This window comes from Sphingobium sp. SA916 (assembly GCF_002894065.1).
Taxonomy (GTDB): Bacteria; Pseudomonadota; Alphaproteobacteria; order Sphingomonadales; family Sphingomonadaceae; genus Sphingobium; species Sphingobium fuliginis.
This window is the reverse complement of the sequence record NZ_LXYF01000034.1, coordinates 1-83120: the sequence shown is the minus strand read 5'-3', so window position 1 is coordinate 83120 and position 83120 is coordinate 1. Positions and strand designations below refer to the sequence as shown.

At 65.8% G+C, this 83120-nt stretch carries 82 protein-coding genes, 1 tRNA gene and 1 pseudogene; 30 read left to right on the top strand and 54 right to left on the bottom strand.

Going from position 1 to position 83120, the window contains the following annotated elements; translation table 11 throughout:
* Positions 1 to 567 (bottom strand): phage integrase N-terminal SAM-like domain-containing protein (locus A8G00_RS10400; protein WP_103000601.1); only part of this gene is annotated, 567 nt, incomplete at its 3' end.
* A 778-nt stretch (positions 568 to 1345) separates the two neighbouring features.
* On the opposite strand from A8G00_RS10400, the gene A8G00_RS10395 reads away from it, so the two are divergent.
* On the top strand, positions 1346 to 1957 hold the full coding sequence (locus tag A8G00_RS10395) for a DUF1993 family protein (RefSeq protein WP_229742491.1): 612 nt from the start codon (positions 1346 to 1348) through the stop codon (positions 1955 to 1957).
* Between the two features lie 60 nt (positions 1958 to 2017).
* Here A8G00_RS10395 and A8G00_RS10390 read toward each other — a convergent pair whose 3' ends face one another.
* From A8G00_RS10390 to A8G00_RS10355, 8 genes are all read right to left on the bottom strand, one after another.
* Positions 2018 to 4408 (bottom strand): membrane-bound PQQ-dependent dehydrogenase, glucose/quinate/shikimate family, encoded by a 2391-nt coding sequence (locus A8G00_RS10390; protein ID WP_103000592.1) that lies wholly within the window; start codon positions 4406 to 4408, stop codon positions 2018 to 2020.
* Positions 4409 to 4564: 156 nt separating this feature from the next.
* The gene (locus A8G00_RS10385) at positions 4565 to 6511 is read right to left on the bottom strand and encodes a glycosyltransferase (protein ID WP_044661489.1); all 1947 of its coding nucleotides are present in this window, start codon (positions 6509 to 6511) and stop codon (positions 4565 to 4567) included.
* Between the two features lie 7 nt (positions 6512 to 6518).
* Positions 6519 to 7742, bottom strand: a complete 1224-nt coding sequence (locus A8G00_RS10380; protein WP_238320054.1) for an HlyD family secretion protein — start codon at positions 7740 to 7742, stop codon at positions 6519 to 6521.
* A gap of 40 nt (positions 7743 to 7782) precedes the next feature.
* Positions 7783 to 8811, bottom strand: a complete 1029-nt coding sequence (locus A8G00_RS10375; RefSeq protein ID WP_044661491.1) for a LacI family DNA-binding transcriptional regulator — start codon at positions 8809 to 8811, stop codon at positions 7783 to 7785.
* 308 nt (positions 8812 to 9119) lie between these two features.
* The gene (locus tag A8G00_RS10370; protein WP_103000600.1) at positions 9120 to 10412 is read right to left on the bottom strand and encodes a HAMP domain-containing sensor histidine kinase; all 1293 of its coding nucleotides are present in this window, start codon (positions 10410 to 10412) and stop codon (positions 9120 to 9122) included.
* 271 nt (positions 10413 to 10683) lie between these two features.
* Positions 10684 to 11370: a response regulator transcription factor gene (locus A8G00_RS10365; RefSeq protein WP_025549336.1), complete on the bottom strand. Its 687-nt coding sequence runs from the start codon at positions 11368 to 11370 to the stop codon at positions 10684 to 10686.
* Entirely contained in the window at positions 11367 to 11810 is a 444-nt protein-coding gene (locus A8G00_RS10360) for a PDZ domain-containing protein (protein WP_103000599.1), read from the bottom strand. Before A8G00_RS10360 ends, A8G00_RS10365 begins: the two co-directional genes overlap by 4 nt.
* Before the next feature lie 29 nt (positions 11811 to 11839).
* Positions 11840 to 15157: a glycosyltransferase gene (locus tag A8G00_RS10355; RefSeq protein ID WP_044661492.1), complete on the bottom strand. Its 3318-nt coding sequence runs from the start codon at positions 15155 to 15157 to the stop codon at positions 11840 to 11842.
* A gap of 308 nt (positions 15158 to 15465) precedes the next feature.
* Here A8G00_RS10355 and A8G00_RS25125 point away from each other — a divergent pair, with 308 nt between their 5' ends.
* Together A8G00_RS25125 and A8G00_RS10350 are read left to right on the top strand one after the other, a co-directional pair.
* Positions 15466 to 15633 carry a hypothetical protein gene (locus tag A8G00_RS25125; RefSeq protein ID WP_165363332.1) on the top strand — a complete coding sequence of 56 codons (168 nt, stop codon included), beginning with the start codon at positions 15466 to 15468 and terminating at the stop codon, positions 15631 to 15633.
* A gap of 72 nt (positions 15634 to 15705) precedes the next feature.
* Entirely contained in the window at positions 15706 to 16299 is a 594-nt protein-coding gene (locus A8G00_RS10350; protein WP_025549334.1) for a nitroreductase family protein, read from the top strand.
* A gap of 92 nt (positions 16300 to 16391) precedes the next feature.
* On the opposite strand, the gene A8G00_RS10345 is transcribed toward A8G00_RS10350, so the two are convergent.
* Genes A8G00_RS10345 through A8G00_RS10335 form a run of 3 tightly spaced genes read right to left on the bottom strand, consistent with a single transcriptional unit; the run spans position 16392 to position 18892 of the window.
* Positions 16392 to 17126 (bottom strand): anti-sigma factor, encoded by a 735-nt coding sequence (locus A8G00_RS10345; RefSeq protein WP_025549333.1) that lies wholly within the window; start codon positions 17124 to 17126, stop codon positions 16392 to 16394.
* Positions 17119 to 17649, bottom strand: coding sequence for a sigma-70 family RNA polymerase sigma factor (locus A8G00_RS10340; protein ID WP_084694371.1), 531 nt, complete (start codon positions 17647 to 17649; stop codon positions 17119 to 17121). The genes A8G00_RS10345 and A8G00_RS10340 overlap by 8 nt, the downstream gene beginning before the upstream one ends.
* Before the next feature lies 1 nt (position 17650).
* Entirely contained in the window at positions 17651 to 18892 is a 1242-nt protein-coding gene (locus tag A8G00_RS10335) for a glycosyltransferase family 1 protein (RefSeq protein WP_103000591.1), read from the bottom strand.
* 161 nt (positions 18893 to 19053) lie between these two features.
* Here A8G00_RS10335 and A8G00_RS10330 point away from each other — a divergent pair, with 161 nt between their 5' ends.
* The 5 genes from A8G00_RS10330 to A8G00_RS10310 all read left to right on the top strand — a co-directional run bounded on the left by A8G00_RS10330 (position 19054) and on the right by A8G00_RS10310 (position 24962).
* Positions 19054 to 19848: an AcvB/VirJ family lysyl-phosphatidylglycerol hydrolase gene (locus tag A8G00_RS10330; RefSeq protein ID WP_044661494.1), complete on the top strand. Its 795-nt coding sequence runs from the start codon at positions 19054 to 19056 to the stop codon at positions 19846 to 19848.
* 43 nt (positions 19849 to 19891) lie between these two features.
* Positions 19892 to 20323, top strand: coding sequence for a DUF2147 domain-containing protein (locus A8G00_RS10325; RefSeq protein WP_044661495.1), 432 nt, complete (start codon positions 19892 to 19894; stop codon positions 20321 to 20323).
* Complete coding sequence (locus A8G00_RS10320) at positions 20320 to 21735, top strand: virulence factor family protein (protein WP_052628197.1); 1416 nt, start codon at positions 20320 to 20322, stop codon at positions 21733 to 21735. The genes A8G00_RS10325 and A8G00_RS10320 overlap by 4 nt, the downstream gene beginning before the upstream one ends.
* Entirely contained in the window at positions 21732 to 24392 is a 2661-nt protein-coding gene (gene mprF / locus A8G00_RS10315; RefSeq protein WP_238320056.1) for a bifunctional lysylphosphatidylglycerol flippase/synthetase MprF, read from the top strand. The genes A8G00_RS10320 and mprF overlap by 4 nt, the downstream gene beginning before the upstream one ends.
* A gap of 192 nt (positions 24393 to 24584) precedes the next feature.
* Complete coding sequence (locus A8G00_RS10310) at positions 24585 to 24962, top strand: MerC domain-containing protein (protein ID WP_025549324.1); 378 nt, start codon at positions 24585 to 24587, stop codon at positions 24960 to 24962.
* A gap of 72 nt (positions 24963 to 25034) precedes the next feature.
* Here A8G00_RS10310 and glpX read toward each other — a convergent pair whose 3' ends face one another.
* Positions 25035 to 26018: a class II fructose-bisphosphatase gene (glpX, locus tag A8G00_RS10305; RefSeq protein WP_025549323.1), complete on the bottom strand. Its 984-nt coding sequence runs from the start codon at positions 26016 to 26018 to the stop codon at positions 25035 to 25037.
* A 141-nt stretch (positions 26019 to 26159) separates the two neighbouring features.
* Between glpX and A8G00_RS10300 the strand changes: the two genes are divergently transcribed.
* Complete coding sequence (locus A8G00_RS10300; RefSeq protein WP_103000590.1) at positions 26160 to 26471, top strand: hypothetical protein; 312 nt, start codon at positions 26160 to 26162, stop codon at positions 26469 to 26471.
* A gap of 181 nt (positions 26472 to 26652) precedes the next feature.
* Here A8G00_RS10300 and A8G00_RS10295 read toward each other — a convergent pair whose 3' ends face one another.
* Together A8G00_RS10295 and A8G00_RS10290 are read right to left on the bottom strand one after the other, a co-directional pair.
* Positions 26653 to 27957: a homoserine dehydrogenase gene (locus A8G00_RS10295; protein ID WP_044661497.1), complete on the bottom strand. Its 1305-nt coding sequence runs from the start codon at positions 27955 to 27957 to the stop codon at positions 26653 to 26655.
* 113 nt (positions 27958 to 28070) lie between these two features.
* Positions 28071 to 28931 (bottom strand): hypothetical protein, encoded by an 861-nt coding sequence (locus tag A8G00_RS10290; RefSeq protein ID WP_084694372.1) that lies wholly within the window; start codon positions 28929 to 28931, stop codon positions 28071 to 28073.
* A 267-nt stretch (positions 28932 to 29198) separates the two neighbouring features.
* On the opposite strand from A8G00_RS10290, the gene A8G00_RS10285 reads away from it, so the two are divergent.
* The 5 genes from A8G00_RS10285 to A8G00_RS10265 all read left to right on the top strand — a co-directional run bounded on the left by A8G00_RS10285 (position 29199) and on the right by A8G00_RS10265 (position 32444).
* A complete protein-coding gene (locus A8G00_RS10285; protein ID WP_025549319.1) occupies positions 29199 to 29858 on the top strand; it encodes an energy transducer TonB in 660 nt (219 codons plus the stop codon).
* An 85-nt stretch (positions 29859 to 29943) separates the two neighbouring features.
* A complete protein-coding gene (locus A8G00_RS10280; RefSeq protein WP_025549317.1) occupies positions 29944 to 30702 on the top strand; it encodes a MotA/TolQ/ExbB proton channel family protein in 759 nt (252 codons plus the stop codon).
* Positions 30703 to 30816: 114 nt separating this feature from the next.
* Complete coding sequence (locus A8G00_RS10275) at positions 30817 to 31305, top strand: biopolymer transporter ExbD (RefSeq protein WP_025549316.1); 489 nt, start codon at positions 30817 to 30819, stop codon at positions 31303 to 31305.
* A gap of 79 nt (positions 31306 to 31384) precedes the next feature.
* Entirely contained in the window at positions 31385 to 31807 is a 423-nt protein-coding gene (locus A8G00_RS10270; RefSeq protein ID WP_025549315.1) for a biopolymer transporter ExbD, read from the top strand.
* Between the two features lie 319 nt (positions 31808 to 32126).
* Positions 32127 to 32444, top strand: coding sequence for a PilZ domain-containing protein (locus A8G00_RS10265; RefSeq protein ID WP_025549314.1), 318 nt, complete (start codon positions 32127 to 32129; stop codon positions 32442 to 32444).
* Between the two features lie 476 nt (positions 32445 to 32920).
* Here A8G00_RS10265 and A8G00_RS25120 read toward each other — a convergent pair whose 3' ends face one another.
* Positions 32921 to 35608: a TonB-dependent receptor gene (locus tag A8G00_RS25120; RefSeq protein ID WP_103000589.1), complete on the bottom strand. Its 2688-nt coding sequence runs from the start codon at positions 35606 to 35608 to the stop codon at positions 32921 to 32923.
* Between the two features lie 226 nt (positions 35609 to 35834).
* Between A8G00_RS25120 and pip the strand changes: the two genes are divergently transcribed.
* The gene (pip, locus tag A8G00_RS10255) at positions 35835 to 36788 is read left to right on the top strand and encodes a prolyl aminopeptidase (protein WP_103000588.1); all 954 of its coding nucleotides are present in this window, start codon (positions 35835 to 35837) and stop codon (positions 36786 to 36788) included.
* A gap of 2 nt (positions 36789 to 36790) precedes the next feature.
* Positions 36791 to 37117, top strand: coding sequence for a hypothetical protein (locus A8G00_RS10250; protein WP_037482609.1), 327 nt, complete (start codon positions 36791 to 36793; stop codon positions 37115 to 37117).
* 48 nt (positions 37118 to 37165) lie between these two features.
* Here the strand turns inward: A8G00_RS10250 and A8G00_RS10245 are convergent, their stop codons facing one another.
* Together A8G00_RS10245 and A8G00_RS10240 are read right to left on the bottom strand one after the other, a co-directional pair.
* Complete coding sequence (locus tag A8G00_RS10245) at positions 37166 to 38953, bottom strand: ABC transporter transmembrane domain-containing protein (protein WP_103000587.1); 1788 nt, start codon at positions 38951 to 38953, stop codon at positions 37166 to 37168.
* A 67-nt stretch (positions 38954 to 39020) separates the two neighbouring features.
* Complete coding sequence (locus A8G00_RS10240) at positions 39021 to 40307, bottom strand: class I SAM-dependent methyltransferase (RefSeq protein WP_103000586.1); 1287 nt, start codon at positions 40305 to 40307, stop codon at positions 39021 to 39023.
* 95 nt (positions 40308 to 40402) lie between these two features.
* On the opposite strand from A8G00_RS10240, the gene dgcA reads away from it, so the two are divergent.
* Positions 40403 to 41377: an N-acetyl-D-Glu racemase DgcA gene (gene dgcA, locus A8G00_RS10235; RefSeq protein WP_103000585.1), complete on the top strand. Its 975-nt coding sequence runs from the start codon at positions 40403 to 40405 to the stop codon at positions 41375 to 41377.
* 40 nt (positions 41378 to 41417) lie between these two features.
* Here the strand turns inward: dgcA and A8G00_RS10230 are convergent, their stop codons facing one another.
* The 6 genes from A8G00_RS10230 to A8G00_RS25780 all read right to left on the bottom strand — a co-directional run bounded on the left by A8G00_RS10230 (position 41418) and on the right by A8G00_RS25780 (position 46386).
* Positions 41418 to 41804 carry a hypothetical protein gene (locus A8G00_RS10230; protein WP_025549305.1) on the bottom strand — a complete coding sequence of 129 codons (387 nt, stop codon included), beginning with the start codon at positions 41802 to 41804 and terminating at the stop codon, positions 41418 to 41420.
* 103 nt (positions 41805 to 41907) lie between these two features.
* Complete coding sequence (locus A8G00_RS10225; RefSeq protein WP_044661506.1) at positions 41908 to 43086, bottom strand: mechanosensitive ion channel family protein; 1179 nt, start codon at positions 43084 to 43086, stop codon at positions 41908 to 41910.
* 27 nt (positions 43087 to 43113) lie between these two features.
* The gene (locus A8G00_RS10220; RefSeq protein WP_103000584.1) at positions 43114 to 44121 is read right to left on the bottom strand and encodes a DNA topoisomerase IB; all 1008 of its coding nucleotides are present in this window, start codon (positions 44119 to 44121) and stop codon (positions 43114 to 43116) included.
* Between the two features lie 90 nt (positions 44122 to 44211).
* A complete protein-coding gene (locus tag A8G00_RS10215; protein WP_103000583.1) occupies positions 44212 to 44907 on the bottom strand; it encodes a hypothetical protein in 696 nt (231 codons plus the stop codon).
* Positions 44904 to 46265, bottom strand: coding sequence for a putative O-glycosylation ligase, exosortase A system-associated (locus tag A8G00_RS10210; RefSeq protein ID WP_103000582.1), 1362 nt, complete (start codon positions 46263 to 46265; stop codon positions 44904 to 44906). Before A8G00_RS10210 ends, A8G00_RS10215 begins: the two co-directional genes overlap by 4 nt.
* The gene (locus A8G00_RS25780; RefSeq protein ID WP_255308758.1) at positions 46258 to 46386 is read right to left on the bottom strand and encodes a hypothetical protein; all 129 of its coding nucleotides are present in this window, start codon (positions 46384 to 46386) and stop codon (positions 46258 to 46260) included. Before A8G00_RS25780 ends, A8G00_RS10210 begins: the two co-directional genes overlap by 8 nt.
* 179 nt (positions 46387 to 46565) lie before the next feature.
* Between A8G00_RS25780 and A8G00_RS10205 the strand changes: the two genes are divergently transcribed.
* The gene (locus A8G00_RS10205; protein WP_103000581.1) at positions 46566 to 47792 is read left to right on the top strand and encodes a TIGR04063 family PEP-CTERM/XrtA system glycosyltransferase; all 1227 of its coding nucleotides are present in this window, start codon (positions 46566 to 46568) and stop codon (positions 47790 to 47792) included.
* A 5-nt stretch (positions 47793 to 47797) separates the two neighbouring features.
* Positions 47798 to 48655: a hypothetical protein gene (locus tag A8G00_RS10200; protein ID WP_103000580.1), complete on the top strand. Its 858-nt coding sequence runs from the start codon at positions 47798 to 47800 to the stop codon at positions 48653 to 48655.
* Between the two features lie 46 nt (positions 48656 to 48701).
* Here the strand turns inward: A8G00_RS10200 and A8G00_RS10195 are convergent, their stop codons facing one another.
* Both A8G00_RS10195 and A8G00_RS10190 read right to left on the bottom strand, forming a co-directional pair.
* Positions 48702 to 49070: a hypothetical protein gene (locus A8G00_RS10195; RefSeq protein ID WP_103000579.1), complete on the bottom strand. Its 369-nt coding sequence runs from the start codon at positions 49068 to 49070 to the stop codon at positions 48702 to 48704.
* A complete protein-coding gene (locus tag A8G00_RS10190; protein WP_025549299.1) occupies positions 49067 to 49252 on the bottom strand; it encodes a hypothetical protein in 186 nt (61 codons plus the stop codon). Before A8G00_RS10190 ends, A8G00_RS10195 begins: the two co-directional genes overlap by 4 nt.
* Before the next feature lie 113 nt (positions 49253 to 49365).
* On the opposite strand from A8G00_RS10190, the gene A8G00_RS10185 reads away from it, so the two are divergent.
* Positions 49366 to 50037 carry a S24 family peptidase gene (locus A8G00_RS10185; protein WP_044661513.1) on the top strand — a complete coding sequence of 224 codons (672 nt, stop codon included), beginning with the start codon at positions 49366 to 49368 and terminating at the stop codon, positions 50035 to 50037.
* Positions 50038 to 50148: 111 nt separating this feature from the next.
* A complete protein-coding gene (locus tag A8G00_RS10180) occupies positions 50149 to 51066 on the top strand; it encodes an XdhC family protein (protein ID WP_103000578.1) in 918 nt (305 codons plus the stop codon).
* 203 nt (positions 51067 to 51269) lie between these two features.
* On the opposite strand, the gene A8G00_RS10175 is transcribed toward A8G00_RS10180, so the two are convergent.
* From A8G00_RS10175 to A8G00_RS10160, 4 genes are read right to left on the bottom strand one after another with little or no spacing between them, the layout of a single operon-like run.
* Positions 51270 to 51455, bottom strand: coding sequence for a YbdD/YjiX family protein (locus tag A8G00_RS10175; protein ID WP_048577049.1), 186 nt, complete (start codon positions 51453 to 51455; stop codon positions 51270 to 51272).
* A complete protein-coding gene (locus A8G00_RS10170) occupies positions 51452 to 53500 on the bottom strand; it encodes a carbon starvation CstA family protein (RefSeq protein WP_025551814.1) in 2049 nt (682 codons plus the stop codon). The genes A8G00_RS10175 and A8G00_RS10170 overlap by 4 nt, the downstream gene beginning before the upstream one ends.
* A gap of 52 nt (positions 53501 to 53552) precedes the next feature.
* The gene (locus tag A8G00_RS10165; RefSeq protein ID WP_103000577.1) at positions 53553 to 53960 is read right to left on the bottom strand and encodes a DoxX family protein; all 408 of its coding nucleotides are present in this window, start codon (positions 53958 to 53960) and stop codon (positions 53553 to 53555) included.
* A gap of 47 nt (positions 53961 to 54007) precedes the next feature.
* On the bottom strand, positions 54008 to 54445 hold the full coding sequence (locus A8G00_RS10160) for a pyridoxamine 5'-phosphate oxidase family protein (protein ID WP_025551810.1): 438 nt from the start codon (positions 54443 to 54445) through the stop codon (positions 54008 to 54010).
* 125 nt (positions 54446 to 54570) lie between these two features.
* Here A8G00_RS10160 and A8G00_RS10155 point away from each other — a divergent pair, with 125 nt between their 5' ends.
* Positions 54571 to 55125 carry a 2'-5' RNA ligase family protein gene (locus tag A8G00_RS10155; protein WP_103000597.1) on the top strand — a complete coding sequence of 185 codons (555 nt, stop codon included), beginning with the start codon at positions 54571 to 54573 and terminating at the stop codon, positions 55123 to 55125.
* Between the two features lie 35 nt (positions 55126 to 55160).
* On the opposite strand, the gene A8G00_RS10150 is transcribed toward A8G00_RS10155, so the two are convergent.
* From A8G00_RS10150 to A8G00_RS10110, 9 genes and pseudogenes are all read right to left on the bottom strand, one after another.
* Entirely contained in the window at positions 55161 to 55583 is a 423-nt protein-coding gene (locus tag A8G00_RS10150; protein ID WP_103000576.1) for a GFA family protein, read from the bottom strand.
* 10 nt (positions 55584 to 55593) lie between these two features.
* Positions 55594 to 56241: a ribosome biogenesis GTP-binding protein YihA/YsxC gene (gene yihA, locus A8G00_RS10145; RefSeq protein WP_025551804.1), complete on the bottom strand. Its 648-nt coding sequence runs from the start codon at positions 56239 to 56241 to the stop codon at positions 55594 to 55596.
* A gap of 10 nt (positions 56242 to 56251) precedes the next feature.
* Positions 56252 to 57955, bottom strand: coding sequence for a membrane protein insertase YidC (yidC, locus tag A8G00_RS10140; RefSeq protein WP_103000575.1), 1704 nt, complete (start codon positions 57953 to 57955; stop codon positions 56252 to 56254).
* 33 nt (positions 57956 to 57988) lie between these two features.
* A complete protein-coding gene (gene yidD, locus A8G00_RS10135; protein WP_025551802.1) occupies positions 57989 to 58201 on the bottom strand; it encodes a membrane protein insertion efficiency factor YidD in 213 nt (70 codons plus the stop codon).
* Between the two features lie 155 nt (positions 58202 to 58356).
* Positions 58357 to 58701: pseudogene (rnpA, locus tag A8G00_RS10130) on the bottom strand (ribonuclease P protein component); the annotation flags it as partial.
* Positions 58702 to 58733: 32 nt separating this feature from the next.
* Positions 58734 to 58868: a 50S ribosomal protein L34 gene (rpmH, locus tag A8G00_RS10125; protein ID WP_007683189.1), complete on the bottom strand. Its 135-nt coding sequence runs from the start codon at positions 58866 to 58868 to the stop codon at positions 58734 to 58736.
* 334 nt (positions 58869 to 59202) lie between these two features.
* A complete protein-coding gene (locus tag A8G00_RS10120) occupies positions 59203 to 59973 on the bottom strand; it encodes a DsbA family protein (protein ID WP_025551798.1) in 771 nt (256 codons plus the stop codon).
* Positions 59970 to 61322 carry a M48 family metalloprotease gene (locus A8G00_RS10115; protein WP_172451823.1) on the bottom strand — a complete coding sequence of 451 codons (1353 nt, stop codon included), beginning with the start codon at positions 61320 to 61322 and terminating at the stop codon, positions 59970 to 59972. The genes A8G00_RS10120 and A8G00_RS10115 overlap by 4 nt, the downstream gene beginning before the upstream one ends.
* Before the next feature lie 456 nt (positions 61323 to 61778).
* Positions 61779 to 64484: a ribonuclease E/G gene (locus A8G00_RS10110; RefSeq protein WP_216365608.1), complete on the bottom strand. Its 2706-nt coding sequence runs from the start codon at positions 64482 to 64484 to the stop codon at positions 61779 to 61781.
* 491 nt (positions 64485 to 64975) lie between these two features.
* Between A8G00_RS10110 and A8G00_RS10105 the strand changes: the two genes are divergently transcribed.
* Both A8G00_RS10105 and A8G00_RS10100 read left to right on the top strand, forming a co-directional pair.
* The gene (locus tag A8G00_RS10105) at positions 64976 to 65935 is read left to right on the top strand and encodes an N-acetylmuramoyl-L-alanine amidase (RefSeq protein WP_103000572.1); all 960 of its coding nucleotides are present in this window, start codon (positions 64976 to 64978) and stop codon (positions 65933 to 65935) included.
* Between the two features lie 146 nt (positions 65936 to 66081).
* A complete protein-coding gene (locus A8G00_RS10100) occupies positions 66082 to 68619 on the top strand; it encodes a penicillin-binding protein 1A (RefSeq protein WP_103000596.1) in 2538 nt (845 codons plus the stop codon).
* A 183-nt stretch (positions 68620 to 68802) separates the two neighbouring features.
* Here the strand turns inward: A8G00_RS10100 and ald are convergent, their stop codons facing one another.
* The gene (gene ald / locus A8G00_RS10095; RefSeq protein WP_025551745.1) at positions 68803 to 69918 is read right to left on the bottom strand and encodes an alanine dehydrogenase; all 1116 of its coding nucleotides are present in this window, start codon (positions 69916 to 69918) and stop codon (positions 68803 to 68805) included.
* Positions 69919 to 70009: 91 nt separating this feature from the next.
* Positions 70010 to 70939 carry a peptidylprolyl isomerase gene (locus tag A8G00_RS10090; protein ID WP_103000571.1) on the bottom strand — a complete coding sequence of 310 codons (930 nt, stop codon included), beginning with the start codon at positions 70937 to 70939 and terminating at the stop codon, positions 70010 to 70012.
* 52 nt (positions 70940 to 70991) lie between these two features.
* On the opposite strand from A8G00_RS10090, the gene A8G00_RS10085 reads away from it, so the two are divergent.
* The 4 genes from A8G00_RS10085 (at position 70992) to A8G00_RS25610 (ending at position 72950) form a co-directional block, all read left to right on the top strand.
* A tRNA-Ser gene (locus tag A8G00_RS10085) sits at positions 70992 to 71082 on the top strand.
* Positions 71083 to 71292: 210 nt separating this feature from the next.
* Positions 71293 to 72513: a tyrosine-type recombinase/integrase gene (locus A8G00_RS10080; RefSeq protein WP_367379446.1), complete on the top strand. Its 1221-nt coding sequence runs from the start codon at positions 71293 to 71295 to the stop codon at positions 72511 to 72513.
* 20 nt (positions 72514 to 72533) lie between these two features.
* A complete protein-coding gene (locus tag A8G00_RS10075) occupies positions 72534 to 72740 on the top strand; it encodes a hypothetical protein (protein WP_103000570.1) in 207 nt (68 codons plus the stop codon).
* Between the two features lie 3 nt (positions 72741 to 72743).
* Positions 72744 to 72950 carry a hypothetical protein gene (locus A8G00_RS25610; protein ID WP_103000569.1) on the top strand — a complete coding sequence of 69 codons (207 nt, stop codon included), beginning with the start codon at positions 72744 to 72746 and terminating at the stop codon, positions 72948 to 72950.
* A 127-nt stretch (positions 72951 to 73077) separates the two neighbouring features.
* On the opposite strand, the gene A8G00_RS10065 is transcribed toward A8G00_RS25610, so the two are convergent.
* On the bottom strand, positions 73078 to 73809 hold the full coding sequence (locus tag A8G00_RS10065; protein ID WP_103000568.1) for a Crp/Fnr family transcriptional regulator: 732 nt from the start codon (positions 73807 to 73809) through the stop codon (positions 73078 to 73080).
* An 11-nt stretch (positions 73810 to 73820) separates the two neighbouring features.
* The gene (locus A8G00_RS10060) at positions 73821 to 74240 is read right to left on the bottom strand and encodes an HIRAN domain-containing protein (protein WP_253257959.1); all 420 of its coding nucleotides are present in this window, start codon (positions 74238 to 74240) and stop codon (positions 73821 to 73823) included.
* 93 nt (positions 74241 to 74333) lie between these two features.
* Between A8G00_RS10060 and A8G00_RS10055 the strand changes: the two genes are divergently transcribed.
* Both A8G00_RS10055 and A8G00_RS10050 read left to right on the top strand, forming a co-directional pair.
* Complete coding sequence (locus A8G00_RS10055) at positions 74334 to 74534, top strand: type II toxin-antitoxin system HicA family toxin (protein WP_253257958.1); 201 nt, start codon at positions 74334 to 74336, stop codon at positions 74532 to 74534.
* 22 nt (positions 74535 to 74556) lie between these two features.
* Positions 74557 to 74949 carry a type II toxin-antitoxin system HicB family antitoxin gene (locus A8G00_RS10050; RefSeq protein ID WP_025547157.1) on the top strand — a complete coding sequence of 131 codons (393 nt, stop codon included), beginning with the start codon at positions 74557 to 74559 and terminating at the stop codon, positions 74947 to 74949.
* A gap of 46 nt (positions 74950 to 74995) precedes the next feature.
* Here the strand turns inward: A8G00_RS10050 and A8G00_RS10045 are convergent, their stop codons facing one another.
* The 11 genes from A8G00_RS10045 to A8G00_RS25115 form a co-directional block, all read right to left on the bottom strand.
* Positions 74996 to 75250 carry a hypothetical protein gene (locus A8G00_RS10045; protein WP_025547155.1) on the bottom strand — a complete coding sequence of 85 codons (255 nt, stop codon included), beginning with the start codon at positions 75248 to 75250 and terminating at the stop codon, positions 74996 to 74998.
* A 440-nt stretch (positions 75251 to 75690) separates the two neighbouring features.
* The gene (locus A8G00_RS10040) at positions 75691 to 76257 is read right to left on the bottom strand and encodes a hypothetical protein (protein ID WP_103000565.1); all 567 of its coding nucleotides are present in this window, start codon (positions 76255 to 76257) and stop codon (positions 75691 to 75693) included.
* Positions 76254 to 76940 carry an N-acetylmuramidase family protein gene (locus A8G00_RS10035; RefSeq protein WP_103000593.1) on the bottom strand — a complete coding sequence of 229 codons (687 nt, stop codon included), beginning with the start codon at positions 76938 to 76940 and terminating at the stop codon, positions 76254 to 76256. The genes A8G00_RS10040 and A8G00_RS10035 overlap by 4 nt, the downstream gene beginning before the upstream one ends.
* A gap of 151 nt (positions 76941 to 77091) precedes the next feature.
* Positions 77092 to 77490 carry a hypothetical protein gene (locus tag A8G00_RS10030; RefSeq protein ID WP_103000564.1) on the bottom strand — a complete coding sequence of 133 codons (399 nt, stop codon included), beginning with the start codon at positions 77488 to 77490 and terminating at the stop codon, positions 77092 to 77094.
* Positions 77478 to 78032, bottom strand: a complete 555-nt coding sequence (locus A8G00_RS10025; protein WP_103000563.1) for a hypothetical protein — start codon at positions 78030 to 78032, stop codon at positions 77478 to 77480. Before A8G00_RS10025 ends, A8G00_RS10030 begins: the two co-directional genes overlap by 13 nt.
* Positions 78033 to 78069: 37 nt before the next feature.
* Entirely contained in the window at positions 78070 to 78357 is a 288-nt protein-coding gene (locus A8G00_RS10020; RefSeq protein ID WP_103000562.1) for a hypothetical protein, read from the bottom strand.
* Positions 78358 to 78359: 2 nt separating this feature from the next.
* A complete protein-coding gene (locus A8G00_RS10015; protein ID WP_103000561.1) occupies positions 78360 to 78863 on the bottom strand; it encodes a hypothetical protein in 504 nt (167 codons plus the stop codon).
* Between the two features lie 25 nt (positions 78864 to 78888).
* On the bottom strand, positions 78889 to 79212 hold the full coding sequence (locus A8G00_RS10010; protein WP_103000560.1) for a hypothetical protein: 324 nt from the start codon (positions 79210 to 79212) through the stop codon (positions 78889 to 78891).
* 53 nt (positions 79213 to 79265) lie between these two features.
* Positions 79266 to 80009: a hypothetical protein gene (locus A8G00_RS10005; RefSeq protein ID WP_172451822.1), complete on the bottom strand. Its 744-nt coding sequence runs from the start codon at positions 80007 to 80009 to the stop codon at positions 79266 to 79268.
* Entirely contained in the window at positions 79958 to 80248 is a 291-nt protein-coding gene (locus tag A8G00_RS10000; RefSeq protein ID WP_103000558.1) for a hypothetical protein, read from the bottom strand. The genes A8G00_RS10005 and A8G00_RS10000 overlap by 52 nt, the downstream gene beginning before the upstream one ends.
* Positions 80248 to 82923 carry a hypothetical protein gene (locus A8G00_RS25115; protein ID WP_172451821.1) on the bottom strand — a complete coding sequence of 892 codons (2676 nt, stop codon included), beginning with the start codon at positions 82921 to 82923 and terminating at the stop codon, positions 80248 to 80250. The genes A8G00_RS10000 and A8G00_RS25115 overlap by 1 nt, the downstream gene beginning before the upstream one ends.
* Positions 82924 to 83120: the final 197 nt, after the last annotated feature.

Here is an 83120-nt window from a genome sequence, read left to right as displayed (position 1 = left end):
GTGGGCGAGCCGCCAATAGGTCCGCAGGATCCCGAGCAACTGCGTCGAGAGCATGACCGTACGATCCTTGGCGCCCTTGCCATGGTGGACCTGGATCACCATCCGGTCGCTGTCGATGTCCGCGACCTTCAGGCTTGCTGCTTCGGAAGCGCGCAATCCCGCGGCATAGGCGGTCGTCAGTGCGGCGCGCGCCTTCAGCGATGGCACCGCCTCCAGGAATCGCACGACCTCGTCGGCGCTCAGGATCGTCGGCAGCTTGCGCGGCATGCGCGCATAGACGATCCGCTCCGGGATCTCCGCCCGGTCCAGCGTGACGCCGTAGAAGAAACGCAAGGCGCATACGATCTGGTTCAAAGAACCCCAGGAAATGCCCTGCGATACCAGATAGACCTGAAAGGCTCGGACATCTTCCAGCCCGAGCCGGTCCGGGGATCGCCCGAAATAGCGACTGAACTTCGTCACCGCGTGCAGATAGGAACGTTGCGTGGCGGGGGATAGGTTGCGCAAGCTCATGTCGTCGATCATACGACGGCGCAGCGGGCTGACCGTTACTGTGACGTCTGTCATGGGATGAACTCCTGGTGAGGGGTTGGTCTTCAGCAACCAAATCCTCCCACCAGGGGGTCATTCCCGCCAGCCCCAAGGCACCAGTCGAGCGTCAGCGAGTTCGTTCAATCCACTTTGTCAACGCGACCTAGCACTCCCATCGGCAGCGCGTATTTCGGAAATCGACGAGGCACGTGCACTGCGACTGCGCGGGAAGAGCCCTCGCTTTTTCGCCTCAGGCCCAGAGCTTGCAAAATGGATGAAGGACCGAGAGTAATTTTCCGCACGCAGCTCGTTCGGGGGCAAATCAGTGTAGCACATTAGTGAGACAGTCCTGACCACTAAAAGACGTCTATCTGCTAAGTAGCCCCGAGATCTTTAGATATCTTGTTCCCTCAGTTTCAGGACAAAGGTGACGATGACAGCGGAACGGCAGCTGTTCCCGGAACGATATAAAACCCCTTTCCTTAGCGTCCGAAGCCATTCACCGTGAAAGTGGGGGCACTCAAGGGGGCATACTGGATAATGATAGATAAAATAATTCAACAAAATGAAAGACTTGAAGAGAATGTTTGGTTCCCTCCCTCTCCGCCATATTATCCCTCAAGTCGCTGAATTCCGGCAAATCGTTCCGCCTGCTCCCTGTGGGCTAGCTGTGCCCGATAAGGGTTGCTTTCATCGGTTGATACACGCCCGGCGATGGCGGGTGCCTCTTCCAGAGATTCAACCCCGGGCTCCCCATCCGGTGCGATCGATCGTCCACGGGCGCTCCAGTCCTTGTGGGACGCTGCCGGGAAGGATGCGGTTGCCGATCCTGGCCAGATCGGCCATTGCCGGTCCATTCGGTGGCCAGTCAAAAGGTTCAGGATCCATGATGACGCTTTACGACGCCTTCGTACCGGGGTGCCTTCAGATTTTGGAGTCTGTCTCGAGACTGGTTGTGAAAGCGAAGTCCTATTGCGATGCGCAGTCTCTCCCCCCGGAACGGCTGCTTCATGCCAGACTCGCTCCCGACATGTTGGACTTCGCCTATCAGGTGAAAAGCTGTGCAATCCATTCCATCGGCGCGATCCATGGCGTTCAGCGCGGGAATTTCTCGCCTGACATCGCGGCGCCACCGGCCAGTTTCGAGGAATTGAACGCCAGGGTGATGGAAGCGGCCGACGCCCTTGGCGCACTTCAAGTTGCCGATGTGGAAAGCTTGAGCGACAGGCCGATGACATTTACCATCGGTGACAAGCTGCGCTGGGATTTCCTGGGCAAGGATTTCCTGCTCAGCTTCTCCCAGCCCAACTTTTATTTCCATGCCTCCACGGCCTACGACATTCTCCGGACGAACGGCGTTCCCCTGGGGAAGCGGGACTATCTGGGCGCCGTTCGGAAGCTGCCGTCGCCGCCAGCGCCGATCTGATCCGCTGGCGGCATGGCGGGCGGGGCCCCGCCGTGCCCGCGGACGTAGCGAGCCGGGGAACTAAGGCTGTCTGGGCAGAGCATAGGCGATGACATGATCGCCCAGCTTCGTGCCGAGGGAGCCATGCCCGCCTGCAACGACGATCACGAACTGCCGTCCGCTCGCCCTCGACCGATAGGACATCGGCGTCGCCTGTCCCCCGGCCGGAAGACGGGCACGCCACAGCACCTTGCCGGTGCGCGTGTCATAGGCGCGCAGATAATTGTCGATCGCCGCCGCCATGAAGGTGAGCCCCCCTGCCGTCGACATCGGACCGCCCAGCGATGGAACGCCCAGCTTGAACGGGATAGGCAGGAAGGTTTCGTCGCGGATCGTGCCGTTCTTATGTTCCCAGACCTTCCTGCCGGACCGCAGGTCGATGCCCGCGACATAGCCCCATGGCGGCGACTGGCAGGGCAGGCCTGCGAAGGACAGGAAGGGGTTCATGTCGACCGCGAAGGGCGCGCCCGTATTGGGATTGTACCCCTGCTCGTCCGATCCGCGCCGGTCGGAGCCGCCCGCCGGTCCCCGTACGCCATGGTCCTCCATTTCCGCGCGGGGGATGAGCCTGTCCACGAAAGCGATATGGTTGGGATGGGCGAATGCGGCCTGGCGGATCGGGTCTATCGAAATGCCGCCCCAGTCCATCACGCCGAAATTTCCCGGGAACACCAGCGTCCCCCGCAATGAGGGCGGCGTGAAGGGCCCCTTATAGTCGAGCGACTTGAACCGGATGCGGCAATAAAGCTGGTCGAGCATGGTTGCGCCCCACATGTCCCTTTCCCGCGCCGGGGCGGACATCAGGGATATGGCGGAAAAGGGCTGGGTGGGCGACAGGCGGTCGCCCGGCGCTGCGCCGCCCGGGACGGGGCGCTCCTCCACCGGGAACAGGGGCTTGCCGTTCCGGCGGTCGAGGACGAAGAGATTGCCGGTCTTGGTCGACTGCACCAGCGCCGGCACCCGGCCGCGGCCGGGCAGGTCCAGATCGACCAGCGCCGGCTGGGCCGGGACGTCCATGTCCCACAGGTCGTGATGGACCGTCTGGAACACCCAGCGCGGCCTTCCGGTCGCGATGTCCAGCGCCAGGACCGAAGTGGCGAACCGTTCGGTCGTCGCGGGCCGCCTGCCGCCCCATTGGTCGACAGCGCCCATCCCCATCGGCAGGTAGATCAGGCCCAGCGCCTCGTCAGCGGCCGGCGTGCTCCAGCTGTTGGGGGAAGAGGGCGTGTAGTGCCGGCCCGCGCCCAGCGGGGCGGTGCTGTCCGGATTGCCCGGATCGAAATTCCAGACCAGTCGGCCCGTGAGCGCGTCATAGGCACGGATGACGCCCGAGGGCACGTCGGTGGAGATATTGTCGTAAACCGCGCCGCCGGTCACGACCAGGCCATGCGCGACAAGGGGCGCGGACGTCACCTGATACCAGCCGCCATTATAATGAGGTTGCCCCGGGAGCAGGCTGACGGTCCCGGCGCGTCCGAAGCTGCGGCACGGCGCGCCCGTGCGCGGGTCCAGCGCAATCAGGCGGCTGTCGTTCGTGGCGAGGAATATGCGCCGGGGACAGTCGGCGGCGCTCGCACCCGCGCGGGATGAATCCCAATAGGAAAGGCCGCGGCAGGTGAGATGCTGCATGTTCCTTGCCGAAGTCCTGATCAGCGGATCGAACCTCCAGCGCTCCCTGCCCGTCTCCGCGTCGACAGCGATCACCCGATTATGCGGCGTGCAGAGATAGACGGTGTCGTCGACCTTGATCGGGGTCATTTCATAGGTCGTCTCGCCCGGATCGCCCGAGCGCTTGAGATCGCCCGTCCGCAACTGCCACGCCACCTCCAGCTTGCCGACATTGGCGGGCGTGAGCTGAGTCAGGGGCGAGAATTTGTCGCCACGCCAGCTTCGGGCATAGGCTTGCCAGTCATCATCGGGCATTGCGTTCGGCTCCGCCGCGATCGCGCTGCGCGGGCCAGGAAGCGTGCCGTCGAGATTGTGGACGTCGCGCATCAGCGCGGCCAGGCCGAAGATTCCGGCGATCGCCAGCGCCACCGCCAGGGGGCCGGCGTTTCGCACCCATCCCCCAGCCGGCGCAAGGCGCCGCACGGTCCATGGCAGGATCAGCAGCAGGCCGAAGAGGAAGATCAGGTCGCCGCGCGGAACGAGCGGCCACCAGTCCACGCCGATTTCCGCCCAGGCCCAGACCATCGTGGCGAGGACGAGCGCCGCGAACAGATGCAGGGCGGCCGCGCGCCGCTTCCAGAGCAGAAAGGCGCTGGCCAGCATCGTCAATCCCGCGGCCGCATAGAAGGGGCTGCCGCCCAATGAGGCGAGCCAGATGCCGCCGATCAGGTTGGCCGTGCCGACAACGCCTATCAGGACCGCGATGACCTTCAGCAATTTTGCAGTCTGGCGGCCGGACTTCATCGATTTGCCTCCGATGATCTCGCAAGCAAACCGTCGCGCAGCAGCGATGTTCCGTTTCGGGAAGTGAGGAGAGACGCAAAGGAGGACGGGCCTTGCCGGAGGTTCCACCCTTGCTGCCCGCGGGTTCGAATGGCTTTGCCGGAAGCGGTCCTCCGCTCAGTTCAGCGCAAGACCTCTGATCAGGGCCAGGACGCTGCCGAGCGTGGACACGTCCGGCGTGCGCATGCGGTCGCCGGCGAACTGGAAATGCGTGAGCGCCACCTGCTGCTGGGGCGAAAGGAGGATCTTGGCCCCCACGACGCGATCCGTGATGCGCGCGACGATCGCCGGAACCTCGCCAAGCTCCCTGATGGAAATCGTGCCCCTGTCGCCTATGCGCCAGCCGCCTTCATTGGCGAAGGCCACGCCGCTCGACGAAATGTCGAGCAGCCGCACCGGGGTGGCGCTGTCCCCTGTACTGAAAAGCGCCGTTCCGCTGATGGGCGCCCGCTCTTCCGCCCTTCGCGGCGTTTCGACGCAGACGATGATGGCGATGATGCAGACGAGGACGTTGTACATGCTCCAGAACGCCACGATGCCCTTCTGGTCCGAGAAGAAGGTCGGCGCCAGTGGCGAGCCATAGCCGAACAGCATCCCGCCCACGGTCAGCAGAAGCACGACCGCAAAGCGCGACAGCAATTTCCAGTGGATCACCGTCCGGGAACGGTCGCCGCCCTTGTTGGTCACCTTGAACGGCCGTTCCCCGGGGAACAGCAGGGTGTGGCAGGATGCGGCCACGATCTCCGGCGCGACCAGCAACTGGGACGTGTCGGTCAGAAGCGGGAGTATCCGGCCGTTGGAATACCAGCTGATGGCGAAGGCTTCCACCAGGATGCGGGGCAGCAGGAATGTCGCAAGCTCGCCGATCGGCGCATCCATGATGGTGAGGCCCGTCATCCAGTAGAGGATCGGCACCAGCAGGCAGGCGAGGCGGAAGGGAAAGCTGCCCATCCAGTAGAGCAGGGTTTCCAGCAGGCTCATCCTGTCGATCCAGCCCAGGCCCTTGCGCGAGAACAGGCCGTCGGCGCTGCGCATGATCTGCATCGCGCCGATGCACCAGCGGATGCGCTGGGTGCAATATTCGCCGATCCCTTCCGGCGCGAGGCCAAGGCTGAGCTTTTCGTTCAGATAGGCGGTGACGAAGCCATGCTCTTTCATGCGGATCGACAGCAGCATGTCTTCGGTAATGCTGTCGGTCGGGAATCCGCCGATCTTGGCAAGCGCGGCGGTGCGGACGACGGACGACGTCCCGCAGGAAAAGGCGGTGCCCCATCCGTCCTTGGCCGGCAGCAAGGTGTCGAAGAAGAAGCGCTGTTCGTCGGGCAGGTCCAGATGCCCCTTGATCCTGTGTTGCAGCGGATCGGGGTTGAAGAAATGCTGCGGCGTCTGGACCACCCCCACGGTCGGGTCCTGGAACAGGGCCACGCAATGGGACATGAAATTGGGCAGGGCGACGAAATCCGCGTCCAATATGGCGATGAAATCCGGCATCTCGCCACGCGCGGCCAGTGTCGCCAGGCCTGCGTTCATATTGCCGGCCTTGGCATGAGCATTATCCGGCCGCGTCAGCCATTCCACGTCGCGACGGCGGCACAGCGCCTCCACCTCCGGCCGCCGGCCGTCATCCAGCAGGAAGACCTTCGCCGGATAATTCTGGTTGAGGGCGCCGGTAATCGTGCGGTCGAGAATCCCGACATCTTCATTATAGGTGCAGATGAAGATCGCGGCGCTGGGCCTGTTGACATGCAGCCAGCGTATGTTGCCGCTGACGTCCTTCAGTCGGTCGCGCCGCCGCGTCAGCACGACCAGCACCAGCACCCCGCCTAGGGTGGAACAGACCTCCAGCATGAAGAAGCCCACCGAAAGCAGGGCGGAACCGGGCGTGTCCAGGTCGAGCGTGGCGACCATGCGCCATGTCATGTAGATCAGGATCGATCCGATCGCGGCGCCGCTGACGATCAGCCGATGCAGCGGGTTGGCCGGCCTGAGTTTGGGAAAGATCAGCAGGCAGAGGCCAAGGGTGGCGAGGCCCCAGAAATAGGACGGGATCTCGGCGGGGTTCATGGCCGCGTTACAGCACCACCCGGCCCGCCGTGCCGACCGGGCACTGCTTCTTGCCCTTCGCGTCCAGCATGATCCGCGCGCCGATCAGATATTCGCCTGCGGCGGGATTGGGGACATGGCTGGTGACGCGGAGCTGGGACGGATCGCTGACCCCCATGTTGACGACGGTTCCCGGCCAGCGATCGCCGTTCGAAAAGGCGATGAACGTCACGGGCGAACCGATGGTGAGCCTGCTATAGGCGCTGCGGCCCACGGTGAAATAGGCGAAGAAGGACGAACAGTCGGCCAGCATGTAGATCGGATCGCCTTCACGCAGCGACTCCCCGGGGGCGGCGACCTTCGCCCAGACCCGGCCGTCGATGCTCGCCTGCAACGGAAGCTGCAGCCGCCGCATGGCGCCGGCCTTGCCATCGCCGCTCAGCTTTTGCGCCTTGGCCAGCGCTGCGGTCAAGTTCTCCCTCTCGCCCCGCAATTCGCTCAACGCCAGATTGAGATCGCTCAGCCGCTGGGTCGAATATTGGACATTGCTGTAGCCGTTGTTGAGGAACAGCCCTTGGCCCGCGGCATGCGCCTCGATCAGGTTCGTGCGTCGGCGTGCCATCGCCGCATTCCTGTCCGCCAGGGCGGCGCGCTGATCCTGTTCCGCCTTCTCAAGTCCGGCTGCGCTGATGAAGCCGCGGCCGGCGAGGGCGCGGGTGCGGTCCAACTGTTTCTGCGCAAAGGCCAACCGAGCCTGCGCGGCCGACAGTTGGGCGGAGCTTTCGTCCGCGACGGCATCCATCTGCACCAGCTTTTCAGATCGGTAGACGCCCGATTCGCGGCGGATATGGTCGGCGTCAGCCCTGAGGGCTGCCATCCGGCCGTCGATACTGGCCAGTTTCGCCTTGAGCTGGTCCACATCTTCCGATCCGGCACGGACGGCCGCCGACAGGCCCACCGGCGCGGCGAAGCTCCCCAGCAATTGGTTCCGCGTCACGCGGTCGCCGACGTTCGCGCCCAGCCGGTCGACTTCGCCGGAGATCGGCGCCCTGACCAGGCCCATGTCCGCCACCAAAGTGGTATTGTAACCCGCCGTGAAGATAAAGCTGCGCACCAGCACTGCGACGGCCATGACCAGCAGAAGGCCGCCGACCAGCATTCGCCGCGGTAGGTGGAACCATTGCCGCCCGTCGCCCTCGGCCAGCCGCAATTCCTTTGCACCATCGGATGGAAATTTGGCTTCTACGCTCATTTCGTCCCCAATCTGATGGACGAATCATACATGGACATGGTTAAGAAAGGTTGGAGGCGCCGCCTGCCGGCTTCATGCCCCGGCCCGGCGCCGGGCCGGAACTATCGCGCTGCACCAGCCTGAAGGTGAAGTGCGGCGCGTCGGCGGAGCCGCCCGCGAGCGCGTCGATCACGGCGCTGCCCATCGCCTCCAGCGGCTGGCTGACGGTGGTGAGGGGCGGCCAGGCCGTGAGGCCGGCGGGCGTGTCGTCGAAACCGACAACAGACAGGTCCTCCGGCACGCGCAGCTTCAGCCGGTGCGCGACGGTCAGCGTGCCCAGCGCCATGTCGTCATTGGTCGCGAAGATCGCGGTGGGGCGCTCGCCTCGGGACAGCAGATGCTCGCCAGCCTTTATGCCTGATTCGAAATCGAAGGCGCCTTCGACGAACAGGGACTCCTCCAGCGGCAGGTTCGCCGCGGCCATGCCGTCGCGAAAGCCCTCGACGCGCTGCATCGCCGCCTTGTGGCTGGCGGGTGGGGTGATCACGCCGATGCGGCGATGGCCGAGGCCGATCAGATGATCCGCGATCATCCGGCCGGCCGCACGCTCCGGCGTGGGGATGTTGAAGCTTTCCGCCATCACCGATCCGGCGATGCGGGCGCAGGGCAGCTTCAGTTCGGACAGCCGCTGGAGCAATTGCGCGTCGTCCGACAGGGGCGGTACCAGGAAGACGCCATCGGGCCGCAATGCCGCGACCAGGCGGTCGAGAATGGCGAACCGTTCTTCCCCTGTCAGCGGCATCGGCTCCACCACCAGATGATAGCCCAGGTCCCGGCACCGGTTCGCCGCACCCGACTGGATGCCGCCATTATAGGAGGGCGCGGGATTGTTGTAGAGGAAGGCGATCATGAAGGATCGCCCGCCCGCCAGCCGCCGCGCGGACTGGTTGGGCCGGTATCCAAGCTGGCGGATCGCCGCCGTCACCCTTTCGCGCAGCTCCTCGCTGACATTGGGCGCCTGGTTGACCACCCGGGAGACGGTCTTGATCGATACGCGGGCCAGTGCCGCAACGTCGTGGATGCTGGGCATCAGCGGGGCTGAGCGAAAGAAAGGACGGTCATGCACCGGTCTTGCCATGGAAGGCCGATGGAGGAAACAACGTTTACCCGGATAACGGCACCGCCAGACGCCGATATTCATGCCGGAATCGTAAATATGGTACGTAAATCAGGGAAAATGGTCGCGGGGAGCCGTGAAAATTGTCCTTGATCCGGCATCGGTAACGGTCTAGAGCGGAAAGACAACGTTGTCATACTCTCCAAGCAAGGCAACGGCTGTCATCCCGGGCGGCGGTCGGATGAACTGCACGCTTCAGGCCGTTGCCCGGGATGCGCTTTTCACGGTCGGCGCAGGGTCAGCAGGACTTTCAGGCCGGGACCGTTATCCGCCAGCGTCACCATGCCATGATGCAGCCGCGCCACCGCTTCCACCAGGGACAGGCCCAGCCCCGATCCCGGCTTGCCGCGCGCCGGGTCGAGCCGGCCGAAGCGCTTCAAGGCTGCGGGACGGCTCTCCGCCGGGATGCCCGGGCCATTGTCCGCCACGGCGATGAGAAGGTCGCCACCCTCGAGCGCCGCACTCAGTTCGATGCGGTCGCCGCTTTCCGCATAATAGAGCGCGTTTTCGATGAGATTGGCGAGCGACTGGCTCACCAGTTCGCGATGGAGCGGAAAGGTCAGCGCGTCAGGCGCGGAAATGGCCAGCGCAAAGCCGCTATCCTCCACCAGCGGGCCGTAGATTTCGCCCACGTCGCGCAGCAATTCCGCAACATGGGTGTCGCGCCGCTGGTCGCCCCCGAAGCCCGCCTCGGTCCGGCTGATGAGCAGCGCCGTGGTCAACATGGAACGCAGCGTCTGCGCTTCATGATGCACCTTTTCCAAGGCATCGAGCGCGGTGTCGTCCCGCGTCTGGGCGCTGGCCTGCTCGACCACGGAGATCAGCCGCGTCACCGGGGATTTAAGGTCGTGGGCAAGGCCGTCTGTCATCATGCGAAGCTGCGTCACCAGCGCGTCGATCCGTTCCAGCATGGCGTTGATCGACTGGCCGAGCCGGTCGAAGGCGTCGCCGCTGCCATCGGTCGGCACCCGCCGGTCCAGCGCGCCCACGGCGACGTCGTTGGCGGTTTCCGCTATGTCGGAAACCTGCCGCGCCAATATGCGGCCCAGCATGATCGCGATGCCCAGCGCCAGCACCAGGCTCATGACGAAGGCGACGGTCAGCGCCTCCTCATAGATGCGGGTAAGTTGCAGGCTGTTGGAAACGACCATGCCGGTCAGCAATTGCCCGCCGCCGCGCAGCTTCACGGGAATGACGCCCATCGGTTCCGGCGCGTCGCGGCCGATGCGGTAGAGCGACATGATCTGCCAGCGCCCGTCTGCCGCCAGCCCGGCGGGCCACGCGCCCAGATTGCCGCTGACGGGCCGTCCCGCCCTGTCGGTCAGCAGCAGCACGGCGCGCTCCCCCTCTATGGCGCGGAAACGCCGGGCGATCTCTGACCGCAGGGCCGCCGTCCCGCCGCTGCGATGGAGCGCGAGCAGGTCGTCGCGGGCATCCTCCACCGCCTGCCGGTCGGCGGCCACGACGGTGCGCTGGCTCGCCTGCTGCACGAACAGCAGCACGCCGCCGGTCACCAGGAACTGGCAGAGGAAGGCCAGCCCGACGAAGCGCCCGATGGTCGAACGGGCAAAGCCGAACCAGCGGCGGGAGGGGAGGGTCTTAGGATGGCCGGAAGCGGTCATGGACGCCGTCCCGCACGCCCTGGAGCCAATCGGCATTCAGCCCTGACGGCCTGCAAATGACGCTTTTCCGTGCTTCCGGTGCTCACATACCATGAGTAGGCTGCGCTCCGGGCCACGGAAAACCACCATTTACGGCTCGTCATCATCTGAATGTCGATCGGCTCTAACTCTCCGGTCCCAGCCGATAGCCCATGCCGCGCACCGTATGCAGCAAGGGCTTGTCCCCGCCTTCGTCCAGCTTGCGGCGCAGGCGGCTGACATGCACGTCGATGACGTTGGTGCCCGGATCGAAATGATAGTCCCAGACGCCCTCCAGCAGCATGGTCCGCGTCACCACCTGATCGGGATGGCGCAGGAAATATTCCAGCAGGCGGAACTCGCGCGGTTGCAGGTCGATGGTGCGCGATCCGCGCTTCACCCGGCGGGAAAGCAGGTCCATCTCCAGGTCCCCGTGCCGCAAATGGGTGACGACCGCGCTGCCGCCGCCGCCCCGGCGCAGCAGCAACTGGACGCGGGCCATCAGCTCGGCAAAGGCGAAGGGCTTCACCAGATAATCGTCCGCCCCGCTGGTCAGTCCTTCCACCCGGTCCTCCGGCGTGCCGAGGGCGGAAAGGATGATGACCGGCGTCTCGATCGCCGCCGCGCGCAGGGCCTTCAGCATCGCCATGCCGTCCATCGCCGGCATCATCCGGTCGAGGATGATCGCGCCATAGCTGCCGTCGCTCGCCAGGAACAGGCCGTCGCGGCCATTGTCCGCCCGGTCGACGGTGAAGCCCGCCTCGCCCATGCCCTTGGCCACATAGGCGGCGGTCGCCGCGTCGTCCTCCACCACCAATATCTTGTGGCTCATCTTTCCCCTTCCGGCCGGTCCAGCATCACCACGCGCATATGGTCCGCATGTTTCAGCCCCAGCATGATCCTCGGCTGGGGATGGTGTAGCAGATAGGCGCCGGCCTGATCCAGCGAGCGGATCGGCATGCCGTCCAGGCTGACGACGCCGTCCCCGACGCGGATGCCCAGGCGCGCCGCCTGGCCGTCGGTTTCCATGCTGGTGACGACCACGCCCGATCCCGCCGGCATGCCGTTGCTGAGGGTGATGCCGGGCAGGGCCCGGGCCTGCGCGGCCGCCACCTCCATCCGGTCGTCGCCGGCATGGCGCACGTGCAGGAAAAAGGCGCCGCTCATGACCAGCGCGCAAAGCGCCAGCGCCGCCAGAAGGACGCCCGATGCCGCGTGGCTCAGCCTCTGCCTGTCCATGCACCCGCTTTCATGGGCGGAAGGATGATCCATGGGCGCCGCCATGTCATGTTAAGCTTTGTTCATGCCGGGGCCGCGCCTTCGTGGACGGCGACGCGTCCCGTCCGCTCCAGCTTGCCCCAGCCGACGACCCAGCCGCCAATGGCCGATGCGATGGCGCGCACCACGACCCAATACATGATCTGGCGATAGACGAAGCGCTGCGCCACCAGCAGATGCGGCGGATAGCGCATGTCCCGGTTGTCGAGCGCATAGGCGGCCCAGCCGCAGAGGATGTCGACGCCGGTGAAGGCCAGCCAGTATAGCGCCATGGTCCACACATCGTTGCTGGTCTGCGCCCAGCCATGCTGGTTCACCCGGACGATGGTGCCCAGGATCGAGGTGACGAGCGCCAGGTCGATCAGCGGGGAGATGGCGGCGAACAGGATCTGGAACAGCCAGGCCTGCGGCAACCCGACCAATGCCAGCCCCGTCGGCCGCCGTTCGCGCAGGATGCGGCCATGTTTCCACAGGCATTGCAGCGTGCCGAAGGCCCAGCGGTAGCGCTGCCGGGCGAGCGCCCGGAAGCTTTCGGGCGCTTCGGTCCAGGCGACGGCTTCGGGATCGTAGGTGACGCGCCAGCCTGCCCGCTGGATCGCGATGGTGAGGTCCTGATCCTCCGCCAGCGTATCTTCGGGATAGCCGCCCACCGCGTCCAGCGCGGCGCGGCGCCACGCGCCGACCGCGCCGGGCACCACGGTCATGGCATCGAAGCCGGCGAGCGCCCGCCGCTCCAGATTCTGCGCGGTGATATATTCGACTGCCTGCCAGCGAGTGACGAGGTTCACGCGATTGCCTACCCGCGCATCCCCCGCCACCGCGCCGAGCGCGGGATCGGCGAACCAGCGGGCGAGGCGGCGGATCGTCTGCGGCTCGAACTGGGTGTCGGCGTCGAGCGCGATGACGACTTCCCCCGTCGCATCGCGCAGCGCCCGGTTCAGCGCCGCCGCCTTGCCGCCATTCCGAAGCGTCAGCAGCGTCACGCGCGGATCGTCGGCAAAGGCCCGCGCCACGATGGCGCTGGTCGCGTCCTTAGACCCATCATCCGCGACGATCAGTTGCAGGCCCGGATAGTCGCTGGCCAGCACGCGGCGCACCGAAGCCTCGATCACGCGGGCTTCGTTATAGGCGGGGATGATGACCGACACGCTGGGCCGATAGTCCGGCGGTGTAGGGCGTCCCCGCCGCGCCTGGAACCAGGCGAGCAGCGTCATCAGCACCGCCCGCGCCAGCCCCAGCGCAATCGCGACATAGAATATCCAGCCGAGCAGCGCCGAAAGCGTCGCCAGCGCCACGAAGGCGGCGACGTCGACGCGCACCGCCAGCAGGTCGCCGGCCTTGACCGGCGGCATGGCGGCCTGCTGCGGCAGCCCGGCAAGCTGCGACACCGGCACGAAGCGATAGCCCTCCGCCCTCAGTCCAGCGATGATGCGGGGCAGCGCCGCCACGGTCTGCGACCGGTCGCCCCCGCCATCGTGCAGCAGGATGATGTTGCCGGAGCGCTCGGTGCTGGCCGCATGCACCTGATCGATCACCTGCCGCACTATGGCGTCGGTGCCCGGCTGCTGCCAGTCATTGGGATCGACGTGCAGGCCGACCACCGTATAGCCCAGCTTCTGCGCCGCCAGCGCGGGGCCCAGCTCGTCCGCCGTGGTCGGCTCCGCATCCCCGAAATAGGGCGCGCGGAACAGCCGCATGCTGCGCCCGGTATAGGCCTGCACCAGCCGCTGCGTGGCGTTGAGCTGCAACCGCGTCGGCTCCTCCGACCAGGTGGCGAGGTTGGGATGGTCGTAGGTGTGATTGCCGATCTCGTCCCCGTCAGCGACGATTCGTTGCAGCAGCCCCGGATGCTCCAGCGCATTTTCCCCGATCACGAAGAAGGTCGCCGGCGTTCGGGTCCGTTCCAGCACCTTCAATATCTTCGGCGTCCATTCCGCATCCGGCCCATCGTCGAAGGTCAGGGCCAGCATCTTGCGGTTCTGCCCGCCGGTGCGCTCCACCTGATAGGGGGTGGGCAGCGCGCCATAGCTTTCCTGTTCAATCGTTCCCAGCGGCCCGAAGGCGACGGCGCGATGGCCCTGCGTCGGCGTGGCGGTGATGCGCAGGATCTCGCCCGACCCCTCGACATCGGTGTTGAGCGTGCTCGCCACGGTGCCGAGCCTGGGCCGGCCGCCGGTGCGCCAGGCGGTCAGATCCGCCCAGATGCCCGGGTCCTCGCTGCCCAGCCGCCACAGCGCGACGCTCTGGACGCCCAGGCGCTTCAGCACCAGCAGCTCGTTCCAGCTCGCGGCGGCATCCAGCATCCAGACCTGATGCCGCTGCCCCGCCTCGTCATAGGCGAAGCCCGCATTGCCGCTCGCCGCGTCGTAGAGCGGGCGCGCGGCGCTGTCATGCGCGGCGAGCCAGGCTTCATCGAGCGACAGCGCGTCGGCGGTCCCGCCATGCCAGTCATAGGCATAGCTGCCGAGCGCGACGATGATATGGTCCGCGCCGATGGCGCGCAGCGCGACCTCCGCCTGCCGCGCGAACCAGTCCTGGGCGGCGATGGGACCGGGCTGGCCGCCCTGCCAATGCTGGTCGTAATCCATCAGGATCACCCGGTCCGCCACGGCGGCGAAGCGGGCCAGCGGCCAGCCCTGTTCCCCGGCGGGAACGGTGAGCGCGATCTTCGCGCCGTGCGGCAGGGTGGCGCGCAATATGCGGAGGAAGCGAAGATAGCCGGGCATGGCGCTGTCCGGCAGGGATTCCAGGTCCATGACCAGCCCCGCCTCATGGCGGCGGGCGACATAGCCGCTCAGCTGCCGGGCAAGCGCCAGCGCCGCTGCGGGATCGCGCAACAGCCGCGCCGCGCCCGCGCCGTCCCAGCTTTCGCTGCCGATATTCTGCACCATGGGCAGCACCCTGGGTGGACGGGGCATGGCGGCGATCATGCGGTCGAACGCCGCGTCCGTCGCGACATGGATCGGCTTGCCGGGACCGGGCGCGGTGATCAAGGCCGGCACCACCCAGTCGAGCTGTCCGACATGGCGGCGCAGGGAGGCGATGCTGCTTTCATCGCCCGGCATATAGAAACCGACGTTCAGCGGACGGGCCTGCACGCGATGCTTGCCCCAATGCGGCAGCCATTTGGCGATGTCGCGCCGCAGCGAGGAGATGCCCGACAGGCGGGCCGCATGCGGCTGGGGCAGGGGCAGGGCGAGGTCGCCTTCCGACGGCACGGCGACCAATGTGGTGGCGAAGGCGATGGCGGCGAGCAGGATCAACAGCAGCGCGCCCGCCAGCAGGCGCCGCGCCCAAAGTCCCCTGCGGCCGGTGGGATCGAAGAATATGGGTCTGGTCATCGTTCGCGCTGTCGCCCTGTTTCGGGCCAGCCTTTACGCGCCCGGCCTTGCCGGGCCGATGGGCCATGCATGAACTATTGGTCATGATTGAACGGGCTGAACGAGGTCGCCCCGTCGCGCTGCCTATCGCGCTGCCTTCCACGCTGCTCCTGCCAGGTCCGTCATCCCGCCTTCCCGGGAAGCAGGGCGGCAAACAGGCTTCCCCCTCGGTCAAGCTTTTCTACCCCGCCGATCAGCAAAGCTTGAAAGACAAATCTCTACCGGCAAACTAGATAACGGCCCGTCTCGATTCGGCAGGGAGAGGACATATGGAGTGGCGATCGGCGATCGGCCGGCACTGGGGTCGCTGGAGCGACGCCGTGAAACGCGAATTGCTGCGGGAGCCGGATCGTATCCTCATCGACCGTGGGCCTGAAGCGGTCGCGCCGCCCGCGGAACAGGCCGAACGGCTGGAACGCTCGCTCGAACTGCGGTGAACATGCCGGGCGGGGCTTGCCCTTTCCGTCCCTGCCTCCAATATTCCGGCCGCTTCTTGTTCTGGAGATCATATGTCAGCCACCGCCCGCGTCGCCACCCGTGCCGTCGAACCGCTTTTCCTCGACCGCTGGTCACCGCGCGCCTTCGATTCCTCCCTCATCCCGCAGGAGGATCTGGACACGATCTTCGAAGGCGCGCGCTGGGCGCCCTCCGCCTTCAACTATCAGCCCTGGCGCCTGCTGTACGCCACGCGGGACAGCGCCAATTGGAGCCGCTTCCTGGGCGTGCTGCTGCCCTTCAACCAGAGCTGGGTGCAAAATGCATCGGTGCTGCTCTACATCCTGTCGGACACGCTGATCGCCGCGCCCGGATCGGAAGATTTCAAGCCGTCGCACAGCCACAGCTTCGATGCCGGCGCGGCCTGGGCGCTGCTGGCGTTGCAGGCGACGCGGCTGGGCTATCATGCCCATGCGATGTCGGGCGTGGATTTCGACAAGGCGCGCGTGGAACTGGGCGTGCCCGACCGTTTCCGCATCGAGGCCGCCGTCGCCATCGGCCGCATCGCGGACAAGTCCATCCTGTCCGAATCGCTCCAGGCGCGCGAGGTGCCGAGCGGCCGCAAGGATATTTCGGAATTCGTCACGGCTGGCAATTTCCCGGCTTGAGGCGGGAAGGGAACGGCCTTCGCCTGTTCCGTCATGCTGAAACAGCTTGGGCATGACGGTTCCCGAATGACGCCCGCCGGTCCGCCCCGAATTCAGGTCCGCGCCAGCGCCTCCGCCGTGGCGTCCATCGTTCCCGGCTCCTGGTCGCCGGTCAGGGCATAGGACATGTCGCCGCGCCGCCAATAGGCCACGGATTGTTCCCCTTCGCGCACCGCGTCGGGATGTTCGGGCGCGGCGGTCTTCTCATGCACGGCGAAGATCGTCATCCGGTGACCCGTATCGGTGCGCACCGCCATCAGCAGCGCGGGGGCCTTGTCGGTCGGGAAGAGCTGGACGTCGGTCACATGCCAGTCGTCGGGCAGTTGCGGCATGGCGATGCGGGTGTTGAGCGCGACTTCCCGCGCATCGAAGCGGGGCGCCTCGATCTGCGAATTCATGTCGGCGCGCAGCATCGCGATCCGGTGCGAGGCGACCGCGTAGCTGACATAGGCGGGCGGCCGCTCGAACCCCACCATCCAGACCGCCAGCGCCGCCGCCAGTCCCGATGTCGCCAACCCCGCCGGCATCAACCGGCGCCAGCGGCTTTTCTGCGGTTGCGCCAATCGTTCGGCCCTGTCGGCCAGCCCGGCGGGCACTGGCCGCCGGTCCTGCGTCAGCATGCGGAGCGCGCTGCGGACGCTGAGGTCGCCCATGACGCGGGCGGCCAGCTCGGGCTGGCGCGAAAGGCGGGTTTCGACGACGAAACGCCGCTCCACATCCAGCTCGCCGTCAATATAGGCGTCAATCTCCAGATCGGTAATTTCCGGATCGGTCGGACGATCAGTCATCGCTTCCTCCTATCAGCCGGAGGCCCATCGCCCCCTGCTGCCCCTGTTCCCGCTCCCTCAATGCAGCCCGCGCCCGCGCCAGCCGCGACATCACCGTCCCCACCGGCACCCCCAAAGTCTCCGCCGCCTGCTGGTAGCTGAGGCCCTCTATCGCCGTCAGGTGCAGCACGGCGCGATGATGCTCCGGCAAGGCCGCGAATTGCCGCGCGATCTGGACCAGCCGGGCATGTTCCTCCTGCCCCGGCTCCAGCCGGTCGACCAGCGTTTCGGCAAAGCGGCCGTTGCGCCGCGCCTCCGACGCCTCGCGCCGCTTGGCGGAGAAGAAGACATTGTGGACGATCGCCAGCAGCCAGCGGCGGCGGTCGCGGTTGGGCTGGAACGTCTCCTGCCGCTCTATGGCGCGGACGATCGCGTCCTGCACGACATCGTCGGCGTCCTGCTCGTCGCGGGTCAGCGACCGGGCATAGCGCCGCATCGCGACCAGATCGTCCCTGATGCCGGAACCCTCGTCCATCATCGCCATGTCATGCCGCCTGCGCGGCGGGCGTGGCAAGCGGGATGTGCAGCGCCTCGGCATAGCTGCGCGCCACATCCTCCAGCACATCGTCCCAGGCGAAGCGCGCCGCCGCCTCCGCCGCCGCAGCGCCCAGCGCGGCGCGGCGGGCGGGCTGGCGGATCAACCCCGCCACCGCCGCCGCATAGGCCCCGACATCCTTGGGCGGCACCAGCAGGCCGGTGCGCCCGTCAGCGATCAGGGCCGACGCGCTGGGCACATTGGCGGAGACGATGGCGAGGCCCGATGCCATCGCCTCCAGATTGACATTGCCGAACGCCTCCGTGACGGAGGGGTTGATGAGGATGTCGGCGCTGGCGACGGCGCGGCCCAGCATTTCTCCCGACAAATGGCCCATGAAGGTGGCGTTGGGCAGCCGCTCGGCCAGCCAGTTCCGCGCCGGTCCTTCGCCCACGATCAGCGGGCGGACGGCCAGGCCCTGGGCGCGGACGGCGCCGACGGTCTCGGCAAAGACGCGCAGCCCCTTTTCCAGCACCAGCCGGCCGAAGAACAGCGGCACCATATCCGCCGCATCATAGCCAAGCCCGGACCGGAAGGCCGGATCGCGCAGCGCCGGACGGAAGCAGGCGGGGTCGATGCCGCGCCCCCAAATGGCGATCCGCCCTCCGCCAAGCCGCTCCGCCATATCCCGCGCTATGGGCAGGGTAGGGCAGAGGATGCGGTCGCAATCGCCATAGAAGCGGTCGAGATAGCGCTCCACCGGTCCGCGGAGGAAGGACAGGCGATAATAGTCGAGATAGGTTTCGAAGCGGGTGTGCAGGCTGGCGACTACCGGAATGCCCAGCGCCCGGGCATGATTCTGCGCCTGCCGCCCCAGCAGGTCCGGGGCGGAGAGGTGGACGATGTCGGGCGCGAAATCCTCGAAATCCTGACGGGCGGCGCGGGTGAAGCCCAGGGCGATGCGATATTCCGGGCGGCCGGGAATGCTGATCGATCGGACGGAGCGCACCTCGCCCACCGACGCGAACGCCTTGCGCGGCGCGGTGGGCGAATAGATCCGCACCTCCGCCCGCACGCGATGCAGCAGATAGGCGACCAGCCGGTTGAGCGCCTGGTTGGCGCCGTCGCGCACGCAATCATAATTGCCGGAAAACAGCGCGACCCGCAGCGGACGGCCCAACGCCGCCGACAGCGCAAGGCGGGATTGAGAAAGGCGCATAGGGTCGGCACGAAGGTCGGCGGCATGGTTCATGCCCGGTATACGCGGGGGGAGGGTGGTCTATTCCCTCCGTTTACAGCAGGCGGGCCGGCGCTAGATTGAAGAGGTGATTCCACACCGCCACCATTCGTCATGCTGAACTTGTTTCAGCATCCATTTATCCCCACGAACCGCGGTCTCGGAAGGCGCGATGGATGCTGAAACAAGTTCAGCATGACGGAAGGAGGCGGGCTTCACGCCGACTTCGCACAACCCTGATACTAGCCTTCCTCGCGGCGCTCATCGCAGGCGCCGCCGGCTATTGCCATTATCTCGGCTATCCCAACGGGCGAATCTTCACCCCGGTCCCCGCTGCCGCACCCAGGGAAGACGGCACCGTCGCGGTCTTCTTTTCCGGCGACATGGGGTTCAACGCAGGCATGGGCCCGGTGATCGCCCACCATATGGCGCAAGGCGGCGTCCCGGTGCTGGGCGTCAATTCGCTGGCCGCCTTCGCCCGCCGCCAGTCGCCGGAGGAAAGCGGCAGACTGGTGGAGCAGGCCGCCCGCCGCGCCCTGGCTCAGCCCGGCGCGCGAAGGCTGGTGTTGGCCGGGCAATCCTTCGGCGCGAACATGCTGCTCGCCGGGCTGGAGCGCCTGCCGCCCAGCCTGCGCGCCCGCGTCGCCATGGTCGCGCTGATCGTCCCCGCCGACACCATGCTGTTCCGCGCCACGCCCGGCGGCCTGTTCGACTTTGGGGACGACGGCCCCGCCGCGCCCGCCGCCCATGCGCTCGACTGGGCGCTGGTGCTGTGCATCCATGGGATCGAGGAAAGCGGCAGCCTCTGCCCCGGCTGGCGCCAGCCCAATGTCCGCGTCGTCGGCCTGCCCGGCGGCCATTTCCTGGAGGATGATTCGGAACGGGTGGCGAAGACCCTGCTGCGCGCTTTGTCGGACGCGGGCCCGAACATTGCCAAAAATTCAGACAGCGCAGAGCCTCCCGCAATCTGAACGGGCCTAGAAGCCATGATCGTTCCGGGAAAGGATGGTTCTTATGGCGATAGGGAGGCTTTGGGCGGCGCTGGCGCTTCTGGTTGCAGCCGCCCCCGTCCTCGCGGCCAAGGTGCCCGTCGCGCAGCCCGAAGGGTTGTGGCTCAGCCCGCATGATAATGTCGCCGTGCGCACCGGGCCCTGCGGCGACCGGCTGTGCGGCTGGATCGTCTGGGCCGACCGGGAGGCGCAGGCCGACGCCCGCGACGGCGGCACCCCCCGGCTGGTCGGCACCGAATTGCTGGAGGATTATCGCGCCGAGGGTAAAGGGCAATGGCGCGGCACCGTCTTCGTCCCCGATCTGGGCCGCCGCTTCAGCTCGCAGATCAGCCAGCTTTCGCCGGGCCAGTTGCGGGTCAAGGGCTGCATATTGGGCGGCCTCATCTGCAAGTCGCAGCTCTGGACCCGGATAGACCGGTTGCCGGGGCAGTCATGATCCGGTTCCGCCGCGTCCGTCTCTGGCTGATACCCGGCCTGCTCGCGGCGGCAGCGCTGCTGCTGTCGACCTCCAACGCCAGCAATCCGGCGCGGGCAGCGGCCGATCCGGTGCCCGGCGCGACCGGTCCGGTCGCGGAAAGCCAATATAGCCTCCCGCCGCTGGGCCGGATCGCCGTTTACCGGCCCGCAGGCGCGCCGAGCGGCGTCGTGCTGGCGCTGTCCGACCGCCATGGCTGGGACGATGACAGCGCCGACACCGCGCGCCTGTTGGCGGCCCGCGGCGCGCTGGTGGCGGGCATCTCCACGCCCGCCTTCCTGCGGGCGTTGCAGGTTTCGCGCCGCTGCATCAACCCCAATTACGGCATCATCGCGCTGGCCCGCGACCTGCAGCACCGGCTGGCGCTGCCCATGTACGACAAGCCGGTCCTGATCGGCCGGGGCGAGGGGGCGGCGCTGGCCTATGCGACGCTCGCCGCCGGACCCAATGGTGCGTACAAGGCGGTGGTCTCGCGGGACTTCACGCCGCTTCTGGACGGCGGGCGGCCCTGGTGCCGGTCAGGGAGCCTGAAGGCCGCACCCGTGCATCATGGCTTGGCCTTCGCTCCCAGCCGCAAGCTCCCTTCGCCGTGGATCGTGCTGTCCGACGTCCGCCCCCGCCCGGCCCTGCAACGCTTCGTCGCCCGCACCGGCAGCGGCAGGCTGGTGACGGCCGCCAAGGGGCAGGGGGAAGTCGCGCTGCTCTCCCAGCTAAGGCCTTTCCTGGCCGCGCCGCCCGCCGACGCCGCTTTGCCCAGCGGGTTGCCGCTCAACATCGTCACCGACGCCGCCGCGCCGCGCACCGGCATGATGGCGGTCCTCTATTCGGGCGACGGTGGCTGGGTCGGGCTGGACAAGGATGTCGCGGGCCAACTCGCCCATGCGGGCATCCCGGTGGTCGGCATGGACAGCCTGTCCTATTTCTGGAGCCAGCGCACGCCCCAGGGCGCGGCCCGGGACCTGAGCGCGATCATCCGCGGCTATTCGCGCCATTGGCATCGCCCCCGCGTCCTGCTGGTGGGCTACAGCTTCGGCGCGGACGTGCTGCCCTATATCGTCGGCGGCCTGCCCGCCCCCCAGCGCACCCAGGTGCAGCGCCTGTCGCTGCTGGGCCTCAGCCCCGGCGCCGATTTCCAGTTTCACATGAGTAGCTGGCTGGACATGGATTCGACCCGTCAATATCCGACCGTTCCCGCCATAAAGCGGCTGCGCGGCCTGCCGATGCTCTGCGTGCGCGGAACGCTGGAGAATGACAGCGCCTGCCCCTCCATTCCCCAAGGGTTGGCGCAGATGGTGGTGGTGCCCGGCGGCCATCATTTCGATCGCAACGCCCCGCTGCTGGTGACTCATATGCTCAAGGGGCTGACGATATGATCCTGGTCGAGCGGATCAAGGCCTGGAAAGCGCCGCTGACGGTCGCCGTCACGCTGGCGGTGGCGGCGCTGGGGCTGGTGGCGCTGCACGGCCTGTTGGCGGAAGTGCGGCTGAAGGACATCCGCCATGCCGTGCATCTGATCGCCGGCTGGCGGCTGGCGGCGGCGCTGGCGCTGACGGCGGCGAGCTACATCGCGCTCACCTTCTACGACTATGTCGCGCTGCGGATCGTCGGGCGGCCCCTGCCGTGGCGGACGGCGGCGCTGGCGTCCTTCTGCAGCTACACGCTCAGCCATAATCTGGGCCTGTCGCTGCTGACCGGCGGGTCGGCGCGCTACCGCATCTACACCGCCGCCGGGCTGGAGGGCGGCGACATCGCCCGCATCATCGCCTCGGCGGGCCTCTCCTTCTGGGGCGGGGTGTTCGTGCTGGCGGGTGCGCTGATGCTGGTCCATCCGGCCACCATCGGCATCATGGGATGGACGATCGGCATGCCGTGGCAAAGGCTGGCGGGGGGCGCGATCCTGCTGACGGCGGCGGCGGTCCTGCTCCTCCTTGCCCGCCCCGCCCGCGCCCCGCGCCTGTTCGGCTGGCGGCTGGCCCTGCCGACCCAGGGGCAGGCGCTCGCCCAGATCGGCGTCGCCTGCATCGACCTTGCCGCCGCCAGCGCCGCGCTGTTCATCCTGGTGCCCGGCATCGCCCCGGCGCTCTATCCCACTTTGTTCCTGGCCTATGGGCTGGCGGTCATCGTCACTCTGGTCAGCCATGTGCCCGGCGGTTTGGGCATATTCGAGGCGGTGATCGTCGCCACCCTGCCCGATGTGGACAGGCCCAGCCTGCTCGCCGCGCTGATCGCCTATCGCCTGATCTATTATCTGATCCCGCTGCTGCTGGGCGTCATCGCCATCGCCCTGCATGAAGGCAATGGCTGGCGCCACCCGGTCAGCCGGGTGCTGGACGGCGCGCAGGCCGCCGCGTCCGGCATGGCGCCGGTCATGCTGTCGCTGCTGGTGGCGGTGGGCGGCGTGATCCTGCTGATCTCCGGCGCGCTGCCTGCGATCCAGCACCGCATGCGCATCGTCACCGGCTGGCTGCCGCTGACCTTCATCGAAGCGTCCCATTTCGCCGCCAGCGTCATCGGCACGCTGCTGATCCTGCTCGCTTCCGGCCTCTACCGCAGGCTGGACGCCGCCTTCTGGATGACGCGGGCGCTGCTGCTGGCGGGGGCGATCTTCTCGCTGATCAAGGGGCTGGATTATGAGGAAGCGAGCGCGCTGCTGCTGATCGCCGCGCTGCTGCAATGGACGCGGGGCGCCTTCTACCGCCGCACCAGCTTCACCGCCGAAGCGCTGACCCCCGCCTGGATCGCGACGCTGGCCGTGGCGGTCGGCCTGTCGATCTGGATCGGTTTCTTCGCCTATAAGCATGTCGATTATCAGAACGACCTGTGGTGGCATTTCGGCCCGCACGCCAACGCCGCCCGCTTCCTGCGCGCAGGCCTTGCGACCGCGGTGCTGGCGGTCAGCGCCGCCTTCTGGCGCATGTTCCGCCCCGCGACCGCGCCGCGCCTCGCCGACCGCCCGTCCATCACGGCCAGCGCGGACGCGCTGGCGCTGGCCCAACGGACCGACGCACTGCTGGCTACCACCGGCGACAAGCTGTTCCTGACCTCCGGCACCGGCCGCGCCTTCGTCATGTACCAGGTGCAGGGACATAGCTGGATCGTGATGGGCGACCCCGTGGGCGACCGATCGGAATGGCCCGACCTGCTGTGGCAGTTGCGCGAAAGGGCGGATGCAGAACAGGGCCGCCTGCTGCTCTACCAACTGAGCCTCGACGCCCTCCCGCTGGCGATCGACCTTGGCCTCGCCATCGTCAAATATGGCGAGGAAGCCCGCGTCGACCTGCATCATTTCACGCTCGACGGGCCGGACGCCAAGCCGCTGCGCTATGCCGAACGCCGCGCCATGCGCGAAGGGGCGACGTTCGAGATCGTGCCGGCGGGCCGGGTGCCCATGCTGATGGCGGAATTGAAGGCGATCTCCGACCAATGGCTCGCCGCCAAAGGCCATGGCGAAAAGGCGTTCAGCGTCGGCCGCTTCGACCCCGCCTATATCGCCGCCTGCGATTGCGCCCTCGTCCGGCAGGAGGGACGGATCGTCGCCTTCGCCAATATCTGGGCCATCGCCAATCGCCGCGAACTGTCGGTCGACCTGATGCGCCATGCGGATGAGATGCCCTATGGCACGATGGATTTCCTGTTCATCCGCCTGATGCAATGGGGCCGCGAACAGGGCTATGACTGGTTCACCCTGGGACTCGCGCCGCTGTCGGGCATAGAGGCGCGCCGTCTGTCGCCCTTCTGGGCCAAGGCGGGCGCCTTCTTCTTCCGCCATGGCGAAAGCTTCTACGGTTTCGAGGGGCTGCGCGCCTATAAGGACAAATATGCCCCGCGCTGGGAACCCCGCTTCATCGCGGGGCCAAGCGGCATATCCCTGTCCCGCGCGATGATCGACCTGCAAAAGCTGGTCGGCGGCGGACCGGGCAGCGCAGCGACAAGGACGCGGCGGCGCAGGACGCATGCACCGCCGGCGGCGGGCCTGCATGATGAGGGAGGCCAGTCATCGGGACGGCTGGCAGGGGCGGATGTGGGTTGAGATTTTCGGCTTGCCGGCTCGGAAGCGGGTGACGCAGAGGGGATGGCCGACGGTCTGAACGCCGCCCTCTCCCGAAGGAGCGCGGCGCGGCCTGATGGCGACGCTCGACCAAAAACATCTTCCGCACATATCGCAAAAATCACGTGATGATATGTTGTAACTTTGCTCGGCCTCGCTTATGTAGCACGCACCATGCCGATCAGCCTTCGCCAGCATCTGCTCAACGGCCGGATCGATCGCATCGCGATCGCTCTGTCGGGCGTGTGCGTGGCGCATTGCTTCGGTACGGCCGTGCTGCTCGGCGTGCTCGCCTCGGCCGGAGGGATTTTCGAAAGCCCGATCTTCCATGAGGCCGGCTTGGTGCTGGCGATCCTGCTGGGCGCGGTAGCGCTCGGCCATGGCGCCGTGGCGCATGGCTTCATGATGCCGGCCGCGATCGGATCGCTGGGCCTGGGAATCATGGCCGGTGCGCTCACCATGGATCATGGCTGGCAGGAAAGTGCCTATACGCTGCTGGGCGTCGCGATCCTGGCGCTTGGCCACGATCTCAATCACCGCGCCGGGCGATAGCCGCTCCAACATCGCGCATGAAAAAAAGGGGACCCGGCAAGGTCCCCTTTTTGCCTGGCCGCTGATTCCGGCTCAGATCGGTTTACGGTCCAGCCGATGTTCGCCCTTCACCCAGCGCACCGTGCCGGTGCTGGCGCGCATCACGACGCTGTCGGTGGTGAGCTTGCCGCCCGGCAGCCGCTTGACGCCGGCCAGCAACGATCCGTCGGTGACGCCGGTCGCCGCGAAGATGCAGTCGCCCTTGGCCAGTTCGTTGAGGTCATAGACCTTGTCCAGGTCGGCAATGCCCCATTTGCGGGCGCGTGCGCGCTCGTCATCGTTGCGGAACAGCAGCTTGCCCTTGAACTGCCCGCCGACGCAGCGCAGCGCCGCGCAGGCCAGAACGCCCTCCGGCGCGCCGCCCGATCCCATGTACATGTCGATATTGGTTTCGGGATTGGTGGTGGCGATCACGCCCGCCACGTCCCCATCCGGGATCAGCATGATGCCGCAGCCGATGGCGCGCAGCTCCGCGATCAGCTTCTCATGGCGCGGCCGGTCCAGCACGCAGACGATGATCTCATGCGCGTCGACGCCCTTGGCGCGGGCGACCGCCTCGACATTCTCCTTCACCGACCTGTTGAGGTCGATGACGCCGTCCGGCAGGCCCGGGCCGACCGCCAGCTTCTCCATATAGACGTCGGGCGCGTTGAGCAGGCCGCCCTCTTCGGAAATCGCCAGCACGGCCAGCGCGTTGGGACCGGCCTTGGCGGTGATGGTGGTGCCCTCCAGCGGATCGAGCGCGATGTCGATCCGCGGGCCGGTGCCGATCGCGTTGCCGACCTTCTCCCCGATATAGAGCATCGGCGCTTCGTCGCGTTCGCCTTCACCGATGACGACGGTGCCGTCCATATAGAGGTCGTTGAAGGCCAGACGCATCGCTTCGACCGCGGCGGCATCGGCGGCCTTCTCATCGCCGCGGCCGATCAGCTTCGACGCGGCGATCGCGGCCGCTTCGGTCACGCGCACCATCTCCAGCACCAGCACACGATCGAGTATCGAGCTTGCCTGCACCATGTCGTTTCCTCTTCAGCCGCTATTTTGGAGAGCGCGATAGGATGTCGCTCGAACATTGTCGAGGGTGCGCTTTTCGCGAGGGGGATGCAACGGAAGCGCGTTTGTGGCGTTCGCAGCAGGACAAGACCAAGGGCCGCTCCGATGATCCTTCTGCTGATTGCCGCCAGCCTCGCCGCGCAGCCCGATGGTGCGCCGCGCCGGATCGCCAGGGTTCAGCCAGCGCCATGCCAGGCCGTGCCGGCGCTGTGCCTGACCGATACGGTCGCGCAGGAACCGCGTCTGGGACGAAGCGCGGCTTCAGCGGGCGACGGGAAGATGAGCGCCTACCGCTTCGATGCGCGGCCATGCCGGATCGTGGGCATTATGGGCTGCCCCAAGCGCGCCAATCGGCAGATATTCCGGCTGGGCGAACCCATCGGCCAGACGCTGGCCCGCAGTTTCGGGCTGGATTGAGCGTGCGGAACGGAAAGGGGCGTTCGAAGCCATGCTCCTCCCGCCTGTGGAAGGGATAGGGGGGCGCAAGCGGCGAGCTTACAAGCTGGCTGTTGAAAACCGCCGCCGATGTCGCGCCAGCCACCCCTCTGTCGAAGGTCCTGGATGGGTCAATCCCAGCGCCATGCCTTACACCTGCATCTCAATCCAGGATATGCATCACCATCGGCGTTTGCAGCAGGCTGTCCGACCCCGCCAGCCGGTCCAGCGTCTCCCTTACGCAGCGTTCCTCGCCTGCATGGGTGACGATCGCCACCAGCACGCCGTCCGTCTGGCTGGCGCCGCGCTGGATCATGCTCTCGATGGACACGCCGGCGTCGCGGGTCGCCGCCGCGATCTCCGCCAGCACGCCGGGCCGATCCTGCACCTTGAAGCGCAGATAGGCGCGACCCACGCGCTTGCCCGCATCGGCCGGCTTCTGCTGGGCCAGGGCGGCCACGGGCATGGCGAGCGCGTCGCCATATTCGTCGCGCGCCACGTCGATCAGGTCGGCGACCACCGCCGATGCGGTCGGCCCGTCGCCCGCGCCGCGTCCCTGGAAGAAAAGGCGGCCGACGAAATTGCCCTCCGCCACCACGGCGTTCAGCGACCCGTCGACATGGGCCAGCGGATGGTCGAGCGGCACCAGCATCGGGTGGACGCGCTGGAACAGGCCGTCGGGGCCATTTTCCGCCATGCCGACCAGCCGGATGCGATAGCCGAGCGCTGCCGCCTCCGCGATGTCCGCGGCGATGACATGGCGGATGCCGGTGGTCGCGACCGCATCGAAATCCAGTTCCGTGCCAAAGGCGAGGCTGGCGAGGATGGTCAGCTTGTGCGCGGCGTCGACACCGTCGATGTCGAAGCTGGGATCGGCCTCGGCATAGCCCAGTTCCTGCGCTTCCTTCAGCACCTCGTCGAAGCCGCGCCCTTCTTTCTCCATCGTGGTCAGGATGTAGTTGCAGGTGCCGTTGAGGATGCCGTAGACACGCGCAATCTCGTTCGCGGCCGCGCCTTCGCGCATGCCCTTGATGACCGGGATGCCGCCCGCGACCGCTGCTTCATATTTGAGGGCGACGCCCGCCTTCTCCGCCAGCCCGGCAAGGTCGAGGCCATGATGGGCCAGCATCGCCTTGTTCGCGGTGACGAAGGGCTTGCCGACGCTCAGGCACTGGCGGGCGAGGGTGAGGGCAGGGCCGTCCGCCCCGCCGATCAGTTCCACCACCACGTCGATGTCGGCGCGGGTCGCCAGCGTGGTCATGTCGTCTACCCATTCATAGGGGGAGAGGTCGACGCCGCGATCCTTGTTGCGGTCGCGCGCGGAGATGGCGACGATCTGGATCGGGCAACCGGCGCGGCGGGCGATCAGGTCGGCATTGGTCTGGAGCAGCCGAATGACCCCGCCGCCCACCGTGCCGAGGCCGACCAGCGCGACGCGCAGCGGGGCATGGCGGTGCAGATTGGTCATGGCTTCCGTTCATCCTTCCTGATCACGAGACGCCGCGCTGATAGCGGCCTCTGCGCTTCTGTCCAAGGAAAAGGAGCCGACCGCGGAACCGGAAGGCTGCCGCCATCGCGCAATCAGCGCGCCGTCCTTGTCCGCCCGCAGGGGCCCAGGGCGTCCAGGACCATCTGATAATCCGCACGGGCCAGCTCGGCGTCCTGGGGCGAGAGCGCCCGCACGGACCGGGCCGGCAGCGCGTTGGGCAGGCCGCAGGCCAGGCGGTACCAGAGCAGGCTGCCCGGCGCCGGGGGCCGGGCAGCCTCATCCACGATCTCGCCCAGCGCCACGGCCCAGCGCGGTTGTTGCCCGGGCCGGCGCAGGATGGACAGCGAGACGGGGTCGCCATTTTCCGTGCGGAGGAAAATCTGCGTCTCCCCTTCGCCGGCGATCGTGCCCGCGACATGGAAGGCATCGCCCAGTCCGATGATGCGGGGCGGCGCATCGACGGCGACCAGTTCGGACAGGATCGCCTTCACCCGCTCGGTCTCCGCAGGGGATGCGACGATCTGCGCATCGCGTGCGACGAGCTGGATTTCGCCGGGGCGCCCGCCGGGACGCGCGAACAGGATGACCTGCGCTTTCTTCAGCTTGGGCATCTTGCCCCGCGCATCGAGCGGCGCGTCGTAGAGGTAACGGACGGTGGGGCTGATTCCCCCCTCGCCGCGAATCAGATTGGCGACATTCGCCTCCACATAGACCCTTTGATACCCTGCCGGGACGGTGCCGGCCTGCGCGGGTTTCAATTTGATGATGTTGCCAATCCGCGCCTGTGCCACCAGCGGCGCGGCGTCCGCGAGGTCCGCGATGTCCGCATAGGAGAGTCCGGCCACGCGTTCCGATGGTTGCGTTACCATCCGGCCCGAACCCGTCTGAGCCACGGAAATCTGCGATTGTACGGCGGAAATGAGGCAGAGCAGGGCGAGCTTCCGCAGGGGCATGGTGGATTTCTTTTTCATCTTCGTCCTAATGATGGCAGTCCGTGACATGTTTGTCACATGCAAGTCTTTCCGGTGTGTAATGGCGGTCGCAAATGATCATATCGATAAAGCGTTTGCGTGCCACGATGCGCCGCGATAGGAGTTCGCACGGTAGCAAATGGACGGATAGGGGCCAAGATGACCGGGGTAGCCCGGCCAGCTCGGGCCGTTTTTGGCTTATTTGCCGATAATCAACTGGTAAGCTGAGTTAAGGAGTGTCGTTGCCGAATGGCCTATGCTGACCACTCGCAAGGATCGAGTCGCACGATCTCGATCATTATCGTCGCCCTGATTCACGCTGTTCTGGGTTATGCCTTCGTCACCGGTCTTGGCATGAAATATGTCAAAAAGGCGGCGGAACAGCTGAACGTGATCGACGTCAAGGAGGAACCGCCGCCACCGGACGAGGAGCCGCCGCCGCCGCCGCCAGACCAGCCGGTCGAACCGCCGCCGGTCGTCGCACCGCCGCCGATCGTTCAGACCCCGGCCCCCGCACCGCCGATCCAGACGGTCCGGACTCCGCCGCCGGTCTTCAACCCGGTTCCGGTTGCCGCTCCGCCGCCGCCGCCGGCTCCCCCGCCGCCGGAGGTGCCCGCATCCCGTGCGTCGCCGCGCAGCAGCCCGGGCAGCTGGCTCAGCGATGCCGACTATCCGAGCCGCGCGCAGCGTGAAGAACGCTCGGGTACGGCCGGGTTCCGGCTGGAAATCGGCCCGGACGGCCGCGTGACCAACTGCACCATCACCTCTTCGACCGGCCATGCCGACCTCGACGAGGCGACGTGCCGCCTGCTTCCGAAGCGTGCGAGGTTCAAGCCCGCGACGGCAGCCGGAGGTGGTCCGATGTCGGACACGTACAATGGCCGGATCACCTGGCGTCTGCCGGAATGATTTTGAAAAGGGCGGGCGAGCGCCTCCGGATGACTGGACGCCGCCTACCCTTGTTTATTGATCCTTTGAGAGGGAAGTCTTGAACATGTTGATGTATCTCGCAGCAGCTGCCGCGCCCAAGGCGGAGAACCCGTATGGCCTGATGGAGGCCCTTGAGCAGGGCGGCACCATCGCCTGGACCGTCTTCATCATCCTTTGCGGTATGTCGATCGGCACCTTCTACATTCTGTTCACCAAGCTGATCGAACAGCAGAAGGTGATCAACCAGGGCAAGAAGGTTCGTGCGACCTTCTGGCGCGCCGCCACCCTGAAGGAAGGCACCGCCAAGCTGGAAAAGAACTCGGCCTACAAGCAGATCGTCGACGACGGCATCAAGGCCCAGGAAGAACACACCAAGCTGACCGACCCGGTCGAAGCCCATGACTGGCTGCACGGCTCGCTCGCCCGTTCGGAAGCCTCGATCAATTCGAAGCTCGGCGGCGGCCTGGCGTTCCTCGCCACCGTCGGTTCGACCTCGCCGTTCATCGGTCTGTTCGGTACGGTTATCGGTATCTACCGCGCGCTCATCAAGATCGGTGCTGCCGGTCAGGCCTCGATCGACGCCGTTGCCGGCCCGGTCGGTGAAGCTCTGATCATGACCGCCCTGGGTCTGGCCGTGGCCGTTCCCGCGGTGCTGGCCTACAACTTCCTGCAGCGCCGCAACAAGTCGATCGCGGAACAGCTCAACGGCTTCACCGTCGACCTGCTGGCTCACCTGGTGTCGAACGGCGCCGTGAAGCCGACGATCGCCGCTGCCCCGGCCGCTCCGGCCGCCAAGCCGGCCGCTGCGCCGACCAAGGCCTGATAGGCTGAGATGCCGGCAAGGGGGCCGGCGGCGGCTGCGACGCCCGGTCCCCCTTATCGGACGTGGGTCCCGGAATGCCGGGGCGCCATCGACAAGCATGTTAGGAAATAATCAATGGCAATGAGTGTTGGCTCTGACGGCGGTGAAGACAAGCCGATGTCCGACATCAACACGACGCCGCTCGTCGACGTCATGCTGGTGTTGCTCATCATCTTCCTCATCGCGGTCCCGGTCGTCGTCCAGACGGTTCAGCTGCAGCTCCCCAAGGTCGCGTTCGAGCCGACGACGACGAAACCGGAAAACGTCTCCCTGTCGATCACGCAGGGCTCCGACGGTAGCTGTGCGGTCTACTGGAACCTGACCCGCGTCTCCTCCGACGAGCTGCTCGACCGTGCGGTCGCGAAGCTGGAGGCGGACATCAAGAAGGCGGGCGGCGTTGAGAATCTGACGCCCGAGGATCTGCCCGAAGTGCATATCCGCGGCGACATCAACGTTCCCTATCGGTGCATCGGCGGTACCATCTACACGATGCAGCGCGCCGGTTTCCCGAAGGTCGGCTTCATATCCGAGCCCGAGCCGGGTTCGCATACGCAGCGGCTTTAAGTTACAGCCCTTTGTGCCGCATTTTCAGACCTGGTGGCCGGTCCACGTCCATCGATGAAAATGCTCTAGGAGTATCGCCATGGCAATGAGTGCCGGAAGAGACGATGGCGAACCGATGGTGGAAATGAACACGACGCCGTTGATCGACGTCATGCTCGTTCTCCTCATCATGTTCATCATCACCATCCCGATCCAGACCCACGCGGTCAAGATCGACCTGCCGCAGAACGCGCCGCCGACCGACAGCGTCATCGACCCTGTCAAGAACAAGGTGGCGATCGATCCCAGCGGCGTCATCACCTGGAACGGTTCGGCCATCGACCTGCTGACCCTGCGTCAGTATCTGCAGCAGTCGCTGCGGTTGCCGGTCGAACCCGAATTGCAGTTCCAGCCCAATGCCGCCACCCGCTACGTCGTCGTCGACGAAGTGCTGGCGGAGATCAAGCGCGCTGGCGTGACGAAGCTGGGCTTCGTCGGCAACGAACAGTACGGCAATTTCTAAGGCCGTCGGAACCGGAGCCGGCACAACGCCGGAACCGGTTCGGTAGGATTTGCGCATCGAAAGGGGCGCAGGACGGGCGTTCGCTGGATCATCGGACGTCCGTGCGCCCCCAGGGCACGAATACGCCGCCGCCGTCTGGCCGGGAATGTTCGACTTCCCGTTTCCGGGCGCGGGCTGGGGTGACGCAATCGGGCGCGTGATGCGCGGACCTGCATGGGGGCTGCTTCGGCGGCCCCTTATTTTTGCCCGGCCGGGTTCGGCTTAATGCTTTCTTCACCGCGACGGGCGATGATGCGGCCGGTCAAATCGGCATGGGATCATGGGCGCCAAAGTTCAGACAAACCCGTATCACGGCAATAATCGTCTGGCGGATCGCCGCACGGCTGTGATCGGCGTTCGGGTCCGACGCCCGGGCGAGACCTGGTTCAAGAGCCACATCACCGATGTCTCCGAAGTCGGTTTCCGCTTGAAAAGCTTCATGAAACTGGCGGCGGACGATGATCTGTGGATCATGCTGCCGGGCTTCGAAGGCCGCCGGGCGCGTGTGTTGTGGAGCCGGTCGCATGAATCGGGCTGCGTCTTCGAACGCCCGCTGCATCCGGCGATTCTCGATCACATCATCCGGATCAGCCAGTAAACCGGCGGCGATTCGCTTGCTGGCGCGCTTAGTTCAAAGGCCGCCATCACGCCGATGATTGGCGGCGAAGGGGACGCCGACCCATCGTCTCCTCCACGGCTGCGGTCCCCGCTGACGGTGCCGCTGGCCCGCTCCGGACCATCCCATCCGCGTCTCCATCCGCGTCGTCCTCGACCGGCGCGATGAACTTCGCTGCCGTCCATGCGATCTTCGCCTTATTTTGGCAGCGGCCACAGCCTTGCCGATGCCGGGCGGTGATGGGCGCGGCATCGCATCGGACTGGAGAGCATGATGACGCGACAAGCCTTCATGTCCACGGCCTCCGCCCTCCCGTCCATGGCGGCTTCGAGTGTATTGGCGGCGCTCCGACGCAGACGGGTGGGGCTATATCCTGCTCGTCATGAACGGTGCTTCGACCGCCTGTTCTGTGCCTGCCGAAGCGTCATTCCGATCCATCGCGCATCGCCATCAATCCGTCAGAAGAACAGCTTGCGGAAGCTGATCGTCACCGCGCGCCCCAGCGGGTCCAGATAACCCGGCTGGTACCGGACCGGCGTGGTCCCGTTCGCATCGGTCACGCTGCGCCGCTGGTTGAAGAGATTGTCGATGCCGATCGATATGCGCGCCCCGCGCAGGAACGGATGGTTCTTCACCAGCGAAGGCATCTGCCCCAGATTGGCGAACAGGCGCAGGTCGACCGTCGCCAGGCTGCCGAAGTCCAGCCGCGACGCGCCGCCCGCCGTGCCGTTCAGGGCGCCGTCGACATGGGTGCCGCTTTCCCAATCCACGCTCAACCGCGCGCCGAGGCCGTTATTGGTATAGCCCATCCGCGCATTCAGCTCATGCCGCGGCTGGCCGCCCGACGATCCCGTGGCATCGCCGTTCAGCAGGTCCAGTTCCGGCACGCCGGGCGCGATCAGGATGCTCTCCGTGAAATGCCAGCTGTGATAGAGGCTGAAGCTGAGCCGGCCGCCGCCCCCGCCGCCACGGCCGCCGCCGAAACCTCCCGGCCCGCCAAAGCCGCCGCCGGGACCGCGCGGACCTCCGCCAAAGCCTCCGTCCGGTCCGCCCCGACTGCCTTCGCCGCGTGGCCGCTCGCCGCCATCCTGTCCTTGAGGGGGCTGTCCGCCCTGGCCGCCGCCCGGCCCGCGATTGCCGAACAGGCTGCGCAGGTCCTGCAACTCCTTGGGCCGCTCCTCAGGCCTGGCGCCGGCGGCACGCCAGGCTTCCACCACCTTCTGGATGTGCGATTTCAGCGGAATGGAAAGGTCGAAACCCCAGCGGAGCTGCTCGCTCCGCGATCGCAGATAATTGATCGGCCGCGCATCGACCTGCACCAGATTGCCGTCTTCGTCCCGCAGGAAGCGCTGGGGGAAGGCGTCCTCAATGGCGGGGCTCGGCGTCGGGAAGGCCGAGATCGGGTTGCTCGTCCGGCTGTTGGTGTAGGTCGCCGTCAGCGTAAGGTTGGGTTTGTCGAACGGCTTGATATTGGCGCTGAGGCGGAACTGGTCGCGCACGCTCTCCTTGAGGGCGGCATTGCCTCCGCTCAGTTGCGTCACGAAGACGGTCTGTCCGGTCGCATAGTCGAACACCGACACATTGGGCGTGGACACCAGCGGATCGGTGATCTGCGTGCCCGTGGGCGCGGCGCGATCCTGGTTGGCCGACATCAGCAACTGCACGGCGGGCACCGGCCGCCAGCGCATGCCGTACCCCAGGGTCGAAAGCGTGCCGAAGTCGGAATAATGCTGCGCCGCCGCGTTCACATTGACGCCGATGTCTCCCACCGCGCCCAGCACGCCCTTCGACCGGCTGGTGATCGGCAGGTCGACGCTGATCTGCCCGCTGCCGATTTCCCGGCTGTAGCTGTTGTCGCGCTCCTCGCCCGAACGGATCGGCCAGCTAACGAAGCCATTGGCCGATCCGCCCACGCGCACCGCGGTCGTCACCGCGCCGGCCGGCAGGTCGAACAGCGGACCCGACAGCAGCAGGTCGCCCTGCACCGCCTTCGATTCCGCCTCCGCCCGGTCGATCACCCGCGTCGACAGCAGGTCGGACGAAAAGCCGCCGAACGGGTCCGCGCCTGCATCGATCGCGCTCTGGATCGCTCCGGTCGCAAACCCCCGGTCGGTCGAAGTCCGGGTGTTCGAATAATCGCCATTGCCGGTGAACGACCATTGCCAGCCGCCGCCCAGCAGGCCGTTCAGCGTCACGCCGACATGGCCGGTCGTGCCCTTGATCTGCTGTCCCAACTCGCCCGCCTGGCGCAGATAGCGATAGAAGCTCGTCGGCGTGGCGAAGGGCGAGAAGGGGTTGCCGGCGGGCAGGTCGAACGCGGCTGCCTGGAACCCTTGCAGGCTGTCATTGTCGGACAGTTCCAGCCGCCCGTTGACGGTCACGGACACCTTGCCCAGCGCGCGGGCCAGCGTCGCATTGGCGGCGAAGCTCTCCGTCGCCGGGCTGAGCGTGCGATGATGGGCCAGTTCGCCGCCGGTCATGCCATTCCCGCCCACCAGAAAGGCGTCGATGCCCGATTGCCGGTTGGCCTGCTCACCCTGCACGGTCGGCACCACGCCGCGCTCGCTCTCCAGCAGGGATGCGGCGGTCTTGTACTGCAGGTTGAGGGTGAAGCGATTATCGCCCCGGATGCGCAGCAGCCCGCCTTCCGCCGAGCCATTCTCCCGCCCGCCCTGCGTCGTTGTGCCCGCGCGCAGGTCCACCGTTTCGGCGCGGAACCGCTGGCGCAGCACGATGTTCACCACCTTCTGCGTCGGCGCATAGCCATAGCTGAGCGCCACCTGTTCGGGCAGGATGTCGACCCGCGCCACCGCTTCGGACGGGATGTCCTGAATTTCCGAAAAGCTGGAGATCCGCTTGCCGTTCAGCAGGATCACCGGCGTCCCATTGGTCTGAGGCGACAGTTCGGAGATCATTTCGGATATGGACGTGACGCCCAGGGCGCGGACATCGGCGGGGGAAAGCTGCTGCTCCGGCTTGACATTGCCGACCACCGCGCCGCGTTCAGGCTGGCCGGTGACGACGATCTCATCGGCATCATCCATCTGCCCGGCCGGGCCCCTCGGCTCCTCGGTCTGCGCCATCAGCGCGCCCGGCGCCGCACTCATCATCAACGGAAACAGAAGACAGGCAAAGGAACGGCGCACTGTTTACCCCTTAGGATCAAACCCTGAATGCCCTCCCTCTAGGGGGAAGTTGTCGCAAGACTCTGGCAATGCCCATAAAGATTTGTCGCAAAATGTAATCCGGCATCGTGCCGCCCGGGCCGGGCCGCATCGCAAAAGGCCTTGGCGGGACTGCGACCTGCCATGCCGGAAGGGGATCGCGCGTCTGCCGATTGCATTGCCCGCCAGACTTTCTACACCTTTGCGCATGCGCACGCTCTATCCCGCCATCGAACCCTTCGCTTCCGGACATCTCGACATGGGGGATGGCCACCGCGTCTATTGGGAGCGGGCCGGGACGCCGGGCGCCAAGCCGGCCGTCTTCCTGCATGGCGGGCCGGGCGGCGGCATATCGCCCGACCACCGCCGCCTGTTCGATCCGGACCGCTACGACGTCCTCCTCTTCGACCAGCGCGGCTGCGGTCGCTCGACGCCCCATGCGGAGCTGGAGGCGAACACGAGCTGGCACCTGGTCGCGGACATCGAACGCCTGCGGCAGATGATGGGCGTCGACCGATGGCTGGTCTTCGGCGGAAGCTGGGGGTCCACGCTGGCGCTGGCCTATGCCCAGACCCATGCCGACCGCGTGACCGAACTGGTGCTGCGCGGCATCTTCACCATCCGCAAGCAGGAGATCGACTGGTATTATCAGCAGGGCGCCAGCCGCATCTATCCGGACAAATGGGAACGTTTCGTCGCGCCCATCCCGGAAGCGGAGCGTGGCGACCTGCTCCACGCCTATCGGCGCATCCTGACCGGCGACGATCGCGCGCGGCAGATCGCCGCGGCCAAGGCCTGGAGCGTCTGGGAGGGCGAGACCATCCGCCTGCTGCCCGACGAAGCGCTGTCCGCCACGCATGAGGCCGATGATTTCGCGCTCGCTTTCGCGCGGATCGAAAATCATTATTTCGTCCATGGCGGCTGGCTGGAGGAGGGGCAGCTCATCCGGGACGCCGGGAAACTGGCGGGCATCCCCGGCATTATCGTGCAGGGCCGCTATGACATGGCCTGCCCCGCCGAAACCGCCTGGGCGCTGCACAGGGCCTGGCCCGGGGCGCGCTTCGAGATGATCGAAGGGGCGGGCCATGCGTTCAACGAACCCGGCATATTGGACGCGCTCATCCGGGCGACGGACGGGTTTGCCGCCCAAGCGAAAGGATAAGCATGCGCATATGGATGGTGCTGGCGGGGGTCATCACCCTGATGGGCTGTGGCGAGAGCAGCGACCGGATCACCGCGGTCGACCGCCGGGATACGCCCGAAACCGGCGCCGCGGCCGCCGTCGCGAAGCTCGACGAGGCCCAGCGCAACGGCGTGCTGGAACGCGCGGTGCGGGCGTCGGGCGCGGCTTGCCCGACCGTCATCCGGTCGGAGCGGACCGAGGTGCGGCCCGGCGTCAAGGGCTGGAAGGCCGCGTGCAATGACGGCACGGCGCATCTGATCGAAATTCAGGCCGACGGCACCGCCAACGTCACCAGCCGCACCCACTGACCGTCGGCTTGGCGCATGTCCCTGTGCGAGGCATGGCGGCCCATGCCGTCAGCCTGCGGCGACATCCTGAAACTGGAGGTTGGCCAGCCGCGCATAGAGGCCCTTCTGCCGCATCAGCGTGGCATGGTCGCCCTGTTCGACCAGCCGCCCTTCGTCCAGCACGAGGATGCGGTCGGCGGCCCTGACCGTGGCCAGCCGGTGGGCGATGACGATGGTGGTGCGGCCCTGCATCAGCCGGCCGAGGGCATCCTGCACCAGCCGTTCCGATTCGGCGTCGAGGGCGGAGGTCGCTTCGTCCAGCAGCAGGATCGGCGCATCGCGCAAAAGGGCGCGGGCGATGGACAGGCGCTGGCGCTGGCCGCCCGAAAGGCGCGCGCCGCCTTCGCCCAGAAAGCTGTCCAGGCCCTGCGGCAGGGCGCGCAGGAAACCCTCCGCATTGGCGGCGCGGGCTGCGGCCCAGATCTGCTCGTCGCTGGCGTCCCACCGCCCGTAGCGAAGATTGTCGCGCGCGGAGGCGGCGAAGATGATGCTTTCCTGCGGCACCATGGCCATCATGCCGCGCACCTCGGCCGGATCGGCCTGGGGCAGGGGCACGTCGTTCAGGCGGATCACGCCCGAATCCGGATCGTAGAAGCGCAGCGCCAACTGGATCAGGGTGGACTTCCCCGCGCCGGAAGGGCCGACGATGGCGACCGTTTCGCCCGGCGCGATGTCGACGGAAATGCCATGCAGGGCCGCCTGGTCGGGCCGTGTGGGATAGCGGAAATGCACGTCCTCGAACTGGAGATGCGCGCCATGATCGGTTCGCGGCACCGGGACGGGGCGGGGCGGCGGGGTTATCTGCGGCACGGCGCTCATCAGTTCATGCAGCCGTCCGGCGGCGCCCGCTCCGCGCAGCAGGTCGCCCCAGGTCTCCGACAACGCGCCGAACGCGCCTGCGACAAGCCCGCCGGTCAGCACGAAGGCGGCGATGCTGCCGCCCGACAGGCGTCCGGCGGCGACATCCAGCGCGCCCTGCCACATGACCGCCGTGATCGACCCGAAGACCAGTGCGATGACGATGGCGGTCATCGCCGCGCGCAGGGCGATCCGGCGGCGCGCCGTGGCGAAACCCGCCTCGACCGTGCTGTCGAATCGCGCCGCTTCCCGTCCTTCCTGACCGAAGGCCTGCACGATCTTCATCGCGCCCAGCGTTTCCGACGTGACGCTGCCGACATCGGCCAGCCGGTCCTGGCTTGCCCGCGACAGGGCGCGCACGCGGCGGCCAAGGCCGATGATCGCCACCAATATGACCGGAATGCCCAGCAGCAGCAGCCCGGCAAGCTTGGGCGCCAGCGCGAAAAGATAGATGAGGCCGCCGGTGCCCGTCACCACATTGCGCAGCGCGATCGACACGGTCGATCCCACCACCTGGTCGATGATGGCCGTGTCGGCGGTCATGCGCGACGCGATTTCGGAGGGGCGGTTTTCCTCGAAGAAGCGGGGTTCCTGCCGCAGCAGATTGGCCTGGGTGGCCGACCGGATGTCAGCGACGACGCGCTCTCCCAGCCAGGACACGAAATAGAAGCGGGCGGCCGTCGCCAATGCCAGGACCACCACGATCAGGAACAGATATTCGAACCAGCGGCTGATGTCGCCGCCGCCCATGAAGCCGCGGTCGATGACCAGCCGGAACCCGCTGGGAATCGCCAGCGTCGCGGCGGACGAGATCAGCAGCGCAGCGAGCGCCCCGGCGATGCGGCCCGGATAGCGGCTGGCGAAGCGCCAGATCATCGCCAGGCTGCCGAGTGGGGCGCGCGCCTTGTCGCGCGGCGATGGTTGGTCCACATCCTCCATGGCGCCGCGCTCTAAAGGGATTTTGCGTGAAAGGGAACATTTCCCGGTTCCGAAATCCGACCGGGCGCTAACCGGCGGGCGCGATCTCCGCCGCCAGCGCCATGATGCGCTGCGGTCCGGCACGGCCGGTCAGGGCATAGGCCATGTCGCCCGCTTCCCAATAGGCGATGACGTCATCCGCGCGCCGCGCGAGCAGCGGCCTCGCCTCCGCCGGGGTTTCGGCCCGGTCCGCGAAGAAGGAGAGCTGCTCGCCCTCCGGCGTGGTGATCGACACGGCGACGGCGGGGCTGTCCGGCGTCGGGTAAAGCTGCACGTCATGGATGCGCCACCGGACCGGCAGCGGCGGCAGGACGATGCCGGTCGAACGCTGTATCTCGCCGGGGTTGAGCGTGGCGCTCTCCACCTGGGACGCCATGCTCTGGCGCAGCAGCCCGGTGCGGTGGGACGCGGCGGCTTCGTCCAGGAAGGTGGTGGCCTGCGCCGCCTGCGGAAATTCGCCCAGCTCGCCCCGCGCGATCCAGCCGGTGGCGACCAGCGCGGCGATGCCCGCCGCCCGGCCGAGATGACGCCATGCCCGGCCATGATCATTGTCATTGGCGACGGGGACCGATGTGTCGCGGCGGCGGCCCACCAGCGTGCCCTTGGTCCCGTCATGCTTCAGGCGGAAGTCGATATGCGGCCAGCGCTTGCGCCAGCGCCGGGCGACGAGCCGCTCGCCGGGGCGGGCCGCGTCGTCCAGCAACACGACCGCGCCCGGAGACAGGCGCGCGAACAGGCTGTCCGCCGCGCCGCGCACCAGCGGGTGCACCGCCCAGGGCGGCCCGTCGATGATCAGCAGGTCGATGCTGTCGGGCAGGCTGTCGATGTCGTACCAGCGGCCCGGCCAGTCCTCGCTTTCCGCAACCAGCGGCGCGTGGCGCAGATCGGCCGTCAGCCCATGGTCGGCCAGCCAGTTGCGGGTCGCCTGCACGAAGCCGTCATGCTGGTCGAAGCTGGTCAGCCGCCCCCCGCCATGCAGCGCCAGCGCACGCGCGGCGATCAGCGTCGATGCGCCCGCCCCCAGTTCCACCACATGGGCGGGCCGCAACCGGGCGATTTCCCGCACGATATGGCGCAGGAAGCCGACGTCGGCCTTCCAGCTTCCCAGATGCGGCAGGGCGTCATGGGGCAGGCCAAGCTCGTCCAGCAGGGCGCGCTTGTCCGCCTTGCGCCCGCCCGACAGGCTGGCCAGCAGCCAGGGCCAGGTGATCGCGCCGAAGCCGACGCGCCAGATCATGTCGGACAGGCGGCGCCGGGCCGCCACGGCATCGGCTTCGCTGAGGGACAGGAAACCGGTCAATTCTCTGGAGGTCACGGGTGCGCCTATCCTTTATCTGCGGGTCGAGACTGGTTATGCGGCGGGATAGCCGGTTCGCTTGGACCCGTATATCGCAAGCACAGGGAACGCCGATGACACGCATCATATCCGCGACTGTTGAACGTTGGCCGGTCGCCGGGGCCTTCATCATCAGCCGGGGCGCGAAGACGTCGGTGGATGTCGTGGTCTGCACGGTGGGCGATGGCGCGCATGTCGGCCGGGGCGAGGGCACGGCGATCTATTATGAGGGCGAGACGGCGGAAGGCTGCGCGGCGGCGATTGACGCCTATGCCGGGCCGCTGGAGCGGGAGGCGCTGCTGAGCGCCATGCCGCGCGGGGCCGCCCGCAACGCGCTGGACTGCGCGCTCTGGGACCTGGAGGCGAAGCGCGCCGGGGTGCCGGTGTGGAAGCTGGCGGGGCTGGAGGAGCCCAAGCCCCTGCCGACCGCCTTCACCATCAGCCTGGGCGATCCGGAGAAGATGGAGGCGGATGCGCGGGCCGCGGCGGGGCGCGGCTTCGGCCTGCTCAAATGCAAGCTGACCGGGGATGGCGACCGGGCGCGGATCGCGGCGGTGCGGGCCGGTGCGCCGGACGTCCGGCTGATCGTCGACGCCAATGAAAGCTGGCATGATCTGGATATTGTGGCGGAGGCGCGGGCCTTGGCGGAACTGGGCGTGGAAATGGTCGAACAGCCGGTCTTCCATGGCAGGGAAGAGCGGCTGGCGGGGATCAGGTCGCCCTTGCCGCTCTGCGCGGACGAGAGCTGTCATACGCGGGCCGATCTCGACCGGCTGGGGGATTTCGACGCGGTGAACATCAAGCTCGACAAGGCGGGTGGGCTGACCGAGGCGCTGGCCCTGTCGCGGGAGGCGCGGGCGCGAGGATTCCGCGTGATGGTCGGCTGTATGCTGGGTACGTCGCTGGGGATCGCCCCGGCCGCGCTGGTGGCGCAGGGGGCGGACTGGATCGATCTGGATGGCGCGCTGCTGCTGGCGAAGGACCGGGAAAGGGGGCTGGAACTGCGCGACGGGCTGCTGCGGCCTGGCGGGTTATGGGGCGAGGCATAGACTTCCCGATCCGGCCTTCACAGGAGCAGGGCGCGGGCAATCAATATCCCAGCGTCAATCCCACCGCATAATATTTCGGCCCCACATTGGCCTTGGCGCGCAGCTTGGGGATCAGCGGCATGGCAAGCGTCGCATAGGGGCGTGTATTGTCGCCGCTGAAGCGCACGCCCGCGCCGATGGTGGCGGAGGCGGGGAGGGTGTAGGTCGCCTCGACGCGCCCATAGAGCTTCGTATCCCCGTCGCGCAGATAGACGCCGCCGCCCGGCGTCAGGCTGAAGCCGGCAATATCCATCGCATAGCCGGCGCCGATTTCCGTGCCCCAATGCCCGTCCGCGCGTCCGTAATTTACCTCGGCCCCGATCCCTTCGGCATGGGCGGCAGGGGTGAAGGCGAGCGCAGCGGCGGCCAGCAAATAACAGGTTTTCATGGCTGTTCCGAAATGTCCGTTCGTCATTGCACCCGCCTGACTCCGGCCGATGCGCCGGGCAAGCGGGAGCAGGCAAGGCGAGTCCGATATGCGATCAGGCGAGTCAGGCGGGGGCGCTGCCCCCCGGCTGGTCGACGCGCACCACGGGCTGCACCTCAGGATAGGGCATGATCGCCCGGCCGTCGGGCGCGGCGGTAAAGCTGGTCTGCGTTGGATAGGCGAATTCGATCCCCTCCGCATTGAAGCGCTTCCAGATGGCCAGGCCCACCCGGTGCCGCGAAAGGAAATAATCATGGGTGTCGGGGTCGGGCACGTCGAAATTGAGCTGATAGTCGAGCGAACTGGCGCCGAAGCTGACCAGCCCCGCATTGACGAAGATATGCCCCTCCGCCTCCACGATCTCCTTCAGCATGGCGGGAATGGCGTCGGCCTTGTCCTCCGGCGTCTGGTAGATGATGCCGATGGCGAAGGTCACGCGCCGCTGCGCCAGTGTCTGCAGGCTGGTGATCTCCTTCTGGAGGAGGTTGGCGTTGGAGATCACCTTCTTCTCGCCGCTCATCGCGCGCAGATGCGTGCTTTTAAGGCCGATGCGCTCCACCCGGGCGGTGGTCTGGTCATAGGTGATGACCTCCCCCTGCCGGAAGGGTTTGTCGAAGATGATCGACAAGGCGGCGAACAGGTCGGAGAAGATGCCCTGCGCCGCAAGGCCGATGGCGATGCCGCCGATGCCCAGGCCCGCCACCAGGCCGGTGACGTTCACCCCCAGATTGTCCAGCACGACGATCAGCGCGATGGCGAACAGGGCGAAGGTCACGAGCACGCGGATCAGGCCCATGGCGTTGGCCAGGCTCTGGCTCTCGTCCGCCGAGGTGCGCCGCTCGACCAGGCCCAATATGATCTCCCGCGCCCAGATGGCGCATTGGAAGACGGCGGCGATGGTGAAGAGGAAGACGACGGTCTTCAGCACCATCTCCGGCGGCCGGGCATAGCTCACCACCAGCCGCGCGGCGACCATCGCCATGAAGAAATGGGTGGTGCGGGCAAAGGCGCGGCCGGCGACGTTGGCAAGGCCCAGAGTGTCGCCGGGATGCCCCTTCAACCGTCCGCCCACGCTGCGCAGCGCCGTCAAAAGGCTGTAGATGGCCACAGCCGCGCCGATGGCGATCAGGATCTGCAGATAGTGGAGCGAGAACCAGTGGACCGTCGACTGCCACATCTCGGCCAGATTGGGCGGGCGGACGTCGATCTGCGGCAGGGTGGCGGTATCTTTCTTGGCGGCCATGAATATCCTTGCGGTTCTGGATGCGGATCAGGCCGCCAGGGGAAGGGCGGTCGAGCCGCCGGCCTCCTCCAGAAAAGCGATCAGTCCGCGTTCGTAACGGGAAAGATAGCGGGTTGCGCGCGGCAGGCGAAGCCCCTGTCGCCATATGTCCTGTCCGTTGCGGCAAAGCTCGATCAGCGCGGGGTGGATATAGCTTTTGCGGCTGATCGCCGGGGTGTTGCCCAGCGCGGCGGCGACCGGCTCGATCATCTGCTTGAGCGACACGCGGCCCGCCGCCAGCGTTTCGAAGGCAATGACGGAGGCGCCCCAGGTGCGGAAATGCTTGGCGGTGAAATCGCCGCCCATGGCTTCGGCTATATAGGCGTTGACGTCGCCGGAGGTGATCGGCCGGGCGACGCCTTCCTCATCCAGATATTGGAACAGATGCTGTCCCGGCAAATCCTGCACGGCGCGAACGAAGCGGACGAGGCGGCGGTCGGTGACGGTCAGCTCATGCTCCCGCCCCGACTTGGCCCGGTAACGCAGGCGCAGCGCCTGTCCGCGCAGGTCGACATGGCGGCGGCGCAGCGTGGTCGCGCCGAAGCTCTTGTTCGCTGCGGCATATTGCTCGTTGCCGACGCGCACCTTCGCCAGGTCGAGCAGGCGCACGACGGCTGCCAGCGTCTTTTCCTTGCGCAGGCCGCGCCGGGACAGGTCGGCTTCGATCCGGGCGCGCAGCCTGGGCAGGGCGCGGCCGAAGGCGGGGCAGCCGGCATATTTCTCCGCCTCCCGCGCGGCGCGGAAATCGAGGTGATAGCGATATTGCTTGCGGCCCCGGTCGTCATAGCCGGTCGCCTGGATATGACCGTGCGGATGGGGACAGAACCAGCAGTCGCGATAGGCGGGCGGCATGGCGATGGCGTTCAGCCGGTCGATCTCTTCCCGGTCGGTGATGCGCGCGCCGCTGGCGTCGAAATAGGCCCATCCTCTTTTCATCGCCCGGCGCGTGATGCCCGGCAGGCTGTCATTGGCGTGGACGAGGGAATCGGGCGGCATGGTTTTTCCTCAACCCGCCGTTCCTCGCTTCGTTCCGCAATGCGCGATAGGGGAATGGCTGGAAGTGGCCAATGACCGAAGCCCAACCCCTCAATGAATCCGCATGAACCGCATGCCGCTGGGCAACCGCCAATGGAGCGGGTGACGGCGCATCACCGACAGATGGGCGAGCGTCAGCGTCAGGCAAAGGATCGCGGCGGGAATCGCCACGGACCGCGCCACCGGCAGCAGCAGGGCGATTGCCGTCGCGGCGGCCGATCCGCCCAGCGCCAGCAAGGTCGCGCCCGGCTCGCCATCGGGCCCGCGCATCCAGAACACGCACCCGCCGATGCCAAGCGCGAAGGCCATGGCGAAACGCGCCGCCTGTGCCGGTTCCGCCAGGCCGCAGCCGATCAGCAGCAGCAGGATCGCGCCCGCCAGACCCAGGCGCGGCATGCGGCCGAGCAGATGGGCGATGACCGGATAGATCAGCAATTCGCCCATGGCGACGGCGATGAGGATTGCAGTGGCGAGCCGGGCCTGCTCCGGTCCCGCGATCAGCGCCACGACCGCCGTCCCGGCCCAGGGCACCAGTCGCAACGGCGCCATGCGGATGTGGCTGATCCACCCCTGCAACCCCGCGCGGGTCTCCCAGCGCCGGTCGGCCAGCCGCAACTGGAAGGCGGCGATGATGAACAGCGCTTCGGCGCCCCATGGCAGCAGCGCCGGCGCAATCAGCGGCGCGGCGAGCACCAGCCCCAGCAGCAGGCCGTGGGCCGCGCCCAATATCTTCAGTTCGCCCTTCATGCGGCGCTCCCTTGCGCGACGGGTGTTGCGGGAAATAACGGCTGGCGCGCGGCCAACTTGCGTTTCCGGGTCAAATAGGTGTCGAGGCCGATCTGCAACGACAGCATCATGAAGATGAAGGGCTGATAGGCGATGCCCACGAACAGCGATCCCACCATATAGATGACATGGCCCTGTTGCAGGGCGAGCGCGAAGGGCGACACCCAGGCTTCATCGCCTTCCCGGTTCCGGTACATGCGCCGGATCGCCTCCGTCCGGATGAAGCAGACGAGGTGCAGCAGCGCCCAGAGGAAGAAGCCGAAATAGCCCTGCTCGCCCAGCATCTCGAAATAGGCGCTGTGATAGGCGCGGCCATGGTCGGTGACGATGCGCTTTTCCATGCGCGATCCGGCGGCGTCGATCACCCGTTCCTGCATCACATAGGTGAACTTGTTCTGCAGATAATTGTCGAAGCCGCCGCCGCCCGGATGCTCCTTCACATAGTCCAGCGTCCATTTCCACACGGCGAGGCGGGTGGAGGCGCTTTCGTCCTGGCTGTGATTCTCGATGGTCGACATGCGCTGGGTGAAGCTGGCGGGCAGGAAGGGAATCGCCGCCAGCGCCGCCAGCGCCATCAGCGGGCCGTAGATGAACCGCCGCTTCGACCGCATCAGCATCAGCCCCGCCAGCACGGCGATGCAGACAAGGCCCGTGCGCGCCTCCGTGCCGATGGGCATCAGAAGGCAGGCGAAACAGAGTGCATAGGCGAACAGCCTGACCCGCCAGTCGGGCGGGAAGACGGTGCCATGTTGCGACAGCCAGAGGATCAGCGGGATCAGCGAAATGGCCACGGTCGAAATGATGCTGCCTTCATAAAGGCCGCTATTGTTGTCGACCATCAGGTTCAGCACGCCATAGCCGCCCCCCGACAGCGCCGTCTTCATGCCGCCGTTGATGATGATCGTGCTGGCGCAGAGCACCATGAACAGGGCCAGCGCCTCGATCCGCAGGCGGGTGCGCAGCGTGACGGGCAGGAAGATGGCGAACAGCATCGCCTTCCATACCCAGCCCCATTTGGTCGCGGCGTTGATCGGGAAGTCTGCCGTCGCCGTGGTATAGCCGCACCAGGCGAGCAACAGCAGCAGGATCGCCTGCCGCGCAGACAGGCGGCAATCCTTCTTGTCGTCGACCAATATCCACGATCCCACCGCTGCCACGAAGGCGATGAAGGAGATGGGGACGCTGTTCAGCAGGAAATAGGAGAGGCGCTGGGGCGATACGATGTCGATATAGGCATAGACGGCGATCAGCAGGAACGGTCGTCGCAAGCCTGTAAGGAAGAAGGCGCCAAGGAAGGCGACGAAGAACAGGTCACGCATCGCCGCTCTCCGCCTCCAGGCCGGAGGGGGGATCGCGATCCAGGTCGGGCCGCGACAGCAGGCGCCAAGCCGCCAGCAGAATGACGCCATGGCTGATGAGAAGGGAAAGGGCGTCGATCATCGCGTGCTTGAGCTATCCGTCACTTCCAACATGCTCCTGCGAAGGCAGAAGCCCAGTCCGGACGGCAGGACTTAGGCTCCTGCCTTCGCAGGAGCATGTTGTACTGAAGCCCGAACCCTCCCACCCTAACCCAACAGAGTTGACGGCCCGTTAAACCTTTTTCGGCAAGACTCGTCGCCATGACACGGATTCTCCATGTGCTGGACCACAGCCTGCCGATGCACAGCGGATACACCTTCCGCACCCGCGCGATCCTGCGGGCGCAATTGGCGAAGGGCTGGGAGGTACGCGGCATCACCGGCCATCGCCACGCCGCGCCGGGCCTGCTGGAGGAGACGGTCGACGGCCTGCATTTCCACCGCACGCCCGGCGAATCGACCGGCGGCCATCCGCTGCTGCGGGAATGGCGCGACATTTCCGCCCATGCTGATGCGATCGAGGTGCTGGTGCGCCAGTGGCGGCCCGACATCATCCACGCCCACTCGCCGGTGCTGAACGCCATCGCCGCGCAGAAAGTGGCGAAGCGTCACGCTATCCCCATGATCTACGAGATTCGCGCCTTCTGGGAGGATGCGGCGGTCGGCAACGGCACCGGGACGGAGGGCAGTCCGCGCTACTGGCTGACACGGCAACTGGAAACCCATGCCGTCCGCGCCGCCGATGCGGTTGCCGTGATCTGCGAAGGCCTGCGCGGCGATCTGGTGGCGCGGGGAATCGACGCGGCCAAGATCATCGTCTCGCCCAATGGCGTCGACATGGACCAGTTCGGCACGCCCGTTCCCCGCGACCCCGCGCTGACCGCGAAACTGGGGCTGGAGGGCGCCGACGTCGTCGGCTTCATCGGCAGCTTCTACGATTATGAGGGGCTGGACGACCTGATCGCCGCCCTGCCGAAACTGGTGCGCGCCCGCCCGAAGGCGAAGCTGCTGCTGGTCGGCGGCGGCCCGTGCGAGCAGGCGTTGCGCGACCGGGCCATGGCCTCGCCCTTTGCCGACCATATCGTCTTTGTCGGCCGCGTGCCGCACGATCAGGTCGAGGATTATTATGCGCAGGTCGACATCCTCGCCTATCCGCGCAAGTCGATGCGCCTCACCGATCTGGTGACGCCGTTGAAGCCGCTGGAGGCGATGGCGCAGGGCCGGCTGGTCGCCGCGTCCAGCGTCGGCGGCCATCGCGAACTGATCGAACATAGCGTCACCGGCACGCTGTTCGCGCCTGACGATCCACCCGCCCTTGCCGCCGCGCTGGCGGGGATGTTCGCGGATCGCGGCTTCTGGGAAGAGCGGCGCGCGGCGGCGCGCGCCTTTGTGGAGCGGGAGCGTAACTGGTCGTCAAACATTCTTCGCTACGAACCCGTCTATCGGCAATTGCTGGCGCGCCCTGAAGGGGCGCGGGCGGCGGCGTGAGAAGAATGCCTGGGCTGCTGAAGGCGCTTTCGGGCGCGCTCGGGGCCGGGCTGCTCCTCTTCTCGCTGCCCACAGGGCTGGTCGAAACGGTCGTGGCGTCGAGTGGCCTTAGCGAAGCCATCCCGGCCGCCGCGCCGCCGCTGGGGCTGAAGGCCCGGCTGCTGCTGGCGGGTTTCGGCGCGGCGATGGTCCTGGGCCTGATCTGGGCGGGACAAAGGGAAAAGCGCGTCGCTCTGCTGACGCATGACAAGCAAGGGCGCGGGAACGGCGCCGCAGGAGTGAGTGAAATGGGTTTTGCATTGTCGAAGCTGAACTGGCTGTCGCGTGACCGGAGCAGATCGGGTCCGGCGCTGCGCCGTGCCGACGCCCATCCCGATGCCCCCGCGCGTCCGCCGATCTTCGCCAGCCGCGACTTTGGCGGTCTCGACATTTTCGCCCGCACCGCGCCCGGACGCGAAGATGGGGAGGCGGAAGCCGCTGTCGAGGCGCCCATCACCGCGCCGGGCAGCCTTTCCCTTCCCGGCATGCCGGACAAGATGACGGAGGAAACGGCCTTCGCACGCCTGCAGCGCGCGTTTTCGCAGGAGACTGTCGATGCCGACCCTCAGGAGATCGCGCAGCCGGCGCAGCCCGAGACCGCTCCCGCGCCTGCGCCCATCGCGCATCTTTCATTGGCGGAGCTGACCCAAAGGCTGGAACAGGGTCTTGCCCAGCGCAAGCGCATGGGCCGGCCCGCCTCCGTTCTGGCCGACATGCCGGTCGAAGCCGCCGTGCCCGTGCGCGATAAGGTGGAGCAGGGCGTCGATGAGGCCCTGCGCGCCGCTCTGGGGACTTTGCGGACCATGGCCGGCCGCGCCCGCTGAACCGGCAGGCAAGAGCGCGCTGACGGGCGCTCTCCCTTGATGGCTCTCACCAGTCCTCTATGGTGAGCGCCGACAATTCGACCCACTCGCCGCCCGGCACCGGACGGCGGCAGTCGATGCTGATGTCCGCGACGAAATGGCCGGACAGGCTCCATTCCGCTTCCTCGATTCCCTGGACGAAGGCTGCGCGCCGCTCGGCCGCATCGGGTCCGGCCAGGGTCAGCGCGACGACATGGCGCCGCCCCTGGAACAGCGCGCTCGCCCAGGGACGGCTGACGGCGCGCTCCACCATGACGGTTCCACCCGCCCGCGCGATCAGTTGCGCCAGCAGACGGGGCAGGGGGTCGCGCGCTTTCGCCGCACCTTCATTTTGGAGCAGATTCCGGATGGGAGCGTTCACGTGGATGCTTGTCATTCGCCCATGCTCCTGCGATATGTGTTCATGAAATGTTCTACTCGCCTCTTCATTCTCATGCCGGGTTCGCGGCCCCTGCGCAGGTCGAAGACCAGCCGGGGATCGCGCACGCTCTCGCGGCCGAACCGGGTCGCGGGAATGCCGTTTTCCCGCAGAAATTTTTCGACCTCTCGCAACAGCATAGTCCCGCTTCTCCTCTGTCGATTCGATCCGCCTGCGCGAATCCCTCAGGTGATTTTCATGTTGCTTAATTTCCTACTTGTCTAGGAAAATTCCTATCAGTAATGGATGAGATATGGTCGGTATTGGAGAAGATCCGCGCATGGTGCTGGAGCGGCTGATTGCCGAGCGGGGCGACAGCTATTCCGATCTTTCGCGCCTGTTGAACCGCAATCCCGCCTATATCCAGCAATTCATAAAAAGGGGCACGCCGCGGAAGCTGGATGAGGAGGACCGGCGCATATTGGCCCGCTATTTCGGCGTGGCGGAGGAAATGCTGGGCGGGTCGGTCCCGCGCGGAACCCCGCCGGTCAGGGTGCGGTCGTTGCCTTCGGTGGTCAGCGTGCCGCGGCTTTCGCTGGGCGCTTCGGCTGGGCCGGGTTCGCTGGACGAGGATGAGCGGGCGGCCGGCCTGATGGCCTTCGACGCCAACTGGCTGCGTCATCTGGGCGTTCGGCCGCAGAAAATATCGATCATCCGCGTCGATGGCGAATCCATGGCTCCCACGCTCAGCGATGGCGATGAGATCATGGTCAATCATGACGACGATGCGGGGCGGCTACGCGACGGCGTCTATGTGCTGCGGCTCGACGGGGTGCTCATGGTGAAGCGCGTGGCCATGGGGCCGCGCAGGGGTTTTTTCTCCGTGCTCAGCGACAATCCCCATTATCCCGACTGGATCGACATCGATCCGGCGCTGGTCGTGATCGTGGGTCGGGTGGTATGGACAGGAAGACGGCTGGTTTAGAGCGGGTTTCGATGTGATTGAAGCAGATCGCCGCTATAATCTCTTTATTGTCCGCGATTTCTTGACCAGCGATCGGTTCGATTGCTGGAAATCGCTCTGGGAGGCAGGCTTTTGAACGACAATGGCGCGGTCATCCGCAAGGCCACCGAATGGCGTGGGGCGCGGCTGGCGCTGGCGACGGTGGTGTCGACATGGGGCTCCGCGCCCCGGCCCCGCGGCAGCCATATGATCGTGCATGAGGACGGCCGGTTCGAAGGCAGCATATCCGGCGGATGCGTCGAGACCGACGTGCTCCAGCGCGCGGCGGAGGTGATCGGGGGGCGGCCGGCGAATCTGGAAACCTATGGCGTGGCCGATGGCGACGCCTGGGCGGTCGGCCTGCCCTGCGGCGGGGAAATCAGCGTGCTGGTCCAGCCGGTCAGTCCGGAAGGCTTCGATCCCGCATTGTTCGAGCGGATCGCGGCGGAAAGCGAGAAGGGCAGGGCGCTCACCCTGTCGACCGATCTTGCGACCGGCCTCACGCGGGAAGGGACGGGGGAGGGGCAGTTCCACAACCGCTACGATCCGCCCCGCAGGCTGCTGATCGTCGGTGCTGTACAGATCGCCCAGTCGCTCAGCGCACTGGCGCAGGCAATCGGCGTCACTCCTGTCGTCATCGATCCGCGCGGCCGTTTCCTGACGGAGGAGCGCTTCCCTGGCGTCGAACTGGACGACCGCTGGCCGGACGAAGCGGTTGCGGCCCGCTTTCCCGGCGAATCCACCGCGGTCGTGACGCTCAGCCACGACATCAAGATCGATGATCCCGCCTTGGCGGCGGCGCTGCGTGGGCCGACGGGCTACATCGCCGCGCTGGGATCGCGCAAAAGCCATGCGGCGCGGTTGGAACGGCTGGTTGCTCTGGGCTTTTCGGCGGAAGAACTGGCGCGCATAGACGGCCCCGCCGGCCTCGACATAGGGGCGATAGGCGCGGCGGAAATCGCCCTCTCCATCGCAGCCGGCATGGTCGCGGGCTTCAACGCCAAGCGCTAGAGCCAATCGACATTCAGAAGATGACGAGCCGAGCCGAAGACCACCGAAGGTAAAATGGTGGTTTTCCGTGACCCGGAGCGCAGTCTACTCAAAGTAGGTGAGCACCGGAAGCACGGAAAAGCGTCATTTGCAGGCCGTCAGGGCTGAATGTCGATTGGCTCTAAGCCAAGCCTCCCCATCGACGAAGGGGAGGGCAGCCAGCCCTAGCAGCACTTCCCCCCATTCCTGCCCCCATAACGCGCCTCCTGCCGCTCCCGGAAGAAGGCTGTCCGGTCCATCGGCGCACGCTCGGGATGATGCGCCCGCATATGGCGCAGATAGGCCTCATAATCCGGCACCCCGACCATCATATGCGCCATCTGCCGCAGCCGGTGGAGGAAGATGCTCATTCCGCCGGGACCAGTTGCGCCGGAATTTCCCGTGCGGTCGGCGCCGCCACCTTCCGCGCGGCGAGGCATGTGCGGATGGTGAACAGCAGCACCGCCAACACCACGAACAGGAAGACCGCGACCAGCGCCGCGTCGATCCGGTCGTTGAAGATGATCTGCCGCATCTCCGCCATCGACTTTGCCGGGGCCAGCACCTCGCCATCGCCCGCCGCGGCGCTGAACCGGGCGGCATGCGCCAGGAAACCGACCTTCGCATCGGCCGAAAACAGCTTGAGGAAGCCCGCCGACAGGGTGCAGATCAGCAGCCAGGCGGTCGGGATCAGTGTCACCCAGGCGAAGCGGTCCCGCTTCATCCGGAACAGCACCGCCGTTCCCAGCATCAGTGCGATGGCCGCCAGCATCTGGTTGGAAATGCCGAACACCGGCCAGAGCGTGTTCACCCCGCCCAGCGGATCGGTCACGCCCTGATAGAGGAAGAAGCCCCAGGCCGCGACGGTCAGCGCCGTTGCGACGACCCCGGGAGCCATGCTCTTGCTGTCCTTGAAGGCGGGCACCGCCAGCGCGATCAGGTCCTGCAACATGAAGCGTCCGGCGCGCGTCCCCGCATCCACGGCTGTCAGGATGAACAATGCCTCGAACAGAATAGCGAAATGATACCAGAAGGCCTTCATCGCCGGCCCGCCCATGATATGGGAGAATATCTCCGCCATCGCCACCGCCAGCGTCGGCGCCCCACCCGCGCGGGAGATGATGCTGTGCTCGCCCACATCCTTCGCGGTCTGCAGGATCAGATCGGGCGAGATGGGGAAGCCCATGGCCGTCACCGCCGCCGCCGCGCTGCCCGCGTCCTTGCCGATCACCGCCGCGGGGCTGTTCATCGTGAAATAGATGCCCGGATCGAGGATCGACGCGCCCACCAGCGCCATGATCGCCACGAACGCCTCCATCAGCATCGCGCCATAGCCGATCATCGGCGCATGGGCTTCGCTGGCGATCAGCTTGGGCGTGGTGCCGCTGGCGATCAGGGCATGGAAGCCCGAAACCGCCCCGCAGGCGATGGTGATGAACAGGAAGGGGAACAATCCGCCCGACCAGACCGGCCCGTTGCCGTTCACGAACTGGGTCACGGCATGCATTTTGAGCGGCGGCGCCATGATGACGATGCCGATCGCCAGCGCCGCGATCGCCCCGATCTTGAGGAAGGTCGACAGATAATCGCGCGGCGCCAGCAACAGCCAAACCGGCAATACCGACGCTACCGCGCCATAGCCGATCAAGATCCAGCAAAGCTGCACCGGCGTGAAGGTGAAGGCCGGCCCCCAGACCGGCGAAGCGGCGATGTTCTGCCCATAGACGATGGCGGCGAGCAGCCCGACCAGTCCCAGCAGCGACACTTCACCGATGCGCCCCGGCCTGATCCAGCGCGTATAGGCGCCCATGGCCATCGCCAGCGGCACCGTCGCCGCCACGGTGAACATGCCCCAGGGGCTTTCCGCCAGCGCCTTCACCACGATCAGCGCCAGCACGGCGAGGATGATGACCATGATCATGAAGGCGCCGAACAGCGCGATGGTCCCGGCAACCTGCCCCATTTCCATGCGGATCAGCTCGCCCAGCGACTTGCCGTCGCGGCGCATGGAGATGAAGAGGACCATGAAGTCCTGCACCGCGCCCGCCAGCACCACGCCCGCAATGATCCAGAGCGTTCCGGGCAGATAGCCCATCTGCGCCGCCAGCACCGGTCCCACCAGCGGGCCCGCGCCCGCAATGGCGGCGAAATGATGCCCGAACAGCACCGTCCGGTCGGTCGCCACATAGTCGAGGCCATCGGCCCGCCGGATCGCGGGCGTGGGCCGCGACGGGTCCAGCCGCATCACATTTCGCGCGATGTAGAGCCCATAATAGCGATAGGCGACGAGGAAGCTGCTGACCGCCGCCACCACGATCCACAGCGCATTGACCGCCTCGCCGCGGGATACAGCCACCACCGACAGCGCCACCGCGCCCATAATCGCTATCATTATCCAGGGAATATGCCGGGTCATCGCTCTCTGATCGCTTGTTCGTTGGAAAGTGCGCACAGTAGAGCCGCAATCTTCAAAGACAATCATCTTGTCCGGAAACCGGACTGCGCGCCCGCTGCCGTTTGAACGGCCAGTCCGTTGCTCCGCCTGCCCAGAGCGCCCACCATATGATCACCGGCTGCGCAGCCAGGCGCGGCCCGTGATACCACCAGCTCAGATGCACGCCGCCAAGCGGAATGTCGTTCAGGGCATGGTGGAAATTGGCTGGCCACACGCACAGGGCGTAGAGCGCGAGAGCCATGCCTGCCGCCCTGCGCAGCGGCGTCAGCATCAGGCCGATGGCGCCGGCGATCTCGGCCACGCCGGTCAGCGCGATCGTCATATGGGGTGCGGGAACCCAGTCAGGCGTGATCGCGACGAAGCCGCCGGGCCGGGTCAGGTGCAGGGTTCCGGCCAGGCCAAAAGCCAAGGCCAGGACCATTTGCGCGACCCGTCTCCCTCTGCCGTGCGGCCTCGCGCCGTCGCGAATCATCCAAGCTCCAGTTCAGCCTCATTCTCGCCGTCCCAGACATGGGCGCGCTGCGCATGGACCTTTATCATGACAAGGCCGGGCGTGTCCGGCCCTTCCTCGAACCAGTCCTGCAGCTGGCTGTTCCAATGCGCGCGGAACGCATCGCGATCGCGGATCAGGTCGGCGCGGCCCTCCACGGCGATGAACAGCGGGTTCTGCTTCAGCAACCCGGTACGCCCCTGAAAGGACAGGCCGACGCGCGGATCGCGTTCGATGTCCTTCACCATCAGCGTGTCTTCCGTGGTGAAATAAAAGCTGTCGCCGCCATAGGCGACATCCTGGTTGTTGCTCATCGGCCTTGCGCCGATCTGGCCGCCGTCGGCATGGGTCGACAGCATCGCGAAATCGATGTCCTTCATCTTCTCCGCCAGACTGTCGAGCGTCAATTGCATCATCGTCACTCTCCTTGTCCCCTATCGCCCAAACGCATGAAATCAGGGGCGGCTCCACCGGATTCGCCCTGGGAAGGAAAAGAACATACCATGAACATAATCGACCGATTCGCATGGAGCGAAATGTCATGGAAAACCAGCCCACCAAGACCCTCTTCCGCCTGTTCTTCGCCCTGAAGCCCACATTGCTGATCGCCCGCCAGACGGATCATTTCGCGGCGGCCATCGCCGGCGGCGCCCGGCGCATCGCCGTGGATCACCAGCATGTGACGCTGGCGATCACCTGCGATTATGTCGAATATCCCTATGCGGTGATCAAGGCGCTGATGCGCGCCGGGACAGGCGTGATGGCGGAACCGTTCGACCTGCGGCTGGACCGGCTCAGCATCGGCAACCGGTCCGCCGCCCTGCGTCCGGCCCATAGCGTGCCGTTGCTCGGCACGCTTCAGAAGCAGATCGCGGCGGGCATGAAAGGCGCGGGGGTGATGCTGCGTCCCGGCTGGAGCTTCAGCCCGCACCAGACGCTGTTCTACCGCGACGGCCCGCCGGAACAGCGTCGGGTCGATGGCTTTGGCTGGCATGTCGACCGGTTCATGCTGATATGCAGCCATGTCGGGCGCACGCATCATGAGACCCTGGCCACCTGGACTCTGAAGGGAAGTGGGCAGTACAGCCTTTTCTAGCCGCTTCGGCTCCCGCGAGGAAAGCCTGCCGGGGATCAGCCGGAACTTGCGTCCTGGCCGATGATCCGGGGCGCCCGCACATAGCCGACGTCGCCGGTGCCCGACCAGGACCGCCCGTCAGGATAGCGCAGTTCGATTCCCGCCAGATCGCGTTCGTCGGCCAGACGCATGTTGACGCCCATCATGCCGTTCCCGAACCGGGATACCGCGCTGGCGGATAGGGTGAAATGGGTGGTCGATCCGCATCGACCGCAAAACTGGATCTCCGCCGCCGGATCGTCCTTGTCCTCCCGGCAATAGCTTTGCGTGGCGCCCTCGACACGCACCTCGCGGGGGTGGAGATAGGCCCAGTGCGCGCCCGTTTTGCTGCACAGCGTGCAGTTGCATGCATTGATGAACGCCGGGCGTTTCTCGATCGTCAGGCCGATCCGACCGCAGAGGCAGGTGATCCTCACCATTGGCCGGGCCTCACCCTTGGGTCACGCTTTCCAGCACGGCGGCGCGCAATTCGGGAAGTCCCATGCCCTTTTCGCTCGACGTCGCGATGATGTCCGGATGCGCGGCGGGCCGTTTGCGGATCGCCTCGGCCACGGCCTCATGGACCTCCGCAAGATGGCTGGCCTTCACCTTGTCCGCCTTGGTCAGGACGATGCGATAGCTGACCGCCGCAGCGTCCAGCATGTCGAGGATGTCGGTATCGACATCCTTGATGCCGTGGCGGCTGTCGATCAGCACCAGCGTGCGCTTCAGCTTCGCCCGCCCGCGCAGATAGTCGTTCACCAGGAACCGCCATTTGCGCACCATGTCCTTGGGCGCGCGGGCATAGCCATAGCCCGGCATGTCGACCAGCCGAAAGCGCAACGGATCGCCCACGTCGAAGAAATTCAGCTCCTGCGTCCGTCCCGGCGTATTTGACGTGCGGGCAAGGCCGTTGCGGTTCGTCAGCGCATTCAGCAACGATGATTTGCCGACATTGGACCGGCCTGCGAATGCCACCTCGTTCACCGCCATGTCGGGCAGGAATTTGAGGTCGGGCGCGGATTTGAGGAAGGCGATGGGGCCGGCAAAGACCTTGCGCGCTTCCTCGATCAATTCAGCCTGTTCCTGTTCGGTCAACGCCCCGGCCTTATTTCGCGGTCGCGGCGCTGAGTTGCGGGTGGCGCTTGTAGAGCCACCATTGCTGCAACATCGACAGGCAGTTGTTGGTGATCCAGTAGACCAGCAGGCCCGCCGCGAAGGGCGCCATGATGAACATCATCATCCACGGCATGATCGCGAACACCTGCTGCTGCATCGGGTCCATCTGCGCCGGGTTCAGCTTGAACTGGAAGTACATGCTGATGCCCAGCAGCAGCGCCAGCACGCCGATCCCCAGGAAGGCGGGCGGGGTGAAGGGCAACAGGCCGAACAGGTTGACGATGTGCAGCGGATCGGGCGCGCTCAGATCCTTGATCCACAACACGAAGGGCTGGTGGCGCATTTCGATGGTGAGCTGCAACACCTTGTAGAGCGCGAAGAAGATCGGGATCTGGATGAAGATCGGCAGACAGCCCGCGAGCGGATTCACCTTCTCGCGCTTGTAGAGCTCCATCATCTCCTGCTGGAGCTTCGGCTTGTCGTCCTTATATTTCTCCTGCAGCGCCTTCATCTTGGGCTGCACCGCGCGCATCGCCGCCATGCTGGCGAACTGGCGCTGCGCGACGGGGAACATCAGGCCGCGCACCACGAAGGTCAGGCAGATGATCGCCACGCCGAAATTGCCGATATGCTCGAACAGCCAGTGGAGCAGGGCGAAGATCGGCTTTTCGAACCAGTAGAACCAGCCCCAGTCGATCGCCCGGTCGAACAGCGGAACGCCGGCGTCCTGATAGGCTTCCAGCGTTTTCACCTCCTTGGCGCCGACGAACAGCCGGTTGGTCTGCGTCACTGCCTTGCCCGGCGCGACCATGATGGGGGCCAGCGACACGTCGGTCTGGAACTGCGTGCCGGCACCTTTACGCATCTGGCCGGTGAAGGCGGCCTTCTGGTCGGGAATCAGGGCGGAGAGCCAATATTTGTCGGTGAAGCCGATCCAGCCGCCGGTCGACTGGAAGCTCTGCGTCGCCGGACCCTTTTCCAGATCCTTGTAGTTCACGTCATAATTGGCCGCGCCGTTGAACACCCCCATCGGGCCGACATGGATCGTCCAGGTGTCGGGATCGGCCGAGGGAGTCGCCCGGCTGACATAGCCGTAGCTCTTGACGCCCACCGCGCCGGCGCCGCTGTTCGACACCTTCTGCTGCGCGGTGATCATGTAATTTTCGTCGATGGAATAGCGGATCTCGAAGGTCTGGCCCGCGCCATTGTTCCACGTCAGCGTGACCGGGCTGGACGGGGTCAGTTCCGTGGCCGACGCCGTCCACAGCGTGCTGCCGTCCGGGGTCTTCACCCCTTCGCCCTGCCAGCCGAAGCCGGCGAAATAGGCGTGCCGGGTGCCGCTGGGGCTGTAGAGGCGAATGGCCGGAGACGCCTTGGCGATCGTTTCCTTGTAGGTCGGCAGCACGATGTCGTCGATGCGCGCGCCCTTCAGGTTGATCGATCCGGTGATCTTGGGCGTGCGGATGGGCACGCGCGGGCTGTCCTTCAGCGCCAGCGCCAGGTCGCGGACCGCAGCGGACCCTTCCGCCGCGGGGGCGGCGCCGGACGGGGTGAGCGGCGTGGTCTTGCCGCCCTCGATCTTCGTGGCCGGCGGATTGGCGGCGGGGAAGAAATATTTGGCGACATAGGGCCAGCCGAACAGGATCGCCGCGGTCAGCAGCACCGCCAGGATGATATTCTTCTTGTCGTCCACGCTTGTCGGCTCCGCCGTATCTCGAAATTCGTATCAGGGGACCGGATCGTAACCCGAACCGCCCCATGGGTGGCATCGCATTAGCCGCTTCGTGGCCAGCCAGCTACCCTTCACCGCACCATATTTGCCGATCGCCTGAATCGCATATTCGGAACAGGAGGGCGCATAGCGGCAGGAAGGAGGCAAAATGCGCGAAGGCCCAAGCTGCCAGAAGCGCGCGATCAGGATGAAAAGGCGGGCGATCACGGCCTGTCCCTGCCATGTCTGCCCCTGTCATGTCTGCCCCTGCCATGTTCTTGCGAGGGCGGGAAGCCCGTTCCGCCGCTGCCTTCCGTCGCCACCTCGAATCCGGGTTCCTGCCTGCGCAGGGGCGCCTTATCTTTCGGAGGGGTAGGCCGCCCCTTCCTGCGCGGCGCCTCATCAACAGGCCGGCTCATCACCTTGCCCAGCGCCTTTTCCAGCTCCCGGCGAAGCAGGCCGAAGTCGCGCTCGATACCCTCGGCGCGCCCGATCAGCACATGATCCGCTCCGGCTATGCCATGCGCCGGCAACAGCTCCCGCGCCAGAACGCGAAAGCGGCGCTTCATCCGGTTGCGGATGACAGCGCCGCCAATCTTTTTCGTGACCGTGATGCCGTACCGCATCGCCGGATCGCCGTCGCCGCGTTCGCGCACCAACAGGACAAAGCCTGGCATGGGCGCGCGCCGCCCGCGATTCGCCGCCAGAAAATCAGCGCGCCGGGTCATGACCGCAGGCGCGCGCTCAAGCGGCGCGTCGTTCAGGCGCTCAGGCTCTTGCGGCCGCGTGCACGACGAGCGCGCAGCACGTTGCGGCCGCCGGGGGTCGCCATGCGAGCGCGGAAACCGTGACGGCGCTTCCGAACCAGATTGCTCGGCTGATAGGTGCGCTTCATCGTTCATTCCTCAAAAAACTAAAAGAATCGGGCGTGACAAAAAAGGGCCGCCGGGCGGGCGGCCGCATGTCAGGGGGCGTCCGATAGGCAAAAGGGAGAGGCGAGTCAATGGCGGAGGAGAAGGTCGTGATGGTTTCGAGCACGGTTGAGCGCGATGTCGGATTCCGGTCGAGCGCTGCCGTCCGTGGATCATCATACCGTGGGAACCTGGCTCTCATGAGCCGCCTGTCTCATTCGAGTGCTTCGCAGGAGCACGGTGCGCTTCATGGGGTGCGCTTCAAGGGACGCACTTCAAGGAAAGCGGAAGGTCAGCAAACCGCGAGGAAGCCGCCGCTTACTTCCCCCGCGCGGACGCCACCGCGGCCTTCAGGGCGTCATAGCCCACGGCCCCGTTCAGCACCTGACCCCCGATGACGAAGGTCGGCGTGCCGCTTGCCTGCAGTTTCTGCGCCAGCCCGATATTGGACTGGATCTCCGCATCATATTTGCCCCCGGCAATCGCCGCCTGCGCCGCCTTCGCGTCGATCCCGACCTTCGCCGCCGCCGCGAGGATCGTCTCATGCGTTACCTTGCCCGCTGCATAGAGCGCCCGGTGGAAGGGCATATACTGGTTCTTCTCCGCCGCCAGCAGCGACACCTTCGCGGCATCGATGCTCTCGTCGGACAGGATCGGCAGTTCGCGATAGACGACCTTCACCCTCTTGTCCTCACCCACCAGCCTGGCGAGATCGGGCAGCGACGCCCGGCAATAGCCGCAGGCATAGTCGAAAAATTCGACCACGGTCACATCGCCATTTGCGGCCCCTTCCCACGCGCCGGCATAGGGGGTCTCGATCGTCTTGCGACTGGCGTCGATCATGCCCGACATCCGCTTGGCCTGCAGCTTCTCGACCGCCTGCGGGATGATCTCGGGATGTTCCAGGATATAGTCGTGCACGATCTGCTCGATGGCGGCCTTGTCCCCGGCGTCGACGCGGCCCGTGCTCTGGGTGCCGAGCGCCGCGCCCGTCGCGGTGGCGGCGATGAAGGCGAAAACGCCAAGGGTCATCATGATGGTCCTGTTGGAAAGCGCTGCGCGAAAGCTGGGCCGCCTTTGATCTGTCATCGTTTCTTTCGCTTCTGCTCGACGGCTGCGCGGGAAACCATGGCGATATCCTGCGCGCGCAGATAGTCAACCGTGCCCGGCTTCAATCCCTGCATCGCGGCGTCGGCGCTGCGCAGCGCCATCTGGTCCTCGCCCATCATCGAATAGCGTTCCGCCGTCGCCAGCGCGGCGCGGGGCAGGTCGCCGCGATGTTCATAGACCACGCCCAACTGGTACCAGGCGAAGGGATTTTCCCGGTCCCGCGCAATGGCGTTGCGCAGCACCTTTTCCGCCTCCGCGAAATTCGCGTCATTTTCCGTCGCGATCAGCGCATGGCCCAGCAGCGTGGCGATCAGCGGCTGGTTGGTGAGCTGCACGGCCTCCCGCAGCGGCGGGATGGCGTCGGCGGGCTTGCCGCTTTCCAGCAGCACCTGCCCCTTCAGTTCCAGAAAATAGGGATCGTGCGGCGCGGCGGCCAGCAGGGCGTCGACCTCCGCGAGCGCCTTGTCCGGATAGGCGCTCTTGTGCCAGGCATAGGCGCGGGCATAATGCGCCGGCAGCGACTGGTCGCTTTCGGGATATTTGAGCAGGGTTTGGTTCGGTTCCGACACGAAGCCGACAAGCTTCGCCCTGATCCGTTCGAACCGCGCCTCCAGCTTCGGGTCCATCGGCTTGTCCCAGGCGGGATCGACCGTATAGACTTCCCGCAGCACATTGATGCGCTCGCCTGAAAGGGGGTGGGTGCGGCCGTAACTGTCGTCCTGCGGAATGGCGAGGCGATATTCCTGGTTCTGCAGCTTCTTGAAGAATTCCAGGCTGCCCTTGCCCGAAACCCCCGCCTTGCTGAGATAGCGCGCGCCGGCAAGGTCGGCGGAGCTTTCCTGCGCCCGCGAAAAGGCCAGGAACTTGCCCATCGCCGCCTGCTGCCCCATGCCCAATATGCCCATGCCCGCTTCCGCGCCGCCCGCCGCGATCGCCGCCGCGCCCAGCACCAGGCTGAGCAGGGTGATGCCGGTCGCCTCCTTCATCCCCTCCCCGTAACGGATGACATGGCCGCCCTCGATATGGCCGAGTTCATGCGCGACCACGCCCTGCACCTGGTTCACATTGTCGGCGGCCGCGATCAGCCCGCTATGCACCCAGACATATTGGCCGCCCGCCACGAAGGCGTTGATATTGGGATCGTTGATGACCAGCACCTGGACATTGCGCGGCTCCATGCCGGCCGCCTGGACCAGCGGCGCGGACATGTCGGCCATGAACGCCTCTGTCTCCGCGTCCCGCAGGATCTGCTGCGCCGCGGCCGGGCGCGACAAGAGGGCGAGCGATGCGGCGGCAATGGCCGCGAAACGAAGCCAGCGCGCGGTCATGCGAGGATGGTTCGGCATGCAGGGGCGGTGCGGGGCAGGGGAAGAGGCTCCATCGCTGACTGTCAATGCCGTCCAGGGGATGAACGGCAACTGAAAGGCGTTATGTAGCCCATAAAGCGGCAGGTCCAATAGGGGCTTTGGCGGGAAGCGGACACCCACTTTATCCCCCTCCCTCAAGGGAGAGGGCTGCGCAGACTTGGCAGCTTGCTGCCTAGTCGTAGCTGGGTGAGGGGGGTGCGATCCAAAGGATCGCGCGGGCCGCAGGCCCGCTCCCCTCTCATCCAGATCAGCCCCGGCTCCTTCGTCGCCAAAGCTTCCCATCTTCCTCCATGAAGAAAGAAGGTCCTGAAATAGCTGCAAAATCCCGCCGGGAACTTCAGTCTTCCGAAAATGAAAACGCCGCCGTCCGGCCGCCCGAAGCGGCAAGACAGCGGCGTCTTTCCATCGCCTGTCGGCTTACTGGCCGAAGGTGCGCTGCCACCAGCCGCGGCGCGGTGCGCCATCGTCACCTTCGTCTGCCGCTTCGGCTTCTCCGTTCACGATGAGCGTCTCCGCAGCCTCATCGGATGGAACGGCCTCGACGGGCGTTTCAACGGATGGCGCGGTCTCCGCGGCAACGGCTTCCTCGACCACCGGATCGGCCTTCTTGCGACGCGTGCGCTTGGGCTTGGCCGGCGCCTCTTCGGCGGCGGGCGCTGCCGGTGCAGCCTCGGCAGCAGGTGCTTCCTCCGCTACCGGATCGGCCTTCTTGCGGCGCGTGCGCTTGGGCTTGGCCGGCGCCTCTTCGGCGGCGGCGGCTTCCGGCACGGCTTCGACGGGCGTTTCCACGGGAGCTTCGACCGCAGCGGCTTCCACCGCTTCGGCGGCAGGCGCGGCGCTTTCCTTCGCCTTGCGTGCACGGGGGCGGCGGCGGGTCTTGGGCGCTTCTTCCTCGGCAGGGGCTTCGGGCGTTGCTTCCGCCACGGGCTCCTGAACGACTTCGGCCTCGACGGCTTCGACCGCTTCCTCGCTTGCAACCGAGCCTTCGCTCACCGCTTCCTCGCCGGCTTCGCGGCGGCGGCGTCCGCCCCGGCGGCCCCGACGACCGCGACGACGGCCTTCGCCCTCCGCTTCGGCGGCGGCTTCGGCCGGAACAGCCTCGGTCTCGCCCTCGATCTCGGCTTCCTCTTCGGCGCTGTCGGCGTCCTCGCCAGCCTCGCCTTGGGTCTCCGACTCGGCGCGATGCTCGTCGCGCTGACCGCCGCGACGGCGACGACGGCGGCGACGGCGACGGCCGCCTCCTTCCCGATCATCGCCGCGATCCTCGCCCCGCTCGGCGCGTTCCTCCTGCGCGGCGTCGACTTCCTCGATCTCTTCCTCGTCCAGTTCCTCGATGACGTCGAGATCGTCATCCTCTTCCGCGATCGGCGTATAGTCGACCACCCGCTCCGGACGCGGCCCGCTGGCCTCGACCGACATGCGCGCGCCTTCGACCTCGCCATCGGGCAGGATCGCGATGCGCACGCCATAGCGCTGCTCGATCTCGTCCAGCTCCCGGCGCTTGTTGTTGAGCACGTAGAAGGCCGCTTCCTGGCTCGCCCGCAGCGTGATCAGGCTGCCGCGACCGCGCGCCGCCTCCTCTTCCAGCATGCGCAGCGCGCTGAGGCCCGCCGACGAAGCGGTGCGGACCAGCCCCGTGCCTTCGCAATGTGGGCACTGGCGGGTCGATGCTTCCAGCACGCCGGTGCGCAGCCGCTGGCGGCTCATTTCCATGAGGCCGAAGCCGGAGATCCGGCCGACCTGGATGCGGGCGCGATCGTCCTTCAGCGCCTCCTTCATCGCCTTCTCGACCTTGCGGATGTTGGAGTTCATCTCCATGTCGATGAAGTCGATGACGACCAGGCCCGCCATGTCGCGCAGGCGCAACTGACGCGCAATCTCCCGCGCCGCTTCCAGATTGGTGGCGACAGCGGTCTGCTCGATGCCATGCTCGCGGGTCGACCGGCCCGAGTTGATGTCGATCGAAACCAGCGCCTCGGTCGGATTGATGACCAGATAGCCGCCGGACTTGAGCTGCACGACAGGATTGTACATCGCCGCGAGCTGGTCCTCGACGCTGGCCCGCTGGAACAGCGACACGGCGTCGGCATATTGCTTCACCCGGCGCGCATGGCTGGGCATCAGCAGCTTCATGAAGTCCTTGGCCGCCTTATAGCCATATTCGCCTTCGACGATGACCTCTTCAATATCCTTGTTGTAGATGTCGCGGATCGCCCGCTTGATGAGGTCGCTGTCATTGTGGATCAGCGCGGGCGCGTCCGACTTCAGCGTCTTCTCGCGGATTTCGTCCCACAGGCGCGCCAGATAGTCGAAGTCGCGCTTGATCTCCGGCTTGGTGCGCTGGAGGCCCGCGGTGCGGACGATGCAGCCCATGGTGGAGGGCAGGTTCATCTCCGCGATGATCGACTTCAGCCGCTTGCGGTCGGCGGCGTTGCTGATCTTGCGCGAAATCCCGCCGCCATGGCTGGTGTTCGGCATCAGCACGCAATAGCGGCCGGCAAGCGACAGGTAAGTGGTCAGCGCCGCGCCCTTGTTGCCGCGCTCCTCCTTGACGACCTGCACCAGCAGCACCTGGCGGCGCTTGATGACGTCCTGGATCTTGTAGCGGCGGCGCAGCGCCATGCGCTTGCGGCGCAGTTCGTCGGCGGCATCGTCGCCCTTGCCGCGGCGGCCGCGGCCCCTGCCGTTATCGCCGCCATTGCCGTTCTCGGCCGTTTCCTCGCCATGATCCTCATCGTCATGATGATGGGTGGCCTCGACGACTTCCAGCCCGCCGTCGGCGGCGACATCCTCGTCATCCTCGACCTCGGCGCGCAGCGCGGCCTCTTCCTCCGCATGGGCGCGTTCCTCGCGCAGCAGCGCTTCGCGGTCCTCGCGGGGGATCTGATAATAGTCGGGATGGATTTCGCTGAAAGCCAGGAAACCGTGCCGATTGCCGCCATAATCGACGAAGGCCGCTTGCAACGACGGTTCTACGCGAGTGACCTTGGCGAGGTAGATATTGCCCTTGAGCTGCTTGTGCTCGGCCGATTCGAAGTCGAACTCCTCGATCCGGTTACCTTTGACGACCGCGACCCGGGTTTCTTCCCGGTGGCGCGCATCGATCAGCATACGCATTGTCATTTATTGTTCTCCGGCGCTGGCGGCCGACGGCACTGGGCCGGGCTGCCGCGCGATAGTAAGGGGGCGGCGCGAGTTGCTGCATCGCCCGGTTTGGCATGGAAAATTGCGTGTCTGCTGCCGGGGCAGGGCCGGACCATGTGCCGGACACCACCAACCACGCCGCATCGCCCGGGATCGGGTTCAGCGTGGATTGGAAATCATGCCTCATGCAGCGTCAACCTGTTCGTGCATCGGTTCCGGGCGTTGCCGCCCGCCGGTGCCATCGTGAATATCCCCGAAAGAACGTCGCCCGAAAAGGCGCGTCTCCAAGGAATGTGAATGGGTAGCAGTCAAAATGGCAAGGAGCAACGGCTCCTGGAAATATTGTTTCGCGTCGCGCCACTTTGACCCGAATGGCGCCAGGCGGTTTATCGCCCCTTATGTGAAGATGGTGTTAAGCCTGCCGTTCGGCAATGCTTGGCGCATCATTCGGTTGTCGTTCGCCTGCGCGCGTGAAATTGCGCTGGACGGCGACGGGCCGCGCGGTGCACAAGCGGCGCATGCTCCAAAGTCTTGCGCTCGCAAGCATGATCCTTTCGGCCGTCCCCACTTCCGCCGACCCGCTCCATGGCGACCGGGCGAGCATGCGCTTCGACGCGCCCGCGCATATGGCGCCCCGTCCGGCGAAGCGCCTGCACAGCATCACCGTTCCCATCCCGCCGGTGGCGCGCGGCGTTTCCTTGCCCCCGGTGGAGGGGCCGCGCGATGCATCCCGCCCGCTGGTCGTGATCGATGCCGGCCATGGGGGCCATGATCCGGGCGCCGTGAACCGCGACAATGGCGAGCGCGAGAAGGACGTGACGCTCGCCATCGCGCTGGCGATCCGCGACCAACTGGCGCGCTCGGGCCGCGTCCGCGTCGCGCTGACCCGCAATGACGACCGGTTCCTGGTGCTGCAGGAGCGCTACGGCATCGCGCGCCAGCTCAATGCGGACCTGTTCATCTCCATCCACGCCGATTCGGCCGACGACGACCAGGCGCGCGGCGCGACCGTCTACACCTTGTCCGAAACCGCATCCGACCGCGAGGCGGCCCGGCTGGCGGCGCGAGAAAACAAGGCGGATATGTTGAACGGCGTCAATCTGGGTGGCCAGCCCAGCGATGTCTCTTCGATCCTCATCGACCTGACGCAGCGGGAATCGATGAACCTCTCGGTGGCCTTCGCCCGGCTGCTCCAGCGCGAGGCGGCGCCCTATGTGCCGTTTCGCGGCACGGCGCACCGCTTCGCTTCGCTGATGGTGCTGAAGGCGCCCGACACGCCGTCGGTGCTGTTCGAGGCCGGCTATCTCTCCAACAGCGCCGACGCGGCTTTCCTGGCGTCGAAGGCAGGCCAGGCCAACATCGCCAAAGGCGTCGCCCGCGCGATCGAAGTGCATTTCGCCCGCAGGCTGGCGGTCGGTAACGGCGGTTAGGCCCGTCCTTGCCGTCTTGCCGTCATGCTGAAACAGGTTCGGCAAGACGCTTGGGCAATCAGGACCGGGCCGCCAACGCAGTCCGGCCTCACATGGGCATTCCACTCTGGCGCTTCCCCCATTTTGACCTTACAGCCTCGACCATCATGGAAGAGGCACGCCCCAAATACGCCGCATCGTCCTTTGCTCAGCGCCTGCGCCGCGGCGCGAGCGGCTTTGGGGAACGCCTCCGGCCCCATTGGGACAAGCGCTGGTTCCGCTGGATCGCGATCGGTTTCGGCGGTCTCCTCCTCGCCTATGCGCTGTTCTGGCTGGTCTTCGCGCGCGGGCTGCCCGATGCGGCGACGCTGCTGGAATATGAACCGCCCCTGCCGACCATCGTGCGCGACACCAATGGACAGCCGGTCCACAGCTATGCCCGCGAACGGCGCGTGCAGCTTCAGTATAGCGACTATCCGCCGCTCCTCATCCGCGCCTATCTTTCGGCGGAGGACAAGACCTTCTTCGAGCATCATGGCGTCGACATCCCCGGCTTCATCGGCGCGGTTTTCGATTATGCGACCAAGATCGGGTCGGGCCAGCGCGCCCGCGGCGGCTCCACCATCACCCAGCAGGTGGCGAAGAACCTGCTGATCGGCGACGAATATTCCCCCACCCGCAAGGTGAAGGAAATGATCCTCGCCTATCGCATGGAGGGGGTGCTTTCGAAGCAGCAGATATTGGAACTCTACCTCAACCAGATATTCCTCGGCCGCAACGCCTATGGCGTGCAGGCGGCGGCGCGCGCCTATTTCGACAAGGATGTGGCCGACCTCAAGCTGCATGAGATGGCCTATCTGGCGATCCTGCCCAAGGGGCCCGCCAATTATCGCCCGGAAAGCCCGACCGGCCATGAACGCGCACTCGAACGCCGCAACTGGGCGCTGGGCGAAATGTACAAAAATGGCTGGATCACGGAGGCTCAGCGGAACGAGGCGCAGGCCCAGCCGCTCGGCACCGTGGCCGCGCACGGCTCCAGCTTCGACGCCCGCGCCGGCGGCTATTATATGGAGGAGGTGCGCCGCCGACTGATCCAGCTTTTCGGCGAGAAGGCGCAGGACGGCCCCAACAGCGTCTATGCGGGCGGCCTTTGGGTCCGCAGCCCCTATGATCCGAAGATACAGGATCTGACGACGACGGCGTTGCGCAACGGGCTGTTGCGCTTCGATGCGGGCAAGGGATGGTCCGGGCCGGTCGCCAGGATCGACATGGATCGCGGCTGGAAGCGCGAGCTGGCGGCGAGCTATATCGACGTGGACTATGCCGGATGGCGCGTCGCCGTGATCGTCAGCCGGGATTCCTCCGCGGCGCAGATCGGCTTTTCCGATGGATCGACCGGCACGCTGCCCGCAGGCGCCGCGCAACTGCCCTATCGCAAGACGGGCGGCCCGGCCTTCGCCGCGATGAAGCCCGGCGACCTGATCGTGGTGGCGCGCAACGGATCAAGCTGGGCGCTGCGCAACGTGCCCGAAGTCTCCGGCGGCATGGTGGTGGAGGAAACCCATTCAGGCCGCGTCCGCGCCATGCAGGGCGGCTTCGACAACCGTCTCTCCTCCTACAACCGAGCCACGCAGGCGATGCGCCAGCCGGGATCGACCATCAAGCCCTTCGTCTATGCCGCCGCGCTGGACAATGGCATGACCCCGGCCTCGATCATCGTCGACGGTCCCTTATGCGTCTATCAGGGCGCTGGCCTCGGCCAGAAATGCTTCCGCAACTTCACCGGGGGCAGCGCCGGGCCGCAGACCATGCGCTGGGGCGTCGAACAGTCGCGCAACCTGATGACCGTGCGCGCCGCCAGCCAGACCGGCATGGACCGTGTGGTGCGCACCATCAAGGCGATGGGGATCGGGGATTACCAGCCCTATCTCTCCTTCGCGCTGGGCGCGGGCGAAACCACGGTGGAGCGGATGGTGAACGCCTATGCCATGCTCGCCAATCAGGGACGGCAACTCAGCCCCAAGCTGATGGACTATGTGCAGGACCGGCGCGGCAAGGTGATCTGGCCGCTGCGCTGGCGCGCCTGCGACGGCTGCAACATGGCCAATTGGGATGGCAAGCCCATGCCCCGCTTCGGCTTCGAAGGGCGGCAGGTGATGAATCCCATGACCGCCTATCAGGTCGTGCACATCGCCGAAGGCGTGATCCAGCGCGGCACCGCCACCGTGCTGGCGGACCTCAAGCGCCCGCTGTTCGGCAAGACCGGCACCACCAACGGCCCGACCAATGTCTGGTTCGTCGGCGGATCGCCGGACATCGTCGCGGGCGTCTATATCGGCTATGACCAGCCGCGCAGCCTGGGCGGCTGGGCGCAGGGCGGCCGCGTCGCCGCGCCGATCTGGAAGGCAGCGATGACGCCGGTCCTCGAAACCATGCCCAAAACGCCCTTCATCGCGCCGGCCGGCATCCGCATGGTCACGATCGACCGCCGCTCGGGCAAGCGCGTCTATGGCGTCTGGCCGACCGACGAACCCAAGCCCGCCGTGATCTGGGAAGCGTTCAAGCCCGAATCCGAACCCCGCCGCTCGATCCGCAAGGAAGAGGTCGCCGCCCAGGACAAGGCCGCCGCCCGCATCGAAGCGACTGTCCAGCGCCGCCAGCGCACCGACAGCGACTTCCTGCAGGATCAGGGCGGGATTTACTGACAGGGCAGGGGGGTGGTCGCTGCCCTCCCTTTCCTTTGACCACGACATGCTGCCGCCAGGGCAGGAGCCGAGTCCTGCCGTCAGTGGAACGCCGCATCGCCTGAACCGGGCTCTCATGAGTGCCTTCGCAGGAGCGCTTTGTGCTTAATGCAGCCACTGTCGAACAGAGCGCCGCCTCAGCCCCTATCCGATCGCCTGTTCCGCCGGGATGTAGGGCAGTCCCAGCGCCTCCGCCACGGCCCGATAGGTGATCTGCCCGTTCCACACGTTCAGCCCGGCGAGCAGATGCGGGTCCGCCCGCAGCGCTTCGTTCCACCCCAGGTCGGCGATTCGCAGCGCATGGGGCAGGGTCACGTTGTTGAGCGCATAGGTGCTGGTCCGCGCCACGGCGCCGGGCATGTTGGCGACGCAATAATGAACGATGCCCTCGACGATATAGGTGGGGTCGTCATGGGTGGTGGGGTGGCTGGTCTCGAAGCAGCCGCCCTGGTCGATCGCCACGTCCACCAGCACCGCGCCCTTCTTCATGGTCTTCAGCATGTCCGCCGACACCAGCTTGGGCGCGGCGGCGCCGGGGATCAGAACCGCGCCGATCACCAGGTCCGCCTCCGCCACGCATTCGGCCAGATTGGCGCGGTTGGAAAAGCGCGTCTTCGCCCGCGCCTCGAAATGAATGCCCAGCCGCTCCAGCACTTCCGGGCTGCGGTCGAGGATGGTGACGTCCGCGCCCAGACCCGCCGCCATCTGCGCCGCGTTGAAGCCGACCACGCCGCCGCCGATCACAGCCACCTTCGCGGGCAACACGCCGGGCACGCCGCCCAGCAGCACGCCTCGCCCGCCATGCGCCTTTTCCAGCGCGGTCGCGCCGGCCTGGATCGCCATGCGTCCGGCAACCTGGCTCATGGGCTTCAGCAGCGGCAGCCCGCCATGAGCGTCCGTCACGGTTTCATAGGCGATGCCGATCGCCCCCGACGCCATCAACTCCCGCGCCTGGTCGGGATCGGGCGCCAGGTGAAGATAGGTGTAAAGGATCTGGCCGGGGCGCAGCAGGGCGCGCTCCTCCGGCTGGGGTTCCTTGACCTTCACGATCATCTCCGCCGTCGCGAAGATGCCGGCCGGATCGTCGACGATCTCCGCACCCGCGCGGGCGTAGAGGCCGTCATGCGCGCCGATCCCCTCCCCCGCGCCGCTTTCCACCAGCACGCGGTGGCCGTGGGCGGTCAGCTCATGCACGCTCTCCGGCGTCAGGCCGACGCGATATTCGTGATTCTTGATCTCCCTGACGGTGCCTACGATCATGACCATCTTCTCCATCCTTGCCGGCGAAGCTGTAATGTCCGTCAGATAGGCATCGTTCCGGCAATTTGCCCGTTGCGGCGGAATGGAGCGTTCAGGGCGCCTCCCGCACCGGCACCGGCGCGTTGCAGAGGTCGACGCCGCCTGCGGGCCGCTCGTAGAAATCGTCCTTCCGGTTCGCCCGCAGGCGAAGGTAATCGGCAAAGCTCCGCGAGCCGACGTCCATCACCTGATAGCGTGGCCGCTGCGATTCCGGCAGGTCGCTGGCGAGGCGGACGGAGAGGATCGGCAGGCGCTTCTCCCCCGCGGCATAGAAGCCGAGATCGCCGGAGCCGCGTGGCAGGCTGGCGAGCAGGTCCATGCCTTCGATCACCCGGCCGACGACCGCGATATTGCGGTCGAGCTGGCGCGGGGCCTGGCCGATCACGGCATAAAGCTCGGCGCCGGTTCCCGCGTCCGGGGAAAGGTTCCGCGCCACGCCGACCATGGCATAGCAATGGGGCAGCCAGGCCGACGCCTCGTCCATCGCGACCGGCCAGCCATTGATGAAGCCGGTGCGCGGGGCATAGGCGTCGGGATAGGGCAAGGGTGTCACGGGCGTCTTGAGGGCTGCGAGGGGGCGGGCATAATCCGCCCCGATGTCCGTGGCGACGCCGGAGGGCAGGGCTTTCTTCTCGGTCACATCGCCCCATTGGGCGACATAATTGTCCTGCACGCGGTAGACGCTTTCGCCATCCCACCAGCCCGCGCGGGCGAGTGCGCGGATATTGGCGACGTGGGCGGGTGCGAAATCGGGCGCGAGCTGGATGACGACGCGCTTGTCGCCCTCGACCGTCATGACCAGCAGCGTATCGGCCGCGATGGCCTGCCATGCGCTGGCGGGCGCCTGTGCGACGATGGCGGACGGGGTGGCTGGCGCATCGGCGGCAAGCGCCGGGGAAGGCAGGAAAAGCGCGGCCAGGAAAGCGGGGGAACGGATTTGCATGATGCAATCAAGCATGGGAGGGAAAGGAAAGTAAAGCATCCCCTTGCCTAGCGCGCCGACGCACGATAGGGAGCCGCCTCCAGTGCAATGCGGAGCGGTGGCCGAGTGGTCGAAGGCGCTCGCCTGGAAAGTGAGTATACGTCAAAAGCGTATCGAGGGTTCGAATCCCTCCCGCTCCGCCATTTTTGCCAGTCACTGGCCTTCATAGACCTTCATTTCCTTCGCATTTCTCCCGTTTTTGCGCTATGAACCTTCCCATAGGTTCCCATGCGGATGCCCCCAATCGCAAATGATCAGGGGGCACTTTGGGGGCATGGCAATGGAGAATGGGGGCATCGATGCTTACCGACGCTCAAGTCCGCAAAGCGCAGCCGCGTGAGAAGGACTATAAATTGGCCGACGAAAAAGGCCTGTACCTGTTCGTCACGACCAAGGGATTTAAAAGCTGGCGCTATAAATATCGTCACGCGGGCAAGGAGCATCGGCTGACGTTCGGCGCCTATCCGGAAGTCTCTTTGGCGACGGCGCGGGACAAGCGGGACGATGCCCGCCGTCAGCTTCGCGACCAGCAGAACCCCGCCATGGAACTGCGCAAGGCCAAGCTGGCGAGCATCGAGCGCGCTGGGCTGACCTTCGAAAAGCTGGCCCGTGCGTGGCATGAGAATGAGAAGTCTCGCTGGGCTGACGTCCACGCCTATGACGTCCTCAACAGCCTGGCGCGAGACGTCTTCCCGGAAATAGGCAAGATGCCGATCCACGACATCGACCCGCCGACGGTCCTCGCCACCCTGCGCAAGATCGAGCGGCGCGGCTCTATCGAGACCGCCCGCCGCGTCCGGCAGCGCATATCGGCGGTTTTCGTCTATGCCATTTCGGAGGGGGTTGCAGACAATGACCCGGCCGCGATCGTGGCCAAGGCGCTAAAGCCATTGCCGAAGAAGGGAAAGCAGCCGGCGCTGACCGACATAGAAGAATGTCGGCAGCTTATTGCCGATAGCGAGGCGTCTGGAGCGACGCCTGTCGTCAAGCTGGCATCGAGGCTCCTCGCCCTGACGTCCGTTCGGCCGGGAGTGATTCGCGGCATCGGCTGGGACGAGTTCGAAGGGCTCGAAGGCGAAGACCCGATATGGCGCATCCCGGCCGCGCGCATGAAGCTCGCGCTGCACAAGAAAGACGAGGACGCTTTCGAGCATATCGTGCCCCTGTCCCGGCAGGCCGTGGACGTGATCGTCCAGGCACGCAGGCTGACCGGCCGTTGCCCTCTGGTCTTCCCCTCGATTCGTCATAGCCACCAGCCGATGAGCGAGAACGCGATCGGCTATCTCTACAACCGCGTTGGCTACCATGGCCGCCATGTCCCTCACGGCTGGCGGGCGGCGTTCAGCACAATCATGAACGAGCGATATGATCGCCAATGGCGCGCTGCTGGCCATCAGGACGCCTCGCCCGATCGCGCCATCATCGACCTGATGCTATCGCACGTCCCGCAGAACAAGGTGGAGAGCGCCTACAACCGTGCCGCCTATATGGAGCGTCGGCGCGAGATCGCGCAGGAATGGGCCGACCTATTGATGGACGGGATCATGGATGCGAAAAACCTGCTCAGAGACTGAACAGGGGATGCGACTCGGCCATGGGCATCACTCAGGGCAAGATGACCGAGCAGGAGCGGTGGGCTACCGCCGCCCATCTTCTGGAAGCTCATGGTGACGACGTCGGCAACGTGGTCATTCGCCAGATCAGAGAGCTTATGGATCGCGGCGATCAGGCAAGCGCGAAGGACTGGATCGACATCTCATTCAAGGTTCAGATGCTCTATGGCCCGGAGGGGGATGCGTAGGCGATGCCGCTGACTGATTGGGAGCTATGGGCCTGCGCTCAGCAGGTCATAAAACAGTACGGGGCAAGAGCCCCCGTGCATGTCGCCGGCCGCATCGGGGAACTGGCCACGGCGGGCGATCTTGATGGCGTCCAAACATGGAAGGCCATAGCGGAGCGCGTCGACCAATTGATAGATTATCGGACCGGGCGACCGTTGAGCAAGCAATGAAGGAGCGATGGTTATGACCGAGGGCATGCAGACACGCGCGCCCGGCAATCGTCCCCACCGCCGGGTGACCTTCGATCACAACTCGGTGCTCATCCCCGTGGACACCGGGCATTCGCGAAGGGTCTGCTCACAGGGCGATCCTGGCGAGCCAATCTGGCCTGCTAATCCAGTGGCGATCCGACAGGCCAGCAAGACGGCGCAAGGCTTCAATGTCGTATAGCCGCAAGATCGATCCCCGCCGGTCGATAAGACCCTCTCCCTTCAATGCTCGCATCATCCGATTTACGTGCACAGTCGTTAGGCCAAGGGCATCACCTATATCGGTCTGCGTCAGTGGCCATTCGATCAATCCTTTCGGATGACCTAGCACAACCAAGCGATCATGGACGTGCAGAAGCAGCACCACGAGGCGGTTCATTGCAGGCATTCGGCCGACCGATGCGAGGCGCTCCATAAGGAAGACGCGCTCCTGCTGGGCACTGAGGAACAGACTTGCGGCCAGCGCGGGCGTTTCTTTGAATATGCGCCCAAGCGCGTTTAACGGCATCGCCCGTATCTTCACATCAGTCACGGCAATGAGAGTGTCTGCGGCGCTTTCCAGCGCAAGGCTCGGTGCGCCAAGCACATCACCGGGAATGTGTATTTTGACGATTTGACGCTCCCCATTTCTCAGGTCGACGCTGCTCGTCACCCAGCCGTCAGACAACAGATATATCTGTTCAACCGAATCGCCTTGCGCCCGGATGATGCTGCGACGCGGCAGCGCTCGCTCAGGTCCGCAGAGCCCTTTGAAAAAATCCAGATCTTCAGCGCTTGGTCCGGCAAATTCTGTGAGCCGGTGCACCGGTATCTCTGCCATGTCCCGCTCCGCTAGATGCCCCCGAAATCGTCCTCCGGCTCGCGCGGCGGCCAGTCATCATCGCCATAGCCGTCAGGATCAGGCGCAGGAGCCCGGCGCTCAACCGGCTTCTCGGCCGGCAGCACTGGCTCACTACCGTCGAACGTCACGCGGATCGCCGCGCCCCATGTCTCGGCGCTCTGGAAAATCGCGCGCACGGTTTGCAACTGCCCACCGAGCCACTGCGCATAGTCGGCAGGGATATAGCCGATCTGGATGCCGCGTGCGGAATAGACGCCGATCGCCCTGCTGTCGGCAGGGTTCTTTGGCTCGCGCCGAAGCTCGACAGGTTCACCGGGCAAGCACATCGCTATTTCGAAGCGCCGGCCGGGGCCGCGCTTGTTCGGGTAGTCTGCGCCCTTGACGGCGATGGACTGAGGCGGCCGGGCCATGACATAGAAATATGGTAAACCCTAAGAATCGCAAGCCGCATTGTTGCCGATGCGCAAAATATTGCGCAATTCCGCTTGCGCTGTGGTCCAATCGTGTGTATATATTTGCGCATGGAACGGGACAGCAAAAAGATCGTCAGGCGGCTTCTGGATGAGGGCTATGAGCAGGTTTCGGTGAAGGGCTCTCACCACAAATTCCGGAAGGGCGACCGGACGATCATCGTGCCCCACCCGAAGAAAGACCTGCCGCTGGGAACGGCGCGAAGTATAGCAAAGATGGCGGGGTGGCTGTGAGCCGCCCCGGAAAGGCAAAGTCATGAAATATTTTTACGCCATCGTTCACAAGGATGCGGACAGCGCCTTTGGTGTCAGCTTTCCCGATCTGCCGGGCTGCTTCTCGGCGGCCGACCGTCAGGAAGACGTACTCCCCAATGCGGTGGAGGCGCTGGAACTGTGGTTCGAAGATGCGGAGGAAGTCGATCCGCGCCCGGTCGATCAGGTGCGCGAAGCGGTGAAAGAGGATCTGGCGCAGGGCGCGTTCCTTCTTGCCGTTCCGCGCATCACGTCGGCCAACAAGCTCGCCCGCGTCAATCTGTCGCTGGATCGGGGCATGCTCGACGCCATCGATCAGGCGGCAGCGCTTCGGAAGCTGACCCGCAGTGCGTTCATGGCGGAGGCGGCCAGGAACGAAATCGAAGGCCGCCATTGATCCTCAGGAGCGGCCTCAGGAGTTCGAACTATGAAATGCCCCGGCGCTAACTCCGGCGTGTTTTGCTCAACGCGGGGGCGTCCATGGACATGACCGTTATCTCGAAAAGGTAGAGGCCGTTCTCATCCATGGCCGTGAGTTGCAAAACGCCCGCCTGCCAGAGAGACACAGCGCTGTCCCGCACCATGTCGCCCATGAAGCGGGCCGCCTCCATCCGCGCAGCGTCAAGGTCTGGGAGATCCAGCCAAGCATCATCGTTCTCAACGCCATCATCGATCTGGAAGCGAAATTTCGGCATCATCACTGAAAACGAGACGACGCCCTCTGTTTCGCAAAAGCTGACCAAAATTCCACGTATGTTAGCGTAGATATACCTGCTCCATAAACGTCGGCTAATCGGCATCTATGCTGACCGGAACTCGACCATTCATCATGCGTATTGGGGATACCTCGCCCCGGCTTCTAGCCACGCAAACCAACGGGGCGAGGCAACCCTCACCATCTCAGAAAAACGGCCCGGCAGCATCAGCCACCGGGCCAGGAGAAGGCTGAATTAAGAGCCTTCAGGTCGCACGAATTAATGTGCCCCGACCGGCTCTGATTCGGATTGGACAAATTGGACAGGGACGGAAAAACTGGGGGACGTTGCTTGAGGCAGGCAGGCACCCGTTGGGCGACCCCATGCTACGCCACGCACCACGGAGCCGCCCTCCGCCCCCTTTGGACAGAAGCGGCGGCATATCAAGGGTTAAGCTGTGAGCCAAGCCCTGTCGCCGGTTCCGGCTCCGCCTTCACCGCCGCCTGCTCTGCTGCCCATTCCCGAAGTTTGATCAGGTTCCACGCCTGCCGCTCGGCTGTCCGGAGCTTGGCAAGAAGTCCGTCACAACTGGCCCCTCCATAAGCTCGGCAGGTGGCTTCGCTGGCGATGGACATGGGGGCTGTTTCGGAACCGCTGAGATCGGTCCGGGCGGCAAGCGCTGCCCGCACGCGCTCATAGCGAGCATCAACAGCGGCATAATGAGCCTGAAGGTCATTGATCTTCCTTTCGGTGATGGCGGCCTGTTCGGCCTTGACGCGCTTCACATTCTCGGCCGCCTGGCGCAGCGCTTCGGCGCTGGCCGCGCGATAGTTGGCGACGGTCTGCTTGTGGGCCCACTGTTCGGCACTGAGGTCGGTCCGGGCCTTGTCCCGCTCGGCCGTCCGGACGTCGACCTTCATCGATGTCAGGGCGAGGGCGACCACCAGGCCGATGATGACGGGTGCCCACCAGAGGCGGCGGGCGACCTTCAATGCTGCGGTCCAGTTCATGCCGCCCTCCGCTTTGCATAGGCGGCGGCAAGCCGCTCATCATATTTGTTCTCGCGGTAGGCCGTGCCGTTGTACCCCTTCGCGAAAGCGGCCCAATCGCGGCGCTGGAGGGCACCGACCAGCCCCTTCCCCCTCACGAACCGGACGAAGGCGTCAAGCTGGTCGCCTTCGGTCCGGGACTGCCGCCACGCAAAGGACCAAGGGTCCGGCGCATCGCAGATGGCGAAGTTCTCGCCCAGGATCTGGAACGCGCCATAGCTGGCCGACATGAACCCCGCGTCGACGTCCAGCGCGACCATGTCCATCAGCATTTCCCAGCGCGCCGCCTGGCTGCCTGGATAGAGCTTCCGGTTCCATGTCCGGGACGAGATGCGCGGATGGGTCGCGTCATAGCGATGCCCGGTCGACCGGCTGAACCGATGCGGCTCCGGCAGGATCGTGGGCCGTCCGCCCATGAAGGCGTCCCCCGCAGCCTCGACGTCATAGATGGTCCAGATCGTCGCCGGCTCGACCTTGATGTCGCGGGCCGCCGCCGCGACGTCATCAGCGGTGATCTCGTAATCGGGACCGTCGGTCAGCGCCTTGAGGGTGGCCGCCCTGCTCAGCGGACCGAACTTCCCGTCGATCGCGCCTTGATAGACGCCCAACGAGAAGAGGCGGCGCTGGAGTTGCGCGTGATCCATGTCTTGCTCCCATGAAAAAGGGCGCTCGAAAGCGCCCGTCATGCTGTTGGTGTTTTCCCGGATATTCCTGCCCGCCGGATTGCCCTATTCAGGGTTTACTCCGCTCCGGCACGGTTGCCCCCCTTTAGCCCCTACCCGGAGCGGGGGACCATCATTTCTCCGGCGGCGCGGTGCCGCCGAACAGCACTTCCAGCGCCGCCTTAATGCGGTTGCCGACAATGCCCTTGGCCATGCCGATAACGCTCGCGCCGACGGCCGCTATGCCAATGCCGGTGATGCCAGCCTCAAGCATTTCCAGCTTGTGAGCTTGAACCAAGAGCACGGTCACCAGCAGACAGAGGGCCGTGATGGCGAGATCCAGCGTCCACTGCGCCCGGCCCTTCGCCTGAAGTCCAATGACTACCCGCGTGATGATGACGGCGCAGATGCACACCACCATGGGCGCCGCTGCGAAAGGCTCGCCGGCAATCCACCAGATGACGGGCTCGCGCGAAAAAACAGTTCCGGTCACCGCCGCACCTGCCCCCCATAAAATTCTCACCGAAGACATACCGCCGCCATGGCAGCGACGAAGCTGAGCACGATGATCGCCCCGGCCCTCATCAGGTCCGGCCAGCGCGACCACATGTCCACCGGCAGCGGCGCCTTGCGCAACTGATGTTCGATGCCGGGCTCCCCAAGGATGACGATCGCCATCCAAAGGAACCCGCACCCCACTGCAATCGGGTCAATCCAGCGCTTCGCCATCAATATCCGGGCGGTGGTCGTCGGATCATGGGGGTTCCATCCCCATAGTTCCATGGCCGCAGCCCCACAGCGCAGCGTAAGCCCCAGGCCAGCCAACATTGCGATTGCCCGATACAGCGTCACCGGATCGAGCGGGTGATCATGGAGGCGCTGAATCCAAATGCGATTGGCCTGCTTCCCTGCCATCATGGCGCCGAGGAAAGTCGCGGCGGTCATGATGAACAGGTTGAACAGGAACAGGGAAGGGTCTTCGTTGAAGCTGGGCGGGGCAATAGTCCCCGGCCCGGCTCGCACGGCTTCGGCGGCAACGCTCTGCGCGGCGTTGGCGATGATATGGGAGAGCATGACGCCTCCTGTTACAGTGGATCGGTAAGCGGGCGCGTCAGCCCTGCCCGGCGGCAAGCTGGGCGGCGAGCAGCAGGCCCTGCACCACGTCGCGATGGGTATCGATCGACGTCGCGATATTGCCGGTCGCGTTGCGCAGCTTCGCGTCACCAGCGCGCTCCGCGTACAGCTTGAGCTTGGTGACAAGGGTCTTGACCTCTTCGGTGTTCAGAAGGTCGAGAATGGTCGAGGCTTCGACGGCGGCGGCTTTCGCCAATGCCGTGGCCATCTGGGCGCGGCCTTCCGGGGTGGCGGCCAGGGCTTCGAGATCAGTCGTATCGGGCATGATTAGGCTCCTTCAGAGATAGGGGCGATGGGTTCGGGCAGAGAGGCGGCGGGCGCTGGCGCGGCCGGATCAACGCCGTCCATTTCGTCCAGCGTGTCAGCGACATTGAAGACCATGCGCTTGCCGCGCATGTCGAGGAACAGCTTGGCCTTGATGCCGTTGGGATCGTCCACGATCTCGCGGCGGCCGACGATCATGTCGCGCGGGATGAACAGGCGGCCCTCGTTGAACGGGGCAGCCATCACCGGCTGTCCGGTCCGGGTGTCGACGCCGATCTGCGTGCCTTCGACCAGGCGGACTTCGATCGGATTGATCATGGCCATGTTGTCGATCACGGCTTTCTTCACGAAGCCGTACTGGTCGCTCAGGGCTTCGAACTGCATGCCGGTGCCCATGTCGAAAATGATGGCGCTGGGCTGGACATGATCGCAGGGCTTGAACACCGCGAGGATCGAGGACGCGATAATTTCCAGCCGCTCGCCGGCGGCCGTCTTCAGATGCAGCATGGTTGTCTCCTTGGGGAAAGGTGCGTCAGCAGCCGAAATTGCGGTCGTACACCACGCCGCGGTCGCTCAGGTTGATGCGCGTCCCGGCATTCACAGGGCCAGTTCCAATCCTGAGGCTGGGGTCTCTCGCGACAAAGACCGGATCGGGCCTGCCAGCCTTCCGGGCTTCCCGGACAAGCTTGTAGATGAAGCGGTCGATATTCTCCCGCTTGCGGGTCTCAGCCAGGGTGCCGCCGCAGGTGCCGCGATAGTCGATCACGATCACCTGAGGCTTGTCGGCTTCGGTCTGGGCCAAGGCAGGCGAAAGGGCAGCCGCCAGCAAGGCAGCCGCGATAAATGCGCGTCGCATAATATTCTCCTTCGGTTTTGGAAGTCGGCCCTCAGGGCGGACAGGTGGCGCCGTCAGTAATTGGTGACGTCGAAAACAATGCTCCGGGGTGACCCGTAGGTAGAGTTTCCCGGATTGGTCGCGTTGCCGAAGCGACGATAATTGGACTGGAGCGACTGGACCGTCCCGGCGGCGTCGTCGATCGATATGCGGGTATTGTAATAGTTCACGGTATAGCGCGTGGGACTTCCGACGTTCCCCGTGTCATTGACCGCGATCCGCTGATGATACGTCGGCATAAGAGCAGCGTAACGCCGGGCTGGACTGCCGGTGAAGCCGTTGCCCGAACCGCTGCCGGTCTTGCCCACGATGCGGGCTGGCTGCATCGAAAGAGCGAAGATCAGATTGCCGCTCGGGTCCCATGACTCCATCCGCGCCGTGCCGGCAGCGCCCGGCACAGGTGCGGTGGTGTCGAACAGATACATCGTGACGGTGGCACCGATACCCGCGCTTACCAGCACCTCCGTCGTCCAGTTATTGCCCCCGGTGTTCACCGTGGCCGTGACGGTGAAGCCGCCCGAAGAGACCCGGAAAGCGGGCATCGGATTGGTCGCCGTGTAGGAAAAGGTCGCTTTGCTCAGTGAGCCGACCGCCTGGCTGCCATATCCCGCATCGACCGTCGTCTGCGTGGCCTTGAGCGTCAGGCGCGGGTGAGGAAAGCGGCTGGAATACTGGACCTTCCCATTCGCATTGTAGCTTTCGAACATCACCAGAACCCATAGTAGATGAACCCGGTCCAAGGGTTCCCGGCTGGCCACGGGTTGCTCCAGCTCACGCCGCTGGAGGTCACCACTATCTCAGGACCGACGCCGCCCCCGTTGGTGCTCATGAACCAGCCATCCAGATCGGTCGCATTGGCAAGGTTCCCATCCGAGATGCTGCCGGACGGATTTGAGGAAGAAGAGACGGAGATCGCGCCAAGATACTTGAACACGAAGTCGTCCGGGCCGGTGACGACATTGCCTGCGGCGTCGTAAAACTCGAATCCGGACGGCACTACCAGACTCCCCAGCGCGCCCGCAGCACTCCGCTGCCGTCGTAAGCCCGCCAATTGCCGACGCTGTATTCGGTCCGAACTCCGCCGCCTGGCTTGACGATTGCGAAGTAGTCGGCGTTGATGATGAAGCTGCCCGTGGCCCCGTTGTTGAGCTGCTGAAAGCCGGTGATGTAGTTGTTGACGTCCAGCGTCACGCCGTACTTCGCGAGGACGCCGTTCACCGAGGACTGGATGGTCTCGATGGACGCGCGGTCGCCGGACGGCGTGTAGGCAGACGGACCGACATAGTTGGCGTCCACCTCGCGCAGCATGGGGCGGCAAATCCACATGTAGCTGTCCAGCGAAGTGTTCGTGCCGCTCTTGTAGGCAACGCATACGGCGAAGGCGGCATTGGATGGTGCCTGCCCCTTGATGTAGCGGTTCGTCCAGTTGTTGATGTTCGTGCCGCCGGTTCCTACCGCTATGTAACCTGCGTCGGAAACCGAGATGTAATTGTTGCTGGCGTCGTACCACTCGATCTTGACGCCAGCGGTGGCGCGGTGGCAGGCTTGGATCAGCTCGAACGAGTACCACTTGCTGCCCTGCACGGGGACACGCTGGCAATGAAGCTGGCCCCAATCGCCGCTGTTACCGTTCGTCTGCCGAAGGCCCCAGGTGTGCTCGCCCCAGCCGTTCCCAAAGTTACCACCGGGGCGCCAGTCGTTACCGGCAAGGTCACGGGCCGGACCCTCCGTGTAGGAGCCGGGGAACGGCGAGTACCAGTCCCACCCTGCGGGCCAGCCGGCTGCCGCGAAGCTGCTGTTAGGCAGCAAGTTGCCCGATCCCGTTGTGACCTTCTGTTTCAGCGTCGCCACGTCGCCCTGCGCCGTCGACATGGCAGACTGTAGCGTGGTGATGCTGCTACCCTGCGTGTTCACCGTCGTCGTCAGCGTGGCAAGCGAACTGGTCGCGGTGTTGGCGACGGTGTAGACCGACTTGATCGACGCCTCGGACGAGAAGGGCGTGGCGATGGTGCCGAGCTCCAACTTGACCTGCCGCATGTCGATCTCGGCCATGGTGCCGCTGAGCTTGTTGAAATAGAGGACGAAGCGCGCCAACACGGTGCCTGCGGGAGCCGTGCCAGTAGTCTTTATTGCTGCCCTGTTGACTCCATCATTGCGGAACCCCAAGCCCGCCCCGGTAATGCTAGGCCCATCCAGCGAAGAGATGATGGCGTTGCTGGAGTTCAGCCACTGAATTTGCCAGTTGAGCGAGTAGGTTCCCGACGTCATGTACACGTTCGGATCGCAGGTGATCGTGTAGACTCCTCCGGCGGTAATGCCAGAGACGTCCTTGAACATGTAGGCGGTGCCGGTGAAGTCACCCTGCCGGTAGGCGTAGGTGCCCCAGGTTCCGTTGTTCGCGATGTTCCAGCCGCTGACGTTCGACACCCACCCCGTCAGCCCGTTCTCGAAGCCTCCGTTGTCCATCAGGTTGGGGCTGCTGCTGGCGTTCAGCGTATTCGTCAGCGTCGCGATGTTGCCGTTGGCCGTCGTCATCGCCGTCTGAAGGCTGCTGATGGACGAACCCTGAGAGGAGACCGTGCTCGACACCGTGGCGAAGCTGGTGTTGAGGTCGGAGTAGGCCTGGAACATCTGCACGGCAGAGGCCTCACCGGAGTAAGGCGTGGCGATGCTCCCCTTCTCCAGTTTGGCCTGGCGCCAGTTCATCTCGCTGATGGTGACGCCGGACGGTGCGGAGACAACCAAGCGGACGGCCACCGCCGTGGTGTTGGCAGGAGCAGTCCCGGTGACCTTGAACAGGGCCCTCGACGCGCCAGTGTCGTCAAAGGCAATCGAGTGCGTGCCAACAGCCCGATTAGGTCCATCGGTATACGCAAGGCCGCTGGAGGTCGTCCACATGAGTTGGATGTAGGCGACCGCCCCCGCTGCATTGGCCAGGATGTCAGCGTCGGCTGCGGCCGTGAAAACGACTCCGGCCTGACAGGGAACAGCGGTTGACCTAAGAATGCCGTATGTGCCGGCGCCACCTGCCCATGCGGTGGTATTGCGCGCATAGCGGCCCCATGCCCAGATGGTGGAGAACCACCCTCCAGTAGCCGTGCCCTCCGGCGTCCAGCCAAGGATCTGATTTTCGAAGCCCCCATTCTGCAACAGATTGGGGTTGCTCGACGCCGTGACCGTATTCGTCAGGGACGACAGGCCGGACGTCAACGTGCTGATCGAGGTCGCCTGGGAACTGACCGTGCCGTTCAGTGTCGAGACGGTGGACGTCAGCGACGCCACTTGCCCGGAAGCGCTGTAGGCGGTCGTGTACGCGGTGAAGGCAGAGGCGTCGGCGCTGTACGAGGTCGCCTTGTCGCCCAGCTCCAGCTTCATGCGCCGGACCGCAGCGACGGTCAGCCCCATCACACCCGAGACGACGAACCGGCACGCGACCTTGGTTGTGCCTGCCGGCGCGGTGGCGGTGCACTTGTAGAGCTTGCGGTTCGTGTCGGCCGTCGAAAAGTCTGTGCCCGCTGGCGCGTTCGTTTGCGGCGCGTCCAGCAGAATGGTGTTCGCGTCGTTCATGAAGATCATGTCGACGTACACGACACCGCTGGAGGCTGTCAGCAACAGGTCGGCGGCGAGCGTGTATGTCGACCCGGCCAGGGCGGGCACCGTCTTTTGCAGCACGAAGGTGCCGGACGCGGGCGCGATCCGATAGACGAAGACGCCGTGCGTTGGGCTGGTGCCTACGGTCCAGCCGGTTGTCCGCCGTCAGCGCCAATGGCACAGATTGAGGTTGTGATTTAAGGAGGATTTGGGCTTCGTCGTAGTGACGAAGGAACGAAGATGAAGCCCAAATCCTCCTTGAAAAAATCGGCGCCGAA

Bases quoted from the DNA above. Each gene is read 5' to 3' on its own strand.
- A8G00_RS10395 (WP_229742491.1), top strand. From the start codon at position 1,346: ATGCGGTTGCCGATCCTGGCCAGATCGGCCATTGCCGGTCCATTCGGT.
- A8G00_RS10390 (WP_103000592.1), bottom strand. From the start codon at position 4,408: ATGAAGTCCGGCCGCCAGACTGCAAAATTGCTGAAGGTCATCGCGGTC.
- A8G00_RS10385 (WP_044661489.1), bottom strand. From the start codon at position 6,511: ATGAACCCCGCCGAGATCCCGTCCTATTTCTGGGGCCTCGCCACCCTT.
- A8G00_RS10380 (WP_238320054.1), bottom strand. From the start codon at position 7,742: ATGAGCGTAGAAGCCAAATTTCCATCCGATGGTGCAAAGGAATTGCGG.
- A8G00_RS10375 (WP_044661491.1), bottom strand. From the start codon at position 8,811: ATGCCCAGCATCCACGACGTTGCGGCACTGGCCCGCGTATCGATCAAG.
- A8G00_RS10365 (WP_025549336.1), bottom strand. From the start codon at position 11,370: ATGAGCCACAAGATATTGGTGGTGGAGGACGACGCGGCGACCGCCGCC.
- A8G00_RS10360 (WP_103000599.1), bottom strand. From the start codon at position 11,810: ATGGATCATCCTTCCGCCCATGAAAGCGGGTGCATGGACAGGCAGAGG.
- A8G00_RS10355 (WP_044661492.1), bottom strand. From the start codon at position 15,157: ATGACCAGACCCATATTCTTCGATCCCACCGGCCGCAGGGGACTTTGG.
- A8G00_RS25125 (WP_165363332.1), top strand. From the start codon at position 15,466: ATGGAGTGGCGATCGGCGATCGGCCGGCACTGGGGTCGCTGGAGCGAC.
- A8G00_RS10350 (WP_025549334.1), top strand. From the start codon at position 15,706: ATGTCAGCCACCGCCCGCGTCGCCACCCGTGCCGTCGAACCGCTTTTC.
- A8G00_RS10345 (WP_025549333.1), bottom strand. From the start codon at position 17,126: ATGACTGATCGTCCGACCGATCCGGAAATTACCGATCTGGAGATTGAC.
- A8G00_RS10340 (WP_084694371.1), bottom strand. From the start codon at position 17,649: ATGGCGATGATGGACGAGGGTTCCGGCATCAGGGACGATCTGGTCGCG.
- A8G00_RS10335 (WP_103000591.1), bottom strand. From the start codon at position 18,892: ATGAACCATGCCGCCGACCTTCGTGCCGACCCTATGCGCCTTTCTCAA.
- A8G00_RS10330 (WP_044661494.1), top strand. From the start codon at position 19,054: ATGCTGAAACAAGTTCAGCATGACGGAAGGAGGCGGGCTTCACGCCGA.
- A8G00_RS10325 (WP_044661495.1), top strand. From the start codon at position 19,892: ATGGCGATAGGGAGGCTTTGGGCGGCGCTGGCGCTTCTGGTTGCAGCC.
- A8G00_RS10320 (WP_052628197.1), top strand. From the start codon at position 20,320: ATGATCCGGTTCCGCCGCGTCCGTCTCTGGCTGATACCCGGCCTGCTC.
- mprF (WP_238320056.1), top strand. From the start codon at position 21,732: ATGATCCTGGTCGAGCGGATCAAGGCCTGGAAAGCGCCGCTGACGGTC.
- A8G00_RS10310 (WP_025549324.1), top strand. From the start codon at position 24,585: ATGCCGATCAGCCTTCGCCAGCATCTGCTCAACGGCCGGATCGATCGC.
- glpX (WP_025549323.1), bottom strand. From the start codon at position 26,018: ATGGTGCAGGCAAGCTCGATACTCGATCGTGTGCTGGTGCTGGAGATG.
- A8G00_RS10300 (WP_103000590.1), top strand. From the start codon at position 26,160: ATGATCCTTCTGCTGATTGCCGCCAGCCTCGCCGCGCAGCCCGATGGT.
- A8G00_RS10295 (WP_044661497.1), bottom strand. From the start codon at position 27,957: ATGACCAATCTGCACCGCCATGCCCCGCTGCGCGTCGCGCTGGTCGGC.
- A8G00_RS10290 (WP_084694372.1), bottom strand. From the start codon at position 28,931: ATGCCCCTGCGGAAGCTCGCCCTGCTCTGCCTCATTTCCGCCGTACAA.
- A8G00_RS10285 (WP_025549319.1), top strand. From the start codon at position 29,199: ATGGCCTATGCTGACCACTCGCAAGGATCGAGTCGCACGATCTCGATC.
- A8G00_RS10280 (WP_025549317.1), top strand. From the start codon at position 29,944: ATGTTGATGTATCTCGCAGCAGCTGCCGCGCCCAAGGCGGAGAACCCG.
- A8G00_RS10275 (WP_025549316.1), top strand. From the start codon at position 30,817: ATGGCAATGAGTGTTGGCTCTGACGGCGGTGAAGACAAGCCGATGTCC.
- A8G00_RS10270 (WP_025549315.1), top strand. From the start codon at position 31,385: ATGGCAATGAGTGCCGGAAGAGACGATGGCGAACCGATGGTGGAAATG.
- A8G00_RS10265 (WP_025549314.1), top strand. From the start codon at position 32,127: ATGGGCGCCAAAGTTCAGACAAACCCGTATCACGGCAATAATCGTCTG.
- pip (WP_103000588.1), top strand. From the start codon at position 35,835: ATGCGCACGCTCTATCCCGCCATCGAACCCTTCGCTTCCGGACATCTC.
- A8G00_RS10250 (WP_037482609.1), top strand. From the start codon at position 36,791: ATGCGCATATGGATGGTGCTGGCGGGGGTCATCACCCTGATGGGCTGT.
- A8G00_RS10245 (WP_103000587.1), bottom strand. From the start codon at position 38,953: ATGGAGGATGTGGACCAACCATCGCCGCGCGACAAGGCGCGCGCCCCA.
- dgcA (WP_103000585.1), top strand. From the start codon at position 40,403: ATGACACGCATCATATCCGCGACTGTTGAACGTTGGCCGGTCGCCGGG.
- A8G00_RS10230 (WP_025549305.1), bottom strand. From the start codon at position 41,804: ATGAAAACCTGTTATTTGCTGGCCGCCGCTGCGCTCGCCTTCACCCCT.
- A8G00_RS10225 (WP_044661506.1), bottom strand. From the start codon at position 43,086: ATGGCCGCCAAGAAAGATACCGCCACCCTGCCGCAGATCGACGTCCGC.
- A8G00_RS10220 (WP_103000584.1), bottom strand. From the start codon at position 44,121: ATGCCGCCCGATTCCCTCGTCCACGCCAATGACAGCCTGCCGGGCATC.
- A8G00_RS10215 (WP_103000583.1), bottom strand. From the start codon at position 44,907: ATGAAGGGCGAACTGAAGATATTGGGCGCGGCCCACGGCCTGCTGCTG.
- A8G00_RS10210 (WP_103000582.1), bottom strand. From the start codon at position 46,265: ATGCGTGACCTGTTCTTCGTCGCCTTCCTTGGCGCCTTCTTCCTTACA.
- A8G00_RS25780 (WP_255308758.1), bottom strand. From the start codon at position 46,386: ATGATCGACGCCCTTTCCCTTCTCATCAGCCATGGCGTCATTCTGCTG.
- A8G00_RS10205 (WP_103000581.1), top strand. From the start codon at position 46,566: ATGACACGGATTCTCCATGTGCTGGACCACAGCCTGCCGATGCACAGC.
- A8G00_RS10200 (WP_103000580.1), top strand. From the start codon at position 47,798: ATGCCTGGGCTGCTGAAGGCGCTTTCGGGCGCGCTCGGGGCCGGGCTG.
- A8G00_RS10195 (WP_103000579.1), bottom strand. From the start codon at position 49,070: ATGACAAGCATCCACGTGAACGCTCCCATCCGGAATCTGCTCCAAAAT.
- A8G00_RS10190 (WP_025549299.1), bottom strand. From the start codon at position 49,252: ATGCTGTTGCGAGAGGTCGAAAAATTTCTGCGGGAAAACGGCATTCCC.
- A8G00_RS10185 (WP_044661513.1), top strand. From the start codon at position 49,366: ATGGTCGGTATTGGAGAAGATCCGCGCATGGTGCTGGAGCGGCTGATT.
- A8G00_RS10175 (WP_048577049.1), bottom strand. From the start codon at position 51,455: ATGAGCATCTTCCTCCACCGGCTGCGGCAGATGGCGCATATGATGGTC.
- A8G00_RS10170 (WP_025551814.1), bottom strand. From the start codon at position 53,500: ATGACCCGGCATATTCCCTGGATAATGATAGCGATTATGGGCGCGGTG.
- A8G00_RS10165 (WP_103000577.1), bottom strand. From the start codon at position 53,960: ATGGTCCTGGCCTTGGCTTTTGGCCTGGCCGGAACCCTGCACCTGACC.
- A8G00_RS10160 (WP_025551810.1), bottom strand. From the start codon at position 54,445: ATGATGCAATTGACGCTCGACAGTCTGGCGGAGAAGATGAAGGACATC.
- A8G00_RS10155 (WP_103000597.1), top strand. From the start codon at position 54,571: ATGGAAAACCAGCCCACCAAGACCCTCTTCCGCCTGTTCTTCGCCCTG.
- A8G00_RS10150 (WP_103000576.1), bottom strand. From the start codon at position 55,583: ATGGTGAGGATCACCTGCCTCTGCGGTCGGATCGGCCTGACGATCGAG.
- rpmH (WP_007683189.1), bottom strand. From the start codon at position 58,868: ATGAAGCGCACCTATCAGCCGAGCAATCTGGTTCGGAAGCGCCGTCAC.
- A8G00_RS10120 (WP_025551798.1), bottom strand. From the start codon at position 59,973: ATGACAGATCAAAGGCGGCCCAGCTTTCGCGCAGCGCTTTCCAACAGG.
- A8G00_RS10115 (WP_172451823.1), bottom strand. From the start codon at position 61,322: ATGACCGCGCGCTGGCTTCGTTTCGCGGCCATTGCCGCCGCATCGCTC.
- A8G00_RS10110 (WP_216365608.1), bottom strand. From the start codon at position 64,484: ATGACAATGCGTATGCTGATCGATGCGCGCCACCGGGAAGAAACCCGG.
- A8G00_RS10100 (WP_103000596.1), top strand. From the start codon at position 66,082: ATGGAAGAGGCACGCCCCAAATACGCCGCATCGTCCTTTGCTCAGCGC.
- ald (WP_025551745.1), bottom strand. From the start codon at position 69,918: ATGATCGTAGGCACCGTCAGGGAGATCAAGAATCACGAATATCGCGTC.
- A8G00_RS10090 (WP_103000571.1), bottom strand. From the start codon at position 70,939: ATGCTTTACTTTCCTTTCCCTCCCATGCTTGATTGCATCATGCAAATC.
- A8G00_RS10075 (WP_103000570.1), top strand. From the start codon at position 72,534: ATGGGCATCACTCAGGGCAAGATGACCGAGCAGGAGCGGTGGGCTACC.
- A8G00_RS25610 (WP_103000569.1), top strand. From the start codon at position 72,744: ATGCCGCTGACTGATTGGGAGCTATGGGCCTGCGCTCAGCAGGTCATA.
- A8G00_RS10065 (WP_103000568.1), bottom strand. From the start codon at position 73,809: ATGGCAGAGATACCGGTGCACCGGCTCACAGAATTTGCCGGACCAAGC.
- A8G00_RS10060 (WP_253257959.1), bottom strand. From the start codon at position 74,240: ATGGCCCGGCCGCCTCAGTCCATCGCCGTCAAGGGCGCAGACTACCCG.
- A8G00_RS10050 (WP_025547157.1), top strand. From the start codon at position 74,557: ATGAAATATTTTTACGCCATCGTTCACAAGGATGCGGACAGCGCCTTT.
- A8G00_RS10045 (WP_025547155.1), bottom strand. From the start codon at position 75,250: ATGATGCCGAAATTTCGCTTCCAGATCGATGATGGCGTTGAGAACGAT.
- A8G00_RS10040 (WP_103000565.1), bottom strand. From the start codon at position 76,257: ATGAACTGGACCGCAGCATTGAAGGTCGCCCGCCGCCTCTGGTGGGCA.
- A8G00_RS10035 (WP_103000593.1), bottom strand. From the start codon at position 76,940: ATGGATCACGCGCAACTCCAGCGCCGCCTCTTCTCGTTGGGCGTCTAT.
- A8G00_RS10030 (WP_103000564.1), bottom strand. From the start codon at position 77,490: ATGTCTTCGGTGAGAATTTTATGGGGGGCAGGTGCGGCGGTGACCGGA.
- A8G00_RS10025 (WP_103000563.1), bottom strand. From the start codon at position 78,032: ATGCTCTCCCATATCATCGCCAACGCCGCGCAGAGCGTTGCCGCCGAA.
- A8G00_RS10020 (WP_103000562.1), bottom strand. From the start codon at position 78,357: ATGCCCGATACGACTGATCTCGAAGCCCTGGCCGCCACCCCGGAAGGC.
- A8G00_RS10015 (WP_103000561.1), bottom strand. From the start codon at position 78,863: ATGCTGCATCTGAAGACGGCCGCCGGCGAGCGGCTGGAAATTATCGCG.
- A8G00_RS10010 (WP_103000560.1), bottom strand. From the start codon at position 79,212: ATGCGACGCGCATTTATCGCGGCTGCCTTGCTGGCGGCTGCCCTTTCG.